Source organism: Paenibacillus sp. 1781tsa1 (assembly GCF_024159265.1).
Lineage (GTDB): Bacteria > Bacillota > Bacilli > Paenibacillales > Paenibacillaceae > Paenibacillus.
The window spans coordinates 5,824,816-5,940,158 of the sequence record NZ_JAMYWY010000001.1 but is presented as its reverse complement, the minus strand read 5'-3'; the positions used below and the strand labels follow the sequence as shown (position 1 = coordinate 5,940,158).

At 44.9% G+C, this 115,343-nt stretch carries 100 protein-coding genes, 16 tRNA genes, 2 rRNA genes and 1 pseudogene (2 of these 119 only partly in view); 107 read left to right on the top strand and 12 right to left on the bottom strand.

Going from position 1 to position 115,343, the window contains the following annotated elements; all coding sequences use genetic code 11:
* From yyaC to NKT06_RS26765, 5 genes are all read left to right on the top strand, one after another.
* Positions 1-544: the 3' portion of a spore protease YyaC gene (gene yyaC / locus NKT06_RS26785; protein ID WP_253440904.1), read on the top strand. Its footprint begins 14 nt before the window's first position; only the last 544 of its 558 coding nucleotides appear in the window; the start codon falls outside the window, past its left edge; its stop codon occupies positions 542-544.
* A 60-nt stretch (positions 545-604) separates the two neighbouring features.
* Positions 605-1,396, top strand: a complete 792-nt coding sequence (locus tag NKT06_RS26780) for an alpha/beta fold hydrolase (RefSeq protein WP_036607004.1) — start codon at positions 605-607, stop codon at positions 1,394-1,396.
* Positions 1,397-1,664: 268 nt separating this feature from the next.
* On the top strand, positions 1,665-2,369 hold the full coding sequence (locus tag NKT06_RS26775) for a DUF6483 family protein (RefSeq protein ID WP_253440902.1): 705 nt from the start codon (positions 1,665-1,667) through the stop codon (positions 2,367-2,369).
* 95 nt (positions 2,370-2,464) lie between these two features.
* Positions 2,465-3,712, top strand: a complete 1,248-nt coding sequence (locus tag NKT06_RS26770) for a class I SAM-dependent methyltransferase (protein WP_253440900.1) — start codon at positions 2,465-2,467, stop codon at positions 3,710-3,712.
* A 196-nt stretch (positions 3,713-3,908) separates the two neighbouring features.
* On the top strand, positions 3,909-6,437 hold the full coding sequence (locus NKT06_RS26765) for an O-antigen ligase family protein (RefSeq protein WP_253440898.1): 2,529 nt from the start codon (positions 3,909-3,911) through the stop codon (positions 6,435-6,437).
* 738 nt (positions 6,438-7,175) lie between these two features.
* Here the strand turns inward: NKT06_RS26765 and NKT06_RS26760 are convergent.
* Positions 7,176-7,523: a dehydrogenase gene (locus NKT06_RS26760; protein WP_253440896.1), complete on the bottom strand. Its 348-nt coding sequence runs from the start codon at positions 7,521-7,523 to the stop codon at positions 7,176-7,178.
* Between the two features lie 160 nt (positions 7,524-7,683).
* On the opposite strand from NKT06_RS26760, the gene uptA reads away from it, so the two are divergent.
* From uptA to NKT06_RS26670, 18 genes are all read left to right on the top strand, one after another.
* Entirely contained in the window at positions 7,684-8,298 is a 615-nt protein-coding gene (uptA, locus tag NKT06_RS26755; RefSeq protein ID WP_253440894.1) for an undecaprenyl phosphate transporter UptA, read from the top strand.
* Positions 8,299-8,300: 2 nt separating this feature from the next.
* The gene (locus NKT06_RS26750; protein ID WP_253440892.1) at positions 8,301-8,870 is read left to right on the top strand and encodes a thioredoxin family protein; all 570 of its coding nucleotides are present in this window, start codon (positions 8,301-8,303) and stop codon (positions 8,868-8,870) included.
* 6 nt (positions 8,871-8,876) lie between these two features.
* Positions 8,877-9,509: an MBL fold metallo-hydrolase gene (locus NKT06_RS26745; protein WP_036607016.1), complete on the top strand. Its 633-nt coding sequence runs from the start codon at positions 8,877-8,879 to the stop codon at positions 9,507-9,509.
* 561 nt (positions 9,510-10,070) lie between these two features.
* The gene (locus NKT06_RS26740) at positions 10,071-10,316 is read left to right on the top strand and encodes a hypothetical protein (protein WP_253440890.1); all 246 of its coding nucleotides are present in this window, start codon (positions 10,071-10,073) and stop codon (positions 10,314-10,316) included.
* 101 nt (positions 10,317-10,417) lie between these two features.
* Positions 10,418-10,954: an RNA polymerase sigma factor SigY gene (gene sigY, locus NKT06_RS26735; protein ID WP_253440888.1), complete on the top strand. Its 537-nt coding sequence runs from the start codon at positions 10,418-10,420 to the stop codon at positions 10,952-10,954.
* Between the two features lie 2 nt (positions 10,955-10,956).
* The gene (locus tag NKT06_RS26730; RefSeq protein WP_253440886.1) at positions 10,957-11,286 is read left to right on the top strand and encodes a DUF5345 family protein; all 330 of its coding nucleotides are present in this window, start codon (positions 10,957-10,959) and stop codon (positions 11,284-11,286) included.
* Positions 11,279-11,506: a sigmaY antisigma factor component gene (locus NKT06_RS26725; RefSeq protein ID WP_253440884.1), complete on the top strand. Its 228-nt coding sequence runs from the start codon at positions 11,279-11,281 to the stop codon at positions 11,504-11,506. The genes NKT06_RS26730 and NKT06_RS26725 overlap by 8 nt, the downstream gene beginning before the upstream one ends.
* A gap of 130 nt (positions 11,507-11,636) precedes the next feature.
* Positions 11,637-12,020: a hypothetical protein gene (locus NKT06_RS26720; RefSeq protein ID WP_024631336.1), complete on the top strand. Its 384-nt coding sequence runs from the start codon at positions 11,637-11,639 to the stop codon at positions 12,018-12,020.
* A 152-nt stretch (positions 12,021-12,172) separates the two neighbouring features.
* A complete protein-coding gene (locus tag NKT06_RS26715) occupies positions 12,173-16,297 on the top strand; it encodes an S-layer homology domain-containing protein (protein ID WP_253440882.1) in 4,125 nt (1,374 codons plus the stop codon).
* A gap of 273 nt (positions 16,298-16,570) precedes the next feature.
* Entirely contained in the window at positions 16,571-16,858 is a 288-nt protein-coding gene (gene gatC / locus NKT06_RS26710) for an Asp-tRNA(Asn)/Glu-tRNA(Gln) amidotransferase subunit GatC (RefSeq protein WP_036607033.1), read from the top strand.
* A gap of 27 nt (positions 16,859-16,885) precedes the next feature.
* Complete coding sequence (gatA, locus tag NKT06_RS26705) at positions 16,886-18,343, top strand: Asp-tRNA(Asn)/Glu-tRNA(Gln) amidotransferase subunit GatA (protein ID WP_036667997.1); 1,458 nt, start codon at positions 16,886-16,888, stop codon at positions 18,341-18,343.
* 26 nt (positions 18,344-18,369) lie between these two features.
* On the top strand, positions 18,370-19,809 hold the full coding sequence (gene gatB, locus NKT06_RS26700; RefSeq protein ID WP_062836483.1) for an Asp-tRNA(Asn)/Glu-tRNA(Gln) amidotransferase subunit GatB: 1,440 nt from the start codon (positions 18,370-18,372) through the stop codon (positions 19,807-19,809).
* A 96-nt stretch (positions 19,810-19,905) separates the two neighbouring features.
* Positions 19,906-20,370 (top strand): GNAT family N-acetyltransferase, encoded by a 465-nt coding sequence (locus NKT06_RS26695; protein ID WP_253440879.1) that lies wholly within the window; start codon positions 19,906-19,908, stop codon positions 20,368-20,370.
* 32 nt (positions 20,371-20,402) lie between these two features.
* On the top strand, positions 20,403-21,113 hold the full coding sequence (locus NKT06_RS26690) for an MgtC/SapB family protein (protein WP_017692302.1): 711 nt from the start codon (positions 20,403-20,405) through the stop codon (positions 21,111-21,113).
* 147 nt (positions 21,114-21,260) lie between these two features.
* On the top strand, positions 21,261-21,854 hold the full coding sequence (locus NKT06_RS26685) for a hypothetical protein (RefSeq protein ID WP_253440877.1): 594 nt from the start codon (positions 21,261-21,263) through the stop codon (positions 21,852-21,854).
* Between the two features lie 23 nt (positions 21,855-21,877).
* Positions 21,878-23,290 (top strand): DUF4097 family beta strand repeat-containing protein, encoded by a 1,413-nt coding sequence (locus NKT06_RS26680; protein ID WP_253440875.1) that lies wholly within the window; start codon positions 21,878-21,880, stop codon positions 23,288-23,290.
* A 167-nt stretch (positions 23,291-23,457) separates the two neighbouring features.
* A complete protein-coding gene (gene perR / locus NKT06_RS26675; RefSeq protein ID WP_026081471.1) occupies positions 23,458-23,880 on the top strand; it encodes a peroxide-responsive transcriptional repressor PerR in 423 nt (140 codons plus the stop codon).
* Between the two features lie 143 nt (positions 23,881-24,023).
* Positions 24,024-25,754 (top strand): glycosyl hydrolase family 18 protein, encoded by a 1,731-nt coding sequence (locus NKT06_RS26670; RefSeq protein ID WP_253440873.1) that lies wholly within the window; start codon positions 24,024-24,026, stop codon positions 25,752-25,754.
* Between the two features lie 272 nt (positions 25,755-26,026).
* Here NKT06_RS26670 and NKT06_RS26665 read toward each other — a convergent pair whose 3' ends face one another.
* Positions 26,027-26,407 carry a DUF2614 family zinc ribbon-containing protein gene (locus NKT06_RS26665; protein WP_253440871.1) on the bottom strand — a complete coding sequence of 127 codons (381 nt, stop codon included), beginning with the start codon at positions 26,405-26,407 and terminating at the stop codon, positions 26,027-26,029.
* A gap of 122 nt (positions 26,408-26,529) precedes the next feature.
* Between NKT06_RS26665 and NKT06_RS26660 the strand changes: the two genes are divergently transcribed.
* From NKT06_RS26660 to NKT06_RS26565, 20 genes are all read left to right on the top strand, one after another.
* Positions 26,530-27,408 carry a nucleotidyltransferase-like protein gene (locus NKT06_RS26660; RefSeq protein WP_253440869.1) on the top strand — a complete coding sequence of 293 codons (879 nt, stop codon included), beginning with the start codon at positions 26,530-26,532 and terminating at the stop codon, positions 27,406-27,408.
* Between the two features lie 456 nt (positions 27,409-27,864).
* A 16S ribosomal RNA gene (locus tag NKT06_RS26655) occupies positions 27,865-29,416 on the top strand.
* Between the two features lie 347 nt (positions 29,417-29,763).
* Positions 29,764-32,689, top strand: a 23S ribosomal RNA gene (locus NKT06_RS26650).
* The 16S and 23S rRNA genes sit together here with 15 tRNA genes alongside, the layout of an rRNA operon.
* Before the next feature lie 66 nt (positions 32,690-32,755).
* Positions 32,756-32,831 (top strand) — tRNA-Asn (locus tag NKT06_RS26645).
* A gap of 3 nt (positions 32,832-32,834) precedes the next feature.
* A tRNA-Ser gene (locus tag NKT06_RS26640) sits at positions 32,835-32,926 on the top strand.
* 9 nt (positions 32,927-32,935) lie between these two features.
* A tRNA-Glu gene (locus NKT06_RS26635) sits at positions 32,936-33,007 on the top strand.
* 67 nt (positions 33,008-33,074) lie between these two features.
* Positions 33,075-33,150, top strand: a tRNA-Val gene (locus NKT06_RS26630).
* A gap of 18 nt (positions 33,151-33,168) precedes the next feature.
* Positions 33,169-33,242, top strand: a tRNA-Met gene (locus NKT06_RS26625).
* 25 nt (positions 33,243-33,267) lie between these two features.
* Positions 33,268-33,345: transfer RNA gene (locus NKT06_RS26620), tRNA-Asp, on the top strand.
* Positions 33,346-33,440: 95 nt separating this feature from the next.
* Positions 33,441-33,516 (top strand) — tRNA-Phe (locus NKT06_RS26615).
* 20 nt (positions 33,517-33,536) lie between these two features.
* Positions 33,537-33,612 (top strand) — tRNA-Thr (locus tag NKT06_RS26610).
* 9 nt (positions 33,613-33,621) lie between these two features.
* A tRNA-Tyr gene (locus NKT06_RS26605) sits at positions 33,622-33,707 on the top strand.
* Between the two features lie 6 nt (positions 33,708-33,713).
* Positions 33,714-33,787, top strand: a tRNA-Trp gene (locus NKT06_RS26600).
* 30 nt (positions 33,788-33,817) lie between these two features.
* Positions 33,818-33,890, top strand: a tRNA-His gene (locus tag NKT06_RS26595).
* A gap of 22 nt (positions 33,891-33,912) precedes the next feature.
* A tRNA-Gln gene (locus NKT06_RS26590) sits at positions 33,913-33,987 on the top strand.
* Between the two features lie 4 nt (positions 33,988-33,991).
* Positions 33,992-34,066, top strand: a tRNA-Gly gene (locus NKT06_RS26585).
* A 6-nt stretch (positions 34,067-34,072) separates the two neighbouring features.
* A tRNA-Cys gene (locus tag NKT06_RS26580) sits at positions 34,073-34,146 on the top strand.
* A 6-nt stretch (positions 34,147-34,152) separates the two neighbouring features.
* Positions 34,153-34,231 (top strand) — tRNA-Leu (locus NKT06_RS26575).
* 169 nt (positions 34,232-34,400) lie between these two features.
* A complete protein-coding gene (locus tag NKT06_RS26570; RefSeq protein ID WP_253440867.1) occupies positions 34,401-35,327 on the top strand; it encodes a class I SAM-dependent methyltransferase in 927 nt (308 codons plus the stop codon).
* Positions 35,328-35,620: 293 nt separating this feature from the next.
* A tRNA-Asn gene (locus NKT06_RS26565) sits at positions 35,621-35,696 on the top strand.
* Positions 35,697-35,753: 57 nt separating this feature from the next.
* On the opposite strand, the gene NKT06_RS31985 is transcribed toward NKT06_RS26565, so the two are convergent.
* Positions 35,754-38,144, bottom strand: a complete 2,391-nt coding sequence (locus tag NKT06_RS31985) for a helix-turn-helix domain-containing protein (protein ID WP_253440865.1) — start codon at positions 38,142-38,144, stop codon at positions 35,754-35,756.
* A gap of 557 nt (positions 38,145-38,701) precedes the next feature.
* On the opposite strand from NKT06_RS31985, the gene NKT06_RS26555 reads away from it, so the two are divergent.
* From NKT06_RS26555 to NKT06_RS26500, 12 genes are all read left to right on the top strand, one after another.
* Complete coding sequence (locus NKT06_RS26555; protein WP_253440863.1) at positions 38,702-39,010, top strand: LiaF transmembrane domain-containing protein; 309 nt, start codon at positions 38,702-38,704, stop codon at positions 39,008-39,010.
* Between the two features lie 35 nt (positions 39,011-39,045).
* Positions 39,046-39,717, top strand: coding sequence for a PspA/IM30 family protein (locus NKT06_RS26550; RefSeq protein ID WP_253440861.1), 672 nt, complete (start codon positions 39,046-39,048; stop codon positions 39,715-39,717).
* Between the two features lie 4 nt (positions 39,718-39,721).
* Positions 39,722-39,955, top strand: a complete 234-nt coding sequence (locus NKT06_RS26545; protein ID WP_253440859.1) for a PspC domain-containing protein — start codon at positions 39,722-39,724, stop codon at positions 39,953-39,955.
* 17 nt (positions 39,956-39,972) lie between these two features.
* Positions 39,973-40,476, top strand: coding sequence for a PspC domain-containing protein (locus NKT06_RS26540; protein ID WP_253440857.1), 504 nt, complete (start codon positions 39,973-39,975; stop codon positions 40,474-40,476).
* A gap of 1 nt (position 40,477) precedes the next feature.
* Positions 40,478-41,185, top strand: a complete 708-nt coding sequence (locus NKT06_RS26535) for a PspA/IM30 family protein (RefSeq protein ID WP_062838034.1) — start codon at positions 40,478-40,480, stop codon at positions 41,183-41,185.
* Between the two features lie 150 nt (positions 41,186-41,335).
* On the top strand, positions 41,336-41,983 hold the full coding sequence (gene liaF, locus NKT06_RS26530; protein ID WP_253440855.1) for a cell wall-active antibiotics response protein LiaF: 648 nt from the start codon (positions 41,336-41,338) through the stop codon (positions 41,981-41,983).
* Between the two features lie 31 nt (positions 41,984-42,014).
* Complete coding sequence (locus NKT06_RS26525; RefSeq protein WP_253440853.1) at positions 42,015-43,130, top strand: sensor histidine kinase; 1,116 nt, start codon at positions 42,015-42,017, stop codon at positions 43,128-43,130.
* Positions 43,072-43,740 (top strand): response regulator transcription factor, encoded by a 669-nt coding sequence (locus NKT06_RS26520; RefSeq protein WP_091020933.1) that lies wholly within the window; start codon positions 43,072-43,074, stop codon positions 43,738-43,740. The genes NKT06_RS26525 and NKT06_RS26520 overlap by 59 nt, the downstream gene beginning before the upstream one ends.
* A gap of 452 nt (positions 43,741-44,192) precedes the next feature.
* On the top strand, positions 44,193-44,942 hold the full coding sequence (locus NKT06_RS26515) for a YwmB family TATA-box binding protein (RefSeq protein ID WP_253440851.1): 750 nt from the start codon (positions 44,193-44,195) through the stop codon (positions 44,940-44,942).
* A gap of 214 nt (positions 44,943-45,156) precedes the next feature.
* Complete coding sequence (gene zwf, locus NKT06_RS26510; RefSeq protein WP_253440849.1) at positions 45,157-46,707, top strand: glucose-6-phosphate dehydrogenase; 1,551 nt, start codon at positions 45,157-45,159, stop codon at positions 46,705-46,707.
* A 356-nt stretch (positions 46,708-47,063) separates the two neighbouring features.
* The gene (locus tag NKT06_RS26505; RefSeq protein ID WP_024634146.1) at positions 47,064-47,462 is read left to right on the top strand and encodes a DoxX family protein; all 399 of its coding nucleotides are present in this window, start codon (positions 47,064-47,066) and stop codon (positions 47,460-47,462) included.
* A 354-nt stretch (positions 47,463-47,816) separates the two neighbouring features.
* Positions 47,817-49,400, top strand: coding sequence for a peptide chain release factor 3 (locus NKT06_RS26500; protein ID WP_253440847.1), 1,584 nt, complete (start codon positions 47,817-47,819; stop codon positions 49,398-49,400).
* Between the two features lie 231 nt (positions 49,401-49,631).
* Here the strand turns inward: NKT06_RS26500 and sspI are convergent, their stop codons facing one another.
* The gene (gene sspI / locus NKT06_RS26495; protein ID WP_036673259.1) at positions 49,632-49,865 is read right to left on the bottom strand and encodes a small acid-soluble spore protein SspI; all 234 of its coding nucleotides are present in this window, start codon (positions 49,863-49,865) and stop codon (positions 49,632-49,634) included.
* A gap of 128 nt (positions 49,866-49,993) precedes the next feature.
* Here sspI and NKT06_RS26490 point away from each other — a divergent pair, with 128 nt between their 5' ends.
* From NKT06_RS26490 to NKT06_RS26460, 7 genes are all read left to right on the top strand, one after another.
* The gene (locus tag NKT06_RS26490) at positions 49,994-50,695 is read left to right on the top strand and encodes a potassium channel family protein (RefSeq protein ID WP_278299144.1); all 702 of its coding nucleotides are present in this window, start codon (positions 49,994-49,996) and stop codon (positions 50,693-50,695) included.
* Positions 50,696-50,721: 26 nt separating this feature from the next.
* The gene (locus NKT06_RS26485; RefSeq protein WP_253440843.1) at positions 50,722-51,510 is read left to right on the top strand and encodes a TrmH family RNA methyltransferase; all 789 of its coding nucleotides are present in this window, start codon (positions 50,722-50,724) and stop codon (positions 51,508-51,510) included.
* A 269-nt stretch (positions 51,511-51,779) separates the two neighbouring features.
* Positions 51,780-52,538 (top strand): SDR family NAD(P)-dependent oxidoreductase, encoded by a 759-nt coding sequence (locus NKT06_RS26480; RefSeq protein WP_253442825.1) that lies wholly within the window; start codon positions 51,780-51,782, stop codon positions 52,536-52,538.
* Between the two features lie 63 nt (positions 52,539-52,601).
* Positions 52,602-53,687 carry an alkene reductase gene (locus tag NKT06_RS26475; RefSeq protein WP_253440841.1) on the top strand — a complete coding sequence of 362 codons (1,086 nt, stop codon included), beginning with the start codon at positions 52,602-52,604 and terminating at the stop codon, positions 53,685-53,687.
* Between the two features lie 79 nt (positions 53,688-53,766).
* On the top strand, positions 53,767-54,765 hold the full coding sequence (locus tag NKT06_RS26470; protein WP_253442822.1) for an NADP-dependent oxidoreductase: 999 nt from the start codon (positions 53,767-53,769) through the stop codon (positions 54,763-54,765).
* A gap of 61 nt (positions 54,766-54,826) precedes the next feature.
* A complete protein-coding gene (locus NKT06_RS26465) occupies positions 54,827-55,405 on the top strand; it encodes a TetR/AcrR family transcriptional regulator (RefSeq protein WP_253440839.1) in 579 nt (192 codons plus the stop codon).
* Between the two features lie 88 nt (positions 55,406-55,493).
* Positions 55,494-56,276: an SDR family NAD(P)-dependent oxidoreductase gene (locus NKT06_RS26460; protein ID WP_253440837.1), complete on the top strand. Its 783-nt coding sequence runs from the start codon at positions 55,494-55,496 to the stop codon at positions 56,274-56,276.
* A gap of 18 nt (positions 56,277-56,294) precedes the next feature.
* Here NKT06_RS26460 and NKT06_RS26455 read toward each other — a convergent pair whose 3' ends face one another.
* From NKT06_RS26455 to NKT06_RS26430, 6 genes are all read right to left on the bottom strand, one after another.
* Positions 56,295-56,894, bottom strand: a complete 600-nt coding sequence (locus tag NKT06_RS26455) for a class I SAM-dependent methyltransferase (RefSeq protein WP_253440835.1) — start codon at positions 56,892-56,894, stop codon at positions 56,295-56,297.
* A gap of 34 nt (positions 56,895-56,928) precedes the next feature.
* The gene (locus NKT06_RS26450; RefSeq protein ID WP_367399877.1) at positions 56,929-57,786 is read right to left on the bottom strand and encodes a HAMP domain-containing sensor histidine kinase; all 858 of its coding nucleotides are present in this window, start codon (positions 57,784-57,786) and stop codon (positions 56,929-56,931) included.
* Positions 57,787-58,021: 235 nt separating this feature from the next.
* On the bottom strand, positions 58,022-58,702 hold the full coding sequence (locus NKT06_RS26445) for a response regulator transcription factor (RefSeq protein ID WP_253440833.1): 681 nt from the start codon (positions 58,700-58,702) through the stop codon (positions 58,022-58,024).
* A 90-nt stretch (positions 58,703-58,792) separates the two neighbouring features.
* A complete protein-coding gene (locus NKT06_RS26440; protein ID WP_253440831.1) occupies positions 58,793-59,359 on the bottom strand; it encodes a class I SAM-dependent methyltransferase in 567 nt (188 codons plus the stop codon).
* 45 nt (positions 59,360-59,404) lie between these two features.
* On the bottom strand, positions 59,405-59,908 hold the full coding sequence (locus tag NKT06_RS26435) for a DedA family protein (RefSeq protein ID WP_253440829.1): 504 nt from the start codon (positions 59,906-59,908) through the stop codon (positions 59,405-59,407).
* A gap of 270 nt (positions 59,909-60,178) precedes the next feature.
* Complete coding sequence (locus tag NKT06_RS26430) at positions 60,179-60,826, bottom strand: phosphatase PAP2 family protein (protein ID WP_253440827.1); 648 nt, start codon at positions 60,824-60,826, stop codon at positions 60,179-60,181.
* 618 nt (positions 60,827-61,444) lie between these two features.
* On the opposite strand from NKT06_RS26430, the gene NKT06_RS26425 reads away from it, so the two are divergent.
* Both NKT06_RS26425 and NKT06_RS26420 read left to right on the top strand, forming a co-directional pair.
* On the top strand, positions 61,445-62,032 hold the full coding sequence (locus tag NKT06_RS26425) for a sigma-70 family RNA polymerase sigma factor (RefSeq protein WP_253440825.1): 588 nt from the start codon (positions 61,445-61,447) through the stop codon (positions 62,030-62,032).
* The gene (locus NKT06_RS26420) at positions 62,019-62,768 is read left to right on the top strand and encodes a DUF3600 domain-containing protein (protein ID WP_253440823.1); all 750 of its coding nucleotides are present in this window, start codon (positions 62,019-62,021) and stop codon (positions 62,766-62,768) included. The genes NKT06_RS26425 and NKT06_RS26420 overlap by 14 nt, the downstream gene beginning before the upstream one ends.
* A gap of 73 nt (positions 62,769-62,841) precedes the next feature.
* Here the strand turns inward: NKT06_RS26420 and NKT06_RS26415 are convergent, their stop codons facing one another.
* Entirely contained in the window at positions 62,842-63,717 is an 876-nt protein-coding gene (locus NKT06_RS26415) for an AraC family transcriptional regulator (protein WP_253440820.1), read from the bottom strand.
* A 108-nt stretch (positions 63,718-63,825) separates the two neighbouring features.
* Here NKT06_RS26415 and NKT06_RS26410 point away from each other — a divergent pair, with 108 nt between their 5' ends.
* The 24 genes from NKT06_RS26410 (at position 63,826) to NKT06_RS26295 (ending at position 92,409) form a co-directional block, all read left to right on the top strand.
* Complete coding sequence (locus NKT06_RS26410) at positions 63,826-64,983, top strand: Gfo/Idh/MocA family protein (protein WP_253440818.1); 1,158 nt, start codon at positions 63,826-63,828, stop codon at positions 64,981-64,983.
* A 477-nt stretch (positions 64,984-65,460) separates the two neighbouring features.
* Positions 65,461-66,525 (top strand): nucleotidyl cyclase domain-containing protein, encoded by a 1,065-nt coding sequence (locus NKT06_RS26405; RefSeq protein ID WP_253440816.1) that lies wholly within the window; start codon positions 65,461-65,463, stop codon positions 66,523-66,525.
* Between the two features lie 14 nt (positions 66,526-66,539).
* Positions 66,540-67,799: a hypothetical protein gene (locus tag NKT06_RS26400; protein WP_253440814.1), complete on the top strand. Its 1,260-nt coding sequence runs from the start codon at positions 66,540-66,542 to the stop codon at positions 67,797-67,799.
* Between the two features lie 32 nt (positions 67,800-67,831).
* Positions 67,832-68,866 (top strand): SAF domain-containing protein, encoded by a 1,035-nt coding sequence (locus NKT06_RS26395; protein WP_253440812.1) that lies wholly within the window; start codon positions 67,832-67,834, stop codon positions 68,864-68,866.
* Between the two features lie 14 nt (positions 68,867-68,880).
* Entirely contained in the window at positions 68,881-69,564 is a 684-nt protein-coding gene (locus NKT06_RS26390) for a hypothetical protein (RefSeq protein WP_253440810.1), read from the top strand.
* Position 69,565: 1 nt separating this feature from the next.
* Entirely contained in the window at positions 69,566-70,405 is an 840-nt protein-coding gene (locus tag NKT06_RS26385; RefSeq protein WP_253440808.1) for a hypothetical protein, read from the top strand.
* Between the two features lies 1 nt (position 70,406).
* The gene (locus tag NKT06_RS26380; RefSeq protein ID WP_253440806.1) at positions 70,407-72,314 is read left to right on the top strand and encodes a P-loop NTPase family protein; all 1,908 of its coding nucleotides are present in this window, start codon (positions 70,407-70,409) and stop codon (positions 72,312-72,314) included.
* Entirely contained in the window at positions 72,311-74,383 is a 2,073-nt protein-coding gene (locus tag NKT06_RS26375) for a hypothetical protein (RefSeq protein ID WP_253440804.1), read from the top strand. Before NKT06_RS26380 ends, NKT06_RS26375 begins: the two co-directional genes overlap by 4 nt.
* Positions 74,384-74,401: 18 nt before the next feature.
* Complete coding sequence (locus tag NKT06_RS26370) at positions 74,402-74,887, top strand: ABC transporter permease (RefSeq protein WP_253440802.1); 486 nt, start codon at positions 74,402-74,404, stop codon at positions 74,885-74,887.
* Positions 74,888-74,924: 37 nt separating this feature from the next.
* Positions 74,925-75,419 (top strand): ABC transporter permease, encoded by a 495-nt coding sequence (locus NKT06_RS26365; protein WP_253440800.1) that lies wholly within the window; start codon positions 74,925-74,927, stop codon positions 75,417-75,419.
* Positions 75,420-75,451: 32 nt separating this feature from the next.
* On the top strand, positions 75,452-75,832 hold the full coding sequence (locus NKT06_RS26360; RefSeq protein WP_253440797.1) for a hypothetical protein: 381 nt from the start codon (positions 75,452-75,454) through the stop codon (positions 75,830-75,832).
* Between the two features lie 13 nt (positions 75,833-75,845).
* Positions 75,846-76,394 carry a hypothetical protein gene (locus NKT06_RS26355; protein WP_253440795.1) on the top strand — a complete coding sequence of 183 codons (549 nt, stop codon included), beginning with the start codon at positions 75,846-75,848 and terminating at the stop codon, positions 76,392-76,394.
* Complete coding sequence (locus NKT06_RS26350) at positions 76,381-77,364, top strand: hypothetical protein (RefSeq protein ID WP_253440793.1); 984 nt, start codon at positions 76,381-76,383, stop codon at positions 77,362-77,364. Before NKT06_RS26355 ends, NKT06_RS26350 begins: the two co-directional genes overlap by 14 nt.
* A gap of 31 nt (positions 77,365-77,395) precedes the next feature.
* Positions 77,396-81,400: a type VII secretion protein EssC gene (gene essC / locus NKT06_RS26345; RefSeq protein ID WP_253440791.1), complete on the top strand. Its 4,005-nt coding sequence runs from the start codon at positions 77,396-77,398 to the stop codon at positions 81,398-81,400.
* A gap of 127 nt (positions 81,401-81,527) precedes the next feature.
* A complete protein-coding gene (locus NKT06_RS26340; protein WP_076210969.1) occupies positions 81,528-81,800 on the top strand; it encodes a WXG100 family type VII secretion target in 273 nt (90 codons plus the stop codon).
* 72 nt (positions 81,801-81,872) lie between these two features.
* Complete coding sequence (locus NKT06_RS26335; protein ID WP_145153652.1) at positions 81,873-82,622, top strand: vWA domain-containing protein; 750 nt, start codon at positions 81,873-81,875, stop codon at positions 82,620-82,622.
* A gap of 18 nt (positions 82,623-82,640) precedes the next feature.
* Positions 82,641-82,922 carry an EsaB/YukD family protein gene (locus NKT06_RS26330; protein ID WP_076210973.1) on the top strand — a complete coding sequence of 94 codons (282 nt, stop codon included), beginning with the start codon at positions 82,641-82,643 and terminating at the stop codon, positions 82,920-82,922.
* A gap of 38 nt (positions 82,923-82,960) precedes the next feature.
* Positions 82,961-84,319 carry a serine/threonine-protein kinase gene (locus NKT06_RS26325; RefSeq protein WP_253440789.1) on the top strand — a complete coding sequence of 453 codons (1,359 nt, stop codon included), beginning with the start codon at positions 82,961-82,963 and terminating at the stop codon, positions 84,317-84,319.
* Between the two features lie 21 nt (positions 84,320-84,340).
* Complete coding sequence (locus NKT06_RS26320) at positions 84,341-85,150, top strand: hypothetical protein (protein WP_253440788.1); 810 nt, start codon at positions 84,341-84,343, stop codon at positions 85,148-85,150.
* Positions 85,151-85,426 carry a WXG100 family type VII secretion target gene (locus NKT06_RS26315; RefSeq protein WP_076210980.1) on the top strand — a complete coding sequence of 92 codons (276 nt, stop codon included), beginning with the start codon at positions 85,151-85,153 and terminating at the stop codon, positions 85,424-85,426.
* A gap of 17 nt (positions 85,427-85,443) precedes the next feature.
* Positions 85,444-85,803: a WXG100 family type VII secretion target gene (locus NKT06_RS26310; protein WP_253440787.1), complete on the top strand. Its 360-nt coding sequence runs from the start codon at positions 85,444-85,446 to the stop codon at positions 85,801-85,803.
* A gap of 12 nt (positions 85,804-85,815) precedes the next feature.
* Positions 85,816-90,687 carry an RHS repeat-associated core domain-containing protein gene (locus NKT06_RS26305; RefSeq protein ID WP_253440786.1) on the top strand — a complete coding sequence of 1,624 codons (4,872 nt, stop codon included), beginning with the start codon at positions 85,816-85,818 and terminating at the stop codon, positions 90,685-90,687.
* Positions 90,688-90,707: 20 nt separating this feature from the next.
* Positions 90,708-91,067, top strand: coding sequence for a ribonuclease toxin immunity protein CdiI (gene cdiI, locus NKT06_RS26300; RefSeq protein ID WP_253440785.1), 360 nt, complete (start codon positions 90,708-90,710; stop codon positions 91,065-91,067).
* Between the two features lie 481 nt (positions 91,068-91,548).
* Entirely contained in the window at positions 91,549-92,409 is an 861-nt protein-coding gene (locus tag NKT06_RS26295; RefSeq protein ID WP_253440784.1) for a replication initiation factor family protein, read from the top strand.
* On the opposite strand, the gene NKT06_RS26290 is transcribed toward NKT06_RS26295, so the two are convergent.
* Positions 92,372-92,578, bottom strand: a complete 207-nt coding sequence (locus tag NKT06_RS26290; protein ID WP_253440783.1) for a helix-turn-helix domain-containing protein — start codon at positions 92,576-92,578, stop codon at positions 92,372-92,374. The two genes, NKT06_RS26295 and NKT06_RS26290, sit on opposite strands and share 38 nt — an antisense overlap.
* A gap of 160 nt (positions 92,579-92,738) precedes the next feature.
* On the opposite strand from NKT06_RS26290, the gene NKT06_RS26285 reads away from it, so the two are divergent.
* From NKT06_RS26285 to NKT06_RS26190, 19 genes and pseudogenes are all read left to right on the top strand, one after another.
* Entirely contained in the window at positions 92,739-93,515 is a 777-nt protein-coding gene (locus NKT06_RS26285; protein ID WP_253440781.1) for a recombinase family protein, read from the top strand.
* Between the two features lie 162 nt (positions 93,516-93,677).
* Entirely contained in the window at positions 93,678-94,886 is a 1,209-nt protein-coding gene (locus NKT06_RS26280) for an IS110 family RNA-guided transposase (RefSeq protein WP_253442817.1), read from the top strand.
* 4 nt (positions 94,887-94,890) lie between these two features.
* Positions 94,891-95,358 carry a hypothetical protein gene (locus NKT06_RS26275; protein WP_253440780.1) on the top strand — a complete coding sequence of 156 codons (468 nt, stop codon included), beginning with the start codon at positions 94,891-94,893 and terminating at the stop codon, positions 95,356-95,358.
* Positions 95,359-95,370: 12 nt separating this feature from the next.
* Positions 95,371-95,622, top strand: coding sequence for a hypothetical protein (locus tag NKT06_RS26270; protein ID WP_253440778.1), 252 nt, complete (start codon positions 95,371-95,373; stop codon positions 95,620-95,622).
* A gap of 218 nt (positions 95,623-95,840) precedes the next feature.
* The gene (locus NKT06_RS26265; RefSeq protein WP_253440776.1) at positions 95,841-96,038 is read left to right on the top strand and encodes a hypothetical protein; all 198 of its coding nucleotides are present in this window, start codon (positions 95,841-95,843) and stop codon (positions 96,036-96,038) included.
* A 290-nt stretch (positions 96,039-96,328) separates the two neighbouring features.
* Positions 96,329-96,916 carry a hypothetical protein gene (locus NKT06_RS26260; protein ID WP_253440774.1) on the top strand — a complete coding sequence of 196 codons (588 nt, stop codon included), beginning with the start codon at positions 96,329-96,331 and terminating at the stop codon, positions 96,914-96,916.
* Positions 96,917-97,475: 559 nt separating this feature from the next.
* Positions 97,476-97,694, top strand: coding sequence for a hypothetical protein (locus tag NKT06_RS26255; protein ID WP_253440772.1), 219 nt, complete (start codon positions 97,476-97,478; stop codon positions 97,692-97,694).
* Between the two features lie 15 nt (positions 97,695-97,709).
* A complete protein-coding gene (locus NKT06_RS26250; RefSeq protein ID WP_253440769.1) occupies positions 97,710-98,093 on the top strand; it encodes a hypothetical protein in 384 nt (127 codons plus the stop codon).
* A gap of 402 nt (positions 98,094-98,495) precedes the next feature.
* Positions 98,496-99,014, top strand: coding sequence for a SecY-interacting protein Syd (locus NKT06_RS26245; RefSeq protein ID WP_253442814.1), 519 nt, complete (start codon positions 98,496-98,498; stop codon positions 99,012-99,014).
* Between the two features lie 684 nt (positions 99,015-99,698).
* Positions 99,699-100,964 carry an S-layer homology domain-containing protein gene (locus NKT06_RS26240; RefSeq protein WP_253440767.1) on the top strand — a complete coding sequence of 422 codons (1,266 nt, stop codon included), beginning with the start codon at positions 99,699-99,701 and terminating at the stop codon, positions 100,962-100,964.
* A 15-nt stretch (positions 100,965-100,979) separates the two neighbouring features.
* Positions 100,980-101,564 carry a hypothetical protein gene (locus NKT06_RS26235; RefSeq protein WP_253440765.1) on the top strand — a complete coding sequence of 195 codons (585 nt, stop codon included), beginning with the start codon at positions 100,980-100,982 and terminating at the stop codon, positions 101,562-101,564.
* 256 nt (positions 101,565-101,820) lie between these two features.
* Positions 101,821-102,768, top strand: coding sequence for a copper amine oxidase N-terminal domain-containing protein (locus tag NKT06_RS26230; RefSeq protein ID WP_253440763.1), 948 nt, complete (start codon positions 101,821-101,823; stop codon positions 102,766-102,768).
* Positions 102,769-102,780: 12 nt separating this feature from the next.
* The gene (locus NKT06_RS26225) at positions 102,781-106,116 is read left to right on the top strand and encodes a DUF5704 domain-containing protein (RefSeq protein ID WP_253440761.1); all 3,336 of its coding nucleotides are present in this window, start codon (positions 102,781-102,783) and stop codon (positions 106,114-106,116) included.
* 183 nt (positions 106,117-106,299) lie between these two features.
* The gene (locus tag NKT06_RS26220) at positions 106,300-106,662 is read left to right on the top strand and encodes a WXG100 family type VII secretion target (protein ID WP_253440759.1); all 363 of its coding nucleotides are present in this window, start codon (positions 106,300-106,302) and stop codon (positions 106,660-106,662) included.
* Entirely contained in the window at positions 106,616-111,223 is a 4,608-nt protein-coding gene (locus NKT06_RS26215) for an RHS repeat-associated core domain-containing protein (RefSeq protein ID WP_253440757.1), read from the top strand. Before NKT06_RS26220 ends, NKT06_RS26215 begins: the two co-directional genes overlap by 47 nt.
* Positions 111,224-111,225: 2 nt before the next feature.
* Positions 111,226-111,753: a hypothetical protein gene (locus NKT06_RS26210; RefSeq protein ID WP_253440755.1), complete on the top strand. Its 528-nt coding sequence runs from the start codon at positions 111,226-111,228 to the stop codon at positions 111,751-111,753.
* 196 nt (positions 111,754-111,949) lie between these two features.
* A pseudogene (locus NKT06_RS32025) lies at positions 111,950-113,066 on the top strand (IS3 family transposase).
* Positions 113,067-113,599: 533 nt separating this feature from the next.
* Positions 113,600-114,853: an S-layer homology domain-containing protein gene (locus NKT06_RS26195; protein ID WP_483311599.1), complete on the top strand. Its 1,254-nt coding sequence runs from the start codon at positions 113,600-113,602 to the stop codon at positions 114,851-114,853.
* Positions 114,850-115,343 carry the 5' portion of a hypothetical protein gene (locus NKT06_RS26190; protein ID WP_253440749.1) on the top strand. The gene runs 211 nt beyond the window's last position, so only the first 494 of its 705 coding nucleotides appear in the window; the start codon lies at positions 114,850-114,852; its stop codon lies off the right edge, out of view. Before NKT06_RS26195 ends, NKT06_RS26190 begins: the two co-directional genes overlap by 4 nt.

Sequence of the window (115,343 nt, the reverse complement as noted above, 5' to 3'; positions counted from 1 at the left end):
GCGAGAAATGGTTCGCCATCAAGGAAGGGAAGTCCGCAAAGGCGTGCCTGCAGAGAATCTGGTATTATTTTTCAAAAACATCGTTCAACTTCACGCTCCAGATGAAATCACGTTTGTCTGCATCGGTACCGATCGTTCCACCGGGGATGCTCTGGGTCCACTGACCGGAAGTATACTGCAAGAGAATGGAATAGGTAACGTGATAGGCACGCTGTCTTCCCCTTGTGATGCAGATACGCTGGAGAAGAAATTGGCACTTATTCCTGCACACCATGCCATCATAGCGATTGATGCGTGTCTGGGTCCCAAGAATGCCGTAGGTACATACTATCTTTCGAATAACCCACTCATTCCAGCCCAATCGGTTGGAGGCAATCTCCCTCCTGTCGGACAATACAGTCTAGCAGCTGTGGTTAATGCCAATGGACCAAGGCCCTATTCCATTTTGCAGATGACCTCGCTCCACTTGGTCATGGAGATGTCCCGAACGATTGCAGACGCCGCAATTGAAGCATGGAAATGGAGACAAACGTTTCATTCATAAGATGTAGGCTTAATAATATACAACCTGAATTATTTAATTCGCGCAGAGAGAGGGATTCATATGGAAAAAGTGATGTGTGATGGAACGACGATTTGTTATGCCGAACAAGGTAAGGGAGAAGCACTCATTTTGCTCCACGGATACTGTGGCAGTTCATCGTATTGGGATGAGGTCGTACCTGAACTGGCACGCAGCTATCGCTGTATCGTACCCGATCTGCGTGGACACGGAAAAACAGATGCACCTGTAGGAAGTTATACCATCGAACAGATGGGCAACGATGTACTACAACTGATGGACGAGTTGAATGTGGAAAAGGCGGTCCTTCTGGGACACTCGATGGGGGGATATATTGCGCTCTCGATCGCACAACGTCACCCGGAGCGTTTGAATGCTTTTGGTCTGATTCATTCCACAGCCTACCCGGACAGTGAAGAAGCCAAAGAGAAACGCCTTCGTGCCGTTTCCACCATTCAAACCGAAGGTATCGTGAATTTTGTAGATGGACTGGTTCCCGGGCTGTTTGCACCCGAACATGTGGAATCGTTATCTAAGCACGTAACACGTGTGAAGGAAATTGGTTACCAGACTGCCCCTCAAGGTGCTGTTGGTGCTGCACTTGCAATGCGTGAACGCCCGGATCGCCGCGATGTGCTGTCCGCCACACCTTTACCTGTATTGCTGGTAGCGGGAGAGAAGGATGCTGTTATCCCGCCAGAACGTACATTTACAAGTGACAAGCCACATATCGTGCAAGCCGTTATTGCGGGTGCGGGTCATATGAGCATGTATGAAGCTCCTGAAGAGTTAATTCAGGTCATTAAGCAATTTATGGCTGGATTATCGAAGTAATTTATGAAGTGATTTATGTTAATCTCATTAAAATATAGCTTGGTTACTGGATAATTCACCCTTCTTGTGGAGAATTACCAGTTCCCATGCCAGTCGAACCCCTGCAACGTCCTTTTGGGATAAGCAGGGGTTTCATCTATTTCATGGCCAGAGTAAAGACATGCGTCTTGTTTTTGGCTTTTTGTCATGGCATGAATTAAAATAACTACAATAGGACGATATGAGAACGATTGAATGGATATGGTCGAATGATGAGGGGGCATACAGCATGTTCAGAAAAGATTATCTGCTCCGCATGATGGAGGAAATGACTGAAGCAATTGGCAAAGTGTTCACGCTCAAACAGCAACGTAAGCACACCGAGGCATTGTCTGAACTGGATGAGCTGATGCGCAGGCAGTTTGGGCTGAACTTATCTCTATTGAACTCGTTGCCAGCGGAGGATGTTATTGAAATGTTCCGTTTTCGCGGAATGATTGAAGTGGACAATCTGCAGCAAGCCGCCAGGCTAATTGAAGAAGAAGCATATATATATCAAGAGAAGGCCAAAGTGGAAGGCATAGAGGATCAGGAAAGAATGGACGCAGAGGATGAGGCTGTCATTCGATTGATGAGATCACTTCATTTCTACCTGTATGCATTGAATCATGGCGCTAATCCTAAGTTATTGGACGCACCGGAACGGGTGGAGGGTGTATTGGGTCTTACCAAAGAATATGAACTTCCTGCCCGGACTGAAAGACAGCTTGCCGTCTATCGTGAGCAACAGGGACATTACGACCAGGCAGAGAACAGTTGGTACAGATTGCTCCAGCTTGGTGCTGAATTCCCGGTAAGCTACCGAGATGATGTACAGGCGTTCTATGAAAGGTTGAGCCAACTCACGGATGAACAATTGGATCAAGGCGGTTTGCCACGCAACGAAGTTGAAGAGGGGTTAGCCGAACTAAGTCGTCAAGAGATGAACTCATAAATATGAATTGGATCAAGGCTTGTTACATGCCATCACTTGGAGAGGGAACGGAAGTGTGGTATGGTAACGGTTGACCAAACCAAACCGAAAGTGAGATGTACCCCGTGGATTCATTGCGAAAGCTTATACAAGACATCTTTGAACAGAATTCGCTGATTACAGCGACCTGGAGCCAGCTGCGCAGGCGGGACAATGTCTCGTATACCAAAGTGCAAGTCAAGCCGGTGACACTGAAGAATCAGCTGCATTATCAATTTGCATTTCATTATAACAACAAAGTGCTGCACGAGAATTTGACTCCGGCTGAAGCGACAGAGCGCATGACTTTGCTATGCGAAGAGACGTTTCGTCAAGGCCTGCTCTGTACTACCGAGGCAGACTATCAAATTTTGATCAGCAAAAAATATAAAGTATCCATTCTGACCAAATCTGCTTCCAAGACTGCGGTGGATCTGTCGCATAATCGTAAGAAGCAATATGTATTGGAAGAGGGAGTACCCGTATCGTTCCTCGTTGAACTTGGTATTATGAACGAAGAAGGTCGTGTGCTGGCCCGCAAGTATGACAAGTTCAGACAGATCAACCGTTTCCTCGAAATGGTGCAGGATGTCATTCCACATCTGCCGGAAGGACGTCCACTGACCATTGTTGACTTTGGTTGCGGGAAGTCTTATCTGACATTTGCGTTATATCATTATCTGTCTGTACAACAACGTCGTTCTCTCAAGATTATTGGGTTGGACCTGAAGGCAGATGTCATTGAACACTGTAATGATTTGGCTAATCGATTGCATTATGGCGATCTGAAGTTTCTGGTTGGAGACATCGCGGACTACGATGAATTGAACGAAGTGGATATGGTTGTAACACTGCATGCCTGTGATACAGCTACCGATGCTGCTTTGGAGAAAGCGGTTCGATGGGGGGCTTCTGTTATTCTGTCTGTTCCTTGCTGCCAGCATGAACTGTTTGACCAAGTAGAGGCTTCCGTAATGAATCCGTTGTTGTCCCACGGCATCCTCAAGGAGCGTTTCTCCGCACTGGCTACGGATGGAATTCGTGCCAAGTTGCTTGATCTGATGGGATACAAGACACAATTACTTGAATTCATCGACATGGAGAATACGCCTAAAAACATATTGATACGTGCTGTTCGCGGTCAGGCTGGCGAAGTGTCGGAGATGTGGAATGAATATACGGCTTTCCGTGATTTCATTCATGCCGATCCATATTTGGAGCGGGCTTGTTCGGATTTGCTCCCTGATGATGGCAAGCAGGTTATCGGGAAATCAAAATCGAACAAAGAAACCGTTCAAGATTCCACGAATTGCGACATTTGCTGAGTGTGCCAATGCCAATCCAGGGACATACTGCAATTAGGGTCCCTGAATGTAAAGTTCAATATTATGCACATACGTTGTAGCAAGCAACATCATAACTGTCAGGTATGTATCAGAGACAGAAGGACCCGTTATCGGGAGCTTCTGTCTCTTTGTTATGCATATGGACATATGGAGCGGTGGAAGGAGGGGGATAAGGATGAAGAATAGGGCAATGGATAAGGGAGTTGTAAGGTATAAACGAGGGTATGCGGCGAATGAGAAAATGATGGAACAGGTGCTTGAACAGTCTCACCGCGCAAATGATACAGAATATGTAGATAACAGGGACTTATGTAATGGGGACATTAGGGGCAGTAGAGAGAGTACATATAAAAAAGATGATACATATCAATTAAATGGAGTTATTCAATCCGAAGAGTCAGGTGGTTTTTCTCGGATCTTGGGACGTGAACATTATTCAGGGTTGGGATGGACTGTTGGGCTGGGCATACTCTCTATTGTCTTGCTGCTCGCAGGATGTCTGGGTCGAGGACTGTACTATTCAGTGGATCTGTACCCTGTTATTCTGATCGCAGCAGGAAGCACCTTGATCATGATCGTTCTATTTCTTACAGTTTTTCGTCCGAAGAAGGCGAGTGAACGAATACCCATGTCATTGGTACAGGGGCAGGGGAACATGGAACGAATGGTTGAGATTATATTTCGATTGCCGGGGATGTGGCGGGTATTGTTGCCGCTAGCGATGATGACATGTTTTGGGCTACACGCTTGGTCAGGTTCGGTGAGTAGACAGGGCAGTATGGATGAGATGCTGCGTTGGAACTTGCTTGCGCTGTTTACGCTGCTCACCGCAATACTGGCTGCGCGCACGGATGGTGCGCGTTGGTTAGCCTGCGGTTGGCAGATGGCAGGCGGCTTGCTTGTGCTAAGCGGCATTCTTGCCGTGTGCGGAGTATTGCCGCTGCCCTTCGGGGTGATGCGGACTGCTGACCCCGAGATCAGCTCCGCCGGAGCACGGCTCGGCGGATTATTGCAGTACCCTAATGCGTACGGTGCCATTGTTGGCATGTACGCATTGGAGCGGCTGACAGCCGCCGCACGAGTCTTGGCCCGGCCTGTGCCGGCCGGGCGACTCATTGCGGCAGTGCTGCCGCTCATGCCCGCGCAAGCCGCGCTCCTGCTGAGCGAGTCGCGCGGCGCTTGGCTGGCGACCGGCTGCGCCGCGGTCGCCGCCTTTGCTTTGCAGCGGCGCGGTGCCCGCCTGCCGCTGCTGCTGGCCATGGCCGCGCCACTAGCGTGCGCGGCCTGGCTGTACCGCCAGCTGGCTGCTGCCCAGCTGGCGCCTGCACCTGTGCCCGGCCTGCTGGCACTGGCCGGGGCATGGGCAGCTGCGCTGCTCGGCACGCTGCTGCTGTGCCGCCTATGGCACAGCGGCGCCGCCAAGGCACCTCGCGCCGCTGCCCTGACGGCCATCGTGCTGGCGGGAGCCGCCGCCGCACTCATGGCCGTGGCCTCCACCGCCGATCGCCTAGCGGCAGGTGTCGGCACGGGGGTATCCCGCCTGCAGATGTGGCGGGATGCCCTCCAGTTGTGGACCGAGGCCGCATGGCTTGGCCACGGGGGAGACACATGGCGCAACATGTTCCGCGCCATTCAATCCTCGCCTTATGTTGGAGGCGAGGTCCACAACGGCTTGCTCGATCTCGCCCTGGACACGGGCATGATCGGCATCCTGCTTGTCGCAGGGTGGTTTCTCCTCACCCTGCGAAGCATCTTATATTTTGCACCGCAGCTCATGCCATCCGTGCTTGTTTTTGGCCTGCATGGGGCGATGGACTTTGACTGGAGCTTCACCTTATTCTGGATGCTTTTTATTTGGCTTGGTTCATGGGCATCCGCATTGAAGACGGAAGCAGTGGAAGGCAAGCAACTGGGTGGAAGAGAGGAATACAAACCTTTCAGATCCGAATCCAGATCCAGAGCCAGAACTGTTTTTTTTCGATCTTTATCAACTCAATTCAGCCGATCAACTATCTCGATGCGTACCTTCTTTCATATACTTCAGCGAGTGACTGCTCGGTTAATAAGGGCATCCGCAGTGATGATCATCCTTTTCTGGCTTGGTGGAACAATATGGCTGACCTCCCGATACGCCGTAGCAGAATTGCAGTACCGTCAGGCGCTGACTGAACCGGATGGCACTTCAGCACACAAGGTGCATCTTATGGCTGCTTTTCAATCGAATCCGAATCGACCCGATATCATGATATCCCTTTCACGATCTCTCCCGGGGCAAGAAGCAACATCACTTCTTTTGAACAGCTTGTCCCATTCTCCGATGCACCCTCAGAGTTACATCGAACTGGGACGATTGGCGGCCCAATTCGGAGAAGGGCAGCAGGCTGCAAAATATTTTGAACAAGCGATCGCATTGAATCGGTATGATGGCATTGGCCAATCCGTCGCTTTGTATTGGATGGAGCAGGCAGCGCGGCGAGAATGGAAGGCAGGATATAGAGATCGAGCCCGACAGACTGCCGCCGCTGGTGTACAGATGTATGAACGGTATCAACTGCTGGCTGAGGAAGTGGAAGCGGGAGACGTTCGTAATGACCGCCGTTTTGTAATTGAAGAACATGCTCCAGGCTATGGAGAGAGCCTGCGCAGGCTTGCTTCCGCTTCTTCTCCTCCATTTCCTCCAGAGTTGACCAAGCGGAGCTCTTGAATCACTGGTGAATAGTGACGCTGACCCGAGCGATATAACAATGGATGTCAGCGTCTGTAAAGTCTATAAAGTCTATAAAGTCTATAAAGTCTATAAAGTCTATAAAGTCTATAAAGTCTATAAAGTCTCTAAAATCTGTAAAGTTTGAAATCTAAACTGGCTGCCTCGCGGGGATGGTATGCGTTTTTCTAAGGAACACAGGACGTCTTATTTGGCCTTTAGCTGCTCCTTTTAAATTGTAACGAACTTCAGACACGTTATTTCCACAAATCCCCTAACAATAACGCTATAAAAGGCCAAAAATTCCGATATAACATGTCTCAGATTCTTTAGATTTCTAAGAGTGCTTCAAATCCTTGAATAAGATGCCTCAGATTCGTTACCGCTTGTGGGCTTGAGGTTGAGCATGGGCATGTAAAGATACTCCCAGCTTTGTTCACAGCATCGTTTATGTTCACACTCGCTGTTCCTGTTCATGCACCAAGCGTTGTTCAAATTCCCAGCTTTGTTCAAACTCACTGTTTATGTTCGCACTCCCTGTTAGGGCTCATACTCTCAGCATTCTTGCGCTCCCTGTCAGGCTCATATTCCTAGCTTTGTTGCACTCCCTGTTAAGGCTCATACTCCAAGCGTTGTTCAGACTCCCTGTGGTGTTCATCAGCTCCATGCTCTGCTCCAACCCTAACCCAGAGGACGCCCCTGACTCCACCTATAGCGAAGCTTTTCATTCTGGAATATCTACAGACGATATCCGCCAAATGCATGCTGAAACGCATCTTTTAATGGTTCAACCTCTACTTCCCACAGCGCGGCAATCTCTGCACTGACATCCGTATTCCACCACTCACATAATTTCTTGCGGTTGTCGCGATTCTCCCCAATCCAGAGCAGATTCGTAATCACCTTACTGTAATAATATTCTTCCGCCTGCTTCATCCGTTCGGGAGAGACATATACCTTTAGCCTCTTGGCTGTCCGGTACAATTCCTTGCTGCATGCCCTGCGAATTCCCCTGGCGGAAGGAAGATTTTGACCGGATTGCGTATGTTTGACCGGCGGAGAACCGGGTATTGACTTGTGTGACATCTTCTCACGCTCCTCTCCCCATACCATATGCGGACTGCCGCGAACGGGACACTATCCCAACCTCTTGAAGTAGCAACGTCCACAGCCCTGTGATAAAATAGGGACGAACATCCATGGTGCGGAGAGGCACCGCCAATTAGGATGGAGAAAGAGGGTTGAGATGGACTTTATTCATAACCTTGTCAGCCAGTTGTTCGACTGGATTCAAAGTCTTGGGTACTTTGGAATCATGCTTGGATTAATGTTAGAAGTTATCCCAAGCGAAATTGTGCTGGCGTATGGAGGGTTTCTCGTTTCACAAGGTAATATCAACTTCTTCGGTGCTATGATTTTTGGTACGGTGGGCGGCGTGATTGCCCAGTTATTTATTTACTGGATTGGCCGTTATGGCGGCAGACCTGTACTTGAACGCTTCGGTAAATACATACTCATCCAGAAAAAACACATCGACCATTCCGAGGAGTGGTTTCGCAAGTATGGTGCAGGTGTCATTTTCACGGCGCGTTTTGTTCCGGTGGTAAGGCATGCCATCTCCATCCCGGCTGGTATCACAAAAATGCACGTAGGTAAATTCATTTTGCTTACTACACTCGCTGTTATACCTTGGACTGCATTGTTTATATATTTAGGGATGATTCTTGGAGATCAATGGAAGCATATTGATGAGAAAGCGGCGCCATATGTTATGCCTATTTTGCTTGTCGCTCTCGCCCTTATGATTGTTTATGTACTTATTAAATGGATGAATGCTCGCAAAAAGAAAGGAAGTGTCTAGTCATGGGTAAACCCAACTTGTCTCACAAATTCGGTAAAGGTCTGCCACCGAAGGATTTTATCGAAAGTATGACCAAGAACCAAAGTGAATTCCAGGCCAACTATGATAGCTTTACTTGGTCGAACGAAGAGGATCGTGAGTTCTTTGAAAGCCTGAACCATCGCGACGACCTGCGTGTGTTAATTCTGGCTGCTGACTGGTGCGGGGATGTTGTACGTAATATTCCGGTTGTATTCCAGGCGCTTGAAATCTCAGGAATCCCAACTGAAGTTCTGATTATGGAGAATCATCCCGAAGTGATGGATGAGTTCCTGACGATGGGTGGCCGTTCCGTGCCAATCGTTATTTTTGCAGATACAGGTGGTCATGTGCTTGGTCAGTGGGGACCTCGTCCGCAGCATGTACAGGAAGTCATGATTGAATTCAAACGCCTTAATCCGGATCGTGAAGCAGCAGATTATCAAGAGAATTTGGCTGTAGCGCGTCAAGAGATTGGTAAACGTTATGGGGAAGGAACGGAGTCACATGCGGCCATTATCCGTGAGCTGCGTGAACTGATTTCGGGTTATTAAGCCGATATGCTTAACATTCGCACGTTTACACTTGGCCCGCTTCAGACCAATGCGTATCTCTTGCAAGGAGATGATCCGGGCAAAGCGGTCATTATTGATCCGGGCATGAATCCAGGCCCGCTGCTTAAGGCGATTCAAGATTTGGAGATCGAAGCTATTCTCTTGACTCATGCTCATTTTGATCATATGGGCGGCGTAGATGAGATTCGCAAGTTGAAGGGATGTCCCGTTTATCTTCATGACTTGGAGAGTGACTGGCTCACCACCCCCAAATTAAATGGATCTTTGAATTGGCCGCAGGCGACACCACCACTTTCGACAGATCCTGCTGAATATGCTATGGACGAAGGGCAGAAGCTGAATCTGATTGGACATACGTTTAAAGTGTTCCATACACCTGGGCATTCACCAGGCAGTGTAAGTTTGCTTTGTGATAACGATCTCTTTGCCGGTGATGTACTGTTCCGCATGGGTGTGGGCAGAACGGACCTCACGGGAGGACGTGAACGGGATCTGATTGATTCGATCCAGAACAAGCTGTATACCTTTGCTGATGAGGTTAAAGTGTATCCAGGTCATGGACCCAAAACGACCATTGGTTATGAGAAACAGAACAATCCTTACGTGTCTGCAAGATAATCCGACATGATATGTGAAGAAAGTCTGGACAAGTGACAACTTTTTCATTAGAATAGCAATTAGTTGTTACAAGCGTTAAGGCATCATCTAACTGAAGCATTACCAAGAAACACCCAACCTTGCGAAGCACGCAGACTGCGGTTTATACCCGGTTTGCGTTCTTTTTTTGTTTTCAGCCCCTTTTTATCACAGAATTAGCCTTTTTTACGCTACATAGAGATGCAAGATGCGCTTCATCACAAGCCAGTTTGAGACCAATAACAAGTTAGCAACAAGAACAGATTGTTTAGAAATGATGAGTTTAAGAAAATAGTATATAAGTTGAACTAATCATTTACACGATAACGGAGAGGACAGAAAGAACCTGAAAAAGCGAAGCTACAAGCTTTCTGCAAGAAAGCTACTTCGAAAGCATAAGCTATCCCCGGATTTTCCCCTTCGGAAAAGGGAATCAAAAAATCTGGGGATAACAGCGATTGGAAGGTTATTCTGTCATCGTAGTGTCAGTGTAAATAATCTTTAGTTCAACTTATATAGATCATGAGAGTGGGGAATATCAAAGTGGAGAAAACAAGAGTTATTCCGTTGGGACAGCGTGTCGAGTATCCGATTATGGATGAAAACCGTCGCATATTGGAAAGTGTGAAAAGAGAAACTAGTACCAAGCGAACTTTAATACATAACCCTAGCGTGACTGGTGAAGAGATGAAATCTCAGCAGAATATATGGACAAGCCGTGTGTTGAAAAACGGAGCCCGCAATCAACCGTGGTTCGACAAGTTGCAAGATTACCGGAATCAAGTCTGATTGCCCGGGAAATTGTCGGGTTTGATTTTTTTTTTTTTATCTCCATTGAACGTTTCTGCAGAGCCTGTCGTATTAACTCCAGATTGAACGGGAAGCAGGTGATGACCATGATAAAGGCAGCTGAACTCGAAGAAGTACGCAGAGCAGTATCAGGAGATGATAGCGCACTCGCAGCTTTGTTACAACGTCACTACACGTTTGTGTATAAGTATCTTGTCAAAGTTACAATGGACGCTAATCTTGCGGAAGAGACCGTGCAGGATACAATGGTTCGTTGTATGGAAAATATCCATCGATATGACGGTACGTCTGCCTTTTCATCATGGATGATTACCATTGCGACCCGAATCTACATCGACAAGACAAGACGCAGGAAGAGAGAGCAGAGCTGGCTTAGTCTTATCCGTGATCAGGCTGTACGTCGATTCCGCTGGCAGCTCGAGAGTCGGAATGAAGAATGGACAGATGTCATGGATGCGATGACAAGGCTGACTCCCGAACATCGTGTGGCAGTGCTGCTGAAGCATTATTACGGATATGGATATGACGAGATTGGAGAAATGTTGGGTATTCCCTCCGGAACGGTGAAGTCACGAACAGCCTACGGTCTCCGTCAGTTAAGAAAGGAGCTGGAATAAGGATGAGCAGATCAGATGATGAACAGGAACAAGAGGTTGTAGAGCGATTGCAGCAACATATGAAAGTACTCGATGACGTATTTGAGCCCACAAACATACCTTCATTAGGTTCACTTGAAGCTCAAGTCAGAGAACGAAGACAAATCAGACGCCGAACCAATTGGATCGAGATGATATGTTTCTGGTTGGTAGGTTTGCTTGCCATTGTGTTCGGGGTATTATTGTTCGTATCTGCTCCAGCTCTATATCTGAGTATCCAGGCTCTTGGTACAGTTGTTGCTGTGATTTTAGTTGTGATCTGGCGGCGACAAAAGGAGGTTCGTTATGAATAAAATGCATTATTCATTGGATGAAATTTCTCCATTGTGGCTTATACTGCTTGGCATTTTCCTCTTGGTTCAAGGCACATGGATCTTTCAGGATGCACGCAGACGTGGACGTTTCCCTTGGTTATGGGGATTATGGGGGATCACAGGATTTCCCACGCCGCTCATTATATACTGGTTTGTCGTTATTCGATCACAGCGAAAGCCAAGTGAACCCAAAAAGTAAATATGGTCTTTTGAGAAAAAAAAGATTTTGCACAAATATGTTGTTTAATTCTAGTATTCCTAGACATCGTTATTCTTTTCTAGTAGACTATACAAATAAATATTAAGATAGACTACCAGGAGGTTAGACGATGCTGCGATTAGGAGAGAAGGTTGTCATCGTCGCGGATGCGTTTGAGCAGAATCTTCCTGTGGGGGAATATGGTTTCATCATCGCTTATGACCGGAATCCGGACAATGCGTTCGATTACGTGCTTCGAGTGCCGCAGGTGAATCGGAACTTTTTTGTTCCATCCGGCGACGTCGATCTGGAAGAGGTTCTGCTGAAGCAGGAAGCTGAGCGGGTCGAGCGAGAAGCGTTGATAGATTACGCCCTTGCGACACACAATGAGAAGCTGTTTCATCATTTGATGAACGGAGATTTTCAAGCTGTGGAAGAGGAAGAGGAAACCGCGAACGATGTTATGTCTCAGGCGGATTTTATAAAGCAGGTTAATCTGCGTGCATGGATTTAGAATTTGAAGAGTCGGCTGATGCCGGCTCTTTTTTATTTCCTAATACAATACAAGATGTTCAGAATCGGTTCAGAGACATTTGATACGATATCTTCCGTTGAAGAAGGGTAATCCCTATCAAACTTACATAAGTGAGAGAGGAAGATATGAATATGAGAAGGATTCATCAGAATGGTAAGAAATTCATTATGATGTTGTTGGCTTGTGTAGTCATGTTGGGAGTGGTTCCAATCTTTCCGACATGGGTTGCAGATCAGGCCTATGCTTCTGTTGATGAAGAATGGACATCGCTCGGAAATGCTGGTTTTTCTGAAGGAGAAGCCTCTGCTCCCAAGTTGGCGGTTGATCAATCAGGTAATACATATGTTGCTTATACGGATTTAGGTGCCAGTTTCAAAGCTACAGTGATGAAGTATAGTGTCTCCGATGGCTGGCAGCTTGTTGGTGAGAGAGGTTTATCGAGCGGTTCAGCAATTGGAATTACGCTTGTACTAGATCAACAGGGTACCCCGTATATTGGATATCAGGATAATAATGCGGATGGTAAAGCAACAGTTATGAGATATAATGCAATCAATGATGGGTGGGAACCGGTAGGACAAGCTGGCTTTACGCCAGACAGGGCGAACTATCCTTCACTTGCGCTGGATCAGGCGGGTAATCCGTATGTTGCTTTTAAGGATGGAGCCAGTGGTAAGGCAACAGTAATGGCATACAACGAATTAACAGGATGGGGTTTGGTAGGAATTAACGATGTTTCCCCGGAAATTGAAAACGCGGTATCGTTAGTTCTTGATCAAGCAGGTATACCCTATGTAGCTTTTCAGGACAGTTCCTCCAATACGACAGTGATGAGATATAGCGCTGATACTTGGGAAGTGGTAGGACAAGCAGGGATCTCGCCCGGATATACATCCTCTCCCGTGCTCGCACTAAGCCCCTCAGGCAGGCCATTTATCGCATTTAGTGACGATACATCCAAATTGACAGTAATGACATTCAAGAGTGAGACAGAAAGCTGGGAAACCGTTGGTGACCGGGGGTTCTCTCCAGGTTCGATTTCTTCACCGTCAATTGTAGTAGATCAGATGGGCGTACCTTATGTTGTCTTTAAGGACGGTGCAAACGGTCATAAAGCAACAGTTATGAGTTATAGTTCGCATAATGGTTGGCAGTTTGTGGGTCAAGCGGGATTCTCCGCAGATGTGGTATCTACGCCTGCACTGGCACTAGATCCTCAATATGGAAAACCCTATGTGGTTTATCAGGATGCATCTGAGCAATCCAAAGCGACCGTAATGCGGTTTGGTACGAAGCTTTCGCACACAGTCACGTACGATGGGAATGGAGCTCAGGCAGGCAGTGCACCAATTGATAATCAGCAATACCCTGAACAAGCAGGTGTCACTGTTCAAGACAACACAGGGGCTTTGGAAAAAGCGGGATATCTATTTGCTGGCTGGAACACAGCAAGTGATGGAAGCGGAACGAGCTATGATGCTGGCGATACGTTAATAATGGATTCTTCTAACGTAACACTATATGCTGTTTGGACACCTTCTTCTTCTGGAGGTACAGACCCGGAACTAGATGAAGACAAATGGAATATTCTTGGTCAAGCAGGCTTCTCGGAGGAAATGGCTTTTGATCAGGATATTACAGTAGATGCGAATGGCACGCCATATGTTGTATTTACGGATAGTGCTAATAGCTTTAGAGCGACTGTAATGAAATATAGCAAAGATAGTGGATGGGTGCCTGTAGGACAACCTGGCTTTACACAGAGTCCTGCATCCAAAAATAAAATAGCAATTGACCAGAATGGAATAATATATGTTGCCTTTAGTGATGGAAATCTTACTGGCAGTGCCACAGTCATGAAGTACACGGAGCATGAAGGCTGGGAAGTTGTGGGATCACCAGGTTTCTCGTCAAGAAGTTTATGGAGTCTGGATTTGGAACTTGATAAAAATGGTGTGCCTTATGTTGCATTTAATAGTGGTTATCAACTCAAAGTAGTGAAATATAATGACGATTCCAGTCAGTGGGATTCCATTGGCAACGCTGGATACAACCTGGGAAGCTCGGGAGGCGGCGTACTGACTATGAGTCCAAATGGTGTACTTTATGCTGCATACAGCGATGTTGATGCGGGATTCAAATTATCCGTTATCCGATATAACGAAGCAGATGATTCTTGGTCACTGGTTGGCGATCGTGCGTTCACTGAACAAAATTTGGCTGAAATTGCGCTCGCTGTGGATCAGAACGAAACGGTGTATGCTACATATACGACGGGTGGCCACAATGGACTTAAGCCAACCGTAGTAAAATACACTGGCTCGGGAGCATGGACAGCGGTTGGAGAGCCGAATTTCTCTGAGAACCAGACCGAATTTCTTTCCATGGTGGTTGACCAAGAAGGAAGTCCGTATGTGGCTTTTAAGGACTTTGCCAATGGTAATAAAGCAACCGTTATGAAATATAACGAGGTGAATGGCTGGGAACCATTAGGGGGAGCTGGAGTATCAGAAGGAATTGCAATGGATACCAGACTGGCGATTAACAAAGATGGGGCCCTTTACCTTTCTTTTAGAGATGGAATTAGTGCACCCAAATCTACAGTGATGTCCTATGTTCCATCTAAGAGCTATCAAATTCGATATGACAGTAACGGGGCTTCATCAGGAAATGTACCTTTAGATGACCAGATGTATAAGTCACAATCGCAGGTTACCATTCTCGGTAACACAGGTAATCTAGTGAAGACAGGACATGCTTTTGCAGGATGGAATACGGCTGCGGATGGTAGTGGACATAGTTATGGTGCAGGGGATGTTCTGCTCGTAGGAAAATCTAATGTAACCTTGTATGCGAAGTGGACTGCTTCAAATAATGGTGGATCTGATGGGTCAGGAGGTTCCGGAGGTTCTGATGGATCTGGGGGTTCAGGTGGATCTGGAGGTTCTGGAGGTTCGGGAAGCGGAGCGACAGGTGCATCACCATCAGGCGGAGGAGCAACAAACTCGGGTGTCACGATCTTGGTGAATGGAAAGCCTGAAACAGTTGGAACCTTGAGTAAAACTCAATTGAATGGGCAGAATGTGTTGACTCTGACCGTCGACGAGCAGGCTGTCATGCAAAAATTGCAGGTTGAAGGCAAGGGTGCCGTAGTGACCCTTCCTGTGCAAAGCGGCGATAAAGACCGGGTTAATGGTGAATTGACTGGTAGATTAGTGAAGTTCATGGCAGATCAAGAAGCTGTACTTGTACTTCAGACAGATGCGGCTACGTATTCCTTGCCTTCCCGCTTGGTGGATGTTAGTATGCTAGCCCAACAACTTGGCGCGAATAACCACCTAGAAGATATGATTCTTCATTTGCAAATTTCTCCTGCTTCTGCAGATCGCGTATCCGAAGTGGAGGAAGCAGGCCGTGTAAACGGCTTAAGCTTGATTGGGTCGCTGTTAGAATTCAATATCACAGCCACATATGAGGGTAACTCTGTGAGTGTAGACCGATTTAACGAGTATGTGGAACGAGCAATAATACTACCTAATGAGAGTGACTCCATGAAGGTGACGACAGGAGTAGTTGTTGAGAAGGATGGCAGCATGCGTCATGTACCGACCAAGATTTCGAATATTAACGGTGTGAACTATGCGAAGATCAACAGTTTGACCAATAGTGTATATGGTCTGGTCTGGAATCCACGAACTTTCACGGATGTTGCGGGACACTGGGCAGAAGCAGAAGTAAACGATATGGGCTCACGTATGGTTATTCGTGGAGTAACAGATACAATATTTAACCCAGCTGAGCGTATTACACGTGCTGAATTCACGGCTGTTCTGGTAAGAGCGTTGGGGCTGCAAAGCAATACAGCTAATAACCAGTTTAGCGATGTGAGTTCAAGTGATTGGTATGCAGGTGTAGTTAGCGCTGCGACTGATTATGGTCTCATCGATGGTTACACAGACGGTGCGTTCCGTCCTGCACAGGATATCACTCGTGAGGAAGCGATGATGATAATTCATCGGACGATGAAAATCACTGGTTTGGATCGTAAGCTGGATATAAATGCGAGCCAAGATCTTTCACGGTTTACCGATATGAATCAAGTATCCGATTGGGCCAAAGAAGCGGTGAACATCAGTCTACAAGCTGGAGTTGTATCTGGTCGAAGTAACGAGAACATTTCTCCGAAATTTATGATTACTCGGGCAGAGACGGCTGTGCTTGTTCGACGGCTGTTGCAGCTATCAGGTCTGATTTAATAAGATAATTCCAAAAGTCCACCCTTTTTTGAACAAGCACTAGTATTAATTCTAATCAGGTTGGTAACCAAGGGCAGTGCGTTTAGCGCTGCCTTTTTGGCAGTGATGAACAAGAACGAATATTGGATAGTATGGAGGACAGGTCATTTGCATTGAATTGTCGAACTATCTCACCTATAATGAAAAAAGTTATCTTGAGACTTTAGCCCGTTAAACGAGCGATTCGTTTCAGGTCGTTTCGGGAATCAGAACGAATGAAGGAGGCATCCGCTAATGAGTATTTCAAATAATGACGTTCAGCATGTGGCCAAGCTGGCCCGACTCAACTTGACTGCTGAAGAAGAACAGACCCTGACAGGTCAGCTGAACGCGATTTTAAAATATGCAGAAAAGCTGAATGAGCTGGATACGGAAGACATCGAACCCACCACTCACGTTCTGCACGTAAGCAATGTCATGCGTGAAGATGAGACCAAAGAAAGCCTGTCGATTGAACAGGTGATGCGCAATGCACCGGAAGAAGAAGACGGGCAGTTTAAAGTGCCTGCTGTAATGGAATAACGGATAACCGGAAGGAGGACAAACACTGTGAGTTTATTTGAACAATCGTTGCCTGAGTTACATAACAAGCTGCATGCCAAAGAGCTGTCGGTCAGCGATCTGGTGGATCAGGCGTATCAGAATATTGGCGCGCATGACGATAAGGTTAAGGCGTATTTGGCACTGGATGAAGAACAAGCACGCGCTCGTGCACGTCAACTGGATGACCGTCTGGTGAGCGGTGAGGAGAAAGGTTTGCTTTTCGGCCTGCCTGTAGGGATTAAGGATAACATCGTTACGAACGGACTGCGCACGACGTGCGGCAGCCAATTTCTTCGTAATTTCGACCCGGTGTATGATGCAACAGTTGTCGAGAAATTGAAAGCTGCGGACACCGTCACTATTGGTAAACTCAACATGGACGAATTCGCCATGGGTGGCTCCAATGAGAACTCAAGTTTCTCCCCTGTACGTAATCCATGGGCACTTGATCGTGTTCCAGGAGGCTCCAGCGGTGGTTCTGCAGCAGCTGTGGCTGCGGGAGAAGCATACTTCACGCTTGGATCAGACACAGGTGGCTCCATCAGACAACCTGCTTCGTATTGTGGTGTTGTTGGATTGAAGCCGACATATGGACTTGTTTCCCGCTTTGGTTTGGTTGCATTTGCCTCATCTTTGGATCAGATTGGACCTTTGACGAAAAATGTTGAAGATTCTGCTTATGTATTGCAAGCCATTGCCGGTTATGACGCCAAAGATTCGACATCTGCAAAAGTAGAGATTCCGGATTATTTGAGCGGACTGACAGGTGACGTTAAAGGGCTTCGCATTGCTGTTCCGAAGGAATACATTGGTGAAGGCGTCGATCCACAAGTGAAAGAAACGGTTCTGTCTGCATTGAAAGTTCTCGAAGGACTTGGGGCAACATGGGAAGAAGTATCCCTTCCGCATACCGAATATGCGGTGGCTACGTATTACCTGTTGGCATCTTCAGAGGCTTCTTCAAACCTGGCTCGATTTGATGGCGTACGTTATGGCGTGCGTGCAGACAATCCGGACAACTTGCTCGATCTGTATCACCAGTCTCGGAGCCAAGGCTTTGGTCCCGAAGTGAAACGACGTATCATGCTTGGAACGTATGCACTCAGTTCGGGTTATTATGATGCCTATTATCTGAAAGCACAAAAAGTACGTACATTGATCAAACAGGATTTCGACAATGTATTTGCCAAATATGATGTGATTATTGGACCAACTGCGCCAACTACGGCGTTCAAACTGGGTTCACAGGTGGATGATCCGCTTACGATGTATCTGAACGATATTTTGACGATTCCGGTCAACCTGGCTGGTGTACCTGCCGTGAGTATTCCATGTGGATTCTCGGATGGATTGCCTGTTGGCTTGCAAATTATCGGTAAAGCCTTTGATGAAACAACCGTATTGCGTGTAGCGCATGCGTTTGAACAAAATACAGAATTCCACAAGCAGCGTCCGCAGCTGTAGACTGCCCGGAACGGAGGAATATAGAAATGTCCGCATCTAAATATGAAACGGTCGTTGGACTTGAAGTCCACGTGGAGTTGCATACCAACTCCAAAATTTTCTGTGGCTGCTCCACAGCTTTTGGAGCTCCGCCGAACACCCATACTTGCCCGGTCTGTCTCGGACATCCGGGCGTACTGCCGGTACTGAATCGTCAGGCGGTAGACTACGCCATGAAGGCAGCGATGGCCCTCAATTGTACGATTGCTGATGTCAGCAAGTTTGACCGTAAAAACTACTTTTACCCCGACTCACCAAAAGCCTATCAAATCTCGCAATTTGATCAACCGATCGGTGAGAACGGCTGGATTGATATCGAAGTGAATGGTGAAACGAAACGAATCGGCATCACGCGTCTTCACTTGGAGGAGGATGCAGGGAAGCTTACACATATCGATGGCGGATACGCGTCTTTGGTGGACTTCAACCGTGTCGGTACTCCACTGGTGGAGATTGTATCCGAACCTGAGATTTCTTCTCCGGAAGAAGCACGTGCATATCTTGAAAAATTGCGCGCAATCATGCAGTACTGTGATGTATCGGACGTGAAGATGGAAGAAGGTTCACTGCGTTGTGACGCCAACATCAGTTTGCGCCCACATGGACAGGAGAAGCTGGGAACCAGAGCGGAGCTGAAAAACATGAACTCCTTCCGTGGTGTTCAGCGTGGTCTCGAATATGAACAATATCGCCAGGCTGAAATTTTGGATGATGGCGGTGAAGTGGTTCAGGAGACGCGTCGCTGGGACGAAGCTCAAGGAAAAACACTGTCGATGCGTGGCAAGGAACAGGCGCATGACTACCGTTATTTCCCGGACCCGGATCTCGTGAAGCTGCATATTGATGCAGCCTGGAAAGAGCGCATCAAGGCTACCATACCTGAGCTTCCAGACGAACGTAAAGCTCGTTACACAGCTGATTATGGATTGCCTAGCTATGATGCAGAGGTTATTACTTCATCCAAGGCTATCGCTGATCTTTTTGAAGATAGCTTGAAATTCACTCAGGATGCCAAATCCGTATCCAACTGGATTATGGGCGACTTGCTGGGTTACCTGAATACGAGCAATCTTGAGGTGACTCAGGTTCCACTGACAGGTCAAGGTTTGGGTGAGATGATCGGACTGCTGGAGAAGGGCACCATTAACAGTAAAATCGCCAAAACGGTATTCAAGGAAATGCTGGAGAGCGGTAAGCTTCCACAGCAGATCGTTGAAGAGAAGGGTCTTGTGCAGATTAGTGATGAAGGCGCCATTCTTGCCATTGTTGAGCAGGTTGTAGCGAATAACCCTCAATCCGTGGAAGACTATAAAGCCGGTAAACAGAAAGCCATTGGCTTCCTTGTTGGTCAGGTTATGAAAGAAAGTAAAGGCAAGGCGAATCCCGCTCTAGCCAATCAACTGCTTGCAGATGTACTGAACCGCTAATCCTTCCGGTGAGGCCGGACAGAAAGAGGCTCGTCCCTGTGACAGCCTCTTTTTGGTATTGATAGATACAAATGTATTTCGGAAGGGGGAACGGATATGAACATTCAACTATTGTCACTGAGTGATCTGGAGACGTTGGGACAGTTATGGAGACTACAGCATGTGGCTTATCGATTGGAAGCCGAAATCATCGGATTTCAGGAGATTCCTCCTTTAATGGATACGATGGAGACGCTTCGGGATTGTGGAGAGAGCTTTTATGGTTGTATCCATAGTGACGGAGAGCTTATCGGGGCTGTCGCTGTGGCGGAGGAAGAGGAGAATACACTGACCATTACACGAATGATGGTGCACCCGGATCACTTTCGCAAAGGAATTGCGGCATCTTTGATGACGTATGTGTTGGAACAGCATGCGGATCTTCCACGTTATATCGTCTCCACAGGAACGCTGAATCAACCCGCTGTCAATCTGTACACCAAATTTGGCTTTCATCCTGTGGAAGTTACACAGATTGCACCTGGAGTGGAATTATCGACTTTTCACAAGAATAAACTTTAATAATATGAACAACTTGAGGAGGAATACCGACTTTGGGCGATCCCTGGTTCATTGATGAGTGGCACATTTTATTACGATTATTGCTGGCTATGCTGCTTGGAGGGCTCGTAGGCCTGGAGCGGGAACGGTCCAATCATGCTGCCGGTTTGCGTACCCATATCCTGGTATGTCTTGGTTCTGCATTAATTATGATGTTGTCTGTTTATGGTTTTAAAGATTTTGCTAATGAATTAAATGTAAGGATCGATCCAGCACGTCTGGCCACTGCTGTAATTACAGGTGTCGGATTCCTGGGAGCAGGAACAATTCTCTTCACCGGTAAATCCATTACCGGACTGACGACAGCTGCTTCAATCTGGGTTGTTGCAGCCATTGGGCTTGCAGCAGGTGCGGGATTCTTTTTTGCCTCTATCGTATCAACCGTCCTAGTATTGCTTAATCTATGGGTCTTCAACAAATTAGAGCTGAGGTATTTACGAGGGAACAAACTGCATGTTGTTACACTTCATACCCTGTCTGAACCCGGTTTTCTCGAACAACTGTCTTCATGTATGGAGCAGGAGAAGATCAAAATTCGTAAAATCACCGTGAATGAACAAGACCTAGCATATGCCGAGATGGTGTCAGTTGAACGTAAAATTGAGATTGTGTTACATGTTCAGGTACCGCATGATTTCCAAACGGTAGGCTTGGTATCCAAGTTAAGACAGTGGGAACACGTTACCAAGGTGTCGATCGAATAAATGAATTACAACCCTCCCCAGGCCAGTAGTGCCGGAGGGTTTTTGGTCATATCCATATTTCTTCCAGTTACTCTCCTTGCTCTTTAGGGTACTATCTAACCAAATGCATGAAGAGCGGAAGGTCAGATCAGAAGAGAGGAGTATGTTATGAAACGGAGACGTCAATTGAACAAAAAGAACCGTTCAGTCCAGGCCAAACCGGTCAGGAATCGGACTCACAAGTTTATAGCGGGATTACTGAGTGCCATTATTCCTGGTCTGGGTCATATTTATCTGAGATTGTACATGAGAGGTTTGACCTTTATGCTGCTTGTTTTGCTTGATCTGTCAGCAGTATTGTACTTCTCATCCATTGGAATACAGATCAATGTGCCATTGCTCATCTTACTGGCTTTGTGTATCCCGGTTATTTACTTTTACAATGTATATGATGTGTTGCAATCTGCAGATTGGGTCATGATGCGCAGACGTAGAGCAGTGACCCAGGCAACTTCGGACAAGCCGATAACTAATGAACGTTCTACACGAGATGCAATGATGGTCTGGGAGAGAGGCATATCGTTTGGATTACTTCTGATTGTGGGAGGATCATTGATGGTTCTGTTTTTCCGCAAACCACGTTGGTTTCAAGAGCTCCTCGCCGTGTACGGCGGATATTCCTTTGCGGTTCTCATGATTGCAGGAGGTTTGCTCCTGTTTGGGCGTGAGTTCTGGGTAATGTTGAACAAGAAAAAAATGTAGTCGAAACGATACAAGGAGGGAACATGATGAACCGTAAAGTCCGGGTTGGCCGCTATACGGCTGCCGCCTTAATCGTAGCGGTAGGTGTGCTGTTGATTATGGATAAACGGTGGGGAACTGACTATGTATATGAGATGGTGGACTGGTGGCCATTTTTGCTCGTTGTTCTAGGTGTTGAATATATTGTGCTGTTCCTGTGGACACGCAGAAGAAAAAAAGTGCAATCGGATAAGCCGAGCCATCCTGATGAGCAAATCAAAGTACGTTTCAGACCGGATGCCAAAGGCATTCTGGCCTCACTGATTTTGGCGGCTTCCGTATTTATCGTCACCGAGCAGGATCATTACATGCACTTATGGAATAGAGTGAGTCTAAATCTCGGAGCGGCATCCATGGACTACAGTCAAGCGGCAGGATATATGGAGGATAAGGGTACGATTCGTGTACCTGTTCGCATGGATACGTCGGATCTTGTAGTCGAAGGTGTCAACGGAGATATCTCGGTGCAACGGGGGGATACGGAGGAGATTGAAGTACGAACGGTTATCTGGGTAGATCAGACGACGGAAGTACAGGCAAAGGCCGTTGCAGCAGCATCGTTTGTAGAGACCGATGGTACAAAGGTAATTCATATCAAAGCTACAGGCAAGACGTATGGGGACAATGAAAAAACGCAGCCGCGTATGAATCTTACCATTACGATCCCGGATGATCGTCGTTTTAATCTCGATATTCGAACGTCCAATGGAGCGATATTATTAAACCGCCCGGAAGCGATTAGTACCATACTCGCTGAAACGGGTAACGGACGTATCCAGATTACCAATGCTGTTGGAGATATCTCAGGGAAAACGTTAAACGGGGATGTCATTGTAGCCAACGCCATTGGTAATGTAGATCTGGACAGTAACCGTGGAGACATGAAGGCTCGCGGGATTTCCGGCGATGTAGATCTAACTACACAAGTGGGAAGTATCAGTATTGCAGACTCCGTTGGTGAATTCACCGCAGAGACACGCAACGGCAATATTACGCTGGATGGAGCCAATCTGGGAATCAAAGCTCAATCGCTTAATGGCAGTATTAACATCGTATCTTCCAAAGTCGGTGGGGACTGGGATGTGTACAGTGCTGTGGGAGCCATTAACGTATTACTTCCTGATCGTGGAGACTACAGTCTTGCGGGTTCCAGCAGTTATGGAGATCTAAGTACGGATCTGCCTTTCAAAGTACAGAACAAAACCATAGAAGGCCAGCTCGGTGAGGGTGAGTACAGGGTGAAAATCGAAGGCAACAGCGATCTTACCATTCATCGGAACCCTGCTGTATCTACGCCTGAAACAGCTACACCTGATTCTGAAGATACGGCTGAGAATCTGGAACAGACTGCCGAGGACGGACCAAATTCCCAGGATGATTCTACAGAGGTTCCTTGACTGCCGCGTTGACAATAAACTTGTAATCGCCGTACAATAAATGTACACTGGCAAGATTACACGGCATGAAAGATGGATTGTCGTTCTTCATGGCCGGGAATCAACTTTGTGCGAGGAGACAGTAACTTACTCTTCACCAGAGAATGAAAGGTAAGGCGGTGGGTTTTATGGCAACACGTGTCCAACATGCGTTGGAGCATCTGAAAACGACCGGTGTCCGTATTACACCCCAGCGTCATGCCATATTGAACTATCTGATGGAATCCATGGGGCATCCGACAGCCGATGAAATTTACCGAGCCCTTGAACCCCAATTTCCCAGTATGAGCGTGGCAACGGTATATAACAATTTGAAGATGTTTCTGGAAGCTGGCATGGTCCGGGAATTGACATACGGAGATAATTCAAGCCGCTTCGATGCCAATGTTACGGATCATTATCATGTTATCTGTGATCAATGCGGCAAGATTGAAGACTTTAGCTATCCTTCACTCAAAAGTGTAGAGCTTCAGGCGGAGTCTAGTACAGGATTTGAAGTACACGGCCACCGATTGGAAGTGTATGGCGTTTGCAAAAGTTGCAGGGATTAAGAGAGTTGAATTACAATATTAACGTGCAGAATTCAGTATGGATTCTTCACGTTTTTTTTTTTAGCATTTATGCAAAACACTCATTTTTATAACAACTTATGCGCTCATCTTTATGATTCAGCATAATTAACGGAGGTAGACGTTTGGGTAGAAAAAGCAGATATACACGTCAGAAGCGACGTTCATTTTGGCCCGGTTTTCTAGGGGCTTGTCTGATCGCTGGAGGGGCTTACTGGCTTATAACGAATGTATGGTTGAACCAGTCCCATGAAGACCCCGATTGGGTAGGAAGAAGCCAGCCTATTTTTGTAGATGGGCAACTGATGGATGGAGACGCCTTGGATACAGGAGATCAACTCAAGTTACCTGTAAAGGTGCTGCAAGAAGCAGTTGATGCGGGCATACGTTACGAACCAGAGTCAGGCGATATCATTATTGCCTCCCCTCAGCGAGTTCTTCATATGAAAGAGGACAGCACACAAGCAGAACTTAATCACAAAGATTATCCTATGACGGTTAAACCTGAGGTTAAGGATGGAGAAGCATACATTCCGCTCAAACCTTTGAAGGAAGTGTACGGCATCGCCATACAGGAAGATTCGGTAACAGGTGCTGTACTTCTGATGCGTGGAGGAGACACGATACAATATGCAGAGATTGATACGTTGTCATCCAAAGCAGATAAGACGGTGCCGTTATATAAACGTGGGGGAGAATCCTCACCAATCATAGCCGATATGGAAAAGAATGCACGGGTACGTGTATGGCAGACGGGTGATAAACAGAGTTTTGTTCAACTCGATAATGGATATGCCGGATATGTAGATAATGATCATATTGCACTCACGGAGAAAAAGAAGGTGGACACGCCCAAGTATACGCTGACTGCAGCAGAGAAGAAGTGGCAGAATAAACCGGTAAACTTGGTTTGGGAAGCCGTGTACAATCGTCAGCCTGATGTGGGCTCTATCGGTAAAATGCCTGGTGTGAATGTGGTCAGCCCCACATGGTTTCACATTACGGATGGGCAGGGCACGGTGAAAAGCAAGGGAAACCAAGCTTATGTGAACTGGGCTCACCGTTCGGGTATGGAAGTATGGGGACTTATGGATAACAGCTTTGATCCGGACGTTACCAAAGAAGCTGTAGCTTCTTACGAAACACGTACTCATATCATTGAGCAGATGTTAGAGTATGCACAGACGTATCAATTGGATGGTATCAATATCGACTTTGAGAACGTGTATACAGATGACGGGCCGAATATTACGCAGTTTGTGCGTGAGATCAAGGCGATGGCACGCATACATGGATTGATGTTATCAATCGATGTAACACCGAAATCGAACAGTGAGATGTGGTCCGCTTTTCTGGATCGCCGTGCATTAGGTTCTTTTGCAGACTATGTTATTGTGATGGCTTATGATGAACATTGGGCGGCTAGTCCCAAGGCTGGGTCGGTAGCATCTCTCCCATGGACCGAGGCTTCCATGAGACGCATACTTGAGGAGGATGAAGTCCCTTCTAACAAGTTGATCATGGCGGTTCCGCTCTATACAAGAATCTGGACGGAAGAGAAGAATGATCAAGGGGAGGTTAAAGTGTCTTCCAAAGCAGTGGGAATGAGTACCATTGTGGAGCTAATCCAAGAAAAGAAACTCAAACCCGAACTGGATCAGGCAAGTGGACAGAACTATGTGGAATATGAGGAAGACGGAGCGACCAAGAAAATATGGATCGAAGATGCCGTGTCCCTTCAGGCGCGTGTAGATTTAATTGCTTCGTTGAAGCTTGGAGGAGTAGCGGCATGGAATCGAAGTTTTGCTAATGCCTCTGCATGGGAGGTATTAAAGCAGGCTGGTTACCAGAAATAATTTACTCATGCTCCGTGGTCGACGGATGTCTTCTCTTGTTTTGCTTTGCAAAGCCAGAAGTTGCTCCTGTTTGATACCATCTTACATGTAATCTATCATTTTATTAGCCATAGAAATCATAACTTAACTTCATATCTTAGCTGTTGATAACAGCAACAAGGACTCATTTATAAGCCAAGTCCAAAAAGGTCCGGTAGACATACCGGGCCTTTTTTTGTTCTCCAATGATGAAATTAAGGCAAAGAAATGTAGCGGTTGAAGATTAAGTCGTGTTATCGATCGGTGGGGGGGACTGTTGTAGAAGGCGCTTTCAGTTGTTGACTGGTCATATTGGCCTTGTTGGGGTCCAGGGTGAGGATGGTATGACAGAACATACAACGATCCGTTTTGCCCAGCATTTTGGTTAACTTCCCGCATTCCGGACAGTCGACTTGTACCGCGCTGGTGGAGAGCATACCCGCCCAGAAATAAATGGCTAGACTGGCCATCATGGCAATCAGTCCGATGACGAGTCCTACAGCTGCGAATACCTTGCCTGCATGTCCCCAGAAAACGATCCCGGCTGTTCCCAGTATCATTAGGCCCATACCTAGCATGGTCAGTAGTAATCCCCAAGTGCGAAAAGCATTAATTTTTGCTGATTTAAAAATCATGAAAAATGCTCCTATCGTATGAGTAGTATCGGACCTGGAAAAGAAGGAAACTTTAGTCTGGATGTAGAATTACATTATAACTGACTTGGCGCTTATCTGCCATGAAATGTATGGAGGGAATCGTGGAATTAAAGAACCTTGCTTTTTTGTCCGAACAGTCGGAAGAGACAGGGGCAGTTGGGGCTATCGCTTATTCCCACCCGGGAGAGCGATTCCACGGCTCCCTAATTCAAGATTTCGAGTTATTGGTACTTGTTGTTCATAATGATGATCAATTAAAATCGGCGGTGGGACATTACAGATATGGTGATCTTCGTTATCAAATGATCTATGCAAGCCGTCATGAATTAAAGAGTAGTGTAGTTACCGGGAATCACAATAATCTCACCCAGTGTCTGATTGAAGGTGAGATTATCTGGGAAGAGGACAGCGCCTTAAGTGATTTGCGAGAAGAACTGTCTGCCTTTGGGACAGAATTGCGTGAACAGAAGCTCCTGCATGAATTCACCAGTTTTTTGAGAATGTATGTGGAGGCGAAACGTCATATTCAGGAAGGTCATGTTGTAGACGCCTACTACAATGTATTAGAGGCTCTGGGCAACTGGGCAAGAATTGTATTGATTGAACAGGGGATATACCCGGATCATGCCGTCTGGACACATGTGCAGAATCTGGATCGCGCTTTGTGGAAACTATACCAAGAGCTTACCGTAAGCTCGGAGACACTGGAGCAGCGAGTAGAGCTTGTACTGCTTGCCTGTGAGTTTTCGGTAATGTCCAAAATGAGTGAATGCTCGGAGCTGCTGCTGCGTGTGTTAAGAAGTCGCAAGGAGCCTTGGAGCATCAATGAACTTGTTCATCATCCGCAATTAAGATTTGTTCGAGAAGATCTACCTTTGGTTATACGCAAGCTGGTTTTTCGTTCTATAGTAAAAGAATCGGCAGGGTGGCCATCGATCGGAGGAGAAGGTCGGGAAATTCGGTATTGGATTGAGACATAACCTTCTCCAAAAGTCTGGCAATAATTGATCGCATCAGGGAGGGGAAACCTTCCTTTTTTGTTTGTTTAATAATTTATAAAAAAATGTTGACTCTGATTCGCGATATATGATACATTATATTTCGTTCCTCAAACGAGATTATCGCCAACAAACGATAAAATCTTCAGAGGAAAAGTGAAGAACTAACGCTTCAAAAAAGAAATTTAAAAAAGTTCTTGACGAAACCAAACGAAATGTGATACATTATTTAAGTCGCCGCCGAAACTTGGTTGTGACGAAAAAGAAGTAAAACAAATCGTGTTTGATCTTTGAAAACTGAACAACGAGTGAGTGAACATTCTGCTTGCAGAATGAACGCGAAAGTTTGAAACAAGCCTTGGCTTGAATCGACTGGAGCACAAATGAGATTTTTAATCTCGTCAGATTCAAAATGAGCTTATCGCTCTTTTCAATACTTTATTGGAGAGTTTGATCCTGGCTCAGGACGAACGCTGGCGGCATGCCTAATACATGCAAGTCGAGCGGACTTGAAGAGAAGCTTGCTTCTCTGATGGTTAGCGGCGGACGGGTGAGTAACACGTAGGCAACCTGCCCTCAAGTTTGGGACAACTACCGGAAACGGTAGCTAATACCGAATAGTTGTTTTCTTCGCCTGAAGAGAACTGGAAAGACGGAGCAATCTGTCACTTGGGGATGGGCCTGCGGCGCATTAGCTAGTTGGTGGGGTAACGGCTCACCAAGGCGACGATGCGTAGCCGACCTGAGAGGGTGATCGGCCACACTGGGACTGAGACACGGCCCAGACTCCTACGGGAGGCAGCAGTAGGGAATCTTCCGCAATGGGCGAAAGCCTGACGGAGCAATGCCGCGTGAGTGATGAAGGTTTTCGGATCGTAAAGCTCTGTTGCCAGGGAAGAACGCTTGGGAGAGTAACTGCTCTCAAGGTGACGGTACCTGAGAAGAAAGCCCCGGCTAACTACGTGCCAGCAGCCGCGGTAATACGTAGGGGGCAAGCGTTGTCCGGAATTATTGGGCGTAAAGCGCGCGCAGGCGGTCATTTAAGTCTGGTGTTTAATCCCGGGGCTCAACCCCGGATCGCACTGGAAACTGGGTGACTTGAGTGCAGAAGAGGAGAGTGGAATTCCACGTGTAGCGGTGAAATGCGTAGATATGTGGAGGAACACCAGTGGCGAAGGCGACTCTCTGGGCTGTAACTGACGCTGAGGCGCGAAAGCGTGGGGAGCAAACAGGATTAGATACCCTGGTAGTCCACGCCGTAAACGATGAGTGCTAGGTGTTAGGGGTTTCGATACCCTTGGTGCCGAAGTTAACACATTAAGCACTCCGCCTGGGGAGTACGGTCGCAAGACTGAAACTCAAAGGAATTGACGGGGACCCGCACAAGCAGTGGAGTATGTGGTTTAATTCGAAGCAACGCGAAGAACCTTACCAGGTCTTGACATCCCTCTGATCGATGCAGAGATGTATCTTTCCTTCGGGACAGAGGAGACAGGTGGTGCATGGTTGTCGTCAGCTCGTGTCGTGAGATGTTGGGTTAAGTCCCGCAACGAGCGCAACCCTTGATCTTAGTTGCCAGCATTTCGGATGGGCACTCTAAGGTGACTGCCGGTGACAAACCGGAGGAAGGTGGGGATGACGTCAAATCATCATGCCCCTTATGACCTGGGCTACACACGTACTACAATGGCCGGTACAACGGGCTGTGAAGCCGCGAGGTGGAACGAATCCTAAAAAGCCGGTCTCAGTTCGGATTGCAGGCTGCAACTCGCCTGCATGAAGTCGGAATTGCTAGTAATCGCGGATCAGCATGCCGCGGTGAATACGTTCCCGGGTCTTGTACACACCGCCCGTCACACCACGAGAGTTTATAACACCCGAAGTCGGTGGGGTAACCGCAAGGAGCCAGCCGCCGAAGGTGGGATAGATGATTGGGGTGAAGTCGTAACAAGGTAGCCGTATCGGAAGGTGCGGCTGGATCACCTCCTTTCTATGGAGAATCGTTTCCTGTAACGGAAACATTCAAATACAAGTCTTCAGGAAGCATGCTTCCGAAGCGAGCTTTACTTCGTAAAGCTTTTAACTCACTCGTTGCTCAGTTTTGAGAGCTCAAACTCTCAAACAGCTTGCTTTTGCATGGAGCTTGTTCTTTGAAAACTAGATATCGAAACGAAAGTAAATGCGAATTAGAACATTCCTTTAAGCTGATCTTGTGCAAACAAGTGAAGTGTTTATAAGGTAGATAATTGCTTTTGCGATGGTATCGAGTGGGAGCGACTTTTGGCTTTGGACGTAGTCCAAAACAAGGGAAGCGAGCGATCGAAACCGGAGCAATTTGGTTAAGCTACTAAGAGCACACGGAGGATGCCTAGGCGCTAGGAGCCGATGAAGGACGTGGCGAACAACGAAACTGCCTCGGGGAGCTGTAAGCAAGCTTTGATCCGGGGGTGTCCGAATGGGGAAACCCAGCTGGGGTAATTTCCAGTTACTCATAACTGAATACATAGGTTATGTAGAGGCATACCAGGGGAACTGAAACATCTAAGTACCCTGAGGAAGAGAAAACAATAGTGATTCCGTCAGTAGCGGCGAGCGAACGCGGAGAAGCCCAAACCAGAGAGCTTGCTCTTTGGGGTTGTGGGACGTCTCACATGGAGTTACAAAGGAACCGGTTAAGCGAAGAGGTCTGGAAAGGCCCGCCAAAGAAGGTAAAAGCCCTGTAGTTGAAAGTCTGTTCCCTCCGAGACGGATCCCGAGTAGTGCGGGGCACGTGAAACCCCGTATGAATCCGGCAGGACCATCTGCCAAGGCTAAATACTTCCTAGCGACCGATAGTGAAGCAGTACCGTGAGGGAAAGGTGAAAAGCACCCCGGAAGGGGAGTGAAATAGAACCTGAAACCGTGTGCTTACAAAAAGTCAGAGCCCGTTTTAGGGGTGATGGCGTGCCTTTTGTAGAATGAACCGGCGAGTTACGTTCCCGTGCAAGGTTAAGGTGAAGAGCCGGAGCCGCAGCGAAAGCGAGTCTGAATAGGGCGATGTAGTACGTGGACGTAGACCCGAAACCGGGTGATCTACCCCTGTCCAGGGTGAAGGTGCGGTAACACGCACTGGAGGCCCGAACCCACGCACGTTGAAAAGTGCGGGGATGAGGTGGGGGTAGCGGAGAAATTCCAATCGAACTCGGAGATAGCTGGTTCTCCCCGAAATAGCTTTAGGGCTAGCCTCGGAAAACAGAGTCGTGGAGGTAGAGCACTGATTGGGTGCGGGGCCCGCAAGGGTTACCAAGCTCAGTCAAACTCCGAATGCCATAGACTTACTTCCGGGAGTCAGACAGTGAGTGCTAAGATCCATTGTCAAAAGGGAAACAGCCCAGACCATCAGCTAAGGTCCCCAAGTGTGTGTTAAGTGGGAAAGGATGTGGAGTTGCACAGACAACCAGGATGTTGGCTTAGAAGCAGCCACCATTGAAAGAGTGCGTAATAGCTCACTGGTCGAGTGACTCTGCGCCGAAAATGTAACGGGGCTAAACACACCACCGAAGCTATGGCTTGATGCTTTGCATCAGGGGTAGGGGAGCGTTGTATAAGGGTTGAAGGTGTACCGTAAGGAGCGCTGGACATTATACAAGTGAGAATGCCGGTATGAGTAACGAAAAGATCAGTGAGAATCTGATCCGCCGAAAGCCTAAGGGTTCCTGAGGAAGGCTCGTCCGCTCAGGGTAAGTCGGGACCTAAGGCGAGGCCGAAAGGCGTAGTCGAAGGACAACAGGTCGAAATTCCTGTACCACCGTAAGCCGTTATGAGCAATGGGGGGACGCAGTAGGGTAGTGACGCGGACTGATGGATGTCCGTCTAAGCAGTAAGGCTGATGTGTAGGCAAATCCGCACATTGTAAGGCTGAGCTGTGATGGGGAGCGAAAATTGTAGTAGCGAAGGTCATGATCTCACACTGCCAAGAAAAGCCTCTAGCCAGGTGAAGGTGCCCGTACCGCAAACCGACACAGGTAGGCGAGAAGAGTATTCTAAGGCGCGCGGAAGAACTCTCGTTAAGGAACTCGGCAAAATGACCCCGTAACTTCGGGAGAAGGGGTGCCCCGGTAGTGTGAATAGCACGAGGGGGCCGCAGTGAAAAGGCCCAAGCGACTGTTTAGCAAAAACACAGGTCTGTGCGAAGCCGTAAGGCGAAGTATACGGGCTGACGCCTGCCCGGTGCTGGAAGGTTAAGGGGAGTGGTTAGGAGCAATCCGAAGCTGTGAACCGAAGCCCCAGTAAACGGCGGCCGTAACTATAACGGTCCTAAGGTAGCGAAATTCCTTGTCAGGTAAATTCTGACCCGCACGAATGGCGTAACGACTTGGGCGCTGTCTCAACGAGAGATCCGGTGAAATTTTAATACCTGTGAAGATGCAGGTTACCCGCGACAAGACGGAAAGACCCCATGGAGCTTTACTGCAGCTTGATATTGAATTTGGGTACGATCTGTACAGGATAGGTGGGAGCCTTTGAAGCAGGAGCGCAAGCTTCTGTGGAGGCAACGTTGGGATACCACCCTGATCGTATCTAGGTTCTAACCTGGTACCGTAATCCGGTGCGGGGACAGTGTCAGGTGGGCAGTTTGACTGGGGCGGTCGCCTCCTAAAGAGTAACGGAGGCGCCCAAAGGTTCCCTCAGAATGGTTGGAAATCATTCGAAGAGTGCAAAGGCATAAGGGAGCTTGACTGCGAGACCTACAAGTCGAGCAGGGACGAAAGTCGGGCTTAGTGATCCGGTGGTACCGCATGGAAGGGCCATCGCTCAACGGATAAAAGCTACCCTGGGGATAACAGGCTTATCTCCCCCAAGAGTCCACATCGACGGGGAGGTTTGGCACCTCGATGTCGGCTCATCGCATCCTGGGGCTGAAGTAGGTCCCAAGGGTTGGGCTGTTCGCCCATTAAAGCGGTACGCGAGCTGGGTTCAGAACGTCGTGAGACAGTTCGGTCCCTATCTGTCGTGGGCGTAGGAAATTTGAGAGGAGCTGTCCTTAGTACGAGAGGACCGGGATGGACGTACCGCTGGTGTACCAGTTGTTCCGCCAGGAGCACCGCTGGGTAGCTATGTACGGACGGGATAAACGCTGAAAGCATCTAAGCGTGAAGCCCCCCTCAAGATGAGATTTCCCAGTATGTAAGACCCCTTGAAGACGACGAGGTAGATAGGCTGGGGGTGGAAGTGCAGCAATGCATGGAGCTGACCAGTACTAATCGGTCGAGGGCTTATCCAATAGCAAGTGATAGTTCGCATCTTTCGTTTCGAATCTAGTTTTCAGAGAACGATCTCTGAAGCATATTCCCTGATAGCTCAGTTGGTAGAGCACTCGACTGTTAATCGAGTTGTCACAGGTTCGAGCCCTGTTCGGGGAGCCATATGGAGAGGTGTCCGAGCTGGCCGAAGGAGCACGATTGGAAATCGTGTAGGCGTCACAAGCGTCTCGAGGGTTCGAATCCCTCTCTCTCCGCCATAATAATAAGGCCCGTTGGTCAAGGGGTTAAGACACCTCCCTTTCACGGAGGTAACAGGGGTTCGAATCCCCTACGGGTCATATTAACTTCAAAAAAAGAAGTTGATTTTTACAACAAGATTATGATATGATCATAAATGTGTTGTTCGGAGGCTTAGCTCAGCTGGGAGAGCATCTGCCTTACAAGCAGAGGGTCGGGGGTTCGATCCCCTCAGCCTCCACCATATAACTTTTTATAACGACGCGGGGTGGAGCAGCCCGGTAGCTCGTCGGGCTCATAACCCGAAGGCCGCAGGTTCAAATCCTGCCCCCGCAATTAACTTTCCTTGAGAAAGTACTATGGAACCGTGGTGTAGTTGGCCTAACATGCCTGCCTGTCACGCAGGAGATCGCGGGTTCGAATCCCGTCGGTTCCGCCATTTAATCTTTACATGAGGCAAACTGTTCACTACATCTGCTGTATGGCACTGATGCCCTATATAAAGTGTAAGGAATTAAGATTAGACTTTATTATGGCTCGGTAGCTCAGTCGGTAGAGCAGAGGACTGAAAATCCTCGTGTCGGCGGTTCGATTCCGTCCCGAGCCACCATTTTCAAAACAATTTAATATGCCGGTGTAGCTCAACTGGTAGAGCAACTGACTTGTAATCAGTAGGTTGGGGGTTCAAGTCCTCTCGCCGGCACCATGTAATCCTGGAGGATTAGCGAAGTGGCCAAACGCATCAGACTGTAAATCTGCTCCCGTACGGGTTCGGTGGTTCGAATCCATCATCCTCCACCAGTTTTTAGGGGCATAGTTTAAAGGTAGAACAACGGTCTCCAAAACCGTTGGTGTGGGTTCAATTCCTGCTGCCCCTGCCAATTAACTTTTAAGAAATTTAACCTTTTGTGGCGATCGTGGCGAAGTGGTTAACGCACCGGTTTGTGGATCCGGCATTCGGGGGTTCAATTCCCCTCGATCGCCCCTTTGTTTTTTCATTTTTTATTGGGGATTAGCCAAGCGGTAAGGCAACGGACTTTGACTCCGTCATGCATAGGTTCAAATCCTATATCCCCAGCCATTATGCGGACGTGGCTCAGCGGTAGAGCATCGCCTTGCCAAGGCGAGGGTCGCGGGTTCGATTCCCGTCGTCCGCTCCAAAATATGGCGCCATAGCCAAGTGGTAAGGCACAGCTCTGCAAAAGCTTTATCCCCAGTTCGAATCTGGGTGGCGCCTCCAGCATATGCCGGCGTGGCGGAATGGCAGACGCGCTCGACTCAAAATCGAGTGGGAAACCGTGGAGGTTCGAGTCCTCTCGCCGGTATATTGAATAGCCCTACATGTTGCTTATGCAATGTGTAGGGCTATTTTTATTTTATATAAAACGGTTTTTGTACATTAAGAAAAATGGGACTTTAATAAAGATTGACGTATGATTATATTCGGTATATTGTAGATAAGTGAAGTCTTTAATTATAGAGGAGTGAAGCATAGTGACTACTGGAAAAAATGTAACGGATACCGATCTGTTATTTAATCTTTCTGTATGGGAAGAGGCATGGAAGAATCGTCCGAGAAGTCCAAAATATAAAAAGAAAAGCGCACCATTTAATACAGAAGAAGCATTTGAGCGGTGGGCCAGGGATTATCATGTACAGTCGTTCTCTGAAGAAGGTAAGCAGCGTTCTGAGCGCATTATGGGCTGGATTGAGAACCAGGGTGTGGAGTTCGCGGGTTTATCCATTTTGGACATTGGAGCTGCTTCAGGTATATTCACCATTCCTTTTGCAGAAAAGGGAGCAACTGTGACTGCAGTTGAGCCATCTGAGTTACTTGTCTCCCTGATGAAAGAGACGATACCTTCAGCTCTTGAATCTAATATCGAAATCGTAAAAGAACGATATGAAGAAATCTCCATTCAGGATAAAGGCTGGGAGAAGAAATTTGACTTTGCATTTGCCTCCATGTGTCCGGTGATGTCAGATTGGGAAACGATTGAGATGGCGATCAACTGTGCCCGGAAGTATGTGTATATAAGTACTATGGCGGGACAGAAGGAACACACCCTAATGGATGAAATTAAGGAGGTACTGGGTGTAACTGCTTCATACAAGGCGGGTGACATGGGTTATATTCAACAGTTGCTGTATTTGAAAGGTTATTCATACACAATGATCATTACAAGAGAAGTTAACTCATTTGAAGTACCAGTGGAAGAGATTATCGAAAAGCTGCCAGAATGGCTTAATACGTATGAGTTACCATCAGATGAAGATTCCCTCAGATTAGCTGAGAAGTACATCCGAGATACATACAAGGGTAGTACGGTGACATTCTCACGTGGAGCAAGATTCGGGAAGATTCTGATCCAACTTGAACAGCCAAACATGAAAACAGTTCATATTAAGGATAAGCGATAAATCTTATAGGCTTGTTACGTGTCTGAGGATCAGAAATCGAGACGGACAACGTATTTTAACATCTAAGATGACGCTAGGAAGCATCACATCGCTGCGCAAAAAGATGAACGTTTGAAATATATGAAGTTAAGATTATAGAAATGAAATTGTAAGTGAAGGGAGCAGGATATGTGCTCCCTCTTTTTTTTGAAGCCAATAACTAATAACCAGACCCTCGTTTATTTGGAGATGTTCGAGACAACGAAAAAACAAAACACATTTCTAGTTTTCAGAGAATGATATCTAAAGCATATTCCCTGATAGATCAGTTGTTAGAGCAATCGACTGTTAATCGAGTGTCACAGGGTCCGAGCCCTGTTCGGGGAGCCATTATGGAGAGGGGGCCGAGCTGGCCAAAGGAGCACGACTTACAATCGTGCTCCTTTTCTAATTTCTATTGGCTACCTCTGCTTTCTGCTTACGCTCCCGGTACTGACCGGGGGTGATTCCTTCCCATTTACGAAATGATCGAATGAAATTTTGCGGATTGTTGTACCGAAGTCGTGCTGCGATATCTTTAACGGTTAGATCACTTTCGTCCAGCCATTTTTTAGCGATGTTAAATCGGTACTTGGTCAGATATTCGCTAAATGCACAGCCTGTCTCTTTACGGAAAACACTACTTAAGTAGTTGGCATTGTAGTGAAGCTTCAAGGCACATTCCTCAAGCGTCAGATCCTTATCATAATCTTGATGAATCATGGCAATCATTTTCTCTGATATATGCTGATACTGGGCAACCTGTCTCGCTTTAAAAACCTGGATGACGGGCAAGATGACTTGATAGTTAAACCATTCCTCAACTTCAGCGGCATACTGCAAACCATGAAGTTCATGGAACATCGATCCACGGCCTTGTGAGATCTGCCCGAGACGTATGCCGGATTCCTGAGTCATCTGCAAAATATGCGTGAGCAGCCTCGTAAGAGCCACCTGATATTCTTCTGGTGAACACTCCATACCAAAGATCACTTCAAGAAGTTGTTGCAGAAGAGTAGAGGCCTGGACTTCATCCGCACTTTGAATAGCTTGGATCAACGAATATTCCAATGATTCTGGGTAGGTCATGGACCAAGTGGGAGCATAATGATCAATGTTCTCATACTGAAAGATAATACCTGGGCCCAGCTTCATGCGATGCTTCAATGCTTCCATAGCCTCCGTATAAGCCTGAGGGATGTGGTATAAGGAGTTATGTGGCTGGCTGAAGCCTATGCTGACTTGAAGAGCTAGAATTTTATTAATCTGTTGGTGTAACTTGTCTGTTAATACATATAGGTGCTGTGAAAAAACAAACTGATCCTCTTCAACGCTACCAATCACCGTGACTACCGTTTGTTCCATAACAATGGGAAGCAATTGTTGGTTATGCACCACCGTTTCCTCTAATATATTTTGAATAGCAAATAACAAGAGGTCACGATCATTAGCACTATATTTTGTATGATTAACGAGATCTGCCTGTAATGTGATAACAGCAATTTGTTGCCATTCCCGAAGCTGACGTGGGAAGCCATATTCATTCAGGGTGTCATGAAGAGTATGAACAGAGATTTTACCCTGAAACAGATTCATCATAAGATGAGTGCGAATCTGCAAAAGATGCCTATTGAGTGTGTTCTCCAGTTGGGAGCGAGATGCAGATAATTGTGACACACCTGCTCTAATCTGTTCGAACTCATCAGACAACTCAGTTGATTGCAGAGCGAAAGTGCCTCCGTCTTTGGACAGCATGTTGTCACCAAGTTGGGTTAAAAGTTTACGAATCGGGACAAGCATTCGTATGGAGCCGAGCCAGGCAAGCAATAATGAAAGTAAAAGCAGGAAGAGACTGATATACATGGTGTGTAATCCGATATCGATATATTCTTGTGTCAGAATATTGGTGGGTGAGATTAGAACATAAGTCCATCCTTTTAAGGTGGAAGGGCTATACGTCAGGGAATAAGGTGTATCGGCGATCTTAACTTCTCGTTGTTCAAAGCCTGTTGAAAATGTAATGGGTGATAGTTTGGTTATGTTGGCTTTCGTATCCCGATCCTGTAATCCAATGGCAGACAACGGTTGTCCAATGTATACAGGATCGGGATGGACCAAGATACGTTGTTCCCGATTCAAAATGATCAGTCCTGAGGCAGCATTGCCTACGGAGGCTTCTCCTAGTGTATTTTGCAAAGAGCATGCGGGAATCCCCGCAATCAGGGCTGCATCGGAAGACGTATTCAGATTCGGAATAGTTCTAGCAAGGGCAATATGATAAATACAGCCTGTACCGGGTGAACGCTCATCATTACTGAACACCGATGAAGGGGAGAGCTGCCATCCGGAAGTTAGCGTATCCGATATCAATTCCTTCATGGGAAGAGCGAGTGGAAAATCCGTATTACGATATAATCCGGCATGATCAATAAGCCAATTCTGAGATTGGTTCACTAGGCTAATGTCCAGCATAGGTTCCCATGACCTCATATGTTGAAACTCGCTCTGCAGCTTGTCGGCAAGTAAAGGTCCTTTCCCTTGTAGTGAAGAAGAAGCAGACAGAGACCTGAAGGTTACTGGAGAGCGAACGGCCTGATCAAGCATATAACTGACTGTAGCGAGTTTGTGCTTTACGTTGGATTGCATTTGTTCCAGCAACTGTCTGTTGGCCTGCGTCCGATGCAATTCAGTTTGGTTCGATGAATAGATAAATGCAGCAATTCCTGTAAACAAAATGGGCAGGGTGCTTAACAGGATTCCGAAGATAATCATTTTGTGGAGATAGCTGATTGGTCGCACAGTTTCAGTTCCACTCCTGACATTAGTAGTAGTAACACTTCCTATTTTAGTAAACGCTTACATATAGAACAATCTAAAATTTGTTTATTTGGATAAAAAAGTAATTTCGTAAGAGGGCATAGAAACAGAGATAAGGGATTGCTGATGGATGATCTTGCTGAAAAGGCTATAGGAACGGCTTGGTCCGACTCTTCTAAACGGAATCATGAGAAACGAAATTGCAGTGGGAACGTAAATAGAAACATGGACATCATTCTCTGCACAGGTTGAATATCGGGTGAAGGGTAGCCTGAATACGGGAGTATAGGAGGATCCTGAGTACTATTCAGCATGGGTGGAACGTTGGTCTTAGATAGGGACAGTCAAAGGTCCAACTAGATCCCCGACCTGAGTCTAGGATGAAAAACCGTCCACGGTCTGTTTTGAAAAGTCTCGAATTCCCCTAGAATAAGGACATAAGGTTAAACAAGAAACACGGAAACAAAAAACAAGAAACAAACGAACCAATGACTCAACACATTAAAACGAACGAATGGAAAGGGCGGTGAACAACAATTATGAGATTGAATAAGGGAAATGGCTGGGCGATTGTATTGATTGCGCTGGGTGCACTACTCCTCTTCGGAAAGTTAACTCCACTTCTTGGACACTTAATGGGTTATCTGATTCCGGTCCTGATGATTGCACTGGGATACTACGGAGTCAAACGAGGAAATGTGATGCTCGGCTGGATTGTTCTCATCATCGGTATCATCTCACTGATGGGAAAACTGGCATGGTTGATCGGACCGATCATCGCGATCGGGTTAATCATCTTTGGTATCTCAATGCTAAACAATAACCGCGGTCGTCATCGCCGGTACTAAGCTTTCACGATTATGAAAAGGAGGGACAGAACATAATGAGTGTATTTCGTCGAATGCGGGATATTACCGTAGCCAATCTGAACGAACATTTGGAGCAAAGTCAGGATCCAGTCAAACTGATTGATCAGTTTCTGGTCTCGACCCGCCAAGACATCGGTGAAGCCGAGAAACTTCGTCATCAATATGCAAGTCATACCAGACAAATGAAACAACAAGCCGATCAGGCAGCAGGTATGGTGAACAAACGCGAAGAACAGGCTTCCATGGCTCTCAAAGCAGGAGAAGAGCATCTCGCTAAGCTGGCCTTGCAGGAGAAAATCCTCCACGAGGAAAAAATGGAACAGTACAATGAATTGTATGCACAAAGTTATGCGGCATTACAGGAGCTGGATGAACAGATCGACCAGCTGAAGGTTGAATATCAGAATGTATACAGCAAACGCCAATATTACTACGCTCGTATGCAGACGATTCAGTTACAACAACGGATGAACCAGAGAGGCAATCACAACGGTCAGAATGTACCCCGTATGTTTAACCGACTGGATGACCAAGTCTCTGATCTCGAATATGAAGCACAAAGTCTCCGGGATATCCGGCGGATGGGCCAAGATGGTTCAGGAGTGACTGGTAGCATGTCATCCTCCGCGCTGGATAAGGAACTGGAGCGCTTAAGACAGAAATTGAACAATGACAGAAAGGAGTAGTCACATGAATAAATTATACCGCTCGGCGCGTAATCGAATGTTAACAGGTTTGATCGGCGGCATTTCTGAAAATCTCGGATTGAGCACCACGCTGCTACGTATCATCTTCTTCATCAGTATTTTTGCTACGGGAGGTACTTCATTGTTGATCTACTTCATCGCTGCATTGGTGGTACCAAAGGAATCCAACCACGTTGATCCATATGCTTATGATTCCAACGTAAGAGGATACAAGTAAACGAAAGGAGCAAGAACATGAGCAAATTATACCGCTCAACGCGTGACCGGATGTTAACCGGCTTGATCGGCGGAATTTCAGAAAGCATCGGAATGGATTCCACCCTGCTGCGTATCATCTTCGTCATCAGTATCTTCGTAACTGGCGGCACGTCGTTGTTAATATACTTTATTGCAGCACTGGTGGTACCAAAAGAACCGTATCCGCCTTATGATCCATATGGTTACGGCCCGGGCCCTGGTCCAGGCGGAGGATACAACAACTATGATCATCAGCCGCCAAGAGGTCCTTTTCAAAATAATCACAACCAACAAGGTCCTGGTAACTTCGGTCCCGGCCCTGGATACAACAACAGACCTCAATCTGGTCCGCGTTCTTATAACAACAACGCCTACGGAGCAGGTGCACCGCAAGAAAGTGAACTTGATTCCATGATGAAAGATATCGAGAAAAAAGCACTGAAAAAAGAAGTTGAAGAGCTTCGCCAAAAATTATCTCGTTACGAGAAGGGAGAAAAGTAAAATGGGAGTATTTAAACGGATTAAGGATATGACGAAAGCATCGGTAAATGATATGTTGGATAAGGTAGAGGACCCGATTGTAATGTTGAACCAGTACTTGCGTGATATGGAGGCTGAGATTCATGAGGCAGAGGTAACAGTTGCCAAACAAATGGCGAATGAGCGTCGCATGAAACAACGTCTGGATGAAGCAGAGCGTACTTCGGTACAACGTGAGTCCCAAGCAGAAGCTGCTCTGGCCAACGGTCAGGAAGAAGTAGCACGCAAATTGCTGGAAGAGAAAATCTACTTTGATCAAAAAATTACGGAGTACAGCGAACTGCATGCACAGTCCGAAGCACAAGCAAAAGACCTGTTGCAACAGTTACATGATATGAAAGATGAGTTCTACAAAATGCGTAACAAACGTAATGAACTTGTATCCCGTGCACAAATGGCAAAAGCCAAAAAACAAATGTCATCCATTAACAGCCTGCATTCGATCGAAAGTGGTGGCGCATCACTAGGATTCCACCGCATGGAAGAGAAAATCATGCAACTGGAAGCTGAAGCGGACGTAGCTCGTGCACCTTATCGCAACACATCATCCACGTACACGAACCCTGTAGATGTGGAAAAACAATTCAAAGTGGACCAGCAATTACAAGCCCTCAAAAACAAAATGGGCAGTGGTTCCAAGAATGAAGCGAACGGAACTTCAAAAGAATAACTGTTCGCTTAGTGGACAATATGATATTCTATAAATCGTGTATAATGTACGGTTGGTAGAACAAAAGTTAAGCCATACAGGACTTCATTGCCTGGTATGGCTTTTCCGTTGAATAAAGAGAGATTAACTTACAGAGGAGGTGCGGCGGGGATGAATAAAAAGAGTAAATGGCTTGCAGTTGTCATTATTATTATTGGTACAATGATGTTATTGAATCAGAATATTAACTTGCTGACCGCTGCCGCACTGATTCTGTTAACGGTTGGAATGCTTCAGGTCCGCAAAGGAGATACTCGGAAAGGTTATCGGTATCTTGGCATTGGGGCGGCACTGTTATTGCTGGATAATTTAATGATTGTATTTTTGATTGTACTGGCTTCTTTAGCTTATTTTTATTCGAAAAACAAAAAGATACATCTGGACGAAGGCGTTATGAAGAAACAGAATTTCATGGCTCGATACTACTGGGATCAATCATCCTGGACGTTACGGAGTATGAGTCTGTGGCATGCCATGGGCGAGGTTAATGCCGATCTGTCTCTTTCGATTCCGGAGGAGAAACAAACGATTGTGCTGCTGCAAGGCGTTATGGGGAATGTTCGCCTTACGCTGCCTGAAGATTATGGTGTGGAGATTGAAGCATCGGTTCTTTTCGGCCGGATTAATCTTCTTGGTGAACAAGATAGCGGCATGATGAACAAATTAGTATGGAGAACTCCTGGATATGAATCCAGTGAACATAAAGCAAAATTTGTCATTTCTTATATTGTTGGCGACCTAAGCATAAGTAATCCGTAGTAAAATAGATGAAGAGAAGGAGGAGACCCCGATGAAGACAAAACGACATACCGACATGGTAACCCGAAGTATGGGTGAGGGGATCCTCCTGGTTTTCATTGTCCTTGCTGTTATTTTGTATGTATTGTATACATATGGTTATCTTGCTCCGTTTGCAGGCTGGCGTCATCTGATTCAATCGGGTCTTGCCTTATTGCTGCTTCTGATTGGGACCGGAGCGGTCTTTGGGTTCTATCAGAGTTATCGGGTTAAACGTCGGCTTGAACTGCTGCGGGAAACACTTCTACTGTGGGAGAAGGGCTCTCTATCACGCACTGTACCTGATCTGGGCGATGATGATGTGGGCCGTTTAAGTGAGCAACTCGGACGAATCGGCAAAAAGTGGGAAGATCAGGTATCTTCGCTCCAGCGATTGTCTACTCATAATGCACAGCTTGCTGAACAAGCCAGAATTACGGCTATTGTGGAAGAGCGGCAGCGGCTGGCACGGGAACTGCATGATGCGGTATCGCAGCAATTGTTCGCGATATCCATGACAGCAACGGCCGTCGGACGGAAGATGGAGAAGGATTTTGAACGTGCTCAGCGGCAGGTGGCTTTGATTGAGGAGATGGCTTCGGTAGCTCAGTCCGAGATGCGTGCATTACTGTTACATCTGCGGCCAGTCTATCTGGAGGGCAAACAACTCGAACAAGGTCTGCGTGATCTGGTGATGGAACTGAAAACGAAAGTACCCATGGATATTGTGCTCGAAATAGATGAAGACATCGATCTGATCAAAGGCATCGAGAATCATCTGTTCCGCATCGTTCAGGAGGCTATGTCCAATACGTTAAGGCATGCAAAAGCGGAGAAAATGGAGATACGGCTCCAGCGCCGCACAGATGCGATTCGGGTACTGATTCGTGATGATGGGCAAGGCTTCGATCTGGATGAGAATAAACAAGCTTCCTACGGTCTGGCTAACATGCGTGAACGTGTTACGGAGATTGGTGGAGCCATACAATTTGTAACAGCGCCTGGTAAGGGAACGCGGATTGAGATTACGATACCTTTGATGAACGATGAAAGCGAGGAAGAACATGTCAATGGAACCGGAAGTCGAAACGGAGACGGAAACGTCGATCAAAGTATTGCTCGTGGATGATCATGAGATGGTACGTATTGGTCTTGCAGCGGTACTGGATACCGAAGATGGAATTGAAGTTGTTGGTGAAGCAGGTAGTGGAGAGGAAGGTATTCGGCTTGCACAGGAGTATAAGCCTGATGTTGTTCTGATGGACCTGGTGATGGAAGGCATGGATGGCATCGAGGCTACCCGTCAGGTTCTTAAAATGTATCCGGAGTGCAAAGTCATCGTATTGACCAGTTACCTGGATGATGAAAAAATGTACCCTGTCATTGAAGCAGGCGCATTCAGTTATCTGTTAAAAACATCAAGAGCCAATGAAGTGGCAGATGCGATTCGCGCAGCAGCTCGCGGACAATCCGTTCTGGAGTCACAGGTGGCTTCCAAAATGATGAATCGATTCCGACAGCCACAGGCAGCAGCTCCTTTGCATGATGAATTGACCGACCGTGAAATGGATGTGCTCCGGTTGCTGGCTAAAGGCAAATCGAATCAGGACATCGCTGATGATCTGATTATCGGCATTAAGACAGTCAAGTTCCATGTCACTAATTTACTGGCCAAATTGGGCGTAGACGACCGTACACAGGCCGCGATCTATGCATATAAAAACGGACTTGCAGAGTAGGCAAAATTATTATGTATCATAATCAAGCAAAAGAACCGTACTTTTATGTGCGGAATTTATAGATAAAAGATGATTTATATAAATTTAACTAAAAATTTACACAAAACGGAGAGGACAGAAAGAACCTGAAGAAGCGAAGCTAAAAGCTTTCTGAAAGAAAGCTACTTCGGAAGCATACACCTCGCCTTTATCCCCAGATTTGCCCTTTATGAAAAGAATCAAAAAAAATCTGGGGATAACAGCGATCGGAAGGTTGTTCTGTCATCGGAGTGGCTAGTGTAAATATTGATGAGTTCAATTTAGATAGAAAAGGATGAATGGAAAGCTCCGATCTGCCATGCAAGTGGCTGGTGGGAGCTTTTTTTGATGTATTCGGAAGAAGTATAGCTAATGTGGGAAAGGGGCATGCTGTTGATAGATTCATAGAATGCAAGAATGAACGGGGGATTCAAATGTTAAATCGTTGGATGACAGCAGGTATATTGGCAATGGCTATCATTATTCTTATCGGTGTGACACAGGTATACGCAGAGAAGAACGAACCCCAAGCAGCCCAACTGGAACAGTTAATCTATACGGCTGACAGCGTGATTGATAATGTGGATCGTCTAGTTGTTAAATGGCAAGGAGAAGGCCGGGGAGATGCACAAGCGCAGGCCGCATTACTGGCTAGTCACTTGGGGCTGGAACAACCAGTACGGGTACGCCAGACGGGCCATAATGTGTATCGCAGTGAGGTGGTTGTCAATGAGGCTCTTGGAGAAGTAGGTCTGTTGGTCAATGTCGTCGAGACAGGAGACAACGGCTACTACGCCATCGTACAACTTTCAGCGGATGCACACACGGAGCGGAAGACATTAATGACAGCACATGAACAGATCGGTCAACTGCTTGTAGACTCAGGGATGAAGGCAAGCTGGAATATGTCTGTGCAAGGTACAGCAGCTACTGCTATTAAACGTGATGCGAGTCAACAGTTGGCACTGATCGAGAAAGGCCTGTCTCAAAATGTGGATCTCGTCTCCGTTGAACGTTATACGGATGTAGCCAGCGCAAGTGTATCTTATGAGGCGGCTGAGCTGCCTTTGTCAATTAAAAGTGGCTCGCATATGTTGAATATGCAACTCGCAGTTCACCAGGTTGGTGACGAGATGGACAATCGAATTACAGTGGGGTTTCCGGTGATTACGATTGAATATTAAGGATGAATTTTTTATAAATTTGGAGCGGCTAGTGAGAATCTTTATCAGAAAAATGAGTTTGAAATAGTGCATCCGTTCAGTTGATATGCTAAAATGGCATCACATCCAAGAAGGAACTTGCTGGTAATTGACGGTTGTATGTCGTGCATATATAACACCATTACATAGCTCGGGGAGAGCATGAAGGTTATCTTCCCGGAAGAAAGAGGAGCCCATGGTTGAAAAACAATCGCAAGATGAAGTACAGACACCAGGCGCAGTATTTTTCATTTTTGGAGCAACGGGTGATTTGGCCCGCCGGAAGCTGTTTCCGGCTATCTACAGTCTTTACCGTGAAGGCAAGCTTGCCGAAGACTTTGCGGTTATTGGCGTAGCACGTCGTCCGAGGTCCCCAGAAGAATTCCGGGAAGACATCTATGAATCCATTAAAGAGTTCTGCCGCTATCCAGCGGGGGAACCTGATGAGTGGAACGCTTTTGTCGATCATTTTGAATACAAAGCACTGGATATCAATAATGTGGACGGATTCAAAGAGCTGCGTGCGCAGACGGAGCATCTGGAATCAAAGTTTAACACGCCGGGGAACCGACTGTTCTATCTGGCACTGGCACCTGAGCTGTTTGGCAGTGTCTCGTACAGTCTACGGGACGGCGGTATGTTGGAAAGTCGGGGTTGGAACCGTTTGGTGATCGAGAAACCATTTGGTTATGATCTGCAATCGGCGGAACACCTGAATGAGCAGATTCGTGAGGTATTCCGTGAAGAGGAAATCTATCGGATTGATCATTATCTGGGCAAGGAAATGGTGCAAAATATCGAAGTCATTCGGTTCGGGAATGCTTTTTTTGAACCGCTCTGGAATAACAAACATATTGCCAACGTTCAGATTACGCTGGGTGAGACAGTAGGCGTGGAAGAACGTGGCGGTTATTATGATCACTCTGGGGCACTGCGTGATATGGGGCAGAATCATATGCTTCAGATGTTAACGATGATTGCGATGGAACCGCCGAGTCGCCTATTCCCGGAAGACATTCGGGATGAGAAGGTGAAGGTATTGCGCTCATTGCGGGCCTTTACTTCGGATGAGGAAGTGGGCAACAACGTTGTGCGTGGACAGTATTCCGAAGGGGAGTACCGTGGCAAGCAGCTTCCGGGCTATCGCCAGGAAGACAAGGTTGATCCGCAGTCGAATACGGAGACTTATTTTGCAGCACGTGTATTCGTGGATAATTTCCGCTGGGCGGGTGTTCCATTCTACATTCGGACAGGCAAGCGTCTTCCGGTGAAAACGACCGAGATCGTAGTGGAATTCAAGTCGATGCCGAACAACGTGTACCTTGGGAAAAAGTATAAATTGGAACCGAATCTGCTGGTCATTCGGGTGAACCCAATGGAAGGCATATATATCAAAATCAATGCCAAGAAACCAGGCTCGGATTCCGAGATTCAGCCGCTCGCGATGGATTTCTGTCAGAGCTGCATGATTGGAATCAACTCGCCTGAAGCGTATGAACGTCTGCTGCACGATGCAGCAGAAGGGGATTCTACGTACTTTACCCGTTGGGATGAAGTGGCAACAGCCTGGTCTTTTGTGGATCGGATCGCAGCAGCCTGGGGACAGAATCAGGGAGAGCTTCATACGTATCCTGCTGGAACTTGGGGACCAGAAGCGACAGATAAGCTGCTGGAGCAGGACGGATTCCACTGGTGGCCGGTGAATGGTCAGGACGAGGACAGCGTGATCTGGCAAGTAAACGGTTAGGGTAAGGGCATTAACAACATACACAACATGACTGAGCCTGGGACATCGCAAATTTTGCGGTGTACTCAGGCTTTTTAGCGGAGAAAAAGGAGGTATCCATCATAAGGAAATAAGTAATTTAAATTAAGTTGTTGACAAAAAGTAAGTATGTAACTTATACTCAACACATGAGTTAAAGAGTTACGCAAATGACAAACTTCATCCGGGTAAACGTTTCGGATAAGTGATCATTCATGAGATAAAATGTAAACCAGTTGAAGGGGTTTGCGTCACAGAGAATCATGAAAAAAATGTGCATAATATCTTTAATCTGAGAATACTATTTTGTATATATTGAATGGAGGAAAAAGAAAATGATGTTGGATGTAGGGTTGTTGTTGATTCGTTTGGTGATTGGATTGTCGTTTATGGCGCACGGGGCTCAAAAGCTGTTTGGTTGGTTCGGAGGTTACGGAATCAAGGGTACAGGCGGCTGGTTTGAGTCGATGGGCATGAAGCCAGGTGCATTGGTGGCTTTACTGGCTGGTCTCGCGGAATTCGGTGGCGGATTGCTGCTGGCTCTGGGTCTGCTCACACCAGTAGGTGGTATTCTGATTGCATTGACAATGGTCATTGCGATTGTGAAAGTCCATGGTGCAAACGGATACTGGTCCACGCAGAACGGATTCGAATATAATCTCGCGATCCTGGTCATTGGTGTAGCGCTAGCCCTGACAGGTGGCGGACAATACGCGCTGGATGCATTAATTTTCTAAAACACAATAACATGAAATAAATGAGGAGTGCCTGGATGCCATGAAAATGGCTGAAGGGTGCTTTTTTTTGCAAATGAAAAGAGAAGAATCTGCGGTAGTAATCGGTTATTTTCGGTACAGATTATGGTACAATAGGAGAGTTGGGTTAAGAAGCAGTTCACGGTATGGATGAAAGCACAGATTTGAGGAGGATGAACTCCATTGTAAATGTGTAAAATTAATCTAGTGTATGAATACCTCGTATTCAAAATGACCAGTGTACAATCAACCGGCCTCGCCGGATTGCATAAAGATTGAATGATGGACCGGCCATGCCGGATTAACGTGAATGAACGGACGAAAGGGATTAAACCTATGAGCAAAGCTGCAAATGATATTCTTCAACAGGAAGTGGACAAACGCCGGACGTTTGCCATTATCTCTCACCCGGATGCGGGTAAAACTACATTAACCGAGAAACTGTTGCTGTTCGGGGGCGCGATTCGCCTTGCGGGAACGGTAAAAGCTCGGAAAGCCAGCAAACACGCAACAAGTGACTGGATGGAAATTGAGAAACAACGGGGGATCTCGGTTACTTCTTCTGTAATGCAATTTGATTACCTGAACCATCGCGTTAACATTCTGGATACACCAGGTCACCAGGATTTCAGTGAAGATACGTATCGTACACTGACGGCTGCCGACAGCGCGGTCATGTTGATTGACGTAGCGAAGGGTGTCGAGGCACAGACGATTAAGTTGTTCCAGGTATGTGCGAAGCGTGGGATTCCAATCTTTACGTTTATCAACAAACTCGATCGTGAGGGTAAAAGCCCATTTGATCTGATGGAAGAACTTGAAAATGTACTGGGTATTCGTTCAGTTCCAATGAACTGGCCTATTGGTACAGGTCGCGAACTATGCGGTGTATATGACCGGATGAAAAATCAGGTGGAGTTGTTCCAAGGGGACGATCACTCGATAATTAAAGTTCAGAAAGTAAACGGTTATACAGATCCAATTATCCGTGAGATGGCAGGAGAATATCTGCATGATCAGTTAATTCAGGATCTGGAGCTTTTGGACGTTGCGGGAGATCCTTTTGATATGGAGAAAGTTCAACGCGGCGAATTGACGCCTATTTTCTTCGGTAGTGCGATTAACAATTTTGGTGTGCAGACCTTCCTGGAGAACTTCCTGGAACTGGCACCGAAGCCTGAACCACGTCGCAGTACGGCAGGTGAAATCCAGCCAACGAATGAGAAATTCAGCGGGTATGTATTCAAGATTCAAGCGAACATGAACCCGGCACATCGGGATCGTATTGCGTTCCTGCGTATTGTATCAGGCAAGTTCCAACGTGGAATGAGTGTGAAGCATACCCGTGTAGGTAAAGAGATCAAGCTGTCACAGCCACAGCAATTCCTGGCACAAGACCGGGATATTGTCGAAGAGGCATATGCAGGCGATATTATCGGTTTGTTCGATCCAGGTATCTTCCGGATTGGCGATTCATTGAGCCAAGGCAGCGAGGTTGTCTTTGAGGAGTTGCCAACGTTCTCGCCAGAGATTTTCGCTAAAGTTACTGTTAAAAATGCATTGAAACATAAACAGTACCAAAAAGGAATTGACCAGTTGACCGAAGAAGGAACCATTCAGGTGTTCCAGACGGCAAGTTTCGACGAGACGATTCTCGGCGTAATTGGTCAACTGCAGTTCGAGGTATTTGAATACCGGATGAAAGGCGAGTATGGGGTAGACGTGCAATTGCAGCGCATGCCTTATCAGTTCGCTCGCTGGATCGTGGACGAGAATCTAGACGCAAGCAAATTCCGGATTAACTCTGCGCTTGTGAAAGATAAAAAAGGCAATTATGTAGTACTCTTCGAAAATGAGTACGCCATGAGAACGGCTATGGATAAAAATCCTACAGCCAAGTTCTTGGAGACTGCACCTTAAGTGCAAGCAGACAGACGTAATCCAGCTAATCATTGAAGGGTTGGTTGGATGTAACAAGCTGCTATCATGAGGTAAAGCTTGAACAAAATAAGATCCCTCCGCCGATTGGCGGAGGGATCTCTTGCTATACACCTTACTTGGAGGCGGGTATGATCCAGCCGAATAAGGGAAAGCTTTCTTTTGCAGACAGAACAAACGGTGTGATGGTTACCTTGCCCTTCAATGCTTCGATTAGCGAAGCGGTTGAACGGGAATGGTGTGCAGATGCTCCTGCGCGATTTGAATGAGTTCTTCCTGCTTGGCAGGTTCTGTGTTCTTCCAGATCATCTCGAAAATGGCGCCAAGTCCAGGTAAAGCAGCTTCCGGTCCATCTACTGAACCTTCAATCATCTCCCGGAGCTGATCATCACTCTTGTCATGAACTTTATGAACAATCGCTTCACGCAGGCTTAATGTAATGGGCATCGCAATTCCCTCCTCGTATATTCGGCTGCTCTTATACTGTTCCCTGGGAAGCGCGAGCGCATTCAAGTTTATCGGGCTTTGTGGTATACTACGAAGGATTATTTACGTTAGCATGGGTATCCGTAATGATGCGTCATGCTGAAGTGCAGCGGGAGGTTAAGACCCTAATGGCCAAGAAACAGTATGCCGTAATTGGCATGGGACGGTTCGGATCAAGTGTTGCCAATGCACTGAGCGGTATGGGATTCGACGTGCTGGCAATTGATGCGGACGAGCAGCGGACACAGGAAATGTCCAATGTGGTGACTCATGCGGTATCGGCAGATTCAACAGATGAAGAAGCGCTGCGTGCGCTGGGCATACGAAATTTCGATGTTGTCGTTGTGGCAATTGGTGAAGATATACAGGCGAGTATTCTGACAACCTTGATATTGAAAGATATGGGTGTACCGGTGCTAATCGTAAAAGCTCAAAATGAGCTTCATGGTAAGGTGCTGCAGAAGATTGGAGCAGACAAGGTGATCTATCCTGAGCGGGATATGGGATTACGCGTAGCCCATCATCTGACCTCGCCTAACATACTGGATTACATTGAGTTATCTGAGGATTACAGCATTCTGGAGATGAGAGCTTCCGAGCAAATGATCGGTAAAAACCTGATGGAATTAAACATCCGTGCACGTTTTGGATGCAACGTCATGGCGATTCGTAGTGGGAACTCGATGAACATCTCGCCGTACGCGGAGGACCGGATTGAAGCTGGTGATGTGCTGGTCATTGTGGGTCACAAGGATCATTTGACGAAAATGGAGCTTGCATATCCGAAGTGATGGATGCAGATGGGAAGGATGGAAAGATGGATATTGTATCACCGCAAAATACACGTGTAAAAGAATGGGCACAGCTGCTGGAGAAAAAGCATCGTACCCGTCAACATAAATATATCATTGAGGGTATTCATCTGGTACAGGAAGCATTGCGCGCCGGAGCAGATCTGGAGTGTATTGTGTACGACGGAGAGCAAGGCGTACCTAGCGAACTGGCCGGGCTTGAGAACCCGCTACAGCGTGTGGAGTGGGTCAGTGTATCTCCTGCGGTTATCGCCAAATGTACGGATACGATGACACCGCAGCCTGTATTTGCAATTGTGCGTAAAGGCAGTGAGCCACTAGAAAGCCTCATTGGCGGAGCGCGCGGGCTTGTCGTGGTGTTGGATGGAGTGCAGGACCCAGGAAATGTGGGGACGATCATCCGTAGTGCAGATGCAGCTGGAGCGGCGGGGGTCGTACTTGGTGCGGGCTGTGCTGATGTGTATAACCCGAAGACGATTCGTTCGACGATGGGGTCATTGTTTCATTTGCCCATCGTGGAGGGCCAGTTGGAATCTTTGCTTCCCGAAGCGAAGGCTGCGGGTGTGAAGCTGGTAAGTACTTCTTTGCAGGCAGAGCATTCATGCTACAGTTATGACTTTACGCAGTCGGTATGGCTTGTGATTGGCAACGAAGGCAAAGGTATCTCGGATGCTACGGCACGTTTGGTGGATGATGCGATTACGATCCCGATGCAGGGACAGGCTGAGTCGCTTAATGCGGCTATGGCGGCAACGATTCTGTTGTTTGAGGCGATGAGACAGCGGATGGTGTAGGTAGTAAAACAAATAATCTTGCTGAACTAAACGTACAAAAGGCTGGATACGGATTGAAGATTGATGCAATCCAATTTCCAGTCTTTTTCTATTCTTATTTAAGTTTGTTCCAAGTATCTTATCTATATAAAATTAATTCTTTACTGTTCGTTCTAGAAATGATATGCTAACAGCAAGTTAGATCTAACTGTTTTTTTCTGCACAATATAGAACGATCATTCTCAAAACTGGAATTACACTAATCTAAAGAATATGAGGGAGAGAATATGATGAAATACACAGTGATTACAGGAGCAAGTTCGGGAATTGGCTATGAAACGGCATTGGCATTTGCAGCACGTGGCAAAAACTTGATTTTGGTAGCTAGAAGATTGGATAAGTTGGAAGAGCTTAAATCGACTATTCAGGGTATCGACCCTAAAGTAAATGTTATCGTTCATACAAGCGACCTGTCTGTTACCGCAGAGGCGTACACGCTATATAACGATTTGAAGGAATATGAAATTGAGACTTGGATCAACAATGCAGGACTTGGAGAAAGCTCATTCATTGCTGATCAGAATTTGGATAAAGTGGAGACGATGCTGCGTGTAAACATTGAATCCTTGACCGTTCTATCTACACTGTATGTGCGAGATTATGCGAATGTCGAGGGTACTCAATTGATTAACGTCTCCTCCGCACTTGGATATGCCATTGCTGTAGGCAGTGTTGCTTATTCAGCATCAAAATACTACGTTAGTGCCTTCACCGAAGGACTTGCCAAAGAACTGGAACTGAAAGGTGCAAAACTGAAAGCGAAGGTGCTTGCACCAGCGATCACGGAAACAGAGTTTGTACAGAAATCAATCGATGCTGAAGGATTTGATTACAAAACCAATATGTCCAAATACCATACAGCTAAAGAAATGGCGGGCTTCATGCTAGATCTGTATGATCGCAACGATGTGGTTGTAGGGATTGTAGACCAGAACTATGATTTCCAACTGACAGGTGCAATCTACCCGGTGATTTCAGAACTAGGTTAATTCAGAAGCATCCACGAATACATCTTTTTACCAAATTTCAAATAAGAAGAGGAGTACATCCCATTGGAAAAGATATGGAGTAAAACAAAGATTGGCAACATGGAATTGCCTCATCGACTAGCGATGGCACCCATGACACGCAGTCGGGCGCAAGAAGATGGTACACCTGGAGAGTTGGCTGCACTTTATTATGCTCAACGTGCGACCATAGGACTCCTGATTACGGAGGGTACACAACCATCTGATGATGGACAGGGTTACTTATGGTCACCTGGTATCTATACCGACAAGCATATTGATGGATGGAAAAAGGTAACGGATGCCGTGCATGAAGCTGGCGGATATGTATACATCCAATTAATGCATGCGGGTCGCATGTCACATCCGGACAATACCCCGCATCATCGTCAACCTGTTGCTCCGTCTGCCATCGCACCGGGCGTAGAAATGTTCACGGTGACAGGAATGCAGGATATCCCCGTTCCCCGGGAATTGAGTCAGGAGGATATTCAAACGACCATCGCCGATTTCCGAAAAGCAGCCGCCGCAGCGATCGAAGCAGGGGCGGATGGCGTTGAGATTCATGGGGCTAACGGATACTTGATCAATCAATTTTTAGGAGAGAATTCAAATACAAGGACAGATGATTATGGCGGATCTATTGAAAATCGTACTCGCTTTGCGATTGAAGTAACCAAAGCCATCGTGGAGGAAATAGGGGCAGAACGAACAGGCTTCCGTATCTCGCCAGGGACACCGCTGGGTGGAATTCAAGATGGCGAACAAGGTCCTGATCTGTATCGCTACCTTGTAAAAGAGTTAGCTCAATTGGATTTGGCTTACCTCCATGTTATGCATCTTGGAGATGAGAACCTACTCCACGACATTCGTTCGATCTGGAAAAATCCACTATTGGTTAACCGGGCCGGAAGAACTTTGGAGGATCTCAGTGTCGATTTAGATCGTGGTCTCGCTGATGTGGTACCTGTAGGTGTATGGTCTTTAGCTAATCCAGATTTGGTGGAACGACTTCAACAAGGTGCGCCACTGAATGAAGCAGATCCGACAACATTCTTTGGATTGGGAAGTAAGGGCTACACAGATTATCCTACGTTGGAAGAATTAAAGTCACAAGAGGGGCTACACTAGCACAAAGTATGGAGCATGGCGTACAACTGAACATTGTGCGCCATGTTCCTAGTCTATAAGCAAAGGAAGTGGATAAATGATGAGAGCAGCTCAGATTAAGAAATACTCCAAAATAATCCAAGTGGAAATCAACGATGTTGAGATACCGCAGATCCATAGCCATGAGGTTCTTGTCAGAGTAAAAGCTGCGGGTGTAAATCCGCTGGATATCTTGAATATGAATGGCAGTGTTCGGATAATTGCCGACTATTCGTTACCTCTAACTTTAGGGAATGAACTATCTGGTGTCATTGAAGCTGTCGGTGATGATGTTTTGAAATTTAAGGCGGGGGATTCGGTCTATGCAAGATTGCCTCTGAATAAAATCGGTGCTTTTGCTGAATATGCAGCTGTACATGAGGATGCTTTATCCGTTATGCCTGAAAATCTGTCTTTTATCGAAGCTGCTGCGGTACCTCTTACAGCCTTGACGGCGTATCAAGCATTGCATGATGTACTTCGAGCTGAACCGAATAAGAAACTGTTTATACCCGGAGGAACTGGTGGTTTCGGTGCGATGGCTATCCCGATTGCCAAGTCCATGGGGCTAACAGTGATTACAAGTGGAAGCGAAAGAGGCAGAGCACGTGCACTATCTATTGGAGCAGATCAATTCATTGATTATAAAACCCAACATTATGCTGACATCCTGTCCGATATCGATTATGTCATTGACACTTTGGGTGTGGACGAGATCAAAGCTGAACTGAGCATTTTGAAACCACAGGGGAAATTAGTATCTTTGAAGGCAGGACCCAATTATCGCTTTGCAGTGGACAGTCAATTCCCGTTGTGGAAAAGAGCATTGTTTGGTCTTGTAGGTGCACGCCTGGATTCGTTAGCGCGTAAGAACCAAAATGAATATCGTTTTTTATTTGTGCACTCCAGTGGGATTCAATTGCAAGAAATCACAGCTCTTGTAGAAAAAGAAGACATTAAACCTTCGATCGATTCTACGTATACGTTTGAAGACATTGAAAAGGCATTGATCAAAGTATCAAAGGGTCACTCCCAGGGCAAAGTCATTGTTACCTTTTAAAGGCTCGTTAAGATGATGCTCATGCTATTCAATGTTCGTCTTCTGAACAGGAGGGAAGCCAATGGCGAGAAGCAAAGAGTTCGAAGAGTCTGTTGTTCTGGATAAAGCGATGAGACTATTTTGGAAACAAGGTTATGAGAAGACGTCTATGACGGATCTGGTTAATCATATGGGAATTCATCGTAAAAGCTTGTATGACACATTTGGCGATAAACATACCTTGTTTCTAAAGACAGTAGATCTGTATGATCACAAAATCAGCTCCGCCCTTGCAGCAGGCGTAAAGCATTCTAAAACGGCAACTGAAGCACTTCAGTTTACATTTCTTTCTTTAATTCATGGAGAGGGACCTCCAGCATCAGGCTGCTTCATCGTCAATTCGACGGTAGAATTGGCGGCACGCGATGACGACATGAACAACCGATCAACGGAGATGTTTGCAAATACGGAGAAACTAATCAAGGACATTATTATGTGGGGCCAGCAAGAAGGTGAATTCACAACGGAGTACAACGCCGAGGTATTGGCGGAATATGTGCATAATGTAGGCGTTGGGCTAAGGGTGATGGCAAAGACTTCGACGACCAAGGAAAAACTTCTTCGTATAGCGACACTATCCATGGATTTCATACGAAGGTAGTCTATTTTTTTACTTTAAAAGAATGTTCATTCTAATAAAGTTGTTCCAGATGAAACATAGGTTATAGAAAAGAGAGGCAGGTAATGACATGAGGAAGACAGTTCTAATTACAGGGGTCTCGGGTGGTATCGGTAAAGAGTTAGCAGATCGATTTGCCAAAGGCGGACATCATATTGTGCTGGTAGCACGAAGCAAGGGGAAAATACAGGATCTAGCTCAGGAGTATCAGAAAAAGTATGGTATTCAGGCAACGGTTATTGCCAAAGATGTAGCGGCACCTGGGGTACCACAGGAGATTTATCATGAGCTGAAGGAAAAGGGCATTGTTGTTGATTATCTTGTCAACAATGCAGGCTTCGGTCTGTTCGGGACGTTTATGGAAACGGATCTGGAACAAGAAGTTAATATGATTGACGTGAATATCAAGGCTTTAACCATCATGACAAAGCTATTCTTGCCGGATATGATCCAACGTGGGCACGGAGGCGTGATGAATGTGGCTTCGTTGGTAGGTTTTTTCCCTGGACCGATGATGTCGGTATATTATGCAACAAAGGCATACGTGCTATCATTCACCGAGGCTTTGGAGAATGAAGTAAGCGGAACTGGCGTTACGGTGACAGCACTGTGCCCAGGCCTGACCTCTACCGGATTTGTTGATCGCTCGGGTATGGGGGTCTCGAAGATGTTGCAGGGCCCGATCATGGAAGCCGGGCAGGTGGCCGAAGAAGGGTATCGAGGCTTTTTACGTGGCAAGACGTTAATTATGCCTGGTGCTAGAAATCGATTCATCGCGTTTATGCCGCGGTTGTTGCCGCGTAAGATGATGACCCGCATGATTAGATCCTCACAGGACAAGACAGGACATTGAACATTTAAATAGGATAAATCAGATCTTGCCCAATTCGCTCGTTTCACTGTCTCCTTCATCTTGTTTTTTACGACAAACATACACAAAAACGGGAGGGAAGCTGAAGGGTTCAAATTGAATTTTCTCAATCTCAAATAACTCAGCTAATTGTTTCTTCATATGAAGTGAGTACTGGTACAAAACTAATGTGCCTCCATGTCGCAGCGCTGTATGAATCTGTGACAGGATGTTTTGTCTCATTTCTCTGGAAAAATTAAAAAAGGGCAGTCCGCAAATGATGCTATCCAACTGATGAATATGTTCTTGATTGATCCTTTTCAATAGATAGGATGCGTTCGAATGGAACATGAATTCAGGATAAGTTTTCTTTAGATTATTTCTCATTTTGGGGTCTCTTTCAAATAAAAACACGGTTGCAGATTGGGGTAAATGTGCTCTCATGACACATGTGACTGCACCTGTTCCTGGCCCCAGCTCAGCAATGGTTCTGACCTCATTCCATCGTACAGACTGGACGATTTTACGGGATAGAAATTTGGAACTGGGCAGGAGACTGCCTACTCGTTTGGGGTTCCTCAGAAATCCTTGCAGGAAAAGAAGTGGTTCGGATGTTTTCATCACGGTATCCTCCATGGTTGAATTCATTGATGGTTCACTTGATGTTGGAAGGCAAGTTTAACTCGAATGTAAATACGTTATGCATATGTTGAAGCATCAAGGTACCTTGATGTAGCTCTGCAATATTTTTTGCTATCGAAAGACCTAAACCTGACCCCGCTTGAATGCCTTCACTGCTTCTTGAATAATCCACCTTATAAAAACGATCAAACAGTTTGTCTTTTTGCTCCGTTGTGAGCGGCGCACTTTTATTTTCGACTTGAATGGTAATGTGCTCATGGTGCATACTCATTCGAATGTGAATCACACCTGGCTTAAAGGAATACTTCAGAGCGTTCATGAGAAGATTATCGATAGCCCGAGCAATCTTATCACTATCCACGTGGGCCATAATGGGGGCGTTACCGATCTCTTTCTCGATATGAATACCATTCTCCTGAGCTAAAGGTTCAAATTCAAACAACAACTGATCTAATAGCTGATACAGGTCAACCTTTTTCAAATCCAATTGGGTAGCTACAGAGGTTAGACGTGTGTATTCAAATAAATCATCGAGCAGCTTCTTTAGATGCGTTGCTTTGTTATAGGTGTTTTGAATGAAGCGGTCATACTCTGCTTTGTTTTGAAAGGATTCTGTTCTTAGTAGCTCAATATAGCCAATTATGCTGGTAAGCGGTGTGCGCAGGTCATGAGAGAGACCCGTAATCATGTCCATCTTGGATTTCTCCAGCTCGCGTTCCTTGATGATCTGCAGCTGCAACTGTTCAGTCATGTGATTAATGTTGGAAGCAACTCGCCCCAGTTCATCCTGTCGATTAACGGGCACCCGGTAGTCCAGATTGCCTTCTGAAATGAATTGAAGCCCTTGCTCTAATGTAATGAGATCTCTCACAATTTTTCGTGTGGAAAACAAAAATATTAACGTGAAAATTACGATGAAGATTGGTGTTAGAACGTAAGGAAAGATGTAGAGAAGCGAAGGCCAATTAAATCTTTCACTAATTTTTGCGGCAGCTATGATCAACATATTATTTACACCCACAGAGCCAACAAACGAAATCAATAAACTGATCAACATTTGATATAGGATGTTAATCTGTATCTTTTTTTTAAACTGTGGTAATCGTTTAATCAATTTTATATCCCACTCCCCACACCGTTTTAATATACTGAGGTTCTCTTGGATTCACTTCCAGCTTTTCTCGCAGATTACGAATATGGACCATCACCGTATTATCGGAATAGCCATAAGGTTCTTTCCATACAGTCTCGTAAATCTTCTCCGAGCTAAATACTTGTCCGGGATGACTCGCAAGTAACACCAGAATGGAGAACTCCAGAGGGGTTAGTGAAATGCCATTCTCATTTAACTTTACTGAATGTTTGCTTGTATCAATGACAAGGTCCTTAATGAGGATCAGTGAACTCGATTCCGGTTTCCCAATCAATGTTTGACGTCGGAGCTGAGCCTTAACGCGAGCCAGTAATTCTAGCGGATTAAAGGGTTTGACCATGTAATCGTCGGCCCCGGTAGTCAGGCCTGTAATTTTATCAATGTCTTCTTCCTTGGCGGATAACATAATGATCGGAGTGGTTGATACTTCTCTTATTTTGAAGCAGGCTTTGATTCCGTCCATAATGGGCATCATGACATCCAATATGACGAGTTGGACCGATGTTGTATTGATAACATTTAGCGCTTCCTCACCATTGGCTGCTTCAATGACCTGATATCCTTCGTTACGTAAATAAACATGAATGACATCACGGATATCGGGTTCATCATCAACAACAAGAATGGTACTCATGATTCATCACTCCTTTTATGACCTGTTTTAAATTAAATTTATAATTCTTATAAATAAGATAACATCAGTGTAAACGATAGTCAGGAATGTTTAAATTGTTTCCTTTTTGCGACAGACATAAACGAACGCAGGCGGGATATTCAAAGGCACTAATCCTATTTTTTCGATGATAAAGTGTTCGGATAATAATTTTTTCATTTGAAGTGAATATTGAAAGGCGATGAATAATCCTCCGGGTTTGAGTGCCTTATGGATCTGCTCTACCAACGTATTTCTTAATTCAGGCTCAAAGTTGAAGAAGGGCAACCCGCTAAAAATGTAATCCAATTGCTGAACGCCCTCTTGATTCATGGATTCTACCAATCGAGCGGCGTCTGGATAACAGGATAACTCCGGGTATGCTGCCTGAAGATTATTCCTCATTGTGTCGTTCATCTCAAACAATAGGACTTTGGTGGAGTCCTGTGCCTGTTGATGAATATAACGAGTGATAGGACCTGTACCCGATCCGAGTTCGGCAACTGCTTTTGCCTCCAGCCAAGAGGCTTGATTCACCATTTTGTTGGCGAGAAACCGGGAACTGGGAATGATGCTGCCAACATGTTTGGGGCTCTGAAGAAAACTTTTCAGAAATAATAGTGGTTGATTGGAATTCATGTGTGTGGTTCCTCCGTATATGTGATGGTATGTCAGCAAAACCAGTTAGAAATGTAATAATTGAAGCGTGGATAAAATGGGACCGCCGAAGTAGATTCCCGCTGTAAAATACGTTATGGTCCATAACAAAGCACTGGAATATGAGATGAGAGCAAATTTTCGATACTGCACGCCGCTCATTCCAATAAGCAAAGGAAGAACATATCGCACAATTGGAATGAACAAACCGATGCACATCGCCCATTTGCCACTCTTATTCAGAATCAGTTCGGCCTTGACGAAGTGTTTATGATGTTGAAATCTGTGCTTTATCTTGGTTCCAAATAACTTCCCTGCTAAATAAGCAAAGGTAATAGCCGTTAATAGCCCTGATAAAATACAGAAATATGTGATCCACGAATTGATTACTCCCGTGTGGCTTAAAATGGCACCGCTGATAATCGTGATCTCATTTGGAATTGGAATGCCGAAAGGCCCTAATGAGAAGGCAAAATAAAAAATCAGATATCCATACTGATGAAGCAGCTCTAAGATCGTATTACTGATCATTGTTTTGCCTCCTCTCTTGTTGATATTGCAAGCATAATGAAAAAAACTAAGGAATTAATGAGTATAAATCTGAAGAAAATCTAAAGAATACATAAGTAAAGCCAAACAATGACGTGCAAGAGAAAAAAGCCTTGCCAACTTAATTGGCAAGACTTGATCCATAGGTGTGCTGTGTTCATCTGGATGGAGTGTTTGAGCACACGAAATAATAGGTTGTGGGTGCATTTCTATTTTTTGACGAACGATAAGAGCCATCTGTCAATATTAATCTCACTCCAATCGAGTGGATTTAACGCGGGATGAGGAAAAATGGAAGGTTGATCCAACCAATCGGAAACAAAGTTCTCCAACCAGGATGCCACCTGCAACATCAACGATGACATGTTGTTTTACCAGTACGGTAGACACGATGATAAGAATCGAGAAGGTGGAAGTCATCGCCCATATCGCTCGTCCAAATACACGCGTTCCTCTAAGGATCAGGTAACTCGTGAGTACGTGAATACTTGGAAAACAATTGTAGGGTTGATCGTTACGGTAGATGTAATCAACTATCGTGAAAAGAATTCCTTTATTACCTCGGATATCGGGGCGCTCAATCGCTGTCTGGAACAGAGCAAAGAAGATGTATGAGATCACCAGACCGCTGCAAAGTGCAATGAGCGTTTGAAAATAGGTGCGCTTTTCCTTAAAAGCAAGTGCTATTAATGCGCCAGTAATGAACGGGTACCATAATACATAAGGGATGATAAATATCGGGACAAAAGGGATCATTGAATCTAGGGATATTGCAAGACTATAGACATGATTCCCAGCGTGATTTAGTACACCGTAGAAAATATTTAAGACCGGGACGGCTGCAAGCCAAAGCAAGGAAAGCCAAACTGATTTGGTAGATGAAGGACTGGAAAGCTTCAAATGCTCAACTCCTATACGAATTTATCAATGTATCCATAGTAGAGATAAACTCTGAAGAACTTGAGAGGGATTTTCTAAAGAAATTCTGAATATCAAGCAAAGTTTGTCTTGAAATAGAGCGGTATGAACAGACGGCATATAGAAGAGCCGAGACGTCATGATGACGACTCAGCTCTTTTTTTATTTCCGATGAGAACAGACTTTTCGGCAGATTATTGAAGGAAGTAAATCCATCTGAACTTGGCACCAGCAACAAAAAACAAAACAATCCATGCCCACAGAAACAGCAAACGTAGAGATCGTGGAATCAGTAGATATTCTGAGTACAATTTGCTGAAAAATTTCATTACAGTTGTGACCACCCCTGCTAATTTACTCCTATGTTCACTTTTGAAAAGAAAAAGAAGGAAAACAAAGATAATCAAAATCCCAAAGGTGATTGTATAATTCAGATGCAAAAACTCCAGTTATATCAATATTAGGTATATTATATCATGAACACCAGAGGACTTTTTGTATCAGCCTCAACCATAACCTTGTCTACTCATTCCATAAAATAAATCGAACGAAATAATGCTGGCATGCCAATATATAGTGTAAGAAGGAAGGGGATGGATAATGAGTGAGCAAGATGAGTACATAAAACTTATAACGTTAATACGTGCGGGGCATGAAGAAGCATACGGAGAATTATATGAGAAAACAGTGACGGGTGTATATCGGACTGTGCGATTTCTCCTCGAGGACGAGTCTGACGCGGAGGATGTGGTCCAAGAGATTTACATTCAGGCGTATCGATCATTGGCGAAATATGATGCCGAGCGTACCTTTCGTCCCTGGTTGATGGGTGTGACGATGCGACAGATTCAGAGTTATCGACGCAAAAGGTTGATGCAGTTTCGGTTTGGCAAGCGGATCGAAAAATCTGACGTGGGATTGGAATATGATTTTTCCACCGATCTGGTCAACAAACTGGCAAATCGTCCTCTGTTGGAACAGGTGCGCAGTTTGCCGTACAAGCTCCAGCAGGTGGTCACACTGCATTATTTGAATGAATATACGCAAGAGGAGATTGCTGGCATATTGGAGATTCCACTTGGAACCGTGAAATCGCGTATACATGCGGCGCTGGCGAAGTTGAGACAAAAAGAGAAGATGAATCCAAGATTGCGGGGAAAGGTGGAGGATCTGCATGAAACTCGATGAACAGTTGCGAAGAGCCTACCAGGAAGAGACCAAAGACTGGTCCGTTCCTGCCAGGATTAAACATAAAATGATGGATGGTATTCGAAGTGATTCTCACATCAGAAGAAATCGAAAAAAATGGCTGGTCACTGGGCTATTGGCTGTTGTACTTATTATTCCCACCGGAGCCTACGCAGGGTACACCTATCTTGCAGACGGAATATATGGTTCACAGGAAAATATCGCTGCGATGGGGGGAACAGCTGAGGATTATATGAGGTTGGAAGCAAAGCTGCAGACGGCCAAGGCTCATTTCAGTGAAGAAGAATTTGTTCAATATATGGACCTGTTGAAACAAATGGGGCAAATGGCGGTGAATCATGCTGATTCTCAGGGAAACATGCATCCAGAGCAGTGGAGTACAGTGGAGCAGGAACGATATAACCTTCTTGCAGCTGAGCTGGAACCTTTTTTTGAAAAGCTGGAAGCTGTGAGTGTGGGGTCCTCCAAAAAACGGATGGACGAGCAGCAATTTTGGACAGAACAGTTGGAACGTGCAGAGGAGACATTTACCAATGAACAATATCGTGAGTTCAAGTCTGTTTATGAACAAATGAAGAAATACAAAGTTATGGTGATGGACAAGGATGGAAGTATCCATGAGGAACGCTTGTCAGCGGAGCAAAAGGATGATTTAAGGCAGCTAGAGAGACGTCTAATTCCCTATTTGAAACGATTGGAGCTCAATGTGCGTTGAGTCAGGCGAACTGTAAAAACAGGAGAAGAGGCGAAGGTGAATTCTTTCGCTTCTTTCTTGTTGGCTGTATCCATTACTTCCTCCCCTGCACCTTCAGCCGATATTGATGCGGTGTAGAACCTGTGGCAGTACGGAATACTTTGCAAAAATAGGAGGGGCTGGTCATACCGACACGGTGACCGATTTCGGGAACGGTGAGCGAGGAACGGGTGAGCAGCACACAGGCATGACGAATGCGGGTAGCTTGAGCATAAGCAACGATGGTGGTGCCGGTCGCTTTTTTGAATACATGAGATAGATGATAGGGGGATAAATGAAGTGTATCTGCGATATGGTCCAAACGGAAAGGCTCCTGGTAATGCTGCTCAATCCATTGCATGATGGCTTCGGCATGAGGGTGAAGAATGTTACCACTGGTAGAGAGCACATCTTGGGAGCGGTTTTGCTGCACGTCTTGCCACAGATAGCGAAGTTGTGCGAGCAGATCCAATAAAAAGAGGCGTGTATCTTCCTCTATTTCGTGGGGAAGCAGACCTGGATACGTATCTGCGTATTGTTCCATTCGTTGAACGAGTGGGGAAGTGCCAGCAAGTCGGATGGGCTGAATGGGGGATTGCTCTCCCAGCAGATCCTGTATGAAGTGGTGAGTAACGATAAATTGCGACCAATGTGTCTTCAGTAGATCAAGCTCAACCATGAGTACATTTCGAATGAAAGGCTGCTGTCTGGACACCTGAATCTGGACGTGGTGCAATTGAAAAGGTCGAAAAATCATGAGCATACCGGGTTCAAGGGAGAAAACCTGACCTTCGGTTATCAACTGCCCGTATCCTTCGTGGATATAGGTTATCTCCAGCTGGGAATGAGCATGGAACACTTCGCGAGACGTAGTGTTGGATATACGACGGCAGGCCAGATTAAATTGTTCTCCCAGGATGATGGACATCATGAATACCTCCCTTATCATGAGCAATATAGTTATATTTTACCACAAGATGAACGCATAAAAGCGCTTTATTATTGTGTATTGTGAAGGAAACAAAGGAGGTATGTAACAATGTTAAGAGTGGCGATTATCGGAGCAGGTGCAATTAGTGGGGCACATATCTCAGCATATTTGGCATTCCCAGAGCGATGTCAGATTGTTGCTGTGGTGGATATTTACGTGGAAAAAGCACAGAAGCGAATTAACGAATATGGACTGAAAGGTGCACAAGCCGTTACGGATTACACAGAGCTACTTTCGCAAAATATTGATCTGGTATCCGTCTGTACGCCGCCGTATACGCATGCTTCAATTGCGTGTGATTTCATGCAAGGGGGTGTACATGTGTTGGTCGAAAAACCGATGGCTTCTTCCCTGGAGGAAGCGGACCTGATGCTGAAAGTAGCGCAAGAAAGTGGCAAGTTACTATCCGTAGTGGCACAGAATCGATTTACGACACCGATGATGAAGTTAAAAGGTGTGCTGGACAGTAAATGGATCGGGCCTATTGTACATGTGCAGGTTGATTCGTTCTGGTGGCGGGGCCACAATTATTATGATCTGTGGTGGCGCGGTACATGGGAAAAAGAAGGCGGAGGCTGTACCCTTAATCATGCGGTGCATCATATTGATGCGATGCTCTGGATGATGGGACCTCCAGTGGAATTGCAGGCCATGATGGCGAATACGGCACATGATAATGCCGAAGTTGAGGATATATCTATGGCGATGCTTCGCTTCCAGGAAGGGGCGCTTGGCATGATTACCAGTTCCGTCGTACATCACGGAGAAGAGCAGCAATTAATTTTTCAGGGCAAAGAAGCCCGGGTGTCTGCACCTTGGAAAGTAGTTGCTTCTACCGCGCGGAATAACGGATTTCCAGAATCGAATCGAGAGTTGGAACAACAGATTCAAAAGCTCGCTGACGAGTTGCCGGATGTTACTCATGTCGGTCACGCTGGGCAAGTGGAGAATGTGTTAAACGCGATTGAGACAGGATCTCCCCTTCTTGTGGATGGCCAAAGTGGCCGGAATACGCTTGAACTGATTGTAGGCATCTACAAATCGGCAAGCACGGGAGAAAAGGTTGTTTTTCCAATAGGAGCGGAAGACGCATTTTACACAAGAGAAGGAATTATGCAACATGCCGTACACTTTTATGAAAAAAAGACGACGGTGGAGAACTTCGAGGATTCGAGTATTACGCTGGGTAGCAAGTTGGATTCGTAATGCAAATTACTAGTATTTTTAGACTATTTAATCATTTGTTTTGTGACAAGAGTAATATGAAAAACTATAGAACAAGTGGGTTAAATATCCAAGAAAACGCTGTTAGATCAATTGATCTGACAGTTTTTTTGTTCAATACACACTTGAAAGTTTCTTTTTTTTAAAATACCGTTCAATTTAATTGGAAATGAAAAAGGAAATTTCGAATGTGAACTAAATAATGTCTAGGACTATTGTGAAAACAAAGGACTATATTCTTAGGCACAATTGGTCATAAATAACAAAAATATGTTGTAAAATTGCTGAAATGAGTCTATTATTTAATTTGCTGTTACTTATTTATCCAAATCTTAGGTACTAAGAACCAAATCAGATAAGAAATTGATATTGTTTGAATTGGGAAAAATGATTGGGAAATTGGAATTGTAAAATTCATATAATTACATAGTTTATAAGAAAATGGATTGGAGGTACTACATGGGGGATTTTGAAAGGTTAACAATCGGTTCTATGTTGTCTATTAATATTGTTTTATTTATCATTGGACTTTTGATGTATAGGAAGTGGCGAAACCCGACATACTTGAAGTTTTTGGGAGCTTTTTCTTTAATGTTATTTGCAAATGTGGGCATGGCTCTAATGCCTGATAAGCTTATGTCTGCATATATGTTTTTCTTATCACTTTACGCAGCTGGAATGGTAATTGCTCAAATCGGGATATTTCGACTTTACTACAACAAACGAACAGACAAACTTTATGTGCATTTAGGCGGGACTGCTGTTACCTTGATTACTGCGGCAATGTCTTTGTTTTTACCCGTACAGATGAGTTCCTTTTTAGTATTTCTCTCTGTGGTAGGTGTGACATTGTACACACTCATTAAGATTTTTCCGGAGGTCGGGTTAAACCCACAGTATTTTATGGTTACGATCCTTTTTGCAATGCAACTATTGTTGCATCTATCGGGTGCATTTACAGGTTATGAACTATTGGTAGAACTTAGTTTGGTTTTGAGTGTTTTTGCTAGCTTCATAGTATTTACAATGATCTTTGAAAAAATTGTTGGTGTTATGCAAGCTGCGACATACACATCAACACGAGATGAAGTAACAGGTTTGTTTACGCAAAAACATTTTATTCATCAAGCTAATCAAGCTTTATCCAAAGGGAAAACGGTAGGGGTATTATACATAGAAATTCAGAATTCAACCCACATCTCGGAGGAAGAGTCCTTTAAGAGAGCGGGAAGGGCCGTGGGAAGGGCTTTGGAAGGTAATGGATTTGCTGGACGTTACCAAAGTGATGTCATTGTGGCTCTTATAACAAGTTCTAATTTACCACTAGCAGAGCTGACTAACTCCATTAGGATGAAAATTGATGTTGAAGCCTCAAGTACTGTACTTATTGGGTACATTGACACTAAGCCTGAATTTACTCTGGACGATCACATCCGTGAGGCGAAAGAAGGCGCTGTTCGAACGAAGCAAAGTGGACTTAATAGAATCTTTGATCTAGACCAAAGTAAAATTTTAGCGGATTAATGGAGGCAAACATAGTGAATGCGGTTATCATTTCCAGTAAAGCTTCTACGCTAGTCCATGAAGCCATAGGGAATACAGATGTTAGTTTTGAAAAAGTAGGTCGTTTTGAGAGTGGTCAGTTTATCGAATTTTGCGAAGCTGTAGCTAGAATTAATATTAATGCCTTTATAACTGATCTAGATTGCACCGATTCAAACACTTTTCTACGTGGCATTAGTCAATATCGAACAGTACGTTCGAATACTCGAATTATTGTCATTGCTCTTGATCGTTATGAGGATGACGGAATTGTTCATGAATTGGCAGACATGGGGATCAATGTTGTCACAACCTCGCCAGGAACGAAGCCAAAGTCCATTATTCCAGCATTGCGCAATTTATTGCCAAATCAAGGTGAAATAACTGGAAATGGACAAGAGGATTGGGAATCAACAGATTCTGATCTTGAAAAGATAAAGGATCGTATTTATCGCTATACAGCGAAATTAACCTCTGCTGGCAGTTTTGACTCATCAGATGTGATGGATTTGGAACTTCCAGATGTGCCGATTCAAGAAAGGATTATTCTTAAAGATCGGATCATCGGAACCATTTTAGTTGCAGTTATGGGTGTTGAATCCAAAGTCGGATCAACTCATCAGAGTATATTAATTGCAAATTATTTAAAACGTAAAGGTTACTCCGTAGGTCTAGTAGAGGCCAACAGTTCAAGTGACTTTACAAGTATTGAGAACGCGTATGAAGGAACACAGGATTTCAAAAGCAATAACATCCACTTCTCTATAGAGGGCGTGGAATATTACAAAAATAATAGCAAATTGGATATTAACCATCTGATTACAGCAGGACATGACTACTTAATTTTGGATATCGGGAGCTTTGAAGAAAGTGACTGGAGTAAAGAGTTCTACAGAGCGAGTGTAAATATTGTGCTCGGTGCAGGTAGCGAGTGGCGACAAGGAAAGATTAGAAGATTTAGAGATTTACATAAAAAAATGGATCAGTCTAATTGGGTTTATTGTGTACCATTTGTTGAAAATCTCAGTATCCAAGATATTCGAAAAGATCTTCCAGGGAATCTCGTATATCGAATTCCTCCACATGCTGATCCTTATAAACACCAAGGAGATACAGACTCGGTATTAAACAAGTTGATGAAAAGCTACATGGGGGACTCTAAGAAGATATCTTCAAAAGCATTATTGTATGGTGTCCTTGGACTGTGCATCGTTATTATTATTGTTTTGATAATATTATTGGTCGTGAATAACTAAGTTTAATCATGTTGGATTGAGAGGAGTTCGTTATGTCTAAGATTCGTTTTAGGCAGAAGCAGTTGCTTCTGTCCGCTTCCATTGGAGGAGCAATCATTTTATTTGTTTGTGTTATCGCTGGCTATTTTATTATTGACTATATTCAAGGAAGATATGTTGAGCGAACACTTCAGATTGAGCAGCAGCTTCAAGATGCACAGAAGAAGTTGAATGAAGATAAGATGAAAGTAATCGTGCTGAATGACAATCATAAGGCCGGGGATTTAATAACAGAAGATGATGTGAGTTCTCTAGTTGTACCGGTTAGTACTGTACCTCAGAATACAGTAGAGCAAGCAGAGGTTGTAGGCAAGCGAATTAAGATTGATCTTCAGAAAAACTCTATCATTACCTCGCCAATGTTGTTCGAAGATGGAATAACACCGAAAGACCTTAGAAACCAAGAGTTTAGTCTAGTACAGCTTCCTTTAAAGTTGAGGAAAGATGAATTTGTAGATGTTCGGATTCGCTTCGCAACAGGTCAGGATTACATAGTACTTTCTAAGAAAAAAGTAGAAGATTTAAATAATGGAACAATATGGTACAAAATGAATGAGAAGGAAATTTTGACGATGTCAAGTGCCATTGTAGATGCTTACATCAATGATGCCTCTATCTATGCATTAAGTTATGTTGATCCTTACATGCAGGATGGTGCAATCATCAACTATCCATCTAATCCTAAAGTATTGGATCTCATCGAATCTAATCCTAATATTGTTGGATTGGCAACAACGGCTCTCGAACGACAAGTAAGAGCAAGATTAGAACAGGATCTTCAGTCCATGAGTGATGAAGACAGACAAAAGTATATCAGTGGACGTAATACGACGGAGATGAACTCAAGGGAGTACATTACTGAGACAGAAGGACAAGGAAACACACCAACATCTCAGCAAGATAACTCTCTTATGAATGAGAACTCCACGGACATGAATCAGCAAAATAATATTGGGAATGAACCAAATGCAACTTCAGACTCAGGTGGTATGTTCAAAGATAGCAATACACGTGAACCTGCACAGTAAATAAGGAGACCGAGATGAAGCAAATACTTGTTATTGGCCATTATGATAAAACGGATTTTATGATGTACCTTGGTAAATTGTTGTCGATGGATCATCGGGTTCTGCTTGTAGATGCAACGCAAACTAAGGATTACGAGTTCGTATTTCCTAAAATTGATCATTCTCTCACAATAAACACTCATGATCAATTTGATGTTATGGAAGATGTCCACTCGTATGAGGAACTGATGCATAATCTGGAAGAACAGAAATATGATTTTGTACTCATAGATTGTAATGACGAGGCTTCGTTGGTTGATTGGCCAGAAGTGGATTTTGTTTATGTTGTGACTTCCTATGAGAATCCTGTTATTCAGAAAAACGTTAACCTTATTCGCGCGTACTTCCAGGGAGAAAAGTTATCCTCTGTTAACCTTCCGGTAACGAAAATTATTTATGAGGTTAGTAATCATCTGGACGAAAAATATATGGATAGTCTGCTGGATGAACTACCTTTATTGTGGAAAGAGAGTCTTGTTTATTATCCTGATGAACGTGATCAGACACTGAAGATTATTAATCAATATAAAAATACAGTCATGGTCAAACGTATGTCCAGTTCATACAAGCTAGTCATTAAACAGGTGATAGAGTTCATCCTTGGGTTGGAAACGTCAAAAGTTAACGCACTATGGAAGCGGGCCGAAAGGAGTAATTAACATGGGGAAAATTGCATTATGGGGTATGCAGCATGGATTAGGCGTAACCAGTGCAACCGCTGCTTTGGCTGCATTTATCGGGTTGGAGTATGATGTGAGAACTTTAGTATCTCAACCGCAGCGGACGGACGGTGATATGGAGCGGTTTTTCAATAAAACAATTAATCAATATAATCGGCAATTTTTTGCCATTGGTGGATTGGGGCTCGACTCATTAGAGCGTGTTGCGAAGAGCAGTAAGCTTGAACGCAATAGTGTTAAAAATTATACACTAATGGTAGAGCGGAATCGATTGGACCTTCTATGGGGAAGTGAACGTCTTAATCGACCACAACAGGGTTCGATCGAAGCTGTGAATATGGTATTTCGTATGGCGGCAGAATACTATGGCATTTCACTTTTGGATGCTAGAAGTGGGCAGGATAACGAGGTCTCTAACAGCCTGATTAGCGATGCAGATTTGGTGGTTATCTGTGTGAATCAAAATATAAGTGTACTAGAAAAATATTTTGACAATCAAAGGAAGCATTGGCCAGAGGTGCTTGATGAAAAGCCTCATCTGCTTCTTATGACGCAGTATGATCCTATGTCAAAATATAAGATCAAAAATATAGCTAACAAGTACAAGCTCAAAGCCCCTATATTGACGATTCCCTATAACACAAGCTTCAAAGATCATTTAAATGATGGTGACATTAAAGGTTTCTTTGCTAGAAATCGATTTGTTGGCAGCAGTCATGAGAATCATTACTTCATACAGGAAGTTGGCCGTGCTGCAAAAACAATACTGCATGAGATTGGTATTAACACCAAACTGAAGCGAATTGAAAGAGGGAATTAAGATGGGACTGAATTTCACCATTAATTTCCTCGCAATTGTTTTGATCGTAGCTGTTTTAATTACGTATTTATTCTTGAAGCTGAACAGAAAGCCTGGTCAGGTTGGAACACGTCAGAAAAATGAAAATGAAGAACGGTTCCAATTTGATTACCTTCTTGAATACGTTAAAACCATGATTAATGAGTACGTAAACAGTAACTTGTTGGATATGGGAATGACAAGCGAGGAATACAATCGTCGTCTGGGAGTTGTAGCTGAGCTAAGAAGTGCCATGAAAAATGCGACTTCAGGTGACATACAAGAGAAGATTTATCTTAAGCAATTTATATCTGATCTTTTGGAACGTAATTATGGTTTTAACGATGATAATATCGATAGAATCATTCCTTTTGAGGATGAAGATCAATTAACACAACAAGATAAATTTGATATTTTGCTTCATTTATATAAAAAGAAGCACGGATTTCAAGGTCTATCCAAGTTGATCGATAAGTATCAATTGGATCAACCAAAAAAAGTTATTGAAGATGGAACGGTAGATTCATATGTAATTACGGGTGATGAGATTGACTCCATTTTTGTCAAAGAAGCACGTGGTGGTTTGGAGTTTGATGACAAGTTAGCTATCGTTGTACAGCGTGTATACCAGCATTACAAAGGGTTTGGCGTGATTGACGAAATTCGTGATATGTCCATTGATGGCGTATCTGGTGGTGTATCAGGTGTTCCTACCAATATGCAGATTGTGGAAGACGAGATTTCATTACTGCAAGGAATGAAGCAATATAAGTATCCAGGGTACCAAAGTGTATGGATTTTCTTTCGAGGTAAATCTATCCATTTATCGTTTTTAAGTTTTGAAACCGACCTAGAATTGAAGAGGGTATGTCAGAACATCTATAAGTATGACAATCCAGGTCAACTAACGGAGACGAACGGTTTTAAAGTCAATGAAATGAAAGATGGATCCAGGGTCGTGGTTGTTCGACCGCCATTTGCAGAGAGTTGGGCATTTTTCGTTAGGAAGTTTGATCTACCTAATATGAAATTAGATCATCTGATCTCATCCAAAGATGCCGTAAATGCTGAATTAGCTAGAGATATGATTAAGTACCTGATGAAAGGTGCGCAGGTTACTGCATTTACTGGACCTCAGGGTTCAGGAAAGACATCTTTGGTCATGGCCTCAGTTAAATACATATATGCTACGTTAACTTTGAGGATTCAAGAGATGACATTTGAGCTGCATTTAAGAAGGCTATATCCACAACGTAACTCACTAGCATTACGAGAAACCGAGAATATTGCTGGACAAGCTGGACTAGACCTTCAGAAGAAAACGGACGGTTCCGTAAACATTCTGGGGGAAGTCGCTACGGATCCCGTGGCAGCTTGGATGATACAGATGTCGCAGGTAGCTAGTCTGTTTACGATCTTTACACATCATGCGACCTCTGCACGTGAATTGGTATGGTCTTTGCGGAACTCATTGCTCAAAACTGGAGTGTTCCAGAATGAGCGTATTGCAGAAGAACAAGTAGCAAATGCAGTGCAATGGGACGTTCACATGCGTAAAGAAATGAATGGTAAACGTTACATTGAGCGAATCACAGAGATCACACCTGTTCGATTTGAATCGGATACGTTGGAGCATGAAGAAGTGTTATCCAAAGGTGATTCTATTGAGAGTAAGTTGGATGCCTTGGTCAATCTTCAAAGAGAAGTGTACAGAAGGAATAGCGGAAGAGTATGGAATGCACGAAATATCATTGAATACCGTAATGGTGAATACGTTGCTGTGTCTCCAATTTCTCCTGAAAAAATCGAAAAAATGTTGTTTAACATGAATGAGGAAGATCGTGAGAACTTCGGGCAGTTTCTGAATGCACACTGGGGGCAGGCTCAATGAATAAGTGGATATGGATTTTTGCCATTGCCGGTGGTGCTCTGCTTATTTCGGGCGGAATACTTCTTTATCTTATTCTCAAAGATCGCAAGCGGAAGAAGAATCGTGAGAATGTATGGCCTTCTTCTAAAAATGTTACAGGAAAAACACCACGACAATTGTTGGTGTTTTACCAGAAATCATATCATCAACTGATCAAGGTTCCGATCGTCAAGTCACAGATTCTGAAGATTCGTAAACGTCTGACTGCGATCAACACTTACGATGAGTATTCATTGCGTAAAGAAACGATGCGAATTACCTATTTGACACTAGGGTCTATCATTGTTGGTCTTATCGTACTGGCAATAATCAGCAAAAGTTGGCTGGCATTATTCTTTGGAGCGTTAGCAGCAATCGTTATAAACGAATTATGCATCGATATTTTTGTGAACCGGGTTGAAGACCGTCTGTTAAAACAGTTCTCGAACGTTCTGGAGGATGATCGTCATCATTATCAGGAAGTGCGGATGGTTGATGAGGCTTTGTATCAGGCTGCCCAATCGTCACCACACGACATCAAGCTCCAGACGGAGAGAATTCACGAAGTATTAACATCCAAGGATCCGGCTCGAGAGCTGGAAAAATACTATGCTGTCGCGCCTAACCGTTATTTAAAGGTATTTTCCGGAGTGTCTCATTTGATTATGGAGTATGGTGATCGCAACGTTCAAAAGGGCTCCATGTATCTGAATGCCATTAATAAATTTGTGCAAGAGATCAGATATGACCTGATGAGGAGACAAAAATTACGTTACAAATTAGGTGGGCTGACCTTACTTGCACTTATTCCAATTCTGCTGTCGTTTCCTTTGCAGCGTTGGGCGGAAAATTATTTTCCAATTACGACAGAGTTCTATGACAGCAGAATTGGTTTTCTAGTTCGAATGTTCATATACGCTTCAGCTGTAATCTGTTACTTGCTAATTCGCAAATTATCGGAGAATGATGAAGCCAAATATGTAGCTAAAGGCCCGCGAAAAGAGTGGGAAAAGAAAGCATATTCTTGGTCTTGGGTCAAATGGATCGTGGATCGATTGGTCCCGTCACCAAATACGAGGAAGCATCATCGAACCAACATGCTCCTCAAAGAGGCAAACTCTCATCTAACATTGGAATGGTTGTATATCCACCGAATCGTTATCTCTGTCTCCGCGTTTATTGGTGTAATTGTGTTCTCTGTGTTTTTACATTACAACAGCGTACACCATATATTCAGCAAACCGACGTCAGAAGCAACGAACATTCTTGGATATATGAATGCGGATGAATTGGAGCGTGCTAATCAGGTAACGACAATGGACAACCAAATTATCGAAGATCTTCGGACAAATAAAGATTTGACGCGAGAACAGGTTGTTCAGTCCATAGAAACTCATTCAAATGAGCCCTTAACAGATGTGGCTATGAATAATACTGTCAATCGGATTATCGGTAAAGTAACCGTTGTGAACAATGAGTATCTAAAATGGTGGGAACTCCTTATCGCTATAGGCTTTGGAGTTACAGGGTATTACATCACCATATGGATTCTACAATTTCAGCGTCGGTTACGCGCATTGGAAATGCAAAATGAAGTGGACCAGTTCCATGTGCTTATCTCGATTCTGTGTGAATTTGAACGGATATCTGTGGAGACCGTACTTGAGTGGATGGAACGATACAGTATCATTTTCAGACCAGCACTGCAAAAATGTCTACTCAATTATGATAGTGGTGCAGAGGAAGCCTTGAAAATGCTGAAATCGGATGCGCCGTTCGATTCGTTTGGTAGAATCGTGAAGCGTCTAATGCAAGCGGTAGATAAGCTTTCGTTACGTGAAGCGTTTGACGATCTGGAGATGGAACAAGAGTATTATGCTGAGCAGAAGAAGGAACGCCTTGAGCGTTTGATTCGAAAGAAAACATCGTATGGCAAGTTATTTGGCTGGACACCAGGTGCACTGCTGATTGCACTATATCTGGTCTTCCCATTCCTTTACATGTCATTCAAACAACTAAGTGATATATCAACACAATTACAAACCATTTAAGAGGGGATTGATTTTTTCATGGAAGAAAATACAGGCGTCGGAATACGGGTCGCAGCCGGTATATTCCTCACCATCATGTTGATTACAATTGTAGTTATTATTACAATTTCATCGCAGGATGCGGCAAAACAGGGCCAGACAAAGATGGCTGCAATTACGACGCAGTTGTCGGATACAGAGTACCAGACTTATAGTAATACAACATTATCGGGTAGTCAGGTTCTGAACGCAGTGAGGCAATATATGAATCAGGAGCAATTTGGTGTGCAGGTTATTACGGGGAAACAGCGGTTGTCTGGTGATGACGATAAAAAGAAAGGTGTATTTTATGGGAATACATTTGACGCTAGTGGGGAGGTTTCAAAAATATCCAAAAATACTTCTTTAACTAATGCAGAAGACCAATCTTCCATCGCATACATTAACCCTAGTGGAAAGTTCAAATCTTCTATCGTCAGAGATAAGAACAATATGATTCGTGGAATAATTTTTGAACAGGAATAGTTTCCATCTGAAATAAGCAAAGAGAGGATTGAATACGTTGGAAGAGAATACAGGCGTCGGTATACGAGTAGCGGCGGGCATATTCCTAACAATTATGTTGATTACGATTGTAGTTATTATTACGATTTCATCGCAGGATGCAGCAAAACAGGGACAGACAAAGATGGCCGCGATTACAACACAACTGTCGGATACGGAGTATCAGACGTATAGCAATACTGTCTTGTCAGGTAGTCAGGTTCTAAATGCGGTTAGACAATACATGAATCAGGAACAGTTTGGTATCCAGGTTATTACGGGGAAACAGAGAGCTGGAGGTGACACCGTAGGTAACTATTATGGTAATACTTTTGGAGTTGAAAATGGAATAGTAAGTACTATGAATAATGATCAAGATAAAAGGACAAGTTTAGTGAATGCCGAGGATCAAGCGAGTGCCCAATATATTAATCCAAGTGGGAAATTTATATCTAGTATAGTGAGAGACGGCAATAATATGATTAGAGCTATTAAATTTGTACAGCAAAATTAGATAGTACTAACTCAAGTCGTAGGAGGTCTCCAATGAGCGAAACAGTTGAAAAGTTCATATTAGTTGCGGCGGAGATCAGCATCGTAATTATCGCTTGCATATTCGCTCTTGGAGGCATTCAGTCTCAGGATGCGGCAGTAAACGTTACACATAAATCCGCAGTGAATGAAGAGCGAAGATTGTTCACAAGTCTTGAAATTACGGAGCAAATTACCTACACAGGTGCAGAAGTTCTTCAAAGCATAAGACAAATGAAAACCTTGGACGCCAATATTCGTGTAGTTAATAAATACTTCTATAGTTCAGATGATATTGAAAGTATTGATGTATCAGGAATCAGTCTTAATCGAACCTATGTTGTTTCATATATTCGAGACAGCCAAGGCAAAGTACAAACCATTGTTTTTACATAAAGGGTGAGCTAGTGTGGAAAACTCTTTCTCCAAAATATTAGGCATTTTCATTGCCATCGTGTTGTTATTCTTGTATCCGTTGTACCAACAGGCTCAAAGACAGGATGACTTGTCTCAGATCGTTATTCACTCAGCTGTGACTACATTCGTGGATTCCGCTAGAACCAAGGGGTATATCACTCCCGAGATGTATCTGGAGTTTAACCAAAAGCTCGGAGCTACGGGGAATCAGTATGACATCCAAATGGAACATTTACACAAGAAGTACAATCCGGAATATACTGATCCGGCTAATCCGGCTACTTTCCGTGATAGTTTCACGACCTACTTTGATGGTCATTATAATCAGGAAATTATGCAGAGATTGTTTCCCGATAGTCTAGCATCTGATATCGATCGCAGATATGTCATGGCGGTAGGTGACTTCTTCACCGTGAAAGTGAAAAATGTTAATCGTACTATGGCAACAATTCTTAGTGATGTTTTTACTGGAGGCATTACGGATGGCAACGTTAAGGTCTATGTTCCTTACGGGGGAATGGTAATCAATGAAGATTACTAATCTGGCAATATTGTTTATCTGTATCTTTGTCCCTTTCTATCTCGTCATGGATTTTCGAACAGGAGACCAAAAAACGGCTCAGGCCTTATCGAATCAATATTCAGCTTCACTGCATACTGCAGTCCAGGATGCTTCTCAGATGCTAAATATGAATGTACTCCAAGAATATGAGGCAGGTTATCAGTCGAGAAAATTCTTCTTTGCGAATAAAGAGAGAGCGCTGGACACTTTCTTTCGCACACTCTATTTGAATTTTGATGTTGTCAATGACCCTGTTAGACAGGGGGCTCTTGCCGGATATATTCCAGCAGTTGCCGTCATTGATTACGATGGCTATGACTTGTACGCAGTGGATGAGTACAGGGATGCCAATAGCGAGAGGGTATTCAAGCATATGTGGAGACCGAAGAAACCATATTCGTACTCGGACGACAGAGGAAACAGTATTAATTTCACGTTGGACAGTTATGTATATGCGTATGATTCTTACGCAAAGGCTTGGGTTGAAGGGTTCCGTGAAGATTTGGAGGGCACAACCAACATTCCTTTATTAGACAATGCAGCCAATTTTGAAGCGATGCGAAAAAGTGTCATCGTGAAAAGTATTCAACAGGATCTGGCTTATTATATAAACAAACATAATGAGTACGCGACTCGGTACGGAGTCCATTATACCTTTAGTCTTCCACAAATTTCACAGGAAGAATGGATCAACTCCATCGATGACATTGGAATTATGGCATTTATCCAAGGAATTCCGATAGGGGACCAATTCTATAACAACTACGCTCTTGGTGGAGGCCGACTGGTCAAGAAAACAGAGATTAAAGGCGCAGTCGATCTGACAACCGGTATTAAATATTATTACCCTAGTACATGTTCTTATGGTTATCGGGAAGATGAGACCTTCTCAAGTGAAAGAGATGCAGCAGCAGCAGGTTATTATCCGAAGGGTTGCATGAATCGCTAAAAAAATACGTTGAAGAGGAGGCAGACTGAGCATGTCCCATTTTTTTTATAAGAGATCGCCTAGGATTATTAAGGAAACTTCGGGAGAGGAAGTGGAAATTTTCTCCCCGCCCTCACTTCCTCAACCACCACAACTGAACATTATCTCGATTATGGTTCCCATCATGGTTACAGTTGCAGGTGGGGCGGCAATGATGACTTTTTACCAAAGTCGGGGGAATGGGCAATTTGTAACCGTACAGATGATTTCCCTCTGTATGATGGTTGTTTCATATTTTGTACCTGTACTGGTTCATTTCCAGAATAAAGCAAAGCATCGCAAGAAAATTAAAGATCGTGAACGTTTATACGACAATCACATTAATGAGAACAGGGAAACGCTGCAGAACTGGAAGAACGAATTGATTTTGAACTGGCACCAAACCCATTTGGATCCACAATTTTGTATCAATATGGTCAAGGAGCGAAGCTCTTCGGTATGGGAGCGAATTCCACAGGATTTTGACTTCTTGAAAGTCCGCGTCGGCATTGGAACCGTGCCAAGTAACTTCGACATTACGGTACCTAAGCAAAACGGAGTTGAGAAGGAACCGATGCTTGAAAAAGCGAGGGAAATGACGGAGAAATTCACTACAATTACGAATGCTCCCGCCCTGCTGGACTTGAGTAAATATCGCATTATCGGACTTGTTGGCGACGAAGAAGAACTAAATATGTTCTGTCGTACTGTTGTGACCCAACTTGCGGCAAATCATGCACCAGACGAGCTTAAGATGGCCGTATTTATGAACAAGATACAACGAGAAAATTGGGACTGGATGAGGTGGATTCCGCATGTGTGGAACGACACCCGTTCGGGTAGATACCTGTTTGAAGAACGTGGGTATCAACCTCAATTGATGGAACAATTATTTACGATGCTACAGCGTCGCCAATGGTTGAACAAGGGGGAGAAAGCACTCCCGTTTTACGTCTGTTTCCTGCCATTCATTGAGATGCTGGAGCATGAACCTATTCTTCCTTTGATGATGAAGAGCTCAGAGGTCATTGGCGTCTGCAGCATCGTTCTTGCACCGAGCAAGGACGTTCTTCCGAAGGAATGTGAACTTGTTATTGATTTGCATTCGGCTGAAGGGGTCATGCGTTCAACAAATGTAACGGGTGGTTCTGCTGGCGATGCTACCTATGCCAAGCCTAAGGATGAGATTCCATTTGTACAACCCTTCAAATCAGATCAGATGACACTGGAACAAGCAGATCAATTTGCACGTCAGATTGCTCCTTATCGGATCAAGCGAAATTCTGCGGATGAGATTGTAAATGTGCTTACGTTGTTTGAGTTATTTGGAATACAAAATATAGAACAGTTTCATGTGGAAAACAATTGGCAGAAGTCACGTTATCCCAATACCCTGCCTTTCCCTGTGGGTGTTAGAGGGGGAAAAAAACCGGTTCTGCTGAACCTTCATGACAAGATCGAGCGTAAAGGACATGGTCCTCACGGACTTATGGCAGGAACAACCGGTTCAGGTAAAAGTGAAGTTATTCAATCCATTATTGCATCGCTTGCGGTTGAATATCATCCCCATGATATGGCGTTTATGCTGATTGACTATAAAGGTGGGGGCATGTCCAACACGTTCCAGGAATTGCCTCACGTTATTGCCACAGTAACCAATCTGGAAGAAGAAGGGTTAATCGAACGTTCTAAGGTTTCTCTTAAAGCCGAGCTTAAACGAAGACAGCGGTTATTCATTGCTGCTGGTAATGTACAGCATATTGACGAATATTATCTTACAGAGTGGAAAGATCGAGATCCTCTCCCGCATCTATTCATTGTCATCGATGAGTTTGCACAACTGAAAAAAGACCAACCTGAGTTCATGAGTGAACTGGTTTCCATTGCGGCTATTGGTCGGACATTGGGTGTGCATCTGCTCTTGGCAACCCAGAAACCAGGCGGCGTTGTAGATGATAAAATCTGGAGTAACTCCCGTTATAAAGTCTGCCTTCGGGTTCAGGACGAAAGTGATAGTCGTGAGATGATCCGAATTCCGGATGCTGCTCATATTACAAACCCGGGTCGTGGTTTTCTGCAGGTCGGTAGTAATGAAGTATTTGAATCCGTTCAATTCGCATGGAGCGGTGCTCCATATCGACCAGATCAGAGTATTACGCAATCTGACCGCAATATGTACGCTTATGAATTGGATGGTCGCAAGACCAAGTTAAGAGACCAGCTTGAATTGATTCAGGAAACAAAACCTTCTGAAGAAAAGACGCTCAGTAAAAAACAATTAAATGTTCTTATTGAGCATATCGCGATGAAAGCAGAACGTGAAGGTATTCAGCGTCTACCAGGTCCTTGGCTGGAGCCGCTGCCTAATCATCTGACCTTGGAAGATCTGGCTGTTAGTTCAAGTGAACCAGGTAAAATTTTGAATCCACAGGTTGGACTTATTGATGATGTAGTGAACCAAAGACAATTTCCACTTCGGATCGATCTGGAATCAGGACATTGGCTGATATATGGTATGCCAGGTACGGGGAAAACAACATTTATCCAGACCTTGCTATATTCACTGGCAATGGAAACGACACCTAATGATGTGAATATCTATGCGCTCGATTTCGGAAGAATGCTGAAGGATTATACACTGTTGCCTCATGTGGCGGATGTAATTCAGGATGATCAGGAAGAGAAGATGAACCGATTGTTCAATTATCTGGAAGAGACCATTAGTAAGCGTAAAACGCTGTTTGCTGAAACAGGAGTAAAATCCAGATTGTCTTACTGTTCCGAAACTAGAAATACGCTGCCGGCCATACTTGTTATTATCGATAGCTATGTTAGTTTCCGAGGACAGTTCGAGAAGCTCCATGAGAAGCTGGATCCTCTGTTACGCGAAGGTCCAGGACTTGGCATTTACTTTGTGGCAACGATCAATCGGATTTCCGATATGTTGGAACGCATCCGCAGTAACTTCCCAAATGTTGTCTCATATATGCTTGCAGATGCAGGGGACTATAACTATGCCGTAGGAAGGCTGACCAAAGCACCAACACAGTTGCCGGAAGGAAGGGCCTTTGTGAAGGGAGCAATCCCTCCATATGAATTCCAAACGGCGTTATCCATTAATGCGGTGAATGAGTCTTCCCGTGCTAAGTTATTGCGCGAACAGTTTGCAGAACTTGATGCCACTTGTACGACTGCTAAACCAGAGTCTATTCGAGTGCTGCCTGAGATAATCACAATTCCAGAAGCGACAGGTGATCTGAATCTGGCCTCTAGTCCTGTTTTACCTGTGCACATGAACATTGATAGCTTGAACATGCTCGGCTGGGATATGGAGGCAGATGGACCATATTTCATGGTGGCAGGAAGAATGGAATCTGGAAAGACATCGCTACTTGTTACGATTGGCCTAATGTCTGCTATGAAGTATATACAGGAAGAGCTCGAACTCTATCTGTGTGACTTTAGACGTACGCCGCAAGGACTGGGAGTGTTGAAAGACCTTCATCATACGGTGGCATTTGCAACCAATGAGGCCACGATGGAGGAAATGATCGAAGCTCTCCGTAACAAACTGGAAGAGCGAGTTGCTGATCCGGATGAATTTGCTCCTAAAATGGTGCTGATTATTGACGACGTTGATTTCATCGCGAAGCGTATTTCTCGAACAATCACAGGGCATCTGGAATATATCACCCGAAATGGACGGGAGCATGGGGTGTATATCATTGTATCCGGACAAGCCAATGCGATTAATCGTAACTATGATGATTGGCTTAAAGACATCAAATCTGCTCAGATTGGCTGGTTATTAGGCACAGCTGAGTCTAATGACGCCGAGTTATTCAATATCAAAGTTCCTTATGTTTCTGGCAGCCGTTTGCTACCAGATGGAGAAGGCTTCTATGTTAAACGTAAGTTCGTAAATGTTAAAACGGTGCATGCATTTGCTAATGGTGTTGCACAGATTGAAGAGCAAGTAGTAATACGAAATGAAAACTCGAATCTTGTCGCAAATTAAGGTTGAAAGGAAAAAAGACTCATAAATGAGTCTTTTTTCCCAAAAAATGTTTGGCAATTGTATAGTCCATTGTATACAATAGTAAATGGTTAAAATTTATAAAAATGGTATAAAGGGGAAGATGAGAATGGTAAGAATTAAAATTACACCTGAAGAGATGGATCAAGCATCAAATAAATTCAAACAAGCTCAACAAGAAAGTGAACAGCTTACTCAGCAATTAAACTCACTAATGCAAACAATGCAAGCTGAATGGGAAGGTATGCAATCTAATGCCTTTTATCAACGTTATACGGAACGTCAGAATGAAATGAAATCTTATATTCAAATGCTTGGGTTTGTTTCGGAAGAACTAAGCAAAATTTCAGATAACTTTAGACGCGCAGATGAAGCAAAATAGTTACATAAGAAGCCAGGTAAACTTACCTGGCTTTTTCTATATCCAGAGTATGAAAAATGTGAGGTAATTCTTATGAGTTATTCAGTACATGCGACGGGAAGCACCCCCGCTCTACTAATCTATTTAATTGATATAAGCGGCTCCATGACGCTTGAGCTTGAAGGACAACGGAGGATGGATATCGTCAATGAGGGACTTCAGACGATTATTCGCCAGATCGTCTACCGGTCAACGAAAGGATCAAAAGTGTCCCCGCGTTACCGGATTGCCATTCTTGCCTATAGTGATGAAGTGTATGACCTGCTGGATGGTGTAAAATCCATTGACCGAATTGCCAATCGTGGCAGTCTACCACCGCTATACCCAAAACGATTCACAGACACGGCGAAGGCATTCAAACAAGCGGAGAAGATTATTCAGTCTGAGCTTCGTAACATGGAGCACTGTCCTGCCCCTCTGATCTGTCATATGACTGATGGCATTTACACAGGGGAAGATCCTGAACCGATTGTTGAACGGATCAAAACCATGTCTGTCCCTGATGGACAAGTGCTGGTCGAAAATATTTTTATTACAGAGGATGCTTCCACTAGCCGGATTCGAGATACACGAGCTTGGAAAGGTATGATGCCGGATTCCTTCGTGGTGGACCCTTATTCGGAGAAATTAAAACGAATGTCTTCGGTTGTACCTGAAAGCTATCGCGAAATGATGATGGAATCCGGATATTCCATTCAGAAGGGTGCACTTATGATGTTGCCTGGTACAAGTAAAGACCTAATTTCACTAGGGCTGCAGATGTCTGCTTCTACCCCGATGTAACCGTAAGGAGGAGAACACATGGATCGAACATTATTGACCTTAATTATTGATGCTACTGGTAAAAAGACAGATATAGAGCTACCTAATACGATACCTCTGCATGAATTACTTGAACCCATGCTCAAAGGATTAAATGAAGGTATGGCCCTTACGTTTCAAGCATCCAACTATCGCTACTATCTTAGCAGTGATGGAAGCGAGTGGAATAGCATGGACCTTCAGCAGTCTCTGGAGGATGTAAAAGCAATGGATGGAAGCTATCTGCGCATTGAGCAGGTTAACTCCTTCTCAACAATATAATTTCGAATCATTTTTTTGTGCAAAGGGGAGCAAGAATCGTGTTTCCACCTGATATAAATACAGAACTACGAATCAGAAACCAAGTCTACAGACTGGTCCAGCACCCTCAATTCGAAGGCATGCCTTATGGTCAGGAGGGCAGGGAAGGCACAGTATACAAGCTTATTAACAGCTCGGGAGAAAACAGTGCCTTGAAGGTGTTCCGTCCAGCCTTCCGGCAACCCTCTGTCATGAAGTTAACAGAGCTCATGGCAGACCACACGGTCCACTCGGGACTGAGTGTATGGTCACGAACGATATTGAATCCGATAGAAGATATGGAGTTGCTCGGACAGTATCCTGAATTACTTTACGGTGCACATATGCCATGGATCGATGGTGTGACATGGAGTGAATTAATGCTTGGCCGAGAAGTATTATCTCGGAAACAATCAATGAAACTGGCAATGGTTTTGGTATCTACCATGGCTGTATTGGAGCAAGCTGGCATAGCCCATGCCGACTTGTCCGCTTCTAATCTGCTGATCGTCAACCCTAATCAAGAGGCGGAGGACATGTCTGTTGAATTAGTTGATGTGGAAGGAATGTACGCCAAGCAATTGGAGGAACCCGATAATCTGCCAGAGGGTGCAACGGGATATACCGCAACTTTCCTTAGAGAGTATGGGGACTGGAGTCCTCTTGCGGATCGATTTGCTGGTGGAATCCTGCTTGCCGAGATGCTGGCTTGGTCGAGTACAGACATATGTAAGCAAGCGTGGGGAGATAGTTATTTTGATCCACAAGAAATCCAGCAACATAGTGAGCGCTATGTACTTCTTCAAGCGACGCTCGAGCAGCAGTATGGCCCTGAAGTAGCAGCGTTGCTAGACCGATTGTGGAATGCAGAGCAACTACAGCAATGCCCAACCTTTGGCGAGTGGCAGATTGCACTGGCTTCAGCGAAGCAATTCGTGGAGCAAGAGGCGGTTTCAACATCTGAAATGGAAATAGAGTTGGAGCAACCAGCAGAGGAATCTAATCACTTGCCGAGTGAGTATGCTGTTAACGCTTTGAGTCACGCCCAAGAGAATCAATTGGCACGAGCCCGTCAATTGGAACGTCAGGGGAATCTGACATCGGCCTTCTGGGAATATGGCAAGCTGATTGAGCAATTTAACGATCGTTCGCCATTTCATGTTGAAATCTCCATTGCCATGGAGCAGGTGCAAGAAGGCATAGATCAGACTGTCTTTAACCCTGAACCTAAGCAGACCCTCGTAAAAAAAGGCTGGAATCAACTGATCCAACAGAATAAACAGTCCACCTATGACCGTATGTGGATCTATGTAATAGGCGCTTCAGTTGGTGCGCTGGTTTTTGCACTGATTATTTATGTTATTGGTCTATTTGAATAGTGATTGAAGGAGTGCTTTATCTTGGAAAATGAATTAACGGAAGACTGGTCATTCCAACTCTCTCCTGAAGAGTTTTTCTTTTTGACTCAGTTGGTAGGAGTCCGTCATATAGCTAACTTTGATGATCCTTATCGCGGGTATCTGGCTAAGGAATTGGAAGCGGAATATAAGGTGATCGAAAAGACATTTGTGGAGAAAGGGTATCTGGTTCCGAAGCAAGAGGGAACTGGCTATGATATGAATGAAATGCTCGCCTATTGCATTGCTGCTTGCGGCAGTGCCGATGTGATGCATGTGAGTAAGAAGATTGAAGGCACTGGAAAATACGCAGGTCACTACTATTTCACTCCTCGAATCGTTGTTGAACAAACAGCAGATGAATCAGGAGGCATCATCCTTGTTCCTGTGGCAGATGCCCAGTTAACGTTAGAAGCTATGAAAGGGTTCTTTCCACTGACACTTCAATATAAGAGTGCGGCCCAAAAGGCGGTCATCAAAGACTGTACGTGGGATCAATGGAATCAGCTTACCGAAGTAGACCGGCTTAATAGACTGGTTCAAGCAGGGCATACGGAAGAACAGGCAGAGCTTGCGTTAGACATCTTCAGTAATGGGGAGCGCTCAGGCTCCATGATGTTTATGAAAAGGCATGGACTGATGTGGCATCAGGAGGATTACCACTATGCGCAATGGGGAGACAAGCTGTATCTGGCGGTTGAATTGACGGAGGGGACGCTTCAGTTCCAGCCATATAAGCCGGCGATATTGAAAAAAGCGTTATTACGATTTGCGGATCAAATCGAAAAACTGGATGGGAAAGGGGTCAAATAAATGGCAGACCGTATCAAAATTGAACCTGAACGTATTAAGGAGATTGCTACCCGATTTCTGGCCAGCAGTCAGGAAAGTATTGCTTTGTCCAGAGAACTGAAGTCATTGATCGATGGAATTACGGGGGAATGGGAGGGGAAATCTCAAGAGCGTTTCTACTCCTCTTACAAAGATGCACATGCTCAACTGGAGAGTGTATCTACTGTGCTAAAGGATGTAGGGGACGAGCTTAAAGCTATTTCGGAGAGATTTAGTAAGGCAGATTCATTAAAGTAAAGTAAGGAGATGTACATATGCCAATTCGGCCTGACGTCGGTAAACTGCAGAGCATTGCCTCCAAATTACGCAGCAACAGCAATAAGCTGGAGAATGAACGCTCCAGTATCAATAGTAATGTCCAGTCCATGATCTGGAAGGGTAGAGTATATCAACACTTTATGGATGATTTCAGGGATACAACTCAGCGGATGAGAACGACTGCGAATGATATGGAACAATTCGCACGCCGCTTGGAAGCCTTAGCCAATCAGTTCATGCAAGAGGACCTTGAAGAAGAGCGCAGAGAGAGAGAACGCCAGGAACGTGAGCGTCAGGAGCGCGAAAGACAACGAGCAGCAGCCGCTGTAGCCGCTGCTGCTGCGAAGAAGAAATAAGGGGGAAGCGATGTGAAATTGGAAGTCAGCCTATCTGACCTGAAGCGGACCTCGAAAAGTCTGAATGGTGCCGCGGATGAGATGGGGGATCTGCGTGCGGACCTGAATCGGTCGATGAACAGCCTCAGCTACAAAACCCTCAGCCAAGGCGGGGTACAAAGCACGTTCACCCACCTGATGCGGGAACTGGACGGCTTGCAGAGCAAGCTGGAGCTGCTGTCGGAGTTAACCCGGCGCAAACGAGAAGAATATGAACAAGCGGACAGAGACGGCAAAAAATTCAACTGGGGCAAGCTGGCTAGTTTCCTCACCTTTGCACTGGGGACGGTGCTGGATTTTACGCCCGTAGTCGGCAATGTGAAAGGTATTATTGAGGCTATAACTGGCCGGGATCTGGTCACGGGAGAGAAATTGGCTTGGTATGAGCGGGGACTCTCCGTTCTGGGGCCGCTGGGGAAGGGTCTAAACAAAACTACTTCCCTTCTCAAATTTGCGGATGAAGCCACAGATGCAGCGAAAACCGTAGGTCGTAACGCGGGTGAAGCGATCGATGCCGTACCAACCGGTCCGAACAAGGCGGGGGTACCCGGGAACTCGACCCGTGAAGCCGGGGAGGACATTGCAGGGGCGGCGCCGAAGTCGACCAAGGCAGGCGAAGCCCCCGCAGGTTCCAAGGATACAGGCGACGCGCCAATGACCAGTAACAAACCAACGGGCAAAGCAGACGATGCGCCAAGCGATGCCGGGTCCACACGCCACGATACGGGACTCACTGATGGGGAGAAAGCAGGCATGGCTGGCGTTGCAAGTACAGCGGGTGCGGGCGCAGCCAAGATATTGGACAAAAAACCGAATACTGGAGGCGCCAAAGGCGTAGAAACGACCACGACGCCCAAGTCGAAGGATATCGAAACTTCGTCGCAATCTCCCTCTACGGGGCGAAACACCGAAACGCAGAACCCTCAGAAATCACATGCAGAAAGTAAAGTGGAGGACCCGATTCACGCAGCGACTGGTCATCAGTTTATGAATCACCGTCTGCTGACGTTGCACGGAGCAGCCGATTGGCCCTTTACCCTAATCTACCATTCGGGACTGTTGCAACGGGGAGAGCTAGGCCCAGCTTGGACACATCAATATGGTCTGCGGTTGGACATCACTCCGAAGGATTCTCAGACCGAAGCCGAAGCTAGTAATGCATTCCAACCCATCGTGGATGTCTGCTGGACGCCGGGACGGAAGAACCGATTTACGCACCAAGGGGACGGCCTTTATCGCAGTGATGACCTGGATGTGAACCATGACGAGCTAACCTACACCGAGCAGGGTTGGCTCTATACAGCCCGTAGTCCGCGCGAAACGTACCAATTCGATCTCAACGGCGTACTGCTTCGTTACACCAACAAGGACGGACTGTCACTTGATCTGGTCTATGATGAAGAAGGAAAACTCCAGCAGTTGCAGGACCGGGTCACGGGACGTGCGCTGACACTGGACTATACCGCGGAGGGAAACCTTGCCGCGGTCAGGGATGCCTTGCGTGAAGCGACATTTGGCTATGATAGCGCAGGATTCCTGGTGCGTCTAACCGAACCGGACGGTACGATCACAGAAATGACCCATGACGGCGAAGGGCGTCTGATGTCGTTGAGCGAAGCCGGCGTTATTCAGTTTACCAATACCTACGATGAGAAAAACCGAATCATTGCGCAAACCGACCCATCCGGTGCAGCAGGGCGGATGGCATATGATACCGAGAGCCATCCGGGTCAGACGTGGACTACCGTGACCAATCGGCTGGGTCAGACACGTACCCTCGTGCATGATGACGCCTTGCAGCTCCTCGAAGTGCATGCCGAAAATGGCGGTATTACTCGATACACCTACACGCCGCAGGGACAGATGGAAAGTGTCACCAACCCACTGGGCGAAACGACGACGTATGTCTACGATGAAGAGGGACATCTGATCCGTGAAATCGACCCACTGGGTCATGAAACGGAATATCACTATACCGCGCACCATCAAGTCGCGCGTGAAACGGATGCCGAAGGTGGCGTAACCCGCTACCAGTACGATGAACAAGAACGACTGACCGAAGTGACCCGTCCAGATGGTAGTACAGCGAAGTGGACCTACACCGAAACCGGACAAACGGCTACGTACCAGGACTTCACGGGAGCCATCTGGACCTATGCCTACAGCGAGACAGGCGAGCTGCAGCATACGCTGGATCCGGAAGGTCGACGTTTACAGATTGGCTGGGATGAAGCAGGCCGACTGGTCGAACTGAAGGATGCCGCAGGAAGTGTAAGTCGCCGGAGCTACGATGGTGCAGATCGCCTGACATCCGTCACCGACCCGCTAGGCCTCACGTGGCAGACCGTGTATGATGCCAGTGGGCAGCGCATTCGAGAGACCCGTCCGTCTGGAGCCTCTATGCAGTATACGTATACGCCGAACGGGGAAGTCGCCACTATCACCGATGCGCTCGACCACACCCGGCAATATACCTATGATGCCGAAAACCGCTTGATTGCCGAGACGAATGCACTGGGCGAATCGACTCAACTTTCTTATGACGCCACAGGTCGATTGCAGACTGTGACCGATGCGTTAGGACACGTCACACAGTATCACTATGATGGTGCAGGTCGTCTGGTCTCCGTCATCGATGGCGAAGGCCGGACGGTCCAGCAACTGACCTATGATGCGGCTGGTCGTCCCGTGGCATGGCAAGATGGACTCGGCCACATGACGCGGCTGCGGTTCAATGCCCTCCATCAACGCGTCGAAGATACCGATGCGGATGGGCATACCCGCCATTATCGCTACGATGCCGCGCACCGCCTGACCGAAGTCATTCAAGGCGAAGGCGCAGATGAAGTGACCTATCGCCAGACCTGGGATGGGGAAGATCGGAACACGAGCTACACCGATGCCAGTGGAAACGAGACCCGTCTAACGTATGACCGCAGTGGTCGCTTGCTGCAGGAAACAAATGCGGCAGGTGCACGGACGGCGTACACCTATGATGATCGCGGCTGGCTAAGTACCAAGCTGGATGCCAAGGGACAGGAAACTCGGTACGCATATGATGCTGCGGGTCGCCTGATCCGTGCCACGGATGAAGCAGGTGAAATCGTGCTGACCTATACGCCCGATGGACAGGTGACCCGTGTGCTGGAAGCCGAGCAGCATGAGGAACGAACCTACGATGCGGCAGGACGCTTGCTCACGCGAACCGATGGATTTGGACATTTGCTGCAATATGCGTATGATGCGGCAGGCCGGATGACGGCGCTGACCTATCCGGATGGCAAAGTGGTGCAGTATCGTTACCAAGCCACGGGTGAACTGGCTGAAGTGAAGGACTGGAACGGTCGCCTGACCCGGTACCGCTATGATGCAAGTGGAAAGCTCATCGAGACTCGGCGCCCGAACGGCAGCCAGGAGCAACGGGAATACGATGCCGCAGGCCAACTGACTCGTCTGACGGATACGAGCGGACAAGGCATTCGTTTACAGCAATTCAAGTACGAATACAGCCCATCGGGCCTGCTGCTGAAGGAAGAGAATAAACAGTACACGTATGATACGTTGAAACGCCTACGCAGTGGCGCCGAGCCAGGACGTGTTGTACACTACACGTATGATCCATCCGGGAACCTGACAACCGAACAAGTAGGGACATCTGAAACGGAATTCACGAGTGTTTCGCCAACGCAGCATCTGCACTATACCTGGGATAACCGACTTCAACGTGTGGGGGACTACCCGGTGGAGATCGATGCCAACGGGAATCTGCTGTATGCGACCGATGGCAGCACCGCTTCCGCTTACGAATACGATGCTAGAAACCGTCTGGTGAAGGCAGGAAAGCTGAAATATCGGTACAACCCGCAGGGAGACCGGATTGAACTCGCGCAGCGAGGGCAAATCACCCGCTATGTCATCGACGATGCACATGAACTGAGCCGGGTGCTGATGGAGATGGACGGCGAGGGCGATGTAAAAGCCCGTTACATTTATGGTCTGGGACTAATTGGACGCGAAGATGCCGACGGAACGTATCTGAGTTACCATTATGACCTGCGTGGCAGTACGACCTTGCTAACGAATGAGCAGAATCGGGTGACGGACCGCTATACGTATGGATTGTATGGTGAACTGGAGCAGCATGAAGGATTAACCCAGCAGCCGTTTGCGTATAATGGTCGAGATGGGGTCATGACGGATGCCAACAGCCTGTATTACATGAGAGCACGGTACTATGATCCGAAGCTGAAGCGGTTCTTGAATCGAGATGTGATTCGTGGAGAGATTCAGGATGGACAGACCTTTAACCGGTATGCGTATGTGAACGGGAACCCGGTGAGTTATATTGACCCGTTGGGGTTGTATAAGAAGGAATCAAAGTCTGAGGGGATGGGTAATGGTCTGAAGTTAAAGACCGGATATGATACCCATTTAGTAGAAGTTGAGGATGTTGTTCGAAAGGGTAATAAAGGAATTGTCGGAGGGCACAATTTGGACAATTTCAATAAGGCATTTACTGATAGAGGATGGAGTCTTGATGAGAATATAATATCTAAGACACCACATCCCACTATTAACGGTGTTTATGAGGTTAAATATCAGTTGCCTGCAGTTGATACACGGGGAGATATTATACCGGGACAGTACAAAAATATCCCTAATCCAAAAACCGTGTACGACCCAAGCGTAATTTCTAATGAGCAAATGGTACAATGGGGCCAAGAAGCTATGGCAAACGGAACTGTTAATGGAAGAATAATAACTGGTACTTCATCAAACGGGCTTAAGTTCCAAGGCTATATCGATAATGGGGAAATAACAAACTTCTTCCCAACATTAAAATAAGTGATTTAAGGAGAGCAAATATGTCAATTGAATCGAACAAGGAGATAGAACTTATTGGGCTGTACTATTCCAACTTAGGCGATGGATATTTTTTAGATGCTCTAAAAAATTATTCGAATGGTGAAGGATTTGGGTTAGGAGAAATTTGGTGCGTTTTTGCTGAAGAACTTCAACCTTGGGAAGAGGGTTATTTCGGTGAACACGGAGTTGCCTATTATTTTGATTATCCGGCTGTAGAGAAAGATGAAATCTTGGTAGTAGATAATAATGTGTTTTATCGATATCTACTAGAAGCTAGCAATAAATTTTTAGAACGTAATCCTAGTTGTAAAGCGGAAGTCAACGAATTACTGATAGCAATAAAAAATAAATTAAGCTAATTTCATCTATGTTGGGCGGCGGTTATCTTTAATGATAGCCGTCTATTTTTTTTGAAGAGGGCTACCCAGTGCCGAATGAACCCATCATTCAACCAATAACACATATAACCCATTTAATACCCGTATAAAGATTTCGTCATTTTAATTGTACGCACATTCATGCTTGAATTTGTAACCTAAATAACGCTACACCGTTACATCAAACAGGTCGATTATGGTCAGACATCTCCATGATAGACCTGTTTTTTGTTACCTTCGTTTTCTTGCGGTTTTTTCAAAAGAAATCGCAACAATGTAAATTACCGCAACGATAGATACGGTGAAAGGACTTGGTCGCAACTTTATTGCAGAATACCACGACCACTAATATTGTCAGGACTTAACAGAACAACAATCAACGGGAAGGTCATGTGTTAAAGGCTAGCCACCTGCCCTCTAATTAAGCCCGAAATTCATAAAAAAATTCGGGAGGGGGTGGCACATGAAAGGGGTCACTGTATCCATAGACCGTATTGTCATTGACTTTACAGATGTGTATTGGGATTTTTTCAATGAGTTCCATAAACGAATCTGTCACTTCTACGGGGTCAAAATGACGGTGGGGGAGAGAGGGTTTCAATACCGTCTCAAAATCAATACGGGAGAACACTTCCTGCATATTTCCTATAAGTTGGTCTACGCTCCGAAAACTCGTAAGAATACGTTAAGAATTGAAGTATACCCGAAGTCGCTTGTTTACTTCCGGTACTGGCTTGAACAAATCCGAGACTTTGCCAACGAAATCTTGTTTGTGCGTTGTGATGTTGCTTTCGACATTCCTGTTCCCATCAATGACCTGTTCTCGATGTCTACGAAAGGTCGCAAGCTACGATTATTCAAAGGCACTCGCTATTACAACGGCAAACATCAACGTCAGGAGGATGGCTATTGTCGGGTGTATGACAAGAAGCGTCAGTTGATGGAGACTGGGCGGCAGGGAATCAAAGGGGAGCAAACGAGGATGGAAATTGTATATGCACCTAAGGGCAAGTTACCGCTTGCTGCACTGGTACAGTTTCCGCCGCAGTTTAACAGTAAATATCTATGTGCTGTGCTGACGGACTTGTCCAAGTTTACCCCAAAGGTGGGGAGACTTGTTCAGGAGATTCAGCAAGGGGAACTTCTGCCGCAGGATACGACCCCTTATTACCGCAAGAAGATTCAAGAACAAATGAAAACGCAGGATGTTTTTGACTTGAATGAAGTAGCGGCGGAACAATGGCAGGAAGCTATAACGCTCCCCTGTGCCATTCTATCCGGTAAGGTTAGTCATCTTCCAATACAAGAAGTTCGTTCAGGCTGATATTAAGTGTACGGCATATCTGTTCTAACGTATCGAAGTATGCCGCATTAACTTTATCGGAGCAAAGATGACTGACGGTACTAGAACGGATATTCATTCTACGAGCAAGTTCCCGTTGGCTGATTCCCCGTTCTTCAAGAATTTCTCTAAGTCGTAACCGAACTGGCATGTTTACCTCCGATACGCATTACCGTTTCAGGTGAGCGGTGTTTCCTTCATCATATCACTAAAAAAACATTGATTGCAACGGAATACCGTTCTATAATAGATATGTGACACGGAGTACCGTTTCAATAATTGTGATTTCTGTAACGGTGGGGGTAATTAGTATGAATGTTATCGGTTATGTCAGAGTATCAACGAGTGGACAAGCCAAGGATGGATACAGTTTAGCGTACCAACAAGATGAAATCCGCTCCTATTGTCAGGAGCAAGGATGGAATCTGATTACCATATACAGCGATGAAGGTATCAGTGGTGCGAAGGTTAATGAAGAAGCCTTTGAGGTAGACAGAATTGGCTTTCAGAGCATGTTAGCCGCCCTGTCTACTCAATCAATTGATGCGGTTGTCGTCCTCAATACAAGCCGTTTATGGCGTTCTGACATTGTGAAAGTGTTGGTACATCGAGAGTTCAAGAAGCATGGGGTGGACGTTCGGAGCATTGAACAGCCGACCTACAGCATTTACAAGAAAGACCCTAACGACTTCTTGATTAACGGCTTGATGGAATTGCTTGACCAGTACCAACGGCTTGAAATCGCACTCAAATTAGGCAGGGGGCGGTACAAGAAAGCCGAGCAGGGCGGCTATGCAGGAGGTAGAGCCACCTTTGGGTACAGGGCAAAGAAAGGTCAGAAGTGCATCCAAGTGGACGAGAAGCAAGCCATAACCGTCCGCAGAGTGTTTCAGCTAAAGGAACAGAATCCGACATGGTCATTGACCCGAGTAGCCGAAACCATGAATGAAGAAGGCTTTAAGACTCAACAAGGCAATATGTTTACGAAAGTGCAAGTCAAACGAATCTTGGACAGACGTGATTTTTATAGTGGTACTTACCGCTATGGAGATATATCAGCGGAAGGCTTACATCAAGCCATCCTTTGACGGACATTGAATGGAGATGCTTGCGTCCCACTGCGAACCGAAAGGTTAACGCTCGAACTGAGGTTGCACCCATTCTTTACCTACCGTCAAGCTAACTTACAAATCTGTAAACAGGGGTGAATCCTTTTGTCGCACTATAAGCAAACGCATATCTATGTCGGAATGGATTTACATAAGGCTCAACATACTGCCGTTATCGTCAACTGTTGGAATGAGCGGCTAGGCGAAATCCAAATCGAGAATAAACCATCTGCCTTTGATGACCTGATGAAGTTCGTCAAGAAGCATACGCCAAAAGGCTTGACCCCTGTCTATGGTTTGGAGGATACGGGCGGCAACGGCAGAGCAGTAGCCGTTCACCTTGTTGAGAACAAGCAAATCGTCAAGGAAGTCAACTCCGCATTATCCTACAATGAACGCATGAGCAATGCAACAACGCAAAAGAGCGACAGTTGGGATGCGTTCTGCATCGCCAAAGTCTTGCTTGCGAGACTAGATGAACTGCCGGACGCAAATCCGCAGGACATTTACTGGACAATCGGGCAAGTGGTAGCAAGACGCAGTTCCATCGTCAAACATGCCGCCATGCTTAAAAATCAGCTTCATCAGCAACTAAGTTATCATTATCCTTCATATAAGAAGTTCTTCTGTGACATTGACGGGAAGGCGGCTCTAGCCTTTTGGGAAAAGTACCCTGCACCTCACCATCTATCATCGGTGGGGGCGGAGGAATTAGCTGAATACCTTCGCAAAGTAAGCCATAATACTTGTTCCACCCGTAAGGCAGAGGAAATCTTGGAAGTCGTCAGGCAAGATGGGGCAACTGAACGCAAACTTCAAGAACATCGGGATTTCCTAGTCGTTAGTATGGTTCATGATATGCGGAGGAGTCGGGAACTCATCAAGCAAGTTGAAGAAGAACTTCGGAAGGTGCTAGCCAAGACGGACTATAAGCTAGAGTCGATGGATGGAATCAACATCGTAACAGTGGCGGAACTGGTCGCAGAAATCGGAGATGTTCGCCGCTTCTCGAACGCTGACAAGCTAGCCCGATTCGCCGGAATCGCTCCTGTCCGATTAAGTTCGGGTGGGAAGGGCAAAGACCAAGCAAGTGGACAGGGTAACCGAGTTCTGAACAGCATCTTCCATAACCTAGCCGTTCAGCAAATCCAAGTCGCCAAAGGAAAGAACAAGACACAGCGTAATCCGCTCATGTACGAGTTCTACCAACGTAAGCTAGTAGAAGGCAAGACCAAGAAGCAAGCCCTTATATGCGTTATGAGAAGGCTTGTGAACATCATCTACAGCATGATGAAGAACAAAACCGAATACAGGATGGCGAGTCCTCTAACGGAACTCAAAGCCGGATGATATAATGGGTGGTAATTGGAAATCAGTTGCCACTTTTTCTATACAAGATTTTAAGATTACAACTCAGGGGACGGGTAATATTCAAACTGGAGGTCGTAATAACCTCTCAGTAGATGAATATTTCCGTCAAGAGGCTGAAGCGTCGAAAATGTATGATAGTATAAGAGTTTCAACTTCAGATGTTCAGGCGATTTCAAAGAACACAGGAATTGCAGAAAGTCGGATTAAACGCATCAAAGACCATGTATTTAATAATGAACATATCAAGTCGAGTGGAAATGGAAGGTTTGACCCTGATTATGAAATTGCCCAAGCATGGACTAGATTACAGCAAGGAACTTACAACAAGAAAGACATTGATTTATTAAATCATGAATTGTTCGAGTCAAGGTTTGAGGGTATATTTAAGACAAACTATGAAACTGCGCACGACGCCGCTGTCAGATCAGGTCGTCCGTGGGAAATAGATTAGAGGTGAATATAAATGGGAGCTTTTGTTTTACTCTTGAAAGACTACGAGGATGAATCAGTTGTGATTTATAGATTCGGCCCAAAAGAAGAGTTAATGGGAAAGATTGAATTAAACAAAGAAACTAGAATGTTCTCCGAATTAGAACCGATTAACAACCCTAATCATTCAAATCAATTTTACTTCGATAGGGCGGCTCAAAGAATGGCAAGATGTCTAGTTAAGGAAGGCGGTTTATTTCCTGAGAAAATGACATTTGAATCCTAAGAAGTTAAACCTTGATTGGCCTTTTTGCCTCTCAAGGTTTTTTTCTACTGTAGGCTACCCATTGCCGAATGAACCCATCATCCAACCAATAACACTTCTAACCCATGTAATACCCCTATGAAGATTTCTCGATTTCGGTCGATGCCAACGGAAATCTGCTGTATGCGACTGATGGCAGCACCGCTTCCGCTTACGAATACGATGCTCGAAACCGTCTGGTGAAGGCAGGGAAACTGAAATATCGGTACAACCCTCAGGGTGACCGGATTGAACTCGCGCAGCGAGGGCAAGTGACCCGTTATGTCATTGACGATGCGAATGAACTGAGCCGGGTGCTGATGGAGATGGACGGGGAAGGGAATGTGAAAACCCGTTACATCTATGGTCTGGGGCTAATCGGACGTGAAGGCTCGTAAGATTTTAACCAGTGATGGTAGTAAAATGGAAGATTGGGCCTAAATGACATCAAAGCAACAGTATGAAACCCCGTATGGAAAGGGAGAAATTCATTTTTATCAAAATCAAAAAACACGAAATATTAGTTCATTTGATATTAAAGTGTAAGTATCTAAATCTAAGAAGCTCAGAGAAAATGAAAATGACTTATTCTGGATAATTGACTTAGATGTTGATTTTAATATTAAAGGAGTAAGATAAATTGAGAGTATGCCTTAAAGAGGATGTCAAGAAACAAGAGAATATATCAATGAATAAAAAGTACATCGTTTATTCTGTGGAGACCAGCAAAAATGGTGAGGAATTTTACAGGATAGAAAATGATGCAAGACAAGTTGTTCCGTATTCAAGCTCTTTATTTGAAATAGTATCTGATAAAGTAAATTCAGATTGGATATTGTGGAACAAACCCAATAATAGCTGGGCCTTATTTCCAAAGCAATTTGCGTATCTAAGTTTTTGGGAGGATTATTATAATGATGAATTAGAGGCTTTAAAAAAATTTAATATGGTGAAGGAACAACTATTACAAGAAGAATTAGAAGAGAAGGAAGTACGTGAGATTATTGAAATGGAGAATGAAGATAATATTAGATTCGTTCTTAATTTTCTATTTAAGTCAAAAGATAATAGGTTCATTGATCAAGTAATACAATATGTAAAATCAAATTTGGAAAAAAATTATGGAGCAGATAATAATACATTACTTGCATTTAAATACCTAAACCTGTTCAATCAGAATGAAGTAGAATACTTTTTTCTTTATTATTTGACTAACGTTGAGTTTGGAGACGACCAATTAACTGCAATAGTGAATGAATACTTTAGTAAAAAGTAAATGATTTGTAAATATTGGATCGTCTCAATGCTTCTTTAAATGCCAATATTATTACGTGGCCCCTAGTGTTAAATCAACCCGCTGTTTAACGAGTAACACATTAACTCATATAATATACGTATTAAGATCTCTGTCTATACTATTGTACACACATGAATGCTTTAATATTTTAAACCTAATAACATTGTTGTGCTGCAGTGAATAGGTCGATCATGGTCAATTACCATCCTGATTGACCTATTTTTGTTATGTTCGTTTGAATGGAGTTTTTCAACGCAACCATTAAACATCCCACAGCGGTAGGTAATATAACGACATTCAGGATGGTCAGACGTTTAACCGGTATGCGTATGTGAACGGGAATCCGGTAAGCTATATTGATCCTCTGGGGTTGAGTAAGTGGGAAGCGAAGTCTGAGGAAACGGGTGACTTTGCCAACAAGAATCTCGCTTCTAAGGAATTACTGGATTCTCATTACGAAAAACATGCTGTTAAAAATAATGAATTCCGCGGTGCTTATTAAAATGCAGATGAATACATGCAGGGTGCTAGGGATGTTATGAATAGTGGCACAAAGGTAGAATATCAATACAAAGGTGAAACCCGAACAGGTTATGTGAAGTTTATGGGTAACTCTAGTAAGGGAGAAGCTAAATTTGAGTTTGTAGGAACAAATGCAAATGGTAATGTTACAACGTATCATTTGAAACGTGGAGAGGACTTATGGAAATTACTAAATAATAATAAACACGATAAGACAATCAACCCTATGAAATAAGGAGGTAGCCTATTCATGCAATACACAGCAAAATTAATTGAATTAAGTCCGTTAATCGAAGAAGAAGCTCTTCTCGAAATAAACGGACAAAGAATCGTAGCTTTTATCAATAACTGTCCTTTTGAGATAAATAAGGGGGAGCAGTATCTCATTGAAATTGAACTGGCTATTCTGGATGACTTCGTGATTTCAATGACTGATTCTGACGAAAAAGGTATCGAACAGATAGAAGATAGCTTTTCGCATTTTATTAGGGGGATTTTGAATATTGATAGAGGTACTATAGATGCAGGTATATTATTTGAGATTGATAAAGAATTTCTTTTCGATTATGGTTATCTTCATAATCAATACGTACAACTTCGGGTGGATAGATTAAGTGTTGATTTTATTAGCTGATACGATAAAATTTTATTAGCTGTAAGGCCTTTTAAGGTTTGTTTTTTTGTGGGGCTTCTCGGAGCCGAATTAACCCATCATTCAACCAATAATATACTTAACCCATGAGTACCACTACAAGAATTTCTTGATTTCCTTTGTACGCACGTAAATGCTTGAAAAGTATAACCTAATTAACGCTATAACGTTATAAAAAACAGGTCGATTATGGTCCGATACTACCAGATTGACCTGTTTTTTGTTATCTTCGTTTTCAAATTTATTGGCAACTGTAGATTACCCTACAGGGATAGTGAGGGAGAGGAAACCGCTTTAGCTTGAGGTGGTGATAGCAAATATGCTGAAATGCTAGAAAGATTCTTAAATAAGTAAAGGGTGATAGATGTGTCCATAAAAGAAGCGATGAATCAGTATTTTTTATTAAGGAAGTCCCTCGCTGAAGGAGGATTAGATTTTTTATTTAAAACACCATTTGATGAAGACGTAGATTCTCTTATTTATTCTGGAAAAGTTGACGAGGATGATTATATCTCTTGGGGACCTGTCGAAAAAAAAGAAATTTATGATTTTAGCTCACTAGAAGAAAAATTAGGCATTAGAATGCATGTATCTGTCATTGAGTATTTCAATTCGTATTGGTTTGCAGATTTAGATGGTTTTATTACTGACCATTATATAAAACTAGAGTCTGTACAGCAAACAACAGATATAGAATCTTACTTCAACTTACTTGTGGGATACAAGCACAACCACGATAACAAACTCGAGCACATTCCTATAGGGATAGAGGGTAACGGGCTTATTGTTGTGGTTGATAATCAGAATGGGTTAGTCAAACTTGAGGATTTCGAACGAAAATCATTTGAAGTAATTTCAGAGGGCATTGAGCAATTAATTGTAACTCTACAATTACAAAAATAAATATTCAAATTATCATTGTTCGCTCTTAATGAAGTTATCTCGTTACATCTTGCAGGTTGATCATAGTTAAATCCCACTATGATTAATCTGTTTTTTTGTCATCTGATTTTCAAATAATACCACATTCCAACATCTGAATCAGTCAGGAACAGCTGGAGTATGACGAGGTAGCCAATTATTTAACCTGACGGATACGAGCTTACTGGGAATTCGTTTATAGAAGTTCAAGTAGAAGTACAGTCTATCGGAAACCTGACTACGAGTAGGCCAAGACGAAGGGGCAGATGAAGTGACCTATCGCTAGATATGGGATAGGGAGTACGGGAGTGCGAGCTAAATCGGTGCTAGTGGAGATGAGACCCATCTATTGTATGACCGAAGTAAGATTTGAAAACTTAAATGAAAATTATGTTTTAATTTTAGCGTTTATTAGAACCTACTTAGGGTTAGTAATGATTTATTTGATTCAATAGACCTATATTTTTTGAGTACATAGTGGTAAAATATTCATATAAATGGCATTTTTGATTGGATCTTAGGTTATAGATGTCCTAGGCATAGGATAACATTTTGAAACTACCGAAGGTCTTAAATAAAAACGGATATAAACGGAATCAAACAGCAGACTTAAAAAATGTACATAAGGTATGAAGAGATCAAGAGAGAAAAAATAAAAATTGGAGCGTGAAAGATTTGAAAAAAGTAACACAACTCATATTAAGCGGTGCATTGGTAATTGGAATATTCCCTTTCACCGGAAACACCAGTCAAGCAGCCGTTGTCTCATTCAAAGATGTCCCTACGACCCATTGGGCAAAAGCATCCATCGATGCAGCTGTAGAAAAAGGCTACTTCAAAGGATATAGTGATGGCACGTTTAAGCCCGGAGCAACAGTGACGCGCGCAGAATTTGCAGCATTGCTAGCCCGAGTGGCTAAAGGGGCGACGGAAACGGAGCAAGCTAATGTGTTTAAGGATTTGACGGGGCATTGGAGTGAGGTAGAAGTGAATCGCGCGGTATCCTTTGGTTTTCTGAAGTCTTCCGATTATCCGAATGGGTTTAAGCCAGGCACGGCATTGACACGAGAGGAAATGGCGAAGTGGCTCACCTCAGGACTTGCGGCTCAGGATGAAGATTACAAGCAAGCGCTGAAGGATACAGAGAATACACTAGTGCCTGTGGCAGAATATTACAGGGGTGGGTTGAAGAAAGCAGCCTATCCCTATGTTTCGGTAGTATTGGGAACTGGATTGATGGGAGGGTACCCAGACGGTACGTTTGGTCCGGGGAAAACAACCACACGGGCAGAGGCTGCAGTTATTTTATCACGTTACGAACAGGTGCAGGAAAGTAAGGCAACTTCATATAGAGATCTGAATGAAATGCGGGAGGTAGGTCTGACAGGAACGAATCTGACTTCTGCGACGCCATTTGTTTACAGTAAATATGAGAACGCAAACTATTTGAATAGTTTTGACTTGATAACGGAGAAACCTTTTTCACTTCGTAACAATCTTGGAGAAATGATAGTCCATCGAATGATCATAGCCGACGCCCCCACTGCTTCCACTGTGAAGAATATGTATGGAAAAATGTTTATCGATAAAGATTTTGACAGATTCATTGATGAAGATCGCTACATGGTTTTTATGGAAGTAACAGTTACTCCTAATGGAAATAATCTTAGCAATCTTGCCTTAGCTAACTCGACTGGATATCGCTTAACTAGTGGTGCAGCAAGTAATTTTACAAGTGGAGCTATAAAAAAATATGGAATAATAAACTTACCAAGGGTAGATTATGTGAAATCTGGCTTTTTCAAAAAAGGGGTTTCTAAGCGATATTGGATGGCCCAATCTATCAATCGATATCGTTCGGAGGATGTTACTTTAAACGGTTCATCTATAAGGGTCGGTAACTCCCTTACGTCATTTTATATACCAAATTGATTAGAGGATGTACATATGAAATTTAGAGGTCTGCGAAAATGTATAGTAATATTATCTGTATTTGTTGTTTGTAGTAACTATCAGATGATGTTGGTTTTTTCTGCTCCGGGTAATTCTACTAAAGTTATTGCTGTGAGTTCTAATCCAGAGGATAGGGAACCACTTACTGCTTCTGTTGCATCTCCAGTTGGTCCAACGGGTTATCAAAAAGTTGTAAGAAAAGTTGATGGGGTACGGACAGCTAATCCGGGTGTATATTGGGTCCAAAGGGATGATGGAAAGTGGGTTGCTAGATCATCTCGAGGAGATGAGATTGTTAACAGCGTTGGTCCTCCTGAAGCACCTTGGCCAACATTAGGAGTTGTCAGGGATAAAATAGATTTGTATGACTCACATTATATGGCTCGTGAATATAGTTATTTTGAGGGTACTCCAGTTGAAAATATAAATATGGTTACTGAAGCGCGTATATCAAAAGTTACTACAACGGATCTACAAGGTCGCACCTCTTATATTAGTGATTTAGAGCTTACGGGGCAGAATTTATGGATAAATTCATTCATTAGAATGAAAGTTATGAAATCCCCTGTTTTATTTTAATGGATTTAAGATTTCGAAATTAATGTTTTATAGGTGCATCTATTCAATTTGCTATTTTCTAATTATAAACATTTTTTCCAAAAATGTATTTAGATAAAATCAATTGATAAATTAGTTCATTATGCCTATTTTTTTAGGTGAAAAGTGGTGAAATATTCTTTCGATTAGCAAATTTGATTGGTGTTTAGAAACTGTAAGACCTTTACAAAGTAAATAAGGAATCATATACATACTAAAAGATGAGGAGTTTTTGAAAATGAAAAAAATGGCGTTAACTTTATTAGCAGGAGTTTTGTCTTTAAGTATAATGGGTTCAGGAACAGAATCAGCTGTAGCAGCCAGTGAAAAGTCAACAGTAGAAGTGTTACTCCATACGAAAAAGATGAAATTCCCGGATGCAAAGCCGTTCCAGGATCGTCAAGGTAGTGTGATGGTTCCAATTCGTTTCGTTTCAGAGGCATTAGGAGCAAAAGTGACCTATACCAAGAACGGAAAAGTGTCACAAGTTGGTATCCAAAGTAAGGACCATAAGGTGGATATGACGATCGGACAGACCGCAGCTCTAGTAGACGGAAAACAGAAAGACTATGGCACTCAAATCATCTTGAAACAGAATAGGACATTTGTTCCATTGCGTCTAGTTAGTGAAGGACTTGGTCAAAAAGTAGAATGGGACAAGATTGGTCGCTGGGTGTGGATCGGAAACAAAGACTTCCGGAGCACGGATGACAAGGAGTTTAAGTTGACGAAACTGAGTGATCTCAAGGCGTATACAAAGAGTGATATTTATTTTAAAAACTTAAAGGGCGAAACCTATTCAGGTGTTAAAATCATTAAGGAAGATGACCTCCCAATTCAATTAGGTGATAGTCAAGTGGTGTACAGCATTGACATGGTTAAGGTTCAAGGTGATGATATGATTCAAATTCGAAGCAGTCGTCGAGGAAACCCGATTAGTTTTTTAGTTGAAAATAGTTTTGTAAGAGGTCGTGGTGTAGTTGATACGCTTTTTAAAGACAATGGTGATAAAACAGGAATGAATTATTTTCCTGTAATCAGCAGACTGGATAAATTTCAGAACGGCAAATATATTCAGAATTATGAAGGATGGAAAGATTATAGGATCAACCAAGCTGATTACATTTTGCTTGAAGATGGAAGTTTGGATAATTACGCAGTAGCGATTTTCAATCCGTTCAAATAAGGATCAATGGATATGAAAAAAATGATTAACTCTTTACTCAGTTTGATACTTGTTCTTTCTTCTGTACTTGTCATATTTACATTTCATCCAGGACAAGCAGAAGCAGCCGTTTTTTCAATTAGCTCAAGTCGTTTATTGCAAGATCCTGACCCAGCTAAATCGAATATTTACTATTTTGTAGGTATGGTGTATTACGAGGTCTGGAGTAACACTTCAGGGCAATGGACCGGAGATGGTCATCATCCCAATTCTAAAGTTCCCACGGTGGATGGGGGCACTTACGAATTTAAATTTGGTTCCAATCGAAAGATCAAAGATATTAAAGTAAAACCTTTTGATTTCAATTGGACACTTGCCGATGACACATTTAAAAAATCTAGGTCGGGAGAATTGAAAGATAAAGACAAGAATTACTATTGGGACGCTACTTCTAATGTTACGTACTCATACAAAGAGTCACCTCCTGTTGGAATAGGTACAAATATAGGAAGAAAAGACGTCTTAGTTAAGGATGGTGTACTTACTCCTAGAAAACGGGCCGTTGATAGGAGGGCAGAAGAGGAAAAGAATGAAAAGGTATTCGGCCCGAACGTAGAAGGTTGGCAATACTTCTTCCCGACTCTGTTCACGATTGAGCTTGAACCTGAAGAAGGTAAGGCGATTGTCAAACACTGGACGACAACCGGACAGAGCTTGGATGGCGTTGACGGGTTTAGAGATAAGGAAGAGAAGCTAGAGAAAGATAAGGAATATAGTTATACCCATACAGCACCTGGAGACAAATACACTTACGAAGGTTATAAGAAAAGCACCGTTGCTGCCCCAAGTGGTGGGAGTCGTTCTCAGGGGGATCCAGGCAAGTTTACCTATAATGGAAAGTATCCCTACTATTATGTATACTTCTATTACAAGTTAAGGGGAGATGGCCCAGCGATACCTGATAATGCTTGTACTGAGCCCGTTCCAGGACGAACGTTGGAAGGAAAAATTATGGATCCAGTCGTTACAGCTATGATCAGGGCAGACCAAAGGGGCAGTGAACCTTTTGATGTTCTTAAGGGTATCCCTACCTCCGAAAGTATATATGGCAACGTATTTAGTCGGGATTATCTGTATGAGCATACCTTTGTACAAATGACGGGTACATGTACATATCAGTTTGATGTTGAGAAAATATGGACCCTGAAGTGGGATCCGAAGAAGACTGAGAAAGATGCGGAGGGTAATGAGAGGGAAGTTCCAGATCCACAGGAAGCGGAAGAAACGGTTACCAAGCAATATACTGTTGAACGTCCATACGCTTATTGGACGATTGATACGTTAAGTGTATACAGCATCGATGAGGCGACGCTAATCAATTATGCTTTTGGATCTGGACAAATCACGTTGCAACCCGAAGGTTATGTCCCACCGGATTTTCAGGCGGAAACGACGGGGTATTATTATCCGCCACCCAATCCAGTCAAAGTCACAGCTCCGCCTGGCACAAAAACGGGAGGAAAGGATCGACCCACCCCGCCCGATGAAGATCTACAGAGTGTGGCTGAGGAGGCAGTCCCTGATGTAGAGGTAGAGAACGATGCCTTTTACTTTAATGGAGGGACGGTTATGGATCCGCAGCGGTCCCCTGAATCCGGCCCACAGCCCGGCGAAATTCCAGATCCCGTGCAGATTGATGAGAATGTATTATATAGTCCCTATAACTATATTCCAATCAGTAAGGCGAACAAACAAGATACCATCAGCGAGGGTACCATTCGTTATACCTTAATGGATAACAGTGTGAATGGAGGCGATGACCAAGAGTTCGACATCTATGGTATCAACACCGTCACCGTCCATACACCAGTGGTGAACTATTCGCTTGTCTCGGATGATCAGCCACATAACCAGAAAACGGTGCCGAACATGAACCGGTCTGCGCTCATTTTGGAGCGACCATTCACGGTTCGCATCCCGACCAGCGGACAACATCTGGATGCGGGGTCCTACCCAGGGTATGGCGATCGGGATTACGCTAAATATTATCGGATCAAACAAGTCCGGTTTCCATTTGACGTGTACAGTGCTGACCGAACGCAATTTTATCCGCGAAATACGTGGATCGATATCCAAGTACCGGTACTGGATACGACCTTCTATCTGCCCGTGTGGGTAGATGAAGGAGACTACCAGGTGGAATTCAGGAATATTGCTGAAAATGCCCCGTCGCATTTCAGTACCGAGCCGGAGATCGACGCCCAGCCCGATGCCAACACAAACCTGTACTACCACGCCGCTTCGGACGAAGTATCTGTGGAGGTCATTGGGAGACTATATGACTTTGAGATTACCGATATCGCCGACTATAACTGGGAGCTGGTCTTCCGCCGTTTCAAAAATAGTCTTGCGCCGACCTGGATCACTTACTGGACCGGCACGCAGGGTATCGACGGAGACAAGCGGGGGAACAAACCCCAGTTTACCGTCCCGATTCGTCCGGGCAGTCACCCGCTGCAAGGGTATCAGAATGTGGCGGTGAAAACGGGATATCACTTCAAGTTTGACTTTAAAACAAAAGGCAACATGTTCGGCCCACGAGACGGCATTCGTCTCACGCCAACCTTTGATTTTGTAAGTAAGGATGGAAAAACCAGAGTGCCTGTGGATCTGTATTACTCCACCAACCAGCGTAACTTTATTCGTATCGGTTCGACAGAAGATCAAGTGAAGCGGTTCGTGATTTTGAATGATCGGCTACGTCAAGTTCCGTCCGAACAACTGCGAGATACAGCGACGTACAAATACAACCGATATGGTGAAATCCATCCGGGGATGATGAGTGAACGAGCATATCAAGAGTACTATCGAGACAAATTCACGAAAATGAAAACTCCGGTAGGCGGATACAGCCTACTGCTTATGCCAGAGCAATTGCGAACGTTTATCGGTCCGAAAACGAATATTCCAACGACCGCCAGTGCAGATGTCCTGCGTGCGAATGCAGCCATTCAACAATGGTATGGGGAATACAGTCTGCCCGCCGAGCCGTATGTGGTGCAAGCGGGAACAAACTTGGCTGAGTATGGACGTACGCATGGCGGATTGGATGCTAAATCGCCAATCTTCTTGAAGGATGGGTATATCGTGGTGAACTTCAACTTCGAGTCCATTCGAGAGGGAAATCTGGCGGCACCGCATCTGCAATATATTCATGCCCCGCTGATGAATCAATGGTTGCTAGAAGGATTCCAGCGTGAGGTAGAGGATAGCTATGGAAACAGCTTTACGTTGCGGGACGGAGACGTAGTCTTCTACCATGCCGATCGCTCTAGCCGCGATGATTTCAGTGCGCAGGTACCGCATTAGTTTCAGATGTAGAAATGAGAAATAGCAGGATATAGTCTAGGTCGTATTTTAAAGAGAACGTTGTAGACTCATTTGCGGTATGCCTTACGGTATACCGCATTTTTTAGAACAATAAGCGGTGCAAATCATGAGAAGTATCTATTGAAAAAGTATATCCATTGTACATAGAAAAGAGGAACAGCCATGAAATTGGAAGTCAGCCTATCTGACCTGAAGCGGACCTCAAAAAGTCTGAACGGAGCCGCGGATGAGATGGGGGATCTGCGCGCGGACCTGAATCGGTCCATGAATAGCCTAAGCTATAAAACCCTCAGCCAAGGTGGGGTACAAAGTACGTTCACCCACCTGATGCGGGAACTGGACGGCTTGCAAAGCAAGCTGGAACTGTTGTCGGAGTTGACCCGACGCAAACGAGAAGAGTATGAACAAGCGGATCGGGAGGGTAAAAAATTCAACTGGGGGAAGCTGGCTAGCTTCCTCACCTTTGCATTGGGGAACGGTGCTGGATTTCTTGCCTGTCGTTGGCAATGTGAAAGGGATTATTGAGGCCATCACGGGTCGGGATCTGCTTACGGGAGAGAAGCTCGCATGGTACGAACGAGGTCTTGCCGTGCTGGGGCCGCTGGGGAAAGGAGCCAATAAGGCGGCTTCTCTCTTTAAATATGCGGATGAAGCCATGGATCTGACCGGGAAAGCGGTGAAGCATGCGGACGACGCTGCAGATGCAGCAAAAACCGTCGGTCGCAACGCCGATGAAGCGATCGATGCGATCCCGACCAGCCCGAACAAGGCGGGCGTGCCCGGGAACTCGACCCGAGAAGCCGGGGAGGATATTGCCGGAGCGACGCCGAAATCGACCAAGGCAGGTGAAGCCCCCGTAGGCTCTAGGGATACAGGTGACGCGCCAATGACCAGTAACAAACCCGCGGGCAAAGCAGACGATGCGCCAAGCGATGCCGGATCTACACGCCATGATACGGGACTCACCGATGCTGAGAAAGCAGCTGCTGCAGCAGGAACGGGCTCTGCAGCGGCCGCTTCGATGATAAAGAAGACACCCGGAGGTAACGCTCCGAAAGGAGCAGAGGCACCAGGGGCGCCCAAGTCGAAGAATGTTGATTCTTCGCCGCATCAACCATCTACGGGGCGAACCACCGAAACGCAGAATCCTCAGAAATCACATGCAGAAAGTAAAGTGGAGGACCCGATTCACGCAGCGACCGGTCATCAGTTTATGAATCACCGTCTGCTGACGCTGCACGGAGCAGCCGACTGGCATTTCACCCTAATCTACCATTCGGGACTGTTGCAACGGGGAGAGCTAGGCCCGGCTTGGACACATCAATATGGTCTGCGGTTGGACATCACTCCGAAGGATTACCAGACCGAAACCGAAGCTAGTGATGCATTCCAACCCATCGTGGATGTCTGCTGGACGCCGGGACGCAAGAACCGATTTACGCACCAAGGGGACGGCTTTTATCGCAGTGATGACCTGGATGTGAACCATGACGAGCTGACCTACACCGAGCAAGGTTGGCTCTATACAGCTCGTAGTCCGCGCGAAACGTACCAATTCGATCTCAACGGCGTACTGCTTCGTCACACGAACAAGGATGGACTGTCACTCGATCTGGTCTATGATGAAGAAGGAAAACTCCAGCAGTTGCAGGACCGGGTCACTGGACGTGCACTGACACTGGACTACACCGCGGAAGGAAACCTTGCCGTGGTCAGGGATGCCTTGCGTGAAGCGACATTTGGCTATGATAGCACAGGATTTCTGGTGCGTCTAACCGAACCGGACGGTACGATCACGGAAATGACCCATGACGGCGAAGGGCGTCTGATGTCGCTGAGCGAAGCCGGCGTTGTTCAGTTTACTAATACCTACGATGAGAAAAACCGAATCATTGCGCAAACCGACCCATCCGGTGCAGCAGGGCGGATGGCATATGATACCGAGAGTCATCCGGGTCAGACGTGGACTACCGTGACCAATCGGCTGGGTCAGACACGCACCCTCGTGCATGATGATGCCTTACAGCTCCTCGAAGTGCATGCCGAAGATGGCGGTATAACTCGTTATACCTACACGCCACAAGGACAGATGGCCAGTGTCACCAACCCACTGGGCGAAACGACGACGTATGTCTACGATGAAGAAGGGCATCTGATCCGTGAAATTGATCCGCTGGGTCATGAAACGGAATATCACTATACCTCACACCACCAAGTCACGCGTGAAACGGATGCCGAAGGTGGCGTAACCCGCTACCAATACGATGAACAACAACGACTGACCGAAGTGACCCGTCCAGATGGCAGTACAGCCAAGTGGGCCTACACTGAAATGGGACAAACGGCTACGTACCAGGACTTTACAGGAGCTATCTGGACCTATGCCTATAGCGAGACCGGCGAGCTGCAGCATACGCTGGATCCGGAAGGCCGACGTTTACAGGTGGGCTGGGATGAAGCAGGCCGACTGGTCGAACTGAAGGATGCCGCAGGAAGTGTGAGTCGCCGGAGCTACGATGGCGCAGATCGCCTGACATCTATCACCGACCCGCTAGGCCTCATGTGGCAGACCGTGTATGATGCCAGTGGGCAGCGCATACGGGAGACCCGTCCGTCTGGAGCCTCCATGCAGTATACGTATACGCCTAACGGGGAAGTGGCGACCATCACCGATGCGCTCGGTAATACCCGGCAGTATACTTATGATGCCGAAAACCGCCTGATTGCTGAAACGAATGCGCTCGGCGAAACGACTCAACTTTCTTATGACACTTCAGGTCGATTGCAGATCGTGACCGATGCGTTAGGACACATCACACGGTATCACTATGATGGTGCAGGGCGCTTTGTCTCCGTCATCGATGGCGAAGGCCGGACGGTCCAGCAGCTGACCTATGATGCGGCTGGTCGTCCCGTGGCATGGCAGGATGGACTCGGCCACATGACGCGGCTGCGGTTCAATGCTCTCCATCAACGCGTCGAAGATACCGACGCGGATGGGCATACCCGCCATTATCGCTACGATGCCGCGCACCGTCTGACCGAAGTCATTCAAGGCGAAGGCGCAGATGAAGTGACCTATCGCCAGACATGGGATGGGGAAGATCGGAATACGAGCTACACTGATGCCAGTGGAAACGAGACCCGTCTAACGTATGACCGCAGTGGTCGCTTGCTGCAGGAAACAAATGCGGCAGGCGCACGGACGGCGTACAGCTATGATAATCGTGGCTGGCTAAGTGCTAAGCTGGATGCCAAGGGACAAGAAACCCGGTACACGTATGATGCCGCGGGCCGCCTGATCCGTGCCACGGATGAAGCAGGCGAAATCGTACTGACCTACACGCCGGATGGACAGGTGACCCGTGTGCTGGAAGCCGAGCAGCATGAGGAACGAACCTACGATGCGGCAGGCCGATTGCTCACCCGAACCGATGGGTTTGGTCATCTGCTGCAATATGCGTATGATGCTGCAGGCCGGATGACGGCGCTGACCTATCCGGATGGCAAAGTAGTAGAATATCGTTACCAAGCCACGGGTGAACTGGCTGAAGTGAAGGACTGGAACGGCCGCCTGACCCGGTACCGCTATGATGCAAGCGGGAAGCTCATCGACACCCGGCGCCCGAACGGCAGCCAGGAGCAGCGGGAATACGATGTCGCAGGCCAACTGACTCGCCTGACGGATACGAGCGGACAAGGCATTCGTTTACAGCAATTCAAGTACGAATACAGCCCAAGCGGCTTGCTGCTGAAGGAAGAAAACAAACAGTACACGTACGATACCTTGAAACGCCTACGCAGTGGCGCCGAGCCAGGCCGTGTTGTACACTACACGTATGACCCATCGGGGAACCTGACAAGCGAACAGGTAGGGACATCTGAAACGGAATACACGAATACACTACCAATCCAGCATCTGCACTACACCTGGGATAACCGGCTTCAGCGGGTAGGGGACTATCCCGTCGAGATCGATGCCAACGGGAATCTGCTGTATGCAACGGATGGTAGCACGGCTTCGGCCTACGAATACGATGCCCGTAACCGTCTGGTGAAGGCAGGGAAACTGAAATATCGGTACAACCCGCAGGGAGACCGGATTGAACTTGCGCAGCGAGGGCAAGTGACCCGCTATGTCATCGACGATGCACCTGAACTGAGCCGGGTGCTGATGGAGATGGACGGGGAAGGGAATGTGAAATCCCGTTACATCTATGGTCTGGGGCTCATCGGATGTGAAGATGCAGATGGCACGTATCTGAGCTACCACTACGATCTGCGCGGTAGTACGACGTTGCTGACGGATGAGCAGAACCGGGTGACGGACCGCTATACGTATGGATTATATGGCGAACTGGAGCAACATGAAGGATTAACCCAGCAACCGTTTGCGTATAATGGTCGAGATGGGGTCATGACCGATGCCAATGGACTGTATTACATGCGAGCACGGTACTATGATCCGAAGCTGAAACGGTTCCTGAACCGGGATGTAATTCGCGGAGAGATTCAGGATGGGCAGACGTTTAACCGGTATGCGTATGTCAACGGGAATCCCGTAAGTTACATCGATCCGTTAGGGTTGAGTAAGTGGGAAACAAAGTCTGAGGGTGCGAGTAAAGGTGATGTACCACGGATACCATCCGATGAAGAGTTACTAAGTTCTGTTAGTGAGTGGTCTAATATGCAGAAATCAATAGCGCCGTCAAATAGAAAAAGGGATCTTTTTAATACGGCCACTCTAGCTTACGATGCAAAAACAGGTAATTACTATTATGGTATGAACAAAGGAGTGGATCTAAGTGGAGATGTGAAAAATACAGTGTTATTTGGAAACAAAAATCAAGATGGGATATTGCCTAAAAATTCTCTCAATGGTTATAAGATAGGAAATTGTTCAGAAGTAGATGCAATTAATCAAGCATTGAATCAGAATGCGAAATTAAATGACTTATATTTAGTTACGATCGAAACAACACGTTCATCTTTTGGAAAAACAAAATTGGCTTGTGAAAATTGTACAAGCACTTTCAAGGGGACGGTTGCTGATGCTATAACGGGTTGGACTAAAGGAGAGAAGTAGACATGGATATGGAGCAATTTAAATATATATCGTTGAGAGGTAGGGTAGCATATGGGATAAGCTGTTTTGAAAACATAATTTTAACTCTCAAATATGATGTTAATGATTGGAATCTTGTATTGAACTATTTATGGGAATTTACTAGTACTCAATATTTAGATGATTGGAATGAAGTTGTAGTTGAATTAATTCCTGAAAATTTGCTGGAGTTTCAAACTTATGAAGAACATGAGTTTGAGCGATTGAGTAAAGATGAATTTCTATATTTATTTAAATTATATCAATATATTGATAGATCGATAAATACTTCAATTAGAGATATTTATGAATTAGGTATTAGCCATGCTTATTCTGTAATTGAAGGATATGGTGAAAATAGTTTGAATTCATTGCAGAAGATTATCAATTTTATGAACCACAGTAATTTCCCTTTACCAGATATTCAGTCATTTTTGATTTACTCTATTAAAGAAAATAGAGGATGGGGTGATAGGTTTGACGGTACAAAAGTATCGAAAATAATAAATTAGTTGATTTTATAGTATGTGTTTGTTTTTATTATCTTATCATCAGTTATAAATTAGGCTATATTACGAAAATAAAAAAATACCACAATATGCGCTTAGAGCTTTGGACTGACCCCATAACGTGAGACAAGTCAAAACACCACTAAGAGAATGAAACCTTGTCGTAAGATAAGGAGATCATCTTGGAGGTGTTTTTGTAATGACAACAAGAGTGAGTTATCCCGTGGAATTAAAGATGAAAGCCATAGAAATGAGATTGGAAGAGGTACTCGTGAAAGAGGTTATGGATGAGCTCGAAATACGAAATAAGTCACAATTAAAAACGTGGATGATATTGTATCGAAAAGGAGAATTACATCCCTTAGATCAACCGGTTGGTAAGCAATATAGCTACGGAAGAGGTACAGAACACAAGACAGAACTCGAAAAAGTCAAAGCAGAAAACCGATTGTCGAAACAGCAATTGGATCTGCTGAAAAAGTACAATAAACTCGAAAAGAGGTGGAAGCAAAAGTCGTTATCGCTTGGGTCGAGTCCATTCGAAAAGAAGTGACGATGTCTGAGGCTTGTGCATGGCTTGGAATTGCTCGAGCGACCTGAAGACAGCTTGGGAGAGCAAGTGTCCAGATCCGATGGTCGTGAAAGTAGTTCAGCTTTGTACTCAGCACTCTAGTTCCGGTATGGATTCGAAAAACACTGCCTTGCTTCGGATTGAAAGTCTCATAAATCATAAACGAATACAGCGAATTATGCAGTACGAGGTTTTACAATGTCGAGTGAGAATGAAAAAATGAAAGAACACGGGGCAACCTGCAAAACTTACGGAACATCTACTACAGTGCAAATTTCATGTAGAAACTCCTTTGCAAAAACAGGTGACCGACATTACTTATTTGCCTTTCGGTAATAAAATGTTATACCGTTCAAGCATTTTGGATCTGTACAACGGAGAGATTGTCACTTACAGTATAGCGGACAAGCAGGACACATCCTTGGTTTTGGATACGCTAGAGCAACTTCCAGAGCGGACAAATATGCTGCTCCACAGCGACCAGGGTAGCGTGTATACTTCTCAAGTTTACCAAACTGTAATAAAGGGAAAAGGCATTACCATGAGCATGTCCCGTAAAGCCCGCTGATAATGCCCCCATTGAGTCGTTTCATTTCACAATAAAGTCTGAAACGTTCTACCTCGAAGATCTTAGGTGCACAACGACAGCCATCGTTGAACAGAGCGTTTAAGATTACATCACTTACTATCAGATTCAAGCGAAAATAACCAGTCTCCGATAAAATTCCGAAGACTGGCTGCTTAAACTTGCAAGGTGTTTGATCTCTATATCATAAAAGGGGTGCAGTCCCTATTATTATGGAGGAGGGTTCATCTTTGTCTCTCAACAATAAATAAAAGTCTTAGGCAGTCACAGCCGCAAAGGTAAAGTTCTATAAATATAAAACATTAAAATTAAAGTATAGAATCAAAACTAAGAAACCTTTGAATGGTGTTTAAAAGCCATTCAAAGGTATTTTCATTATTGGGATGAGCCTATGTTGTGAGAAAAGATGAGGGAGAGAGTAGCAAGTACAATACGTAAAGATTTGGTGATTTAATTAAGGTAGGAAACATTATATGAGATTCAAGGGGATTTATACAAGCGATAATAAGTCTTAATACCTATGAATAGGCATCGCGTTATGGTAAAATATTCATGGTAATTGAATGGGATATATTCCTTAGTAAACTATTTTATTTAAGTAAGTCCTATATATTTGATAATAGCAAAATAGTAGATTCAAGAAAAAAGATACATAGGCATAAAGGTTCCACAGAAAACAATAAAAATGGAGCGTGAACGATTTGAAAAAAGTAACACAACTCATATTAAGCGGTGCATTGGTAATTGGAATATTCCCTTTCACCGGAAACACCAGTCAAGCAGCCGTTGTCTCATTCAAAGATGTCCCTACGACCCATTGGGCAAAAGCATCCATCGATGCAGCTGTAGAAAAAGGCTACTTCAAAGGATATAGTGATGGCACGTTTAAGCCCGGAGCAACAGTGACGCGCGCAGAATTTGCAGCATTGCTAGCCCGAGTGGCTAAAGGGGCGACGGAAACGGAGCAAGCTAATGTGTTTAAGGATTTGACGGGGCATTGGAGTGAGGTAGAAGTGAATCGCGCGGTATCCTTTGGTTTTCTGAAGTCTTCCGATTATCCGAATGGGTTTAAGCCAGGCACGGCATTGACACGAGAGGAAATGGCGAAGTGGCTCAGCTCAGGACTTGCGGCTCAGGATGAAGATTACAAGCAAGCGCTGAAGGATACAGAGAATACACTAGTGCCTGTGGCAGAATATTACAAGGGCGGGTTGAAGAAAGCAGCCTATCCTTACGTGTCGGTGGTATTGGGAACCGGATTGATGAGTGGGTACCCCGATGGAACGTTTGGTCCAGGAAAAACAACGACACGAGCAGAGGCGGCTGTGATCTTATCCCGTTACGATCAAGTGCAAGAAAGTAAGGCCGATTCTTACAGAGATTTGAATGAAATGCGTGAGGTAGGTCTGACGGGAAGCAATTTGACTACAGCTACACCGTACGAGTATTTCACAAGAGAGGATGGGACCGCAGAAAGTTTTGATCGTGTAATTGGAAAAAAAGTAAATCTACGCAATAATCTAGGAACTATAACTGCCCATCGGATGATTGTGGCTGATGCTCAAACCAAGACTACGATCCGAAATCTATATGGAAAATTATTTATTGATAAAAACTATTCAAATCCTATAGATGAGCAGTATTATGAAGCATTCATGGAAGTAACGGTGACTCCGAGCGGAAACAATTTAAGGAATCTGGCGTTTGTTCAAGCCGTGGGAGGTATTTTTAGAACAATTAGCAATTTCAGCAGTGGAACTACTGAAAAATATGGAATTAGCAATTTGCCGGTAGAGGAGTACGTTGATTCGGGATTTTTTAAAGAAGGAGTGCCTCGTACGTTTTGGATGAATTTTCTTTTAATAAGGTCAGCAGGTACTTCCAGCCAATCTAGGGTAACATTTGTAGTTGATAAAGACACCGGCATGTTCTTTAGAATTCCATGAAAAATGTAATTAGAGGATTAAAACAATGTGTACTTTTCTTATTGTTTAGTAGCCTATTACTCATTCCAATAGAAAACATTGGAATTGCAGCAAGTGATGACGAAGCCCAGAACTTAAAAAAAATTGTTGTGAGTCCTGACCCCGAGGATCAGAAAGATTTAGAAGACTTTGCTGCACCTGTAGCCCTTCCTGAGGGACCAACGGGTTATCAAAAAGTGGTTAGAATCTTTGAAGGGGTCAAAACAGCTAATCCAGGGGTGTATTGGTACCAGATTGATAGTCTCAAGTGGATTGCAGAAACGTCTTTTGGAAATATTCCAGCGAACTATGTTGAGGACGGAAACAAGTATGCGCCTGTGAAAACAGCAGTTCGAGATCGAATTCAGATGGCAGATAATCCGGTGTATGTACCGGAGAAATATTTTGATCAAACTGAAGTTCAAGTGCCCTCGAATGTTGTCATCCCTGCTCCACATATTGCAAAAGTCGA

What these genes read in the sequence shown, in the direction of transcription:
- NKT06_RS26520 (WP_091020933.1), top strand. Translation starts at nt 43,072, where the DNA reads ATGGAACCGGAAGTCGAAACGGAGACGGAAACGTCGATCAAAGTATTG.
- NKT06_RS26760 (WP_253440896.1), bottom strand. Translation starts at nt 7,523, where the DNA reads ATGTCACACAAGTCAATACCCGGTTCTCCGCCGGTCAAACATACGCAA.
- NKT06_RS26360 (WP_253440797.1), top strand. Translation starts at nt 75,452, where the DNA reads ATGAGCGAAACAGTTGAAAAGTTCATATTAGTTGCGGCGGAGATCAGC.
- NKT06_RS26680 (WP_253440875.1), top strand. Translation starts at nt 21,878, where the DNA reads ATGATGAACCGTAAAGTCCGGGTTGGCCGCTATACGGCTGCCGCCTTA.
- sigY (WP_253440888.1), top strand. Translation starts at nt 10,418, where the DNA reads ATGACCATGATAAAGGCAGCTGAACTCGAAGAAGTACGCAGAGCAGTA.
- gatB (WP_062836483.1), top strand. Translation starts at nt 18,370, where the DNA reads ATGTCCGCATCTAAATATGAAACGGTCGTTGGACTTGAAGTCCACGTG.
- NKT06_RS26445 (WP_253440833.1), bottom strand. Translation starts at nt 58,702, where the DNA reads ATGAGTACCATTCTTGTTGTTGATGATGAACCCGATATCCGTGATGTC.
- NKT06_RS26515 (WP_253440851.1), top strand. Translation starts at nt 44,193, where the DNA reads ATGTTAAATCGTTGGATGACAGCAGGTATATTGGCAATGGCTATCATT.
- NKT06_RS26720 (WP_024631336.1), top strand. Translation starts at nt 11,637, where the DNA reads ATGCTGCGATTAGGAGAGAAGGTTGTCATCGTCGCGGATGCGTTTGAG.
- NKT06_RS26370 (WP_253440802.1), top strand. Translation starts at nt 74,402, where the DNA reads ATGGAAGAAAATACAGGCGTCGGAATACGGGTCGCAGCCGGTATATTC.
- NKT06_RS26230 (WP_253440763.1), top strand. Translation starts at nt 101,821, where the DNA reads ATGAAAAAAATGGCGTTAACTTTATTAGCAGGAGTTTTGTCTTTAAGT.
- NKT06_RS26310 (WP_253440787.1), top strand. Translation starts at nt 85,444, where the DNA reads ATGCCAATTCGGCCTGACGTCGGTAAACTGCAGAGCATTGCCTCCAAA.
- NKT06_RS26545 (WP_253440859.1), top strand. Translation starts at nt 39,722, where the DNA reads ATGAATAAATTATACCGCTCGGCGCGTAATCGAATGTTAACAGGTTTG.
- NKT06_RS26290 (WP_253440783.1), bottom strand. Translation starts at nt 92,578, where the DNA reads ATGCCAGTTCGGTTACGACTTAGAGAAATTCTTGAAGAACGGGGAATC.
- zwf (WP_253440849.1), top strand. Translation starts at nt 45,157, where the DNA reads ATGGTTGAAAAACAATCGCAAGATGAAGTACAGACACCAGGCGCAGTA.
- NKT06_RS26340 (WP_076210969.1), top strand. Translation starts at nt 81,528, where the DNA reads ATGGTAAGAATTAAAATTACACCTGAAGAGATGGATCAAGCATCAAAT.
- NKT06_RS26420 (WP_253440823.1), top strand. Translation starts at nt 62,019, where the DNA reads ATGAAACTCGATGAACAGTTGCGAAGAGCCTACCAGGAAGAGACCAAA.
- NKT06_RS26485 (WP_253440843.1), top strand. Translation starts at nt 50,722, where the DNA reads ATGGATATTGTATCACCGCAAAATACACGTGTAAAAGAATGGGCACAG.
- NKT06_RS26330 (WP_076210973.1), top strand. Translation starts at nt 82,641, where the DNA reads ATGGATCGAACATTATTGACCTTAATTATTGATGCTACTGGTAAAAAG.
- NKT06_RS26505 (WP_024634146.1), top strand. Translation starts at nt 47,064, where the DNA reads ATGTTGGATGTAGGGTTGTTGTTGATTCGTTTGGTGATTGGATTGTCG.
- NKT06_RS26490 (WP_278299144.1), top strand. Translation starts at nt 49,994, where the DNA reads ATGCGTCATGCTGAAGTGCAGCGGGAGGTTAAGACCCTAATGGCCAAG.
- NKT06_RS26250 (WP_253440769.1), top strand. Translation starts at nt 97,710, where the DNA reads ATGCAATACACAGCAAAATTAATTGAATTAAGTCCGTTAATCGAAGAA.
- NKT06_RS26375 (WP_253440804.1), top strand. Translation starts at nt 72,311, where the DNA reads ATGAATAAGTGGATATGGATTTTTGCCATTGCCGGTGGTGCTCTGCTT.
- NKT06_RS26425 (WP_253440825.1), top strand. Translation starts at nt 61,445, where the DNA reads ATGAGTGAGCAAGATGAGTACATAAAACTTATAACGTTAATACGTGCG.
- NKT06_RS26225 (WP_253440761.1), top strand. Translation starts at nt 102,781, where the DNA reads ATGAAAAAAATGATTAACTCTTTACTCAGTTTGATACTTGTTCTTTCT.
- NKT06_RS26715 (WP_253440882.1), top strand. Translation starts at nt 12,173, where the DNA reads ATGAGAAGGATTCATCAGAATGGTAAGAAATTCATTATGATGTTGTTG.
- NKT06_RS26665 (WP_253440871.1), bottom strand. Translation starts at nt 26,407, where the DNA reads ATGATTTTTAAATCAGCAAAAATTAATGCTTTTCGCACTTGGGGATTA.
- NKT06_RS26415 (WP_253440820.1), bottom strand. Translation starts at nt 63,717, where the DNA reads ATGATGTCCATCATCCTGGGAGAACAATTTAATCTGGCCTGCCGTCGT.
- NKT06_RS26395 (WP_253440812.1), top strand. Translation starts at nt 67,832, where the DNA reads ATGTCTAAGATTCGTTTTAGGCAGAAGCAGTTGCTTCTGTCCGCTTCC.
- NKT06_RS26725 (WP_253440884.1), top strand. Translation starts at nt 11,279, where the DNA reads ATGAATAAAATGCATTATTCATTGGATGAAATTTCTCCATTGTGGCTT.
- NKT06_RS26260 (WP_253440774.1), top strand. Translation starts at nt 96,329, where the DNA reads ATGAATAAAAAGTACATCGTTTATTCTGTGGAGACCAGCAAAAATGGT.
- NKT06_RS26770 (WP_253440900.1), top strand. Translation starts at nt 2,465, where the DNA reads ATGTACCCCGTGGATTCATTGCGAAAGCTTATACAAGACATCTTTGAA.
- perR (WP_026081471.1), top strand. Translation starts at nt 23,458, where the DNA reads ATGGCAACACGTGTCCAACATGCGTTGGAGCATCTGAAAACGACCGGT.
- NKT06_RS26730 (WP_253440886.1), top strand. Translation starts at nt 10,957, where the DNA reads ATGAGCAGATCAGATGATGAACAGGAACAAGAGGTTGTAGAGCGATTG.
- NKT06_RS26235 (WP_253440765.1), top strand. Translation starts at nt 100,980, where the DNA reads ATGAAATTTAGAGGTCTGCGAAAATGTATAGTAATATTATCTGTATTT.
- NKT06_RS26500 (WP_253440847.1), top strand. Translation starts at nt 47,817, where the DNA reads ATGAGCAAAGCTGCAAATGATATTCTTCAACAGGAAGTGGACAAACGC.
- NKT06_RS26750 (WP_253440892.1), top strand. Translation starts at nt 8,301, where the DNA reads ATGGGTAAACCCAACTTGTCTCACAAATTCGGTAAAGGTCTGCCACCG.
- NKT06_RS26405 (WP_253440816.1), top strand. Translation starts at nt 65,461, where the DNA reads ATGGGGGATTTTGAAAGGTTAACAATCGGTTCTATGTTGTCTATTAAT.
- NKT06_RS26525 (WP_253440853.1), top strand. Translation starts at nt 42,015, where the DNA reads ATGAAGACAAAACGACATACCGACATGGTAACCCGAAGTATGGGTGAG.
- NKT06_RS26220 (WP_253440759.1), top strand. Translation starts at nt 106,300, where the DNA reads ATGAAATTGGAAGTCAGCCTATCTGACCTGAAGCGGACCTCAAAAAGT.
- uptA (WP_253440894.1), top strand. Translation starts at nt 7,684, where the DNA reads ATGGACTTTATTCATAACCTTGTCAGCCAGTTGTTCGACTGGATTCAA.
- NKT06_RS26695 (WP_253440879.1), top strand. Translation starts at nt 19,906, where the DNA reads ATGAACATTCAACTATTGTCACTGAGTGATCTGGAGACGTTGGGACAG.
- NKT06_RS26480 (WP_253442825.1), top strand. Translation starts at nt 51,780, where the DNA reads ATGAAATACACAGTGATTACAGGAGCAAGTTCGGGAATTGGCTATGAA.
- NKT06_RS26765 (WP_253440898.1), top strand. Translation starts at nt 3,909, where the DNA reads ATGAAGAATAGGGCAATGGATAAGGGAGTTGTAAGGTATAAACGAGGG.
- NKT06_RS26275 (WP_253440780.1), top strand. Translation starts at nt 94,891, where the DNA reads ATGGGTGGTAATTGGAAATCAGTTGCCACTTTTTCTATACAAGATTTT.
- essC (WP_253440791.1), top strand. Translation starts at nt 77,396, where the DNA reads ATGTCCCATTTTTTTTATAAGAGATCGCCTAGGATTATTAAGGAAACT.
- NKT06_RS26470 (WP_253442822.1), top strand. Translation starts at nt 53,767, where the DNA reads ATGAGAGCAGCTCAGATTAAGAAATACTCCAAAATAATCCAAGTGGAA.
- NKT06_RS26685 (WP_253440877.1), top strand. Translation starts at nt 21,261, where the DNA reads ATGAAACGGAGACGTCAATTGAACAAAAAGAACCGTTCAGTCCAGGCC.
- NKT06_RS26285 (WP_253440781.1), top strand. Translation starts at nt 92,739, where the DNA reads ATGAATGTTATCGGTTATGTCAGAGTATCAACGAGTGGACAAGCCAAG.
- NKT06_RS26775 (WP_253440902.1), top strand. Translation starts at nt 1,665, where the DNA reads ATGTTCAGAAAAGATTATCTGCTCCGCATGATGGAGGAAATGACTGAA.
- NKT06_RS26540 (WP_253440857.1), top strand. Translation starts at nt 39,973, where the DNA reads ATGAGCAAATTATACCGCTCAACGCGTGACCGGATGTTAACCGGCTTG.
- NKT06_RS26745 (WP_036607016.1), top strand. Translation starts at nt 8,877, where the DNA reads ATGCTTAACATTCGCACGTTTACACTTGGCCCGCTTCAGACCAATGCG.
- NKT06_RS26555 (WP_253440863.1), top strand. Translation starts at nt 38,702, where the DNA reads ATGAGATTGAATAAGGGAAATGGCTGGGCGATTGTATTGATTGCGCTG.
- NKT06_RS26255 (WP_253440772.1), top strand. Translation starts at nt 97,476, where the DNA reads ATGAATAGTGGCACAAAGGTAGAATATCAATACAAAGGTGAAACCCGA.
- NKT06_RS26535 (WP_062838034.1), top strand. Translation starts at nt 40,478, where the DNA reads ATGGGAGTATTTAAACGGATTAAGGATATGACGAAAGCATCGGTAAAT.
- gatC (WP_036607033.1), top strand. Translation starts at nt 16,571, where the DNA reads ATGAGTATTTCAAATAATGACGTTCAGCATGTGGCCAAGCTGGCCCGA.
- NKT06_RS26410 (WP_253440818.1), top strand. Translation starts at nt 63,826, where the DNA reads ATGTTAAGAGTGGCGATTATCGGAGCAGGTGCAATTAGTGGGGCACAT.
- NKT06_RS26390 (WP_253440810.1), top strand. Translation starts at nt 68,881, where the DNA reads ATGAAGCAAATACTTGTTATTGGCCATTATGATAAAACGGATTTTATG.
- sspI (WP_036673259.1), bottom strand. Translation starts at nt 49,865, where the DNA reads ATGCCCATTACATTAAGCCTGCGTGAAGCGATTGTTCATAAAGTTCAT.
- NKT06_RS26295 (WP_253440784.1), top strand. Translation starts at nt 91,549, where the DNA reads ATGAAAGGGGTCACTGTATCCATAGACCGTATTGTCATTGACTTTACA.
- NKT06_RS26270 (WP_253440778.1), top strand. Translation starts at nt 95,371, where the DNA reads ATGGGAGCTTTTGTTTTACTCTTGAAAGACTACGAGGATGAATCAGTT.
- NKT06_RS26245 (WP_253442814.1), top strand. Translation starts at nt 98,496, where the DNA reads ATGAATCAGTATTTTTTATTAAGGAAGTCCCTCGCTGAAGGAGGATTA.
- NKT06_RS26210 (WP_253440755.1), top strand. Translation starts at nt 111,226, where the DNA reads ATGGATATGGAGCAATTTAAATATATATCGTTGAGAGGTAGGGTAGCA.
- NKT06_RS26350 (WP_253440793.1), top strand. Translation starts at nt 76,381, where the DNA reads ATGAAGATTACTAATCTGGCAATATTGTTTATCTGTATCTTTGTCCCT.
- NKT06_RS26465 (WP_253440839.1), top strand. Translation starts at nt 54,827, where the DNA reads ATGGCGAGAAGCAAAGAGTTCGAAGAGTCTGTTGTTCTGGATAAAGCG.
- NKT06_RS26335 (WP_145153652.1), top strand. Translation starts at nt 81,873, where the DNA reads ATGAGTTATTCAGTACATGCGACGGGAAGCACCCCCGCTCTACTAATC.
- NKT06_RS26440 (WP_253440831.1), bottom strand. Translation starts at nt 59,359, where the DNA reads ATGAATTCCAATCAACCACTATTATTTCTGAAAAGTTTTCTTCAGAGC.
- cdiI (WP_253440785.1), top strand. Translation starts at nt 90,708, where the DNA reads ATGTCAATTGAATCGAACAAGGAGATAGAACTTATTGGGCTGTACTAT.
- NKT06_RS26435 (WP_253440829.1), bottom strand. Translation starts at nt 59,908, where the DNA reads ATGATCAGTAATACGATCTTAGAGCTGCTTCATCAGTATGGATATCTG.
- NKT06_RS26455 (WP_253440835.1), bottom strand. Translation starts at nt 56,894, where the DNA reads ATGAAAACATCCGAACCACTTCTTTTCCTGCAAGGATTTCTGAGGAAC.
- NKT06_RS26315 (WP_076210980.1), top strand. Translation starts at nt 85,151, where the DNA reads ATGGCAGACCGTATCAAAATTGAACCTGAACGTATTAAGGAGATTGCT.
- NKT06_RS26385 (WP_253440808.1), top strand. Translation starts at nt 69,566, where the DNA reads ATGGGGAAAATTGCATTATGGGGTATGCAGCATGGATTAGGCGTAACC.
- NKT06_RS26550 (WP_253440861.1), top strand. Translation starts at nt 39,046, where the DNA reads ATGAGTGTATTTCGTCGAATGCGGGATATTACCGTAGCCAATCTGAAC.
- NKT06_RS26780 (WP_036607004.1), top strand. Translation starts at nt 605, where the DNA reads ATGGAAAAAGTGATGTGTGATGGAACGACGATTTGTTATGCCGAACAA.
- NKT06_RS26460 (WP_253440837.1), top strand. Translation starts at nt 55,494, where the DNA reads ATGAGGAAGACAGTTCTAATTACAGGGGTCTCGGGTGGTATCGGTAAA.
- liaF (WP_253440855.1), top strand. Translation starts at nt 41,336, where the DNA reads ATGAATAAAAAGAGTAAATGGCTTGCAGTTGTCATTATTATTATTGGT.
- NKT06_RS26280 (WP_253442817.1), top strand. Translation starts at nt 93,678, where the DNA reads ATGGATTTACATAAGGCTCAACATACTGCCGTTATCGTCAACTGTTGG.
- NKT06_RS26380 (WP_253440806.1), top strand. Translation starts at nt 70,407, where the DNA reads ATGGGACTGAATTTCACCATTAATTTCCTCGCAATTGTTTTGATCGTA.